Source organism: Rhodoferax sp. RT4P68, assembly GCF_056521305.1.
Genome location: NZ_JBWMBB010000001.1, coordinates 55,970 through 171,312, shown reverse-complemented (window position 1 = coordinate 171,312; position 115,343 = coordinate 55,970). Strand labels below are relative to the sequence as shown.

The 115,343-nt window shown below is 67.9% G+C and carries 93 protein-coding genes, 2 tRNA genes, 1 pseudogene and 1 riboswitch (2 of these 97 running past the window's edge); of the genes and pseudogenes, 44 read left to right on the top strand and 52 right to left on the bottom strand.

What is annotated here, in order from left to right:
* From AC099J_RS00760 to AC099J_RS00740, 5 genes are all read right to left on the bottom strand, one after another.
* Positions 1–309, bottom strand: partial view of an ABC transporter substrate-binding protein gene (locus AC099J_RS00760; protein ID WP_479613283.1) — the 5' end (the start) only. Its footprint begins 957 nt before the window's first position; the window shows 309 of its 1,266 coding nt (coding positions 1–309); the start codon lies at positions 307–309; the stop codon falls past the left edge of the window.
* A gap of 205 nt (positions 310–514) precedes the next feature.
* The gene (locus tag AC099J_RS00755) at positions 515–1,531 is read right to left on the bottom strand and encodes a substrate-binding domain-containing protein (RefSeq protein WP_479613282.1); all 1,017 of its coding nucleotides are present in this window, start codon (positions 1,529–1,531) and stop codon (positions 515–517) included.
* A 176-nt stretch (positions 1,532–1,707) separates the two neighbouring features.
* Positions 1,708–3,162 carry a carbohydrate porin gene (locus AC099J_RS00750; RefSeq protein WP_479613281.1) on the bottom strand — a complete coding sequence of 485 codons (1,455 nt, stop codon included), beginning with the start codon at positions 3,160–3,162 and terminating at the stop codon, positions 1,708–1,710.
* A gap of 146 nt (positions 3,163–3,308) precedes the next feature.
* Positions 3,309–5,219, bottom strand: a complete 1,911-nt coding sequence (locus AC099J_RS00745) for an alpha-amylase family protein (protein WP_479613280.1) — start codon at positions 5,217–5,219, stop codon at positions 3,309–3,311.
* Between the two features lie 199 nt (positions 5,220–5,418).
* The gene (locus AC099J_RS00740) at positions 5,419–6,396 is read right to left on the bottom strand and encodes a tripartite tricarboxylate transporter substrate-binding protein (RefSeq protein ID WP_479613279.1); all 978 of its coding nucleotides are present in this window, start codon (positions 6,394–6,396) and stop codon (positions 5,419–5,421) included.
* A 62-nt stretch (positions 6,397–6,458) separates the two neighbouring features.
* On the opposite strand from AC099J_RS00740, the gene murU reads away from it, so the two are divergent.
* The 7 genes from murU to xdhB all read left to right on the top strand — a co-directional run bounded on the left by murU (position 6,459) and on the right by xdhB (position 14,160).
* Positions 6,459–7,187 (top strand): N-acetylmuramate alpha-1-phosphate uridylyltransferase MurU, encoded by a 729-nt coding sequence (gene murU / locus AC099J_RS00735; RefSeq protein ID WP_479613278.1) that lies wholly within the window; start codon positions 6,459–6,461, stop codon positions 7,185–7,187.
* Entirely contained in the window at positions 7,184–7,882 is a 699-nt protein-coding gene (locus tag AC099J_RS00730) for an NAD-dependent epimerase/dehydratase family protein (RefSeq protein WP_479613277.1), read from the top strand. Before murU ends, AC099J_RS00730 begins: the two co-directional genes overlap by 4 nt.
* Before the next feature lie 28 nt (positions 7,883–7,910).
* Positions 7,911–9,290, top strand: coding sequence for an aminopeptidase P N-terminal domain-containing protein (locus AC099J_RS00725; protein ID WP_479613276.1), 1,380 nt, complete (start codon positions 7,911–7,913; stop codon positions 9,288–9,290).
* A 68-nt stretch (positions 9,291–9,358) separates the two neighbouring features.
* Positions 9,359–9,628 (top strand): AbrB/MazE/SpoVT family DNA-binding domain-containing protein, encoded by a 270-nt coding sequence (locus AC099J_RS00720; RefSeq protein ID WP_479613275.1) that lies wholly within the window; start codon positions 9,359–9,361, stop codon positions 9,626–9,628.
* Complete coding sequence (locus AC099J_RS00715) at positions 9,625–10,059, top strand: type II toxin-antitoxin system VapC family toxin (RefSeq protein ID WP_479613274.1); 435 nt, start codon at positions 9,625–9,627, stop codon at positions 10,057–10,059. Before AC099J_RS00720 ends, AC099J_RS00715 begins: the two co-directional genes overlap by 4 nt.
* Before the next feature lie 97 nt (positions 10,060–10,156).
* The gene (gene xdhA, locus AC099J_RS00710; RefSeq protein WP_479613273.1) at positions 10,157–11,686 is read left to right on the top strand and encodes a xanthine dehydrogenase small subunit; all 1,530 of its coding nucleotides are present in this window, start codon (positions 10,157–10,159) and stop codon (positions 11,684–11,686) included.
* Between the two features lie 11 nt (positions 11,687–11,697).
* Complete coding sequence (gene xdhB / locus AC099J_RS00705; protein ID WP_479613272.1) at positions 11,698–14,160, top strand: xanthine dehydrogenase molybdopterin binding subunit; 2,463 nt, start codon at positions 11,698–11,700, stop codon at positions 14,158–14,160.
* 24 nt (positions 14,161–14,184) lie between these two features.
* Here the strand turns inward: xdhB and AC099J_RS00700 are convergent, their stop codons facing one another.
* Complete coding sequence (locus AC099J_RS00700) at positions 14,185–15,552, bottom strand: glutamate carboxypeptidase (protein WP_479613271.1); 1,368 nt, start codon at positions 15,550–15,552, stop codon at positions 14,185–14,187.
* A gap of 157 nt (positions 15,553–15,709) precedes the next feature.
* Here AC099J_RS00700 and AC099J_RS00695 point away from each other — a divergent pair, with 157 nt between their 5' ends.
* Positions 15,710–16,531, top strand: coding sequence for an SGNH/GDSL hydrolase family protein (locus tag AC099J_RS00695; protein ID WP_479613270.1), 822 nt, complete (start codon positions 15,710–15,712; stop codon positions 16,529–16,531).
* On the opposite strand, the gene opgC is transcribed toward AC099J_RS00695, so the two are convergent.
* The 9 genes from opgC to AC099J_RS00650 form a co-directional block, all read right to left on the bottom strand.
* Positions 16,479–17,705 (bottom strand): OpgC domain-containing protein, encoded by a 1,227-nt coding sequence (opgC, locus tag AC099J_RS00690; RefSeq protein WP_479613269.1) that lies wholly within the window; start codon positions 17,703–17,705, stop codon positions 16,479–16,481. The two genes, AC099J_RS00695 and opgC, sit on opposite strands and share 53 nt — an antisense overlap.
* On the bottom strand, positions 17,702–18,637 hold the full coding sequence (locus AC099J_RS00685; RefSeq protein ID WP_479613268.1) for a YihY/virulence factor BrkB family protein: 936 nt from the start codon (positions 18,635–18,637) through the stop codon (positions 17,702–17,704). The genes opgC and AC099J_RS00685 overlap by 4 nt, the downstream gene beginning before the upstream one ends.
* Before the next feature lie 26 nt (positions 18,638–18,663).
* The gene (locus AC099J_RS00680) at positions 18,664–18,816 is read right to left on the bottom strand and encodes a hypothetical protein (RefSeq protein WP_479613267.1); all 153 of its coding nucleotides are present in this window, start codon (positions 18,814–18,816) and stop codon (positions 18,664–18,666) included.
* 168 nt (positions 18,817–18,984) lie between these two features.
* Positions 18,985–19,878: a dienelactone hydrolase family protein gene (locus AC099J_RS00675; protein ID WP_479613266.1), complete on the bottom strand. Its 894-nt coding sequence runs from the start codon at positions 19,876–19,878 to the stop codon at positions 18,985–18,987.
* 70 nt (positions 19,879–19,948) lie between these two features.
* A complete protein-coding gene (locus tag AC099J_RS00670; protein WP_479613265.1) occupies positions 19,949–21,178 on the bottom strand; it encodes a cytochrome P450 in 1,230 nt (409 codons plus the stop codon).
* A gap of 127 nt (positions 21,179–21,305) precedes the next feature.
* A complete protein-coding gene (locus AC099J_RS00665; RefSeq protein WP_479613264.1) occupies positions 21,306–22,529 on the bottom strand; it encodes an RtcB family protein in 1,224 nt (407 codons plus the stop codon).
* A gap of 48 nt (positions 22,530–22,577) precedes the next feature.
* Positions 22,578–23,153, bottom strand: a complete 576-nt coding sequence (locus tag AC099J_RS00660; RefSeq protein WP_479613263.1) for an HNH endonuclease — start codon at positions 23,151–23,153, stop codon at positions 22,578–22,580.
* Positions 23,154–23,194: 41 nt separating this feature from the next.
* Positions 23,195–23,280, bottom strand: a tRNA-Cys gene (locus AC099J_RS00655).
* A 223-nt stretch (positions 23,281–23,503) separates the two neighbouring features.
* Positions 23,504–23,791, bottom strand: coding sequence for a hypothetical protein (locus AC099J_RS00650; protein ID WP_479613262.1), 288 nt, complete (start codon positions 23,789–23,791; stop codon positions 23,504–23,506).
* A gap of 22 nt (positions 23,792–23,813) precedes the next feature.
* Between AC099J_RS00650 and AC099J_RS00645 the strand changes: the two genes are divergently transcribed.
* Positions 23,814–24,182, top strand: coding sequence for a hypothetical protein (locus AC099J_RS00645; protein ID WP_479613261.1), 369 nt, complete (start codon positions 23,814–23,816; stop codon positions 24,180–24,182).
* An 86-nt stretch (positions 24,183–24,268) separates the two neighbouring features.
* A complete protein-coding gene (locus AC099J_RS00640) occupies positions 24,269–25,561 on the top strand; it encodes a hypothetical protein (RefSeq protein WP_479613260.1) in 1,293 nt (430 codons plus the stop codon).
* Positions 25,562–25,622: 61 nt separating this feature from the next.
* On the opposite strand, the gene AC099J_RS00635 is transcribed toward AC099J_RS00640, so the two are convergent.
* The 8 genes from AC099J_RS00635 to dnaA form a co-directional block, all read right to left on the bottom strand.
* Positions 25,623–26,873, bottom strand: coding sequence for a complex I 51 kDa subunit family protein (locus AC099J_RS00635; protein ID WP_479613259.1), 1,251 nt, complete (start codon positions 26,871–26,873; stop codon positions 25,623–25,625).
* A complete protein-coding gene (locus tag AC099J_RS00630) occupies positions 26,870–28,522 on the bottom strand; it encodes an FAD-binding protein (protein ID WP_479613258.1) in 1,653 nt (550 codons plus the stop codon). The genes AC099J_RS00635 and AC099J_RS00630 overlap by 4 nt, the downstream gene beginning before the upstream one ends.
* A gap of 2 nt (positions 28,523–28,524) precedes the next feature.
* The gene (locus tag AC099J_RS00625; RefSeq protein ID WP_479613811.1) at positions 28,525–29,166 is read right to left on the bottom strand and encodes a 2Fe-2S iron-sulfur cluster-binding protein; all 642 of its coding nucleotides are present in this window, start codon (positions 29,164–29,166) and stop codon (positions 28,525–28,527) included.
* 22 nt (positions 29,167–29,188) lie between these two features.
* Positions 29,189–30,694: a DASS family sodium-coupled anion symporter gene (locus AC099J_RS00620; protein WP_479613257.1), complete on the bottom strand. Its 1,506-nt coding sequence runs from the start codon at positions 30,692–30,694 to the stop codon at positions 29,189–29,191.
* Positions 30,679–30,822, bottom strand: a complete 144-nt coding sequence (locus AC099J_RS00615) for a hypothetical protein (protein ID WP_479613256.1) — start codon at positions 30,820–30,822, stop codon at positions 30,679–30,681. Before AC099J_RS00615 ends, AC099J_RS00620 begins: the two co-directional genes overlap by 16 nt.
* A 471-nt stretch (positions 30,823–31,293) precedes the next feature.
* The gene (gene gyrB / locus AC099J_RS00610) at positions 31,294–33,924 is read right to left on the bottom strand and encodes a DNA topoisomerase (ATP-hydrolyzing) subunit B (protein ID WP_479613255.1); all 2,631 of its coding nucleotides are present in this window, start codon (positions 33,922–33,924) and stop codon (positions 31,294–31,296) included.
* Positions 33,925–34,005: 81 nt separating this feature from the next.
* A complete protein-coding gene (gene dnaN / locus AC099J_RS00605; protein WP_479613254.1) occupies positions 34,006–35,112 on the bottom strand; it encodes a DNA polymerase III subunit beta in 1,107 nt (368 codons plus the stop codon).
* Between the two features lie 114 nt (positions 35,113–35,226).
* On the bottom strand, positions 35,227–36,621 hold the full coding sequence (dnaA, locus tag AC099J_RS00600; protein ID WP_479613810.1) for a chromosomal replication initiator protein DnaA: 1,395 nt from the start codon (positions 36,619–36,621) through the stop codon (positions 35,227–35,229).
* Between the two features lie 396 nt (positions 36,622–37,017).
* Here dnaA and rpmH point away from each other — a divergent pair, with 396 nt between their 5' ends.
* The 6 genes from rpmH (at position 37,018) to AC099J_RS00570 (ending at position 41,538) form a co-directional block, all read left to right on the top strand.
* Positions 37,018–37,152, top strand: a complete 135-nt coding sequence (rpmH, locus tag AC099J_RS00595; protein WP_056179658.1) for a 50S ribosomal protein L34 — start codon at positions 37,018–37,020, stop codon at positions 37,150–37,152.
* 73 nt (positions 37,153–37,225) lie between these two features.
* Entirely contained in the window at positions 37,226–37,615 is a 390-nt protein-coding gene (locus tag AC099J_RS00590) for a ribonuclease P protein component (RefSeq protein WP_479613253.1), read from the top strand.
* On the top strand, positions 37,612–37,872 hold the full coding sequence (yidD, locus tag AC099J_RS00585; protein ID WP_479613252.1) for a membrane protein insertion efficiency factor YidD: 261 nt from the start codon (positions 37,612–37,614) through the stop codon (positions 37,870–37,872). The genes AC099J_RS00590 and yidD overlap by 4 nt, the downstream gene beginning before the upstream one ends.
* A 6-nt stretch (positions 37,873–37,878) precedes the next feature.
* Positions 37,879–39,579, top strand: a complete 1,701-nt coding sequence (yidC, locus tag AC099J_RS00580; RefSeq protein WP_479613251.1) for a membrane protein insertase YidC — start codon at positions 37,879–37,881, stop codon at positions 39,577–39,579.
* A 76-nt stretch (positions 39,580–39,655) separates the two neighbouring features.
* Positions 39,656–41,035, top strand: a complete 1,380-nt coding sequence (mnmE, locus tag AC099J_RS00575) for a tRNA uridine-5-carboxymethylaminomethyl(34) synthesis GTPase MnmE (protein ID WP_479613250.1) — start codon at positions 39,656–39,658, stop codon at positions 41,033–41,035.
* A gap of 14 nt (positions 41,036–41,049) precedes the next feature.
* The gene (locus AC099J_RS00570) at positions 41,050–41,538 is read left to right on the top strand and encodes a Crp/Fnr family transcriptional regulator (RefSeq protein ID WP_479613249.1); all 489 of its coding nucleotides are present in this window, start codon (positions 41,050–41,052) and stop codon (positions 41,536–41,538) included.
* Positions 41,539–41,637: 99 nt separating this feature from the next.
* On the opposite strand, the gene AC099J_RS00565 is transcribed toward AC099J_RS00570, so the two are convergent.
* On the bottom strand, positions 41,638–43,623 hold the full coding sequence (locus AC099J_RS00565) for a monovalent cation:proton antiporter family protein (RefSeq protein ID WP_479613248.1): 1,986 nt from the start codon (positions 43,621–43,623) through the stop codon (positions 41,638–41,640).
* An 86-nt stretch (positions 43,624–43,709) separates the two neighbouring features.
* Between AC099J_RS00565 and AC099J_RS00560 the strand changes: the two genes are divergently transcribed.
* From AC099J_RS00560 to AC099J_RS00545, 4 genes are read left to right on the top strand one after another with little or no spacing between them, the layout of a single operon-like run.
* The gene (locus AC099J_RS00560) at positions 43,710–44,708 is read left to right on the top strand and encodes a KpsF/GutQ family sugar-phosphate isomerase (RefSeq protein WP_479613247.1); all 999 of its coding nucleotides are present in this window, start codon (positions 43,710–43,712) and stop codon (positions 44,706–44,708) included.
* On the top strand, positions 44,708–45,280 hold the full coding sequence (locus AC099J_RS00555; protein WP_479613246.1) for a KdsC family phosphatase: 573 nt from the start codon (positions 44,708–44,710) through the stop codon (positions 45,278–45,280). The genes AC099J_RS00560 and AC099J_RS00555 overlap by 1 nt, the downstream gene beginning before the upstream one ends.
* Positions 45,281–45,321: 41 nt before the next feature.
* Entirely contained in the window at positions 45,322–45,906 is a 585-nt protein-coding gene (gene lptC / locus AC099J_RS00550; protein WP_479613809.1) for an LPS export ABC transporter periplasmic protein LptC, read from the top strand.
* Entirely contained in the window at positions 45,903–46,682 is a 780-nt protein-coding gene (locus AC099J_RS00545; protein WP_479613245.1) for an SDR family oxidoreductase, read from the top strand. The genes lptC and AC099J_RS00545 overlap by 4 nt, the downstream gene beginning before the upstream one ends.
* A gap of 88 nt (positions 46,683–46,770) precedes the next feature.
* On the opposite strand, the gene AC099J_RS00540 is transcribed toward AC099J_RS00545, so the two are convergent.
* Together AC099J_RS00540 and AC099J_RS00535 are read right to left on the bottom strand one after the other, a co-directional pair.
* Positions 46,771–47,313 carry an RNA recognition motif domain-containing protein gene (locus tag AC099J_RS00540; protein WP_479613244.1) on the bottom strand — a complete coding sequence of 181 codons (543 nt, stop codon included), beginning with the start codon at positions 47,311–47,313 and terminating at the stop codon, positions 46,771–46,773.
* A gap of 248 nt (positions 47,314–47,561) precedes the next feature.
* Positions 47,562–47,942, bottom strand: coding sequence for an RNA recognition motif domain-containing protein (locus AC099J_RS00535; protein ID WP_479613243.1), 381 nt, complete (start codon positions 47,940–47,942; stop codon positions 47,562–47,564).
* A 250-nt stretch (positions 47,943–48,192) separates the two neighbouring features.
* Positions 48,193–48,407: riboswitch (yybP-ykoY riboswitch) on the top strand.
* Positions 48,408–48,417: 10 nt separating this feature from the next.
* Between AC099J_RS00535 and AC099J_RS00530 the strand changes: the two genes are divergently transcribed.
* From AC099J_RS00530 to metW, 3 genes are all read left to right on the top strand, one after another.
* Entirely contained in the window at positions 48,418–48,981 is a 564-nt protein-coding gene (locus AC099J_RS00530) for a TMEM165/GDT1 family protein (protein ID WP_479613242.1), read from the top strand.
* 132 nt (positions 48,982–49,113) lie between these two features.
* Complete coding sequence (gene metX / locus AC099J_RS00525; protein WP_479613241.1) at positions 49,114–50,247, top strand: homoserine O-succinyltransferase MetX; 1,134 nt, start codon at positions 49,114–49,116, stop codon at positions 50,245–50,247.
* A 59-nt stretch (positions 50,248–50,306) separates the two neighbouring features.
* Positions 50,307–50,891: a methionine biosynthesis protein MetW gene (gene metW, locus AC099J_RS00520; protein WP_479613808.1), complete on the top strand. Its 585-nt coding sequence runs from the start codon at positions 50,307–50,309 to the stop codon at positions 50,889–50,891.
* Positions 50,892–50,951: 60 nt separating this feature from the next.
* Here metW and aptA read toward each other — a convergent pair whose 3' ends face one another.
* Complete coding sequence (aptA, locus tag AC099J_RS00515; protein WP_479613240.1) at positions 50,952–52,301, bottom strand: omega-aminotransferase AptA; 1,350 nt, start codon at positions 52,299–52,301, stop codon at positions 50,952–50,954.
* A gap of 95 nt (positions 52,302–52,396) precedes the next feature.
* On the opposite strand from aptA, the gene AC099J_RS00510 reads away from it, so the two are divergent.
* The gene (locus AC099J_RS00510; protein ID WP_479613239.1) at positions 52,397–53,338 is read left to right on the top strand and encodes a LysR family transcriptional regulator; all 942 of its coding nucleotides are present in this window, start codon (positions 52,397–52,399) and stop codon (positions 53,336–53,338) included.
* 4 nt (positions 53,339–53,342) lie between these two features.
* On the opposite strand, the gene AC099J_RS00505 is transcribed toward AC099J_RS00510, so the two are convergent.
* Positions 53,343–53,561, bottom strand: coding sequence for a SlyX family protein (locus AC099J_RS00505; RefSeq protein ID WP_479613238.1), 219 nt, complete (start codon positions 53,559–53,561; stop codon positions 53,343–53,345).
* Positions 53,562–53,627: 66 nt separating this feature from the next.
* On the opposite strand from AC099J_RS00505, the gene AC099J_RS00500 reads away from it, so the two are divergent.
* Positions 53,628–53,703: transfer RNA gene (locus tag AC099J_RS00500), tRNA-Ala, on the top strand.
* A 57-nt stretch (positions 53,704–53,760) separates the two neighbouring features.
* Here the strand turns inward: AC099J_RS00500 and AC099J_RS00495 are convergent.
* From AC099J_RS00495 to AC099J_RS00480, 4 genes are all read right to left on the bottom strand, one after another.
* Positions 53,761–60,954 carry a response regulator gene (locus tag AC099J_RS00495; RefSeq protein WP_479613237.1) on the bottom strand — a complete coding sequence of 2,398 codons (7,194 nt, stop codon included), beginning with the start codon at positions 60,952–60,954 and terminating at the stop codon, positions 53,761–53,763.
* Between the two features lie 242 nt (positions 60,955–61,196).
* Complete coding sequence (locus AC099J_RS00490; RefSeq protein WP_479613236.1) at positions 61,197–68,270, bottom strand: response regulator; 7,074 nt, start codon at positions 68,268–68,270, stop codon at positions 61,197–61,199.
* Between the two features lie 121 nt (positions 68,271–68,391).
* Positions 68,392–75,312, bottom strand: coding sequence for a response regulator (locus AC099J_RS00485; protein WP_479613235.1), 6,921 nt, complete (start codon positions 75,310–75,312; stop codon positions 68,392–68,394).
* A gap of 278 nt (positions 75,313–75,590) precedes the next feature.
* The gene (locus tag AC099J_RS00480) at positions 75,591–76,514 is read right to left on the bottom strand and encodes a LysR family transcriptional regulator (protein WP_479613234.1); all 924 of its coding nucleotides are present in this window, start codon (positions 76,512–76,514) and stop codon (positions 75,591–75,593) included.
* 112 nt (positions 76,515–76,626) lie between these two features.
* Between AC099J_RS00480 and AC099J_RS00475 the strand changes: the two genes are divergently transcribed.
* On the top strand, positions 76,627–78,159 hold the full coding sequence (locus AC099J_RS00475; RefSeq protein WP_479613233.1) for a CoA-acylating methylmalonate-semialdehyde dehydrogenase: 1,533 nt from the start codon (positions 76,627–76,629) through the stop codon (positions 78,157–78,159).
* A 37-nt stretch (positions 78,160–78,196) separates the two neighbouring features.
* Here the strand turns inward: AC099J_RS00475 and AC099J_RS00470 are convergent, their stop codons facing one another.
* Both AC099J_RS00470 and AC099J_RS00465 read right to left on the bottom strand, forming a co-directional pair.
* The gene (locus AC099J_RS00470; protein WP_479613232.1) at positions 78,197–78,490 is read right to left on the bottom strand and encodes a type II toxin-antitoxin system RelE/ParE family toxin; all 294 of its coding nucleotides are present in this window, start codon (positions 78,488–78,490) and stop codon (positions 78,197–78,199) included.
* Between the two features lie 12 nt (positions 78,491–78,502).
* A complete protein-coding gene (locus tag AC099J_RS00465) occupies positions 78,503–78,907 on the bottom strand; it encodes an antitoxin PaaA2 family protein (RefSeq protein WP_479613231.1) in 405 nt (134 codons plus the stop codon).
* A gap of 237 nt (positions 78,908–79,144) precedes the next feature.
* Between AC099J_RS00465 and AC099J_RS00460 the strand changes: the two genes are divergently transcribed.
* The 5 genes from AC099J_RS00460 (at position 79,145) to AC099J_RS00440 (ending at position 84,506) form a co-directional block, all read left to right on the top strand.
* Positions 79,145–81,079 carry a type I restriction-modification system subunit M gene (locus AC099J_RS00460; RefSeq protein ID WP_479613230.1) on the top strand — a complete coding sequence of 645 codons (1,935 nt, stop codon included), beginning with the start codon at positions 79,145–79,147 and terminating at the stop codon, positions 81,077–81,079.
* On the top strand, positions 81,076–81,903 hold the full coding sequence (locus AC099J_RS00455) for an AlbA family DNA-binding domain-containing protein (RefSeq protein ID WP_479613229.1): 828 nt from the start codon (positions 81,076–81,078) through the stop codon (positions 81,901–81,903). Before AC099J_RS00460 ends, AC099J_RS00455 begins: the two co-directional genes overlap by 4 nt.
* A 172-nt stretch (positions 81,904–82,075) precedes the next feature.
* The gene (locus AC099J_RS00450) at positions 82,076–82,735 is read left to right on the top strand and encodes a restriction endonuclease subunit S (protein WP_479613228.1); all 660 of its coding nucleotides are present in this window, start codon (positions 82,076–82,078) and stop codon (positions 82,733–82,735) included.
* A gap of 36 nt (positions 82,736–82,771) precedes the next feature.
* Complete coding sequence (locus AC099J_RS00445; protein WP_479613227.1) at positions 82,772–83,800, top strand: GIY-YIG nuclease family protein; 1,029 nt, start codon at positions 82,772–82,774, stop codon at positions 83,798–83,800.
* Between the two features lie 163 nt (positions 83,801–83,963).
* Positions 83,964–84,506, top strand: a complete 543-nt coding sequence (locus AC099J_RS00440; RefSeq protein WP_479613226.1) for a type I restriction endonuclease — start codon at positions 83,964–83,966, stop codon at positions 84,504–84,506.
* Here the strand turns inward: AC099J_RS00440 and AC099J_RS00435 are convergent.
* Entirely contained in the window at positions 84,490–85,743 is a 1,254-nt protein-coding gene (locus AC099J_RS00435) for a glutamate carboxypeptidase (RefSeq protein WP_479613225.1), read from the bottom strand. The two genes, AC099J_RS00440 and AC099J_RS00435, sit on opposite strands and share 17 nt — an antisense overlap.
* Before the next feature lie 222 nt (positions 85,744–85,965).
* On the opposite strand from AC099J_RS00435, the gene AC099J_RS00430 reads away from it, so the two are divergent.
* Positions 85,966–86,196 (top strand): DUF2061 domain-containing protein, encoded by a 231-nt coding sequence (locus AC099J_RS00430; protein ID WP_479613224.1) that lies wholly within the window; start codon positions 85,966–85,968, stop codon positions 86,194–86,196.
* Here AC099J_RS00430 and AC099J_RS00425 read toward each other — a convergent pair.
* From AC099J_RS00425 to AC099J_RS00395, 7 genes are read right to left on the bottom strand one after another with little or no spacing between them, the layout of a single operon-like run.
* Entirely contained in the window at positions 86,168–87,811 is a 1,644-nt protein-coding gene (locus tag AC099J_RS00425; RefSeq protein ID WP_479613223.1) for a class I adenylate-forming enzyme family protein, read from the bottom strand. The two genes, AC099J_RS00430 and AC099J_RS00425, sit on opposite strands and share 29 nt — an antisense overlap.
* Before the next feature lie 11 nt (positions 87,812–87,822).
* Positions 87,823–88,491, bottom strand: coding sequence for an ABC transporter ATP-binding protein (locus AC099J_RS00420; RefSeq protein ID WP_479613222.1), 669 nt, complete (start codon positions 88,489–88,491; stop codon positions 87,823–87,825).
* Between the two features lie 9 nt (positions 88,492–88,500).
* The gene (locus tag AC099J_RS00415) at positions 88,501–89,253 is read right to left on the bottom strand and encodes an ABC transporter ATP-binding protein (protein ID WP_479613221.1); all 753 of its coding nucleotides are present in this window, start codon (positions 89,251–89,253) and stop codon (positions 88,501–88,503) included.
* Positions 89,250–90,224, bottom strand: coding sequence for a branched-chain amino acid ABC transporter permease (locus AC099J_RS00410; protein ID WP_479613220.1), 975 nt, complete (start codon positions 90,222–90,224; stop codon positions 89,250–89,252). Before AC099J_RS00410 ends, AC099J_RS00415 begins: the two co-directional genes overlap by 4 nt.
* Entirely contained in the window at positions 90,224–91,120 is an 897-nt protein-coding gene (locus tag AC099J_RS00405; protein ID WP_479613219.1) for a branched-chain amino acid ABC transporter permease, read from the bottom strand. The genes AC099J_RS00410 and AC099J_RS00405 overlap by 1 nt, the downstream gene beginning before the upstream one ends.
* Positions 91,121–91,133: 13 nt before the next feature.
* Entirely contained in the window at positions 91,134–92,423 is a 1,290-nt protein-coding gene (locus tag AC099J_RS00400; protein ID WP_479613218.1) for an ABC transporter substrate-binding protein, read from the bottom strand.
* Positions 92,424–92,454: 31 nt separating this feature from the next.
* Positions 92,455–93,297 (bottom strand): FadR/GntR family transcriptional regulator, encoded by an 843-nt coding sequence (locus AC099J_RS00395; protein ID WP_479613217.1) that lies wholly within the window; start codon positions 93,295–93,297, stop codon positions 92,455–92,457.
* A gap of 278 nt (positions 93,298–93,575) precedes the next feature.
* Between AC099J_RS00395 and AC099J_RS00390 the strand changes: the two genes are divergently transcribed.
* From AC099J_RS00390 to AC099J_RS00375, 4 genes are all read left to right on the top strand, one after another.
* Positions 93,576–95,906, top strand: coding sequence for an NADP-dependent malic enzyme (locus AC099J_RS00390; protein WP_479613216.1), 2,331 nt, complete (start codon positions 93,576–93,578; stop codon positions 95,904–95,906).
* Between the two features lie 167 nt (positions 95,907–96,073).
* Positions 96,074–96,481 carry a guanyl-specific ribonuclease gene (locus AC099J_RS00385; RefSeq protein ID WP_479613215.1) on the top strand — a complete coding sequence of 136 codons (408 nt, stop codon included), beginning with the start codon at positions 96,074–96,076 and terminating at the stop codon, positions 96,479–96,481.
* A gap of 42 nt (positions 96,482–96,523) precedes the next feature.
* On the top strand, positions 96,524–96,946 hold the full coding sequence (locus AC099J_RS00380; protein WP_479613214.1) for a barstar family protein: 423 nt from the start codon (positions 96,524–96,526) through the stop codon (positions 96,944–96,946).
* A gap of 56 nt (positions 96,947–97,002) precedes the next feature.
* Positions 97,003–97,131: a hypothetical protein gene (locus tag AC099J_RS00375; RefSeq protein WP_479613213.1), complete on the top strand. Its 129-nt coding sequence runs from the start codon at positions 97,003–97,005 to the stop codon at positions 97,129–97,131.
* A 56-nt stretch (positions 97,132–97,187) separates the two neighbouring features.
* Here the strand turns inward: AC099J_RS00375 and rsmA are convergent, their stop codons facing one another.
* The 3 genes from rsmA to AC099J_RS00360 are packed head-to-tail and all read right to left on the bottom strand — an operon-like array spanning position 97,188 to position 101,729.
* Positions 97,188–97,955, bottom strand: coding sequence for a 16S rRNA (adenine(1518)-N(6)/adenine(1519)-N(6))-dimethyltransferase RsmA (rsmA, locus tag AC099J_RS00370; protein ID WP_479613212.1), 768 nt, complete (start codon positions 97,953–97,955; stop codon positions 97,188–97,190).
* A 10-nt stretch (positions 97,956–97,965) separates the two neighbouring features.
* Entirely contained in the window at positions 97,966–99,303 is a 1,338-nt protein-coding gene (locus AC099J_RS00365; protein WP_479613211.1) for a peptidylprolyl isomerase, read from the bottom strand.
* A gap of 17 nt (positions 99,304–99,320) precedes the next feature.
* The gene (locus tag AC099J_RS00360; protein ID WP_479613210.1) at positions 99,321–101,729 is read right to left on the bottom strand and encodes an LPS-assembly protein LptD; all 2,409 of its coding nucleotides are present in this window, start codon (positions 101,727–101,729) and stop codon (positions 99,321–99,323) included.
* A 131-nt stretch (positions 101,730–101,860) separates the two neighbouring features.
* Here AC099J_RS00360 and AC099J_RS00355 point away from each other — a divergent pair, with 131 nt between their 5' ends.
* The 4 genes from AC099J_RS00355 to AC099J_RS00340 all read left to right on the top strand — a co-directional run bounded on the left by AC099J_RS00355 (position 101,861) and on the right by AC099J_RS00340 (position 105,689).
* Positions 101,861–103,003 (top strand): aminoglycoside phosphotransferase family protein, encoded by a 1,143-nt coding sequence (locus AC099J_RS00355; protein WP_479613209.1) that lies wholly within the window; start codon positions 101,861–101,863, stop codon positions 103,001–103,003.
* Positions 103,004–103,091: 88 nt separating this feature from the next.
* A complete protein-coding gene (locus AC099J_RS00350) occupies positions 103,092–103,805 on the top strand; it encodes a 16S rRNA (uracil(1498)-N(3))-methyltransferase (protein ID WP_479613208.1) in 714 nt (237 codons plus the stop codon).
* A 13-nt stretch (positions 103,806–103,818) separates the two neighbouring features.
* Positions 103,819–105,003, top strand: a complete 1,185-nt coding sequence (locus tag AC099J_RS00345; protein WP_479613207.1) for an MFS transporter — start codon at positions 103,819–103,821, stop codon at positions 105,001–105,003.
* Between the two features lie 143 nt (positions 105,004–105,146).
* On the top strand, positions 105,147–105,689 hold the full coding sequence (locus AC099J_RS00340; protein ID WP_479613206.1) for a YidB family protein: 543 nt from the start codon (positions 105,147–105,149) through the stop codon (positions 105,687–105,689).
* Between the two features lie 46 nt (positions 105,690–105,735).
* Here AC099J_RS00340 and AC099J_RS00335 read toward each other — a convergent pair whose 3' ends face one another.
* Both AC099J_RS00335 and AC099J_RS00330 read right to left on the bottom strand, forming a co-directional pair.
* Positions 105,736–107,202 carry a M20 family metallopeptidase gene (locus AC099J_RS00335; protein WP_479613205.1) on the bottom strand — a complete coding sequence of 489 codons (1,467 nt, stop codon included), beginning with the start codon at positions 107,200–107,202 and terminating at the stop codon, positions 105,736–105,738.
* A gap of 148 nt (positions 107,203–107,350) precedes the next feature.
* Entirely contained in the window at positions 107,351–107,635 is a 285-nt protein-coding gene (locus AC099J_RS00330; RefSeq protein ID WP_479613204.1) for a hypothetical protein, read from the bottom strand.
* Between the two features lie 105 nt (positions 107,636–107,740).
* On the opposite strand from AC099J_RS00330, the pseudogene AC099J_RS00325 reads away from it, so the two are divergent.
* Positions 107,741–107,842 (top strand): annotated as a pseudogene (locus tag AC099J_RS00325) (transposase); the annotation flags it as partial.
* A gap of 601 nt (positions 107,843–108,443) precedes the next feature.
* Here AC099J_RS00325 and AC099J_RS00320 read toward each other — a convergent pair.
* From AC099J_RS00320 to AC099J_RS00300, 5 genes are all read right to left on the bottom strand, one after another.
* A complete protein-coding gene (locus AC099J_RS00320; RefSeq protein WP_479613203.1) occupies positions 108,444–109,919 on the bottom strand; it encodes a S8 family peptidase in 1,476 nt (491 codons plus the stop codon).
* Between the two features lie 177 nt (positions 109,920–110,096).
* Entirely contained in the window at positions 110,097–110,891 is a 795-nt protein-coding gene (locus tag AC099J_RS00315) for an alpha/beta hydrolase family protein (RefSeq protein WP_479613202.1), read from the bottom strand.
* Positions 110,892–111,175: 284 nt separating this feature from the next.
* The gene (locus AC099J_RS00310) at positions 111,176–111,496 is read right to left on the bottom strand and encodes a heavy metal-binding domain-containing protein (protein WP_479613201.1); all 321 of its coding nucleotides are present in this window, start codon (positions 111,494–111,496) and stop codon (positions 111,176–111,178) included.
* Positions 111,497–111,513: 17 nt separating this feature from the next.
* Complete coding sequence (locus tag AC099J_RS00305; protein WP_479613200.1) at positions 111,514–112,332, bottom strand: amidohydrolase family protein; 819 nt, start codon at positions 112,330–112,332, stop codon at positions 111,514–111,516.
* 82 nt (positions 112,333–112,414) lie between these two features.
* On the bottom strand, positions 112,415–113,386 hold the full coding sequence (locus AC099J_RS00300) for an aldo/keto reductase (RefSeq protein WP_479613199.1): 972 nt from the start codon (positions 113,384–113,386) through the stop codon (positions 112,415–112,417).
* Between the two features lie 374 nt (positions 113,387–113,760).
* Here AC099J_RS00300 and AC099J_RS00295 point away from each other — a divergent pair, with 374 nt between their 5' ends.
* From AC099J_RS00295 to AC099J_RS00285, 3 genes are all read left to right on the top strand, one after another.
* Positions 113,761–114,183 (top strand): RbsD/FucU family protein, encoded by a 423-nt coding sequence (locus AC099J_RS00295; protein WP_479613198.1) that lies wholly within the window; start codon positions 113,761–113,763, stop codon positions 114,181–114,183.
* Positions 114,184–114,313: 130 nt separating this feature from the next.
* Positions 114,314–115,078: a GntR family transcriptional regulator gene (locus tag AC099J_RS00290; protein WP_479613197.1), complete on the top strand. Its 765-nt coding sequence runs from the start codon at positions 114,314–114,316 to the stop codon at positions 115,076–115,078.
* On the top strand, positions 115,075–115,343 hold the beginning of the coding sequence (locus AC099J_RS00285) for a dihydrodipicolinate synthase family protein (RefSeq protein WP_479613196.1). 646 nt of this gene lie beyond the right edge of the window; only the first 269 of its 915 coding nucleotides appear in the window; it begins with the start codon at positions 115,075–115,077; the stop codon falls past the right edge of the window. The genes AC099J_RS00290 and AC099J_RS00285 overlap by 4 nt, the downstream gene beginning before the upstream one ends.

The window sequence follows — 115,343 nt, the reverse complement described above, 5'->3', positions numbered from 1 at the left end:
CAGATCGATCAGGTGGTCCTTGATGACGCCGGGCCACACCACGTCGATCATCATCACGTCCACATCGGACGATTTGGCCGCGAACTGCTGGCGCAGCAGGGCCAGGTTGTCAGTGGTGCTGGCCGGCGGCGAGTACAGCTTGATGGTGTGGCCGTTCTTCTTGCCCCAGGCCTCGGCGTACTTGCCACAGAACTCGAGGTCGGCGGCGTTGGAGCCGCAGGAGATGGTCAGCGTGGCGGCCTGCGCGCCGCAGGCCAGGCTGAAGGCCAGCAACGCGCCGGCAACGGAATGGGGGGGCTTCAGGCTCATGTATGTCTCCAGGGGTTCCAGTCGAGGCGGCTCGCGCGGGGTGCGCCCGCCGGGCCGGCGTGCCAGGGGACTGTGCAGTAAGTCACAGCAACCAAAGCGATTTGGATGTTATCCAAACCGCTTTGGTGAGTGATCGGTGATTACCCCGAGAACCGGTTCTCCGGGGTGGCGGCGCGTGGCGCGCGGCGCGGGCCGCGCGAGCAGTTCAGCGCGGGCCGATCGATTCGCCGGTGACGAACCGTGGCCGCATCAGCACGTGGGGTTGCGCCAGCGTCTCGCCGTTGGCCACGGCCAGCACCATTTCGCCCAGGGTCTGCCCGGTCTTGAAGGAAGTGGGCTGCTCGATCGCGGCGACCGTCATCTGCAGCACCGCCGCATCGGGCGGCACGCCTTCGTAGACCAGCACGGAGATCTCGCGGCCGACGTGCAGGCCGGCGTCCAGCAGCGCGCGGATCACGCCGACGCCGCCCAGACAGCTGTCCACGACGATGGCGCTCGGCCATTGCCTGCGCGGCCGTGCCGCCAAGGACTTGCCGACGGCGTAGCCCTGCCGGCGCTCCAGCCCGCCGGGCACCACGTCTTGCGGGTCGACCGGCAGGCGGGCCCGGCGCATGCCGTCCAGGAAACCCTGATGGCGCTGGTGGGCGAAGTTGAGCCACAGCGGCGAATGCACGTAGGCGATGCGCTCGTGGCCCAGCGCCGCAAGCTCGCGCACGGCCAGCCGCCCGCCGGCAGCGTTGTCGAAATCGAACCAGGGGTAATCCTGCGCGTCCGCCGTGCGGCCGTAGGCGACAAAGGGCATGCCGCTGCGCAGCAGGTAGTCGATGCGCGGATCGTGCACGGCGGTGTGGGCCACGACCATGGCGTCGACCCGCTGGCCGCGCGCCATGCGCTCGTAGATGGCCAGCTCGCCCTTGTCGGGCGCGGCCGTCAACAGCAGGTCCACACCTCGCTCCTGCAGGCGCTGCGACATGCCCGACAGCATGGCCAGGAAGGCCGGATTGCCCAGGTAGTCGTTGGCCAGCGAGTAGACGATACCGATGGCGTCGGCCCGGCCGATGGCAACCTGCCGCGCGGCCTGGTTGGGCTGGTAGGCGAACTCGCGTGCCGCCAACTCCACACGCTCGCGCGTGGCGGCACTCACGTCGCTGTAACCGCCCAGCGCACGGCTGACCGTGGTGGGCGACAGGTTGAGGCGCTTGGCGAGTTCCTTGAGTTTCATCGTGGCAGCTGACGCGTCTGCATGCGGTTGGTGGAACACCTATTGTGCGCAAGTTGCAGCCATTCTTCGAAATGGCCTGCTGATTTGCGCGGATGGCACTACAACCGCAGGAAACCGACGCGGCCGACCGGCGCCTCAGCCAAGACGCCACGCGCTGCGTGGCGTCGTCCCGCTCTTCAGAACCAGGCTTCGACCTGCACGCCGTACGACAGGCCCTTGCGCTTGTTGGTGAAGCCGTCGGCCGCAGTGTTGCAGTCACGCCCGCTGCAGGCCACCGCACCGGCGCTGGCAGCCGCGTCGTTCCACTTGGCGTAGGTGGTGTAGAAGCGGATGGCCGGCCGCGCCCAGACGCCGGGGCCCATCGTGAACTGCGTGCCCAGCGTGATCTTGTCCAGCTTGCGCGTGGGCTGACCTTCCTGGCGCACCTGCTGGTGACCGACCTCGGCCATCAGGCTCCAGATGTTGTTGATGTTGTAGACAGGCCGCGTACCGATCCACAGCTCCTTGACAGTGGAGTTGTTGATCTTGGAGTTGCGGTAGCCCACGGTGGAGGTGGCTGACCACTGCGAGCCCTCGGGCGCCAGGTACCAGGAGTCAAACACCATCCACTCGCGCCGTTGGTCGGTGCTGCCGGCAAAGCCGAAGCCCTTCAGAGAAACGGCGTTGTGCGCGTATTGCACGCCCACCGTGTTCTTGCCGCCCATGCCGAAGGGGTTGGCCTGGTCGTGCGTCAGCGTCAGGCCGAAGCCGTTCTTGCCGGCCTTGTTGTCGATCCGCTTGTACTGGACGACACGGGTGTTGTCGAGTTGACCCGTGTAGTCAACGGGTGTGATGCCGTCGCTCCCGTAGAGCACACGGTCGGCTGGATTGGTTGCTCCACGCAGTGCACCGATGGTGGTGTCCGTGGTGTAGGTGCTGGTGCCGCCGCGGTTGCTGGCGCGCACCAGATTCAGGCCCACGGTGGCGGTACCGCCGGGGTTGACCGGGATGTCCTGATAACGCAGGTCGTGCACCGTGGCCGTGCGGCTGCCGCCGCCGATCAGATCGGGGTTGTAGCCACCCAGCGAGGTGTTGATGCCGTAGCCGGTGAAGTCGCCGATGCGCAGCATGGCGTAGGACAGTTTGCCGGGGCCTATCGAGACATTGTCCAGTCCGAAGCCGGGGCCCTGCGCGGGCTCCCAGTAGGTGTAGTCCAGCATGTGGATGTCGGGGTTCTTGTAGTACCGCTTGCCGGCCCACAACGATGCACCATTCAGCGCAGGCATCTTCAGCCCGGCGCCGAGGTCCGTGGCCTCGACATAGGCTTCACGCAGCGCCGGCGTGCTTTGCTCCCAGTTGGCCAGCCCCTGCGTGCCGTGGGCCGTGGTGAACTTGGCCTTGAAGGTTGTGCCGTCGACCTTGCCCAGTTCTGCGCCCAGCGAGAGGGCAACATAGGTGTCGCACTCGTTGCCCAGGCGGAACCAGACCACCGCGCCTGGCAGCCGGTAGCACACGATGTTGCCACCCTCGCTGTTGCCGCCCGCGCCGCTGCGGAAGTAGCCGGTCAGCTCGGGCGTGACGGCGCCGACGCTGCCGGCCATGAAGGCGATGCCGGCGGCGACGGCGGACAAAGCCAGATATCTTGTTTTCATGATGTCTCCTCGAAATGCTTGGATGAAAAGCTGGTCTCACGTGAATCGAACCGGACTGGCGCAGCTATCCAAACCGCTTTGGATCTTGGTCGTTCAGCGGGCTGTGAAAACTGCTCAGGCCATGGAGCCCGGCAGACGCGTTCTGCTCAGGGCGTTCGGCAGTCGAGCCAGACCATCTGGTAAGGCGCCAGCCAGAGCGCCTGCCGCAGGTCGTGTCGGATGCCGGTGACGCGGTCGTCCGCCGCTGGCGGCAACGCCGACAGCACGTCCGCCGCGACCGCATGCGCGTGTTCGCTGAAGTTCGCGAGCACCACGATGCTTCCGCGCGGGCCGGGACGGGTGAACCCCAGCACGCTCGGAACCTTGGAGCGAAAGCCGATCAGGCGTCCGCCAGAGAATTCGGATAGGGCCGCGCGCTGCGCGACCAGCCGGCGCAGGCCGGCAAACATCTGGCCTGCCGGCGTGGCAGCGTCATGGCGCTGCGCATGGCGTGTGGCGTCGCGCGGCGGGCGGTGCGCCCAGCGGCTGTCGCCGGCCTTGCCGGGCTCTTGCAGGTAGGCGTGGTCGTTGGGCGTAGCAATCTCGTCGCCCAGGTACAGCAGCGGAATGCCACCGGCCGACAGCACCACACCATGCAGCAGCAACATGCGCGCAACGGCCAGCGGGTCGCCTTGCTCGATGCCGCACAGCGAGGCGCAGGTGCCACTGATACGGCAATCGCCATTGGCCGGGTTGTCCTGGAACGGCACGCCGCGCGCGAAGCTGCCGGGGTAGCGGTTGACGAAGTAGCGGTTCAGGAACTGACGGTGGTCGAAGCCGTTGATGCCCAGTCGGGCCGCGTCTTCGTCGGCAAACGTCCAGCCGATGTCATCGTGGCTGCGCACGTAGTTGACCCAGGCGGTGCCCTCGGGCAGTGCGTGGCGCTCTTCCAGTGCCTGCTGCAGCAGATCCACCTGGCGCGTGGCCAGCGTGTTCCACAGCAGCGCCATCTGCAGCGGGTTGTAGGAGACCTGGCACTCCTCGCGCGAGATGTAGCGCACCACATCGTCTGGGTGCACGATGGCCTCGCTCTTGAACAGCAGGGCCGGCGCGGCGATGCGCGCCAGCGCGTTGTAGGCGCGCAGCAGGTGGTGCGCCTCCGGCAGGTTTTCGCACGACGTGCCCAGGCGCTTCCAGACGAAAGCCACGGCGTCCATGCGGATGAACTGCACGCCCAGGTTGGCAATGAACAGCAGCTCCTGCGCCATGGCCTGGAACACCGCCGGGTTGCCGTAGTTCAGGTCCCACTGGTAGCTGTGGAAAGTGGTCCAGACCCAGCGGTCGCCCGCCAGCGGCGAGAAGGCGCCGGGGTGCTCGTCGGGGAAGATCTCGCGCAGCGTGCGCTCGTAGCGGTCGGGCTCGGCGCGGCCTTCGAAGATGAAGTAATAGTCGCGCAGCACCGGATCGTCGGCCTTGGCCGCGACTGCCCATTCGTGCTCGTCGGAGGTGTGGTTGAAGACGAAGTCCAACACCAGCGAAATGCCGGCCTCGCGCAGCCGTGTGGCCAGGCGGCGCAGGTCGGAGATGGTGCCCAGCGCAGGGTTGATCTTGCGGTAGCTGCTGACCGCGTAGCCGCCGTCGTTGTGCGGCTGCGGGCAGTCGTACGGCGGCATCAGATGCAGGTAGGTCAGGCCCAGTTCCTGGAAGTAGGGAATGCTGGCCTCGATGCCCTGCAGATCGCCGGCGAACAGGTCGACATAACAGACGCCGCCCAGCATGCGCTCGGACTGGAACCACTGCGGGTTGCGCTCGCGCTCGTCGTCGAGCGTGCGCAGCGCTGCTGGGCGCGCGTGCCAGGCCGCATGGGCCGCCTGCAGCAGGCCGAGCACGAAGGGCTCGAAATCCTCGCGTGTGCCGTACAGCACGGCAAGCTCGTCGCGCAGCGCAGGCAGGTGGCGTTGCGCCCGCTGCAGGAACGGCGCGGCTGCAGCAGCGCCTGCGCCCAGCGCGGTCTGCAGCTGCTGGTACAGGCGCTGCACTTGCGCGGCGCCCGCACGGGCGTCGGAATCGGCTTGCATGGGCATGGCGGCTTGCGTCTCCAGGGTCACATTCGGGCACTCACCAAAGCGGTTTGGACTTTATCCAAACCGGTTTGGTATGTGACAGAGGGTTTTCACGGAGCGGCGTAGAGCAGCTTCTCGCAAAGAGGCCAGATGCTGGAGAGCGGCACGCAACGCGCCCGGTCGGCCCGCTCGACCGGCGCGTCCCCGCAGACGCTCAGTCGGTCGGCTTGAAGCCCGAGGCGCGGATCGCCGGCCCCCAGCGCTCGTAGTCGGCCTTCATGACAGCGGCCAGGCGTGCCGGGCCTGCGCCCGTGGGCTCCAGGCCCATGCCCAGCATCCGCTCGTGCAGGGCCATGGACTGCACGGCGCTCGCCGCCGACTTGGACAGCCGCGCGATGGCGGCCGGCGGCGTGCCGGCGGGCGCGAACAGGCCATACCAAGGCAGCGCCGTCAGGTCGAAACCCAGCTCGCGGAAGGTCGGCACGCTCGCAAACGCGGGCGAACGGCCCTCGCCGCCCACGGCCAGCAGGCGCGCCTTTTTCGCGTCGACCAGCGTCTGCAGATCGGCCGCGACGGTGGACAGCGCCGCGATCTGGCCGCCAGCCAGCGCCTGCATGGCGTCGGCCGTTCCCTTGTAGGGCACGTGGGTCAGCTCGATGCCGGCGGCCTTGGCGAACATCACGCCGAAGAAGTGCGGCAGGCTGCCGGTGGCGGCCGAGCCATAGAAGCCGTTCTTCGCCGGGTCACTGCGTACCCAGGCCACGTACTCGGCCAGCGTCGTGGCCGGCACCTGCATGCCCACGCCCAGGCCGACCTGAAAGTTCGCCAGGTGCGCCACGGGCGTGAAGTCCTTGAACGGGTCATAGCGCAACTGGCCGGCGTAGCTGATGGCGAAGATGGACATGGTGGCCACCGGCGTCATCAGCAAGGTCAGCCCGTCGGGCTGCGCGTTCTTGACGTACTCGGTGCCGATGCGCCCGGCCGCACCCACCTTGTTCTCGACGATCACCGGCTGGCCCAGATCGAGCGCCATGGCTTCGGCCAGCAAGCGGGTCAGCGCATCGGACGTGGCGCCGGCCGGGTAGCCGACGATGATGCGGATTGGCGGGCCGCTCTGTGCGCTGGCAGCGCCGGCCAGGCCGGCAGCGCCTGCCAGCAACAACCGACGGCGGCTTAGGTGGGCAATGGACAAGGCAGTCTCCTTCAGTGCGTGAGAGGCGCGAATGGTAGTGGAGCGGCCGGGATAATCCACCGATGTCCACAGCCCCCGCCCGAGCCGCCGTCCGCAGTGCCATGGTCCTCGCCGCCGGCCGGGGCGAGCGCATGCGCCCCCTGACCGACGCCACGCCCAAGCCGCTGCTGTCGGTGCGTGGCAAGCCGATGGTCGAATGGCATCTGGAGGCGCTGGCCCGCGCCGGCGTCGAGCGCGTGGTCGTCAACTGCGCGTGGCTGGAAGAGCAGATCCCGGCCGCGCTGGGGGACGGCAGCCGCTGGGGCCTGTCGATCTCGTATTCGATGGAAGGCCGCGACCACGGCGGCGCGCTGGAGACGGCGGGCGGTATCGCCAAGGCCCTGCCGCTGCTGGACGACTGCTTCTGGCTGGTCTCGGGCGACATCTTTGCGCCCGACTTCGACTTCGGCGCCGAGGCCGCCGCGCGCTTTGCGGCCAGCAGCCAGCACGCGCACCTGTGGCTGGTGCCCAACCCCGACTTCCACCCGCGTGGCGACTTCGGCCTCTCGGCCGACGGTCTGGCGCTGGACGGCCCAGGCCCGGACGGGCGGCGCTGGACGTATGCCAACCTGGCGCTGATGCGGCGCAGCCTGTGCGCGCAGATCCCGGTGGGCGAGAAGGTGGCGCTGGGCCCGCTGCTGTTCGCCGCCATGCGCGAGCGGCAGATTGGCGCCGAGATTTACACCGGCGCCTGGCACAACGTGGGCACGCCGGCGCAGCTGCAGCAGTTGAACACCGGAGATTCGGCATGAGCGCCGCGCCGCAAGCGCGCACCGCAGGCGGGGCCGCAGGCCCCCCAGTGCACGATGCCGTGCTGCTGGCCGGTGCCACAGGGTTGATCGGCCGCGAGATCCTCAGGCTGCTGCTGGCCGAGCGCGGCATCGCCCGGGTCCACACGCTGGGGCGCAAGCCGCCGGCGCAACCGCACGCCAAGCTGCGCCACCAGGCGTCGGACCTGCGGCGCATCGCTTCCTTGCCGCCGTTGCAGATGGTCTTCATCGCGCTGGGCACCACGATCAAGGTGGCTGGTAGCCAGGAGGCCTTTCGCGCTGTCGACCACGACGCCGTGCTGGCCGTGGCCCGCGCGGCGAGAGCGGCCGGCGCCACGCGGCTGGGCCTGGTGAGCGCCATGGGGGCGGATGCTGCAGCGCGCGTGTTCTACAACCGCGTCAAGGGCGAAGTCGAGCAGGCCGTGGCGCAACTCGGCTTCACCACGCTGGTGATCGCCCGGCCTTCGCTGCTGGTCGGCGACCGCAGCGCGCTGGGCCAGCCCACGCGCCGTGGCGAGATCGTCGGCGAGGCCATTGGCCGCCTGCTGCGCCCGCTAATTCCCGCCCATTACCTGCCCATCCACGCCGCCGACGTGGCCCGCGCGCTGGTCACTGCCGTGTCGCAGGGCGCGCCGGGCCGCCAAGTGCTGCTATCCGGCCAGATGCAGCCCCGCTGAATCCGCCGGGCGGCGGTAGCATTGCCCGATGACCACGCCCTACGCCCCACGCCGCGCCGCACTCGCCCGCCAGATTGGCCCCGGCGGCATCGCCATCATCCCCACCGCACCGGAACGCCCGCGCAACCGCGACAGCGATTTCCTGTACCGGCACGACAGCTATTTCTACTACCTCACCGGCTTCACCGAGCCCAACGCCTGGCTGGTGGTGACGGGCGACGGCCGCAGCACGCTGTTCTGCGCGCCCAAGGATCTGGAGCGCGAGATCTGGGACGGCTATCGGCTTGGCCCCGACGCCGCGCCCGAAGCGCTGGGCGTGAACGCCGCGCAGCCGGTGACCGAGTTGGACGCCGCCCTGCCGCGCCTGCTGGAGAACAAGGACACGGTCTGGTTCCCGTTCGCCATCCACAAGGGGCTGGAGAGCCGCGTCGACGGCTGGCTGTCCAGCGTGCGCGCCCGCGTGCGCTACGGCGCGCTGTGCCCCGAGACGCAGCGCGACCTGTGCGGCATCCTCGACGAGATGCGCCTGGTGAAGGATGCGCACGAGCAGGACGTGATGCGCCGCGCCGCGCAGATCAGCGCGGGCGCCCACATCCGCGCCATGCAGCTCTCGGCCCGCATGCTGCGGGACGGCAAGGACGTGCGCGAATACCACCTGGACGCCGAGCTGCTGCACGAGTTCCGCCTGCATGGCTCGCAGTACCCGGCCTATGGCTCCATCGTGGCGGCCGGCGCCAACGCCTGCGTGCTGCACTACCGTGCCGACGCCGCGCCCGTGAGGAGCGGCGACCTGGTGCTGATCGACGCCGGCTGCGAGCTCGACAGCTACGCCAGCGACATCACGCGCACCTTCCCCGCCAACGGCAAGTTCACCGGCCCGCAGCGCGCGCTGTACGACCTGGTGCTGGCCAGCCAGGAGGCGGCAGTGGCTGCCACGCGCGCCGGCGCCCGCTTCAACGACCCGCACGACGCCACCGTCAAGGTGCTGGCCCAGGGCATGCTGGACGTCGGCCTGCTGGACGCCAACAAGGTCGGCCATGTGGACGACGTGATCGAGAAGCGCGCCTACTTCGCCTACTACATGCACCGCACCGGCCACTGGCTGGGCATGGACGTGCACGACTGCGGCAGCTATGTGGAGCCGAGCGAGGTCGGCGACGGCAGCCAGCGCAAGGACGCGCTGTCGGGCGAGACCATCACGAACCGCCCCAGCCGCATCTTGAAGCCCGGCATGGTGCTGACCATCGAGCCCGGCATCTACGTGCGCCCCGGCCCGGGCGTGCCGGAGGAGTTCCACAACATCGGCATCCGCATCGAAGACGACGCCATCGTGACGGCGGACGGCTGCGAGCTGATCACGCGCGGGGTGCCGGTGAAGGGGGATGAGATCGAGGCGTTGATGCGGTGAAGGAGTGAAGACCAACAGGCTGACGTTCGTCAATCGTTAGAATTTCCAACTTTCTAACGGAGGTCGCGATGACCGAACTGGTGCGTGTGAAGGAGAAGTTTCAGGTCACCATCCCGGCATCGCTCCGCAAGGCGGCGTCGCTGGAATTGGGCGACTATCTTGAAGCCTCGCGTTGGGGCGACGGCATCTTGCTGCGGCCGGCCTCGGCGGGCAAGGCGGCGCCGCGGCGCAAGACCGGCATCATGGCGTTCCTGAACGAGCAACGTGCCGCATCACGCAGTCGGGCCGACATCGATGCGCAGGTCCAGCAAGATCGCGACGCCTGGGACCAAAAATGAGCGAAACGCCGACGGCGTTCGATCGCGGCGCGACGGTGTACCTCGACACCAATCCCATCATTTACCTCACCGAAGGCAATCCGGCATTCAAGGCGCAAATCGCCAGCTTGTTCGAAGCGCTCGATGTGGCGGATGCGCGGCTGGTCACCAGCGAGTTGACACTGACCGAAGTGCTGGTGAGGCCGCTGCGCGACCACGACACGGCGCTGGTCGAAGCCTACGAGCGCCTGTTCGACACGCTGCTGCAGGCGCAACCGGTCAGCCGGCAAGTGCTGCTGCTGTCGGCACAACTCCGGGCGGAGACCCGGACCCTGCGCACGCCCGACGCCATCCACGTCGCCACGGCCGCCCTGGTGCAGGCCAGCCATTTCGTATCCGGCGACGCAGGCATCCGCACACTCCCTGAAGGCATGCAGCGCGTACAGCTTTGATGCTGGGCCGGTGGCGCCGCCAGCGCCTCTGGCGCAAACTGGTACGCGTGTTGCGATACAACGGCGATCAGCCCCGCCTGCACCACGAGTGAACACCATGACCACCGCCCAGCCCATCCGCTTCTTCCATCGCGGCGAGATCGTCGAGGTCGACGGCGTCGCCACCACGCGTTCGGTGCTCGACTGGCTGCGCGTTGACGCCCGCTGCACCGGCACCAAAGAGGGTTGCAACGAGGGCGATTGCGGCGCCTGCACCGTGGTGGTGGGCCAGCTCGAGGGCGACCACCTGGCGCTGCAGCCCGTCAACGCCTGCATCCAGTTCCTGCCCACGCTGCATGGCAAGGCGCTGTTCAGTGTGGAAGACCTCAAGACGGGTGCCGACGGCGCGCTGCACCCGGTGCAGCAGGCCATGGTGGAGTGCCATGGCTCGCAGTGCGGGTTTTGCACGCCCGGCTTCGTGATGTCGATGTGGGCCGGCTACGAGCGGCACCAGGCCTGCGGCACGCGGCCGACGCGCCAGCAGCTGGCGGACGACCTCTCGGGCAACCTGTGCCGTTGCACCGGCTACCGGCCGATCCTGGACGCGGGGCAGCGCATGTTCGATCTGCCGGCGGTGCGGCTGGACACGGCGCCCGTCGTGGCGGCCCTGCGCAGCTTGGCGGCCGATGCCGGCGAGGGCCTGCGCTACACGGCGCCATCACCGGCCGTGCCGGGCCGCAGCGACAGCTTTCACGCACCGCGCACGATGGATGCGCTCGCCACGCTCTATGCGGACAACCCGCAAGCACGGCTGCTGGCCGGCTCCACCGACATCGGTCTGTGGGTCAACAAGCAGTTCCGCGACATGCCGGCGCTGCTGTACGTGGGCGACGTGGCCGAGCTCAAGACCATCGCGCAGCAGGGCGGGCCGGACGGCCCCGAGCTGTCCATCGGCGCGGGCGCCTCGCTTGAACTGGCTTGGCGCGCCTTGGCGCAGCGGCACCCTGAACTGACCGACGTCTGGCTGCGCTTTGCCTCGCTGCCGATCCGCAACGCAGGGACGATGGGCGGCAATGTGGCCAACGGCTCGCCCATCGGCGATGCGCCACCGATTCTGCTGGCGCTGGACGCGGCCATCGAACTGCGCCAGGGCGCGCGCGTGCGCCGCATGCCGCTTGCGGACTTTTATGTCGACTACATGAAGAACCGGCTGGAGCCCGGCGAGTTCATCACGCGCATCTGCGTGCCGCTGGCGGATGGCGCGCGCCAGGTGCGGGCCTACAAGATCAGCAAGCGCTTCGACTGCGACATCTCGGCGCTGTGCGCGGGCTTTGCCTTGACGCTCGATGGCGACACCGTGCGCAGCGTGCGGTTGGCCTACGGCGGCATGGCCGGCATCGTCAAGCGCGCGGCCAAGGCAGAGGCGGTGCTGACCGGCCAGCCGTGGACGCAGGCCAGCGTCGCCGCTGCGCAAGCCGCGCTGCTGGAAGACTTCAAGCCGCTGTCGGACATGCGGGCCAGTGCCGACTACCGCATGCGCGTCGCGCGCAACCTGCTGCAGCGGCTGTGGCTGGAGACGCGCACGGTCGACCCGCTGCCCACCTCGAAGACCAGCGTCTTCAGCGTCATGCCCCACGCCGCCGCCTGAGGAGCCCCACCATGAACAAGCCCCTGCCCGACCACCTGCTGAAGCCAGCCGAAGCGTTCGCCGACTACCGCGCCAACACGGCAGCACGCATCGACGAACCCACGGAGCGCAGCGCGCTGATCACCGGCGCGCGCGTCGGCATCAGCCGGCCGCACGAATCGGCGCATCTGCACGTGGTCGGCGAGGCCGCCTACATCGACGACCTGCCCGAGCTGGTGGGCACGCTGCACTGCGCGCTGGGCCTGTCGCCCGTCGCCAGTGGCCGCCTGCTGGGCATGCAGCTCGACACGCTGCGTGAGATGCCCGGCGTGGTGGCGGTGTTGACGGCCGCTGACATTCCGGGCACGAACGACTGCGGCTCCATCGTGCACGACGACCCGATCCTGTGCCCCATCGTCCGGCAGGACGATGGCGCGTGCTGGGGCGAGATCCGCTACCTGGGCCAGCCTGTGTTCGCCGTGATCGCCGAGACGCGCGACATCGCCCGCCGCGCCGCCGCGCGCGCCAAGGAGGTGTTGCAGGTCGAAGCCGCGCCGCCCGTGCTGACGCCGCGCGAGGCCCACGCGCGCCAGCAGTACGTGGTGCCGCCCATGCAGCTGGTGCGCAGCACGCACGAAGGCGGCGCCGCAGCCGCCATCGCCGGCGCGCCGCGCCAGCTGAAGGGCCAGCTCGACGTCGGCGGGCAGGAGCAGTTCTATCTCGAAGGCCAGATCAGCTACGCCATTCCGAAGGAAGACGGTGGCCTGCATGTGCACTGCTCGACCCAGCACCCGAGCGAGATGCAGCACATGGTCGCGCACGCGCTGCACCTGCATGCGCACCAGGTACAGGTGGAATGCCGGCGCATGGGGGGAGGATTCGGCGGCAAGGAATCGCAATCCGGTCTGTTCGCCTGCGTGGCGGCGGTGGCGGCCGCCCGGCTCAAGCGCCCCGTCAAACTGCGGCTGGACCGCGACGACGACTTCATGGTGACCGGCCGGCGCCACTGCTTCTGGTATGACTACACCGTGGGCTATGACGAGGAAGGCCGCGTGCTGGGCGCCGAGATCACCATGGTCTCGCGGGCCGGCCATTCGGCTGATCTTTCGGGCCCGGTGATGACGCGGGCGCTCTGCCACTTCGACAACGCCTACTGGCTGCCCGATGTGGCCATGCACGGCTATTCGGGCAAGACCAACACGCAGAGCAACACGGCGTTTCGCGGCTTCGGCGGGCCGCAGGGTGCGATCGCCATCGAGAACATCCTGGACACCATTGCCCGCACGCTGGGCCGCGACCCGCTGGAGGTGCGGCGCATCAATTTTTACGGCACCGACGAGCGCAACGTGACGCCCTACGGCCAGACCATCCGCGACAACATCCTGTTGCCACTGGTCGAAGAATTGGAGGCCAGCAGCCACTACCACGCGCGCCGCGCCGACATCGCCGCGTTCAACGCCACGAGCCCGGTGCTCAAGCGCGGCCTGGCGCTGGCGCCGCTGAAGTTCGGCATCAGCTTCAACGTCAAGCACTTCAACCAGGCGGGCGCGCTGGTGCACGTCTACACCGACGGCTCGATCCTCGTGAACCATGGCGGCACCGAGATGGGCCAGGGGCTGAACACCAAGGTGGCGCAGGTGGTGGCGCATGAACTCGGCGTGGATTTCAGCGATGTGCGCGTGACGGCGACCGACACCTTCAAGGTGGCCAACACCTCGGCCACGGCCGCGTCCACCGGCGCTGACCTGAACGGCAAGGCCGCGCAGGATGCAGCGCGCCAGATCCGCGAGCGCCTGGCCGCCTGCGCCGCCGCCCGCCACGGCGGCACGCCGCAAGAAGTGCGCTTTGCCAACGGCCAGGTGGAAGTGGCAGGCCGCACGCTGAGCTTTGCCACCCTGGTCGGTGAGGCCTACCTGGACCGCGCGCAGCTGTGGTCCGACGGCTTCTACGCCACGCCGGGCCTGAGCTGGGACCGCGAGACGATGCAGGGCCACCCGTTCTACTACTTCGCCTACGGCGCGGCAGTCAGCGAGGTGATCGTCGACACGCTGACCGGCGAATGGAAGCTGCTGCGCGCCGACATCCTGCAGGACGCCGGCACTTCGCTGAACCCGGCCGTGGACATCGGCCAGGTCGAGGGCGCCTTCATCCAGGGCATGGGCTGGCTGACGACAGAGGAACTGGTGTGGCACCCCGAGACCGGCAAGCTGACCACGCACGCACCCAGCACCTACAAGATTCCCACTGCGAACGACTGCCCGCCCGTGTTCAACGTGCAGCTGTTCAAGAGCCCGAACGTGGAGGACTCCATCCACCGCAGCAAGGCCGTGGGCGAGCCGCCGCTGCTGCTGCCGTTCTCGGTGTTCTTTGCGATTCGCGACGCGGTGTCGGCCGTGGGCGGGCACCGCGTCGACCCGCCGCTGCGCGCCCCGGCCACGGGCGAGGCCATCCTCACGGCCATCGAGGCGGTGCGCGCAGCAGACCAGCGCGGCTGACGGCGCCGCTCGCCGCGCGGGCCCTTACCAGCGCACCTGTCCGCGTCCGGTGTCCATGACCATGCGCGTGGCCAGGTACAGGCGTGGCGCCACGTTGGACAAGAGCACGTACTCGTCGTCGTTCGAATGCGCGCCAAAGCCGCGCAGGCCGAAGCTCTCGAGCACGCCACCACGCGGACGCAACCCGGCGAATGCCGCATCGGTGCCGCCGCCGGTGGCGCGCTCGCGAATCTCCAGCGGCAGGCCCAGACCGCCATACAACTGCACCGCGTGCTGCGCCAGCGCACGTGATGCGGCGTTGGCCACGAAGGCCGGGCGGCTGCGGTAGAAGCTCAGTTCGATCTTGGTGTCGGGGATCAGCTTGTCCTCGATCGACTTCTTCAGCGCTGATTCCATCAGGTCCAGATCGGCGTTGGTCAGCGAGCGCACGTCGGCGATAGCGCTCGCCTCGGCCGGGATCACGTTGCGCGAGCCGCCGGCGTTGGCCACCGTCCAGTTGATCTGCAGACCCTTCGCCGGGTCGCCGAACTGCCGGCTCTTGAGCATCTGGTGCGACAACTCGTACAGCGCGTTGCGGCCCAGGTGCGGGGCCGAGCCGGCATGGCTGGCCTTGCCGGTGACTTTCATTTCGACGATGGCGATGCTGCTGGTGGCCAGGCGCACCATGTCACCGCCGCTGGCCGTGGCGCTGCCGCCGCCTTCGAACGAGAGCACCGCGTCGTACTCGCTGCCCAGCTGCGTGAGGATGGGGCCGGAGCCGGGCGAGCCGACCTCCTCGTCGCCGTTGATCAGCACCCCCAGCTGCGCATAGTCGGCAAACCCATTGCGCGCCAGCACGTCCACGACGTGCAGGACCATGGCCACACCCTGCTTGTCGTCCGCGATGCCCACGCCGTAGACGCGGTCACCGTCGATGCGAAAGGGTTGCTTGGCGGCCATGCCACGCGGGTAGACGGTGTCCATGTGCGCGATCAGCAGCACCTTCTTGGCACCTGTACCGCGCTTGGTGGCATAGACCATCTGGCCCAGCTCGGCGCCTTTGAGCTGCGGGTGGAAATCGGGGGCGCGTGCGGGCTTCAGCTCCACCTGCATGCCGGCCTTGACCAGCCGCTCGGCCACGACGGCGCTGAGCTTCTTGAGCCCATCGAGGTCGCGGCTGCCCGATTCCATGCCGACCAGCGTCTCCAGCGTCTTCAGGAAAGGGCCGACCTCGGCCTGGGCTTGCGTGCGCAAGGCCGCGTCGACCGGCAGCGCCGCTGCGGCGGGCGCTACCGTGGGCGCAGATGCGGCGGGCGAAGATGCAGGGGGCGACAGCGGTGCGCAGGCGCCCAGCACCACGGCCAGGCTCAGGGTGCCGGCCAATGTGGGCCAGCGGCGGATGGGGGTGGTCATCAAGTGTTCCTCGGGGATTGCTGTTGTTGGCCGGCCAGTCTAAGCGCGCGTCGCATCTGCCCGCCCCACGGCGCGGTGGAAATCCAGGCGCCGACGCGCACAGCCCGCGTGGGCCTGGTCCGACACGGTCGGGTCGTATCCGTGGCAAGCTTTCGCCATGCGAACCAAACGCCGCCTGACCAAACTCGCCTTCGCGCTGTACGGCCTGGGTCTGGGTGCTTCCATCGGCGCTCAGACGCAGCCCGACGGCCAACGAGCTGCCCCTCGCGCCACGGTTGTCGACCTGCGCTGGAAGGACAGCTTCGACGCCTTCGCCGCAGCCGACCAGAAGCAGGCGCCGCAACCGGGCGGCGTGCTGTTCGTCGGCAGCTCGTCGATCCGCCTGTGGAACGATCTGGAGACGCAGTTCGCCGGCCTGCCGGTCGTCAAGCGCGGCTTCGGCGGCTCACGCATGCTGGACGTGGCCGCGCACGTGGACCGGCTGGTGCTGCCCTACCGGCCGCGCCTGATCGTCGTCTACGCGGGCGACAACGACCTGGCCGAGGGCCGCCTGCCTGCCGAGGTGCTGGCCAGCTTCACGCAGTTCGTGCAGCAGGTGCGCGCCGAGCTGCCAGCCACGCGCATCGCCTACCTGTCGATCAAGCCCAGCCCGCTGCGCGCCGCGCTGATGCCGCAGGCGCTCGAGACCAACCGGCTCATTGCCGAGTACAGCGCGGCCACGCCGAACCTGGACTACATCGACATCTACTCGCGCATGCTGGGCGCCGATGGCCAGCCGCGCGCCGACCTGTATGGCAGCGACGCGCTGCACCTGAACCCGGCCGGCTACGCGGTGTGGAAGTCGGCCATCTCGCCGCACCTGGTGGTGCGCGTGCCCACCGAGGCCGTGGCCGCTGCGGTGCCCGGCTCGCCCACGGCGCCGGCCGTCACCGGGCAGCCGACGCTGGTGCCGTTACAGGTGCCCGCCCGCGCGCCTTGAGCCGTTCGCGCAGCTTGCGCTTGGCGGCTGCGGCCTGGCGGTCCATCTCCTGACTGACGAGGGCGACGCCGTAGAGCACGGCGAAGCTGACGACGAGGATGCCGATGTCGGTGCCCCAGGAACGCGCATCTGCCGCCCCACCGAACAAGGCCAGCGCCAGCAGGGCCAATACCAGGTGGGTGCAAAACACGGGCAGCGAAGCCGCGCCCATGGTTTCCAGAAACCGCAGGCGCGGCAGGTGCGTGGCCATCCAGGGCGCGAAGTGCATGGTCAGCACCAGCAGCGCGAACAGGTTGAGCATGCGCATCGGCGCCAGCTGCCACTTGTCGAACAACATGTTGAGCCCGGCATCGTGCGGGATCGGCACCTGGCCCACGACGTGCCGCCAGACGAGCCCGATGGCCCCGATCACGATGGCCGCGCCCAGCATCCAGCGCGGGAACACCAGCGGCGGCCTGGCAGGTTGCACGCTGCGCTCGGCCCCCAGCCACAAGCCGATGACCCACAGCAGTTGCCAGGCCAGCACCTTGAACGAACCGGTCTGGTGCAGGGGCGGCAACGGCAGGCCAGTGCCGGCGGCAAAACCCTCATACAGCCGGCTGCCCAGGTCGAACTGCGCGCCCAGCCACAGCGCCACGCTGCCGGCCAGGATGCCGCCCCAGCCGCTGTGCAACCCGTGCACCAGCAGCACCGGGCTGCACAGCATGAACAGGATGTAGATCGGCAGAATGTCCAGCAGCGGCGGGCTGTAGACCAGCAGCAGCGCGCCCACCAGCGCGTGCAGCGGGTCGCTCAGGTAGTAGCCCATGAGGCCGGTGATGGCTTCCTGCTGCACGACGACGGCGATGACCGCGACGATGCTGAACAGGAACAGCAGCAGCGCCGCCTGGCACAGGTAGATCTTCCACACCCGCTGGTAGAAGGCCGCGCGCATGCGTTCCTGGCCCTCGCGCCGCTCGCGCGTGGCGTAGACCAGTCCGGCCATGAAGCCGGACAGCAGCACGAAGCCCTCGGCCGCCGAGACGAAGCCGAACGGCTGCCCGGCCGGTGAGGCGACGCGCGTGGGCAGGTGCGTGAGCGTCATCAGCACCAGCATGAGGCCGCGCAGCGCGTCGATCTGCCACAGGCGCTCGCCCGATGCGGCGGCGGCGGCGGCGGGGGCAGGGGGACTCATGGAGCAACGCCTTCGGTGGTGAACGGCTTCACCTCAGCGGGCGCATCGCCTTCCGCGCAATGGCGTTCATATTCCGCGATGACCTGCGCGCCCAGCAGCAGCAAAATGGCGGCCACCTCGAGGCTCAGCAGCACGGCGATGGCCGTCGTCAGCGAGCCGTAGACCACGCCGATCTGCGAGAGCGTCACGAAGTACCAGACGAGCAGCCGGCGCGAGATCTCCCACAACACGGCTGCAGCGACGGCACCGATCAGGGCATGGCGCAACAGCGGCCGGCCCACCGGCATGACCAGGTAGATCGAGGCCAGCACGAACACCTCCCCGACGAAGCCCAGCGCATACAGCAGCGCGGACGACACATGATTGAGCGACAGGTCGAGCCACAGGAAGTGCACTTCTTCCTCGCCCAGCGCCTGCAGCGCCCCGGCAACCACCGTCACGACCAGCAGGCCTGCGCCCAGAAAGAGGATGTACGCGTAGGGAAGGATGGCCGAGACCATGTAGTGCCGGCGCCGCACCTTCACGCGGTGCAGGAAGATGACCGAAAACGCGTTCTCCAGCACCGTGAAGGCCAGCGAGCTGAAGAACAACATGCTGACCAGCAGCACCCAGCCGAGCACCTCGCGGTGAGCCAGGAAGTTGCCCAGCTCGGCCACCACGGCGCGCGACTGGCCGGGCAGCAACCATTCGAGATAGCGGCTCAAGGTCAGCAGCAGGGATTGCTGGTCCACGAAGTGCGACAGCGCAATGACCGTGAGGATCAGCAAAGGCACGATGGAGAGCAGCGCGTAATACGCCACGGCACCGGCCAGCAGCAGGCCCTGGTTGGCCTTGAAGGCCCTGAGCACGCGCCACCCGAAATCAGCCGGATGGCTCCACACTGAGGAGGCGTGCCGACCCAGCCCGAACCGAGGGGCTTTCCACGAACGCATGGACATTCAGCCCGGTGGGGCCGGCTTCAGACCTCGGGCGCCGGGTCGCCGCCCGGCTCAGCCTCGCCGGGTATGCCCGGCATCGGCGCGCCATCGTCCGGCTCGACCGGCATGCCGCCTGGCTCGGGCACACCGTCGTCTTCACCGTGGCGATGCGGGGGGCGATGGGAAGTGGTCATGGTGCGTCTCGCAGTTCTCTGGGCTCTTCATGGTCTGCGTGAGTGACACACGCTGTCACCCGGCGGGCGGCTGAAGTGGTTGTCAGCCGGCGCCGACAGTGGCGACTTGAGGCTGTCTGTGCTGCTTCAGCAATGCCGCCCATCTGGTGGCGGTCGCCAAGCGGCGCGTCACCCCATCTGCGCATTGAAGAAGGCCAGGGTGCGCGTCCATGCCAGCTGCGCCGCCGCCGCGTCGTAGCGCGGCGTGGTGTCGTTGTGAAAGCCGTGCTGCGTGCCCGGGTACTCGTGCATGGTGAACCGCACGCCAGCCGCCTTCAGCGCGGCCTCGTAGGCGGGCCAGGCGGCGTTGATGCGCTCGTCCACAGCGGCCAGGTGCACCAGCAGCGGGGCCTTGACCTTGGCCGCTTCTTCGGGGGCCGGGCTGTTGCCGTAGAAGGGCACGGCGGCCTGCAGGTCGGGCAGCCGGGTAGCCAGCCAGTGGGCCATGCCGCCGCCGTAGCAAAAGCCCACCACACCGAGCTTGGCGTTGCCGTCGGCACGGGCGCGCAGCCAGGCCGTGGCGGCCAGGAAGTCTTCGCGCGTTTTCGTCTGGTCCAGCTTGGCGAACTCGGCGCGGGCCTTGTCTTCGTCGCCGGGGTAACCGCCCAGCGGGGTCAAGGCATCGGGCGCGAAGGCCATGTAGCCTGCAAGCGCGACGCGGCGGGCGACGTCTTCGATGTGCGGGTTCAGGCCGCGGTTCTCGTGCACCACCAGCACCATGGGTAACCGGGCAGAGCCGACCGACGCGGGCCGCACCAGATAACCGTTGATGCTGCCGTGGCCGGTGGGCGAGGGCACCGGAACTTTCTCGGCCTTCAGACGCGCGTCGTCCGGGCGCACCTGCTGGCCAGCGGCGAAGTTGGGGCTGAGCGCGGCCAGCAGGCCGGCCGCCGTCACGCCAGCCTTCGCATAGCGCTGGGCCTGCGACAGGAAGCCGCGGCGGTCCAGGTCACCGTGCACGTAGGCGTCGAACAGGATCAGCAGTCGCTGGTCGAAATCCTGGGCGGTGAGGCGGGGGGCCATGGCGTCTCCTGCGCGTGGGTAGGGAGCGCCAGCGTATCGGGTTGCCGATTGCCCCTCGCAGGGCAGGTGTTCAGCCAGCCTGCAAGGCCAGCGCCTGCAGTCCGCGCAGGTTGATCAGCTTGCGCCATTGCGGCTGCGTGTCGACCAGCGCCAGCGTGGGGTAGCGCAGCAGCAGGCGCGAGAAGGCTTCCTCGGCCTCGATCCGCGCCAGCGGCGCACCCAGGCAGTAGTGGATGCCGGCGCCGAAGGTGAGGTGCGGGTTGGGGCTGCGGCCGATGTCGAAACGGTCGGGCTCGGCGAACACCGCCGGGTCGCGGTTGGCGGCGGCGTGCATGAAGAACACGATCTCGTCCGGCGGGATCAGCGTGTCCCCCACCGCATACGGCGCGACGGTGTGGCGCCCGACCATGCCGACCGAGGGCTCGAAGCGCAGCATCTCGTCCACGGCGCCTGGCATCAGTGCAGGCTGCGCGCGCAGCCGGGCCAGCTCAGCCGGATGCCGCAGCAGCGTCAGCATGCCGTTGCCGATCAGGTTGGTGGTGGTCTCGTGGCCGGCGATGAACAGCAGGATCAGGTTGCCCAGCAGTTCGTCTTCGCTCAGCGTGGCGTCGCCGGCGTCGTGCGCGGTGATCAGCTGGCCCAGCACGTCGCCCTGTTCGCCGCTGGCGCGGTGGCGCGCGAGGTGGTGGCGCAGGTAGTCCACCATCTCGACGGCGGCCTGGTCGGCGGCCAGGCGCTCGCTGCGGCGAAACACGGGCTCGACGATCAGCGCCATGGCGTCCGACCACAGCTTGGTCTGCGCGAAGTCTCCAGGCGGCAGGCCCAGGATGTCGCAGATCACGCGCACCGGCAGTTGCTGCGCGAGCGTGGGCATCAGGTCGAACCGGCACTGCAGCGGCAGTGTGGCCAGCAGCTCGTCGGTGATGGCGGCGATGCGCGTGCGCAGCGCCTGCACCACGGATGGCTTGAACGCGCCCTGCACCAGCCGGCGCAGCCGCGTGTGGGTGGGCGGGTCGTTAAAGAGCATCCAGCGTTCGGTGGTGCGCTCCAGCGTCGAATCGGCGATGAACGGGCGCAGCTGCGCATAGCCTGGCATGCGCCACACCTCGCGGCTGAGGTGCTGGTCGCGCAGGCCGGCACTGCAGTCGGCATGGCCCGGCACCAGCCAGATGCCGACCACGTCACGCTCGACGCGGGCGCGCTCGCGCAGGCGGCGCAGCAAGGGGTGCGGGTCGAGCCGGAAGGCCGGATCTCGCATGTCGATGGGCGCACTGGCGGGGGATGGTGCGGGCTGGTCCATGGGGGCCTTCTCAAAGGGCCGCAAGCGGCGGCGCTGGATCATCGCCCAGTGCGACGGATCGTGTCCATGGCCTGGGGCCAGGCCGGGCGGCGTGCGTCGCCCGGCCGCCCTCACCCCCTCACCCTCCTCACCCCTTGACGCAGACCAGCTGCTTCAGCGTGTGGACGACTTCCACCAGGTCCTTCTGCGCGGCCATCACGGCGTCGATGTCCTTGTAGGCCATCGGGATCTCGTCGACCACGCCGGCGTCTTTGCGGCATTCGACGCCTTCGGTCGCACGGGCCTGGTCGGCCGCCGTGAACAGTTGCTTGGCCTTGGTGCGGCTCATCACGCGGCCGGCGCCGTGGCTGCAGCTCTCGAAGCTTTCGGCATTGCCCAGCCCGCGCACGATGTAGCTGCGCGCGCCCATGCTGCCGGGGATGATGCCCAGCTCGCCGCGCTTCGCGCTGACCGCCCCCTTGCGCGTGACGAACACGTCTTCGCCGAAGTGGTGCTCCTGCTGCACATAGTTGTGGTGGCAGTTGACGGCCTCGACATGCGAGGTGAACGGCTTGGGTATCACCTTCTGCACGGTGGCGATCAGGTGGGCCATCATCACCTCGCGGTTGCGCGCAGCGAACTTCTGCGCCCAGCCGACGGCGCGTACGTAGTCGCCGAAGTACTGCGCGCCTTCTTCGAAGTACGCCAGGTTCTGGTCCGGCAGGTTGCGCTGGTGGGCCTCGGCATCCTTCTTGGCCAGCGCGATGAAGTGCGTGCCGATGGCGTTGCCCACGCCGCGCGAGCCCGAGTGCAGCATGAACCACACGCTGTCCGCTTCGTCCAGGCAGACCTCGATGAAATGGTTGCCGGTGCCCAGCGTGCCCAGGTGCTTGCGGTTGTTGGTCTTGGCCAGGCGCGGGTGCAGCGCACACAGCGCCTCGAACTCATCCACCAGCGTCGCCCAGACCTGGTCGACTGCATCGGGCGGGTTCTCCCAGCTGCCCTGGTCGCGGCCACGGTTGCGCGGCGACATGCCGTGCGGCACGGCACGCTCGATCGCGGCGCGCAGTGGGGCCAGGTTGTCCGGCAGGTCGTTGGCGTGCAGCGTTGTCTTGCAGGCCATCATGCCGCAGCCGATGTCCACACCCACCGCGGCCGGGATGATGGCGCGCAGCGTGGGGACAACGGAGCCCACCGTCGCGCCGATGCCCAGGTGCACATCGGGCATCACCGCGATGTGCTTGAACACCACGGGCAGGCGCGCCGTGTTGGCGAGCTGCTGCTTCGCTTCGGGTTCGACCGGCACGCCGCGTGTCCACATCTTGATGGGCACGCCGCCTTCGGGTTGTTCGGTGATGTAGTTCTGTTCCATGTTGTTCTCCATTGTTTCTACAGGGCGCGGCACCGAGGCCGCAGAGGGTCAGTGCAGCCGCGACGACCGGGGCAGCCGCAGGCTCAACCATTCATGCACGTCGGCCCGGATGTGCCGCCCGCCGAGCAGAAAGTCTTCGAACCGGCTCGGCACATACGGCAGGTACAAGAGCGGCATGCGCGCTTCATCCGGCGTGCGGTTGGCCTTGCGGCCATTGCATGCGCCGCAGGCGCTCACCAGGTTCATCCAGCTCCACAGGCCGCCACGCGATTCGGGCACGATGTGTTCGCACTGCAGGTCACGCTCGGCAAAGCGCTGGCCACAGTAGGCGCAGGTCATGCGGTCGCGCCGAAACAGCTTGCCCTTGCTGAAGGCCGGCACCACGTCGAACAGGTTGACCCTGGATGCGCCGTGCAGCGCAATGATCGGGTGCACGTCGATGACCGACTGCCGGCCGCGCGCGACGTTGAAGCCGCCGCGCAGCGTGGCCAGGGGGCCGTCGCCATCGACCCATGCGATCGCATCGGTGGCCGCGTGCGTGGCCGCGTGTTCGAGCGAGATCCAGGCCTGGGGTGTGCCTTGAATGTCGAGTTGCAGCACATGGCTGCGGGTTGGCTGGTGCATGGGTGGCCTCCTTTCATCGGCCGTGCGGGTGAACTGCGTACTGGACTCGACGGTCCGATTCGAACGGACGGGGGCTTGCGCCGGCGGCTTTGCAGGCCGCTGCCTTCGACCACTTGGCTACGTCGAGATCAAGATCGACTTCGGCTGTGCCCTGACGCGAGCATCCCGTCGGATGTGGTGTCTCGCTGCACGTGGCCCAGGCCTCGGGTCGCGCACATCCCGCGCCGCCAACACCATGTCGCGCGGCGCGGAGTGAAAGGGCACACCCGAAGTGGATCGGGGGTGAAAACAAAAAGGCCCGGTACCTTGCGGTAGCCGGGCCTCTGCGTAGAGAGAAGCGAGGGGTGCGCCTATGCGCCGCCCTCTCCCGGATGCCCGTGGTCGTCGCCCCGCTCGCGCCGCACATGGCCCGTCGGCAAGCTTGGACGCGGCGCATTGGCACAGCCTTGAAACGACGCCATCGCGTCGGACGCAGGCACGCACGCGCCCGATCCCTGCAGGGGTCGGTAGGTGGTGACGGTGCGCGCGGTGATCACGATGAAGCCTTCTGAAAACAGGTGCTCGTTGAGCAGAGGAGGCGCACTGTAAATAGTCTTTACTGCGCCGTCAACCCCCGGCGACAATGTTTTCAAATTCACACACGCACCGCTCGCACCCAACGTGGCCAACCCCACCCTCACCCGACGACAGAATGCGCTGGCCCTCTTCCAGGCCTATGCAGAAAAGGCCCTGGCCCACGGCGCGCCGCCCAAGGGGCTGGAGCAGAGCTTCGCGACCAGCGTCGAGATCTCCCCCAGCATGTGGAGCCAGATCAAGTCGGCGCGGCCGATCGGCGACAAGCTGGCGCGGCAGATCGAGCAGCACTGCGGCAAGCCGGCCGGCTGGCTCGACGAGGCACGCGAGAGTGAGGCCGTGACGCCGGCCGAGAAGGCGTTTCTCGATCTGGCGCTGCGGGCGTGGCGGGCGACGAATGCGGCAGGCCGCAAGGGGTTGCGCGAGCAGATGAAGCAAGAGGCTGCGCGGGCTTGAACGGGTTGGCTGCCACGTCGGCGCGCCCTCCATGCGAAGCGCCGGGTCAGTGGCCTATGCGATGATCCCCGCCGGGGACCCCACACATGTTGCACATCGACAGCACGGCCAGCGCAGCCGTTGAAGCAGACGCCGTTTTGCGCCGGTCGCGCCGGCCTCACCAGCGGCTGCAGTCGATGAGCCGCCCCGCCGTGGCGATGGGCATCAGCACACATCGGGATCGCCTCGAACGTGCGGCCGGCTTCCTCGCGCTGGCCATGGGCTGCTTCCTGGCGCTGTACCTGCGCTTGCTCCCAATCGTCCGCGACTTCGAGAGTGGCGACTTTCGGGAGTTCACCAGCAAGTGGTATGCGGCCGTCAAGACACTTGGCATGGCGGCTGCAGGCACGGACTTGTCGAGCTACACGCCGACCTACCTGTACCTGCTGCACGTCGTCGCCAACCTGTTTCCGGATCTGCCTGCGGTTGTCGCGGTGAAGGTGCCCTCGCTGCTGGCCGATGTTGTCTGCGCAGCCTTCATCTTCCTGATTGCCCGGCTCAAGCATTCGGACGGCAAGCTTCCTTACTGTGCGTTCCTGATCGTCCTGTTCCTGCCGAGCGTTTTTGCCAACAGCGCCATCTGGGGGCAGGCCGACAGCATCTATACAAGCATGCTGCTCGGCTGCGTCTACGGGCTGATGACGGGCCGGCCAGTGCTGGCGATGGCTGCACTCGGCCTGGCGTTCTCCCTGAAGATCCAGACCGTTTTTCTGGCGCCAGCGGTGTTCGCCTTTCTGGTCAAGCGCAAGATTCCCTGGTGGTCCACGCTGTTGGTCCCGCTGACCTACGCGCTGATGATGTTGCCCGCCTGGCGCGAAGGGCGCGCCGTCAAGGACTTGTTGCTGATCTATGTGGCGCAGGGTCAAGGCCAAAGCCAGCTGACGATGAGCGCGCCCAACCTGTACATGTGGGTGCCCAAGCCCTGGTCGGAGCTGTTCTACGTGCACGGCGTGGTGGCCGGTGTTGTGCTGACGACCGCACTGACGCTGCTGCTGGCGTGGCGCGTATGGCGCAGCCGCGCAGAGCTGGACGCAGCGCTGACGCTGCGCATCTGCATGCTCTCGCTCGTGATGACGCCCTACGTGCTGCCGAAGATGCACGAGCGCTATTTCTTCCCCGCCGACGTGCTGGCGATCGCCTACGCGTTCTTCTTTCCGCGCCAGTATTTCGTACCGGTGTTCATCGGCTTTGCGTCGTTCATGGTGTGCGCCAACTACCTGTTCGACTTCAAGCTCGTGCCGTTCAGAGCCTTGGCGGTTGTGACGCTGATGGCACTGGTCGCGGTGGGGTGGACGACGTGGCGGGCGTTGAACCTGCGAGTGCCTGCAGCACTCCGGTGACGAACACGCGCGCTGCATTGGGGACGAGCAAGCGCTTCGTTCCTCTCGTGTTCTGAGCCTATCAGCGAAGCAACACCGCCTCGTACTCGTGGCGGAATTGCTGCAGGGAACTCGACACGACGGTCACCGCACCATCGATCAAGCCGCAGCGCCCGCTGCCGGGGAGGATGCTGCACAGGTTCTCGAGCGCGTCGAGATCGGCGCGCACGCCGCGGCCTGTGTCGATGCGGTTGAGCAGCCGGGTGAGCTGGAAGGTGCCGCCCTTGCACGGCGGGCATTGCCCGCACGAACCCTGGGCGAAGAAGCTCGCGTACTCCGCGACCTTGCGGACGATGCTCGTGCCCTCGGACACGACGATCATCGCGCCCGTGCCCAGGCGCGACTGGCGCTCCCGCACGCTGTCGAAGTCGAGCGCGACATCCAGGTCACGTTGGGTCAGCAAGGTGTTCGACGGTCCGCCGGTGAACACCGCCTTGAACTCCTTGCCAGACAGCATGCCGCCGCCATGCTCGAAGACCAGGGTTTCCAGCCGGGTGCCCATGGGCAGCTCGTACAGGCCCGGGCGCAGCACGTCGCCCGAGAGCGAGTAGAGCTTCGTCCCGCTCGCGTTGCCGAGGCCGAGGCCGCGGTACCAGGCCGCACCAAAGCGAAGGATGCCGGGCACATGCGCCAGCGTCTCGGTGTTGTTCACGATGGTCGGTGCGCCGTGCACGCCGTGCTCGGCCGGGAACGGCGGCTTGCGGCGCGGGAAGGGGACGGCGCCTTCGACGGTAGCGATCACCGCGGTCTCTTCGCCGCCGATGTACAGGCCCGAGCTCGCAACGACCTGCAGCGAGAGCGGGCCGCCGAGCAGGGCTTCGATCGCGGCGAAGTGCGGGTGCGAGCGCCATTGCTGCACCGCCTCGCGTGCCGCGGCGAGCGCGCGCGGCTCGTGCGGGTTGATGTAGAGCACCACGTGGTTGGCGCGCGTGGCCAGCGCAGCGATCAAGGCGCCTTCGATCACCGTGTGCGGCGTGTGCTCGAGCAGGAAGCGGTCTTTGAAAGTGCCGGGTTCGTCTTCGTTGCCGTTGCAGACCACGTACTTGTCGGCGCTCGCCGCAGCGGCCACCGGCGCCCACTTGCGGTGGGTCGCAAAGCCTGCGCCGCCCATGCCGCGCAGGTCGGCCTGCTCGATGGTCGACAGGATGGCCTGCGGGTCGCGCAAGGCGTTTGCCAGCCCGACGCCACCGCCTTGCGCCAGCCAGGCGCCAAGGTTCGCGCCGACGCGGGCCGCGTCTTTCAGCAGCACTTGATTCAAGGCACTGTGGCTCATCGCAGGCCCCCCATCACCGGCATCGGCCGGCCCGTGCCAAGGCCGGCATCGCGCGCAAGGGCGAAGTGCGCATAGTCTGGAAAGAGCAGCGGCGCCTTCACGTCCAGCGGCAGCCCGGCGAGCGTCAACTCGCGCTGCCAATCATGCACATGGCCGATGCCGGCGCGGCCGAGCAGCGGGTCGCGCTGGCGGTTGGCCGCTGCCGTGCCGGCACGGCGACCCATGCTCAGGATGTCGAGCAGCGCATTGCCCATCAGGCGGTTGCGGCCGTGGATGCCGCCAGTCAGTTCACCCACGCAATAGAGGTCTGGCACGCCGGTGGCGCCGGTCTTGTCGATCGCCACGCCACCGTTCTGGTAGTGCAGCGTCGGGTAGACCATGAAGGGCTCGACCGCCGGGTCGTGCCCGCACTTCTTGGCCAGGTGGCCCACGGTCACGAGGCGCTTCTTGAGGATGCCGGGCTGCTGCTGTTCGAGCGTGGGGATGTCCAGGAAAACGCCCGCCTGCCCGCCACGCTCGATGCCGCGCCCCTGCGCGCATTCGCGCAGGATCGCCGCGGCCACCACGTCGCGCGGCTGCAGTTCGTCGACGAAGCGCTCGCCCTCGCCGTTGATCAACTTGGCCCCGGCGGAGCGCGCCGCCTCCGAGATCAGGCCGCCCGCCAGGTGGGGCGGGTAGGCGATGCCGGTCGGGTGGTACTGGAAGGAATCGAGCTCGCGCAGGCGCGCGCCGGCACGGTAGGCCACCACCAGCCCGTCGCCAGTGGCGCCGAAGTGGTTGGAAGTGGGGAAGCTGTTGAAGTGCAGCCGCCCGGTGCCGCCGGTGGCGAGCACCACCGCCCGCGCGCGCACGAGCATGAAACAGCGCCATTCGAGGTTGTAGACCACGGCGCCGGCGCAGCGGCCCTGGTCGTCGGTCAGCAGTTCGACGACGGCGCAGCGGTTCCACACCGACACGTTGGGCTCCAGGTCGACCGCCTCGCGCAGCACCCGCATCATCTCCAGGCCGGTGTAGTCGCGGTAGGACAGGATGCGCGCCGCCGTGGCACCGCCCGGCTTCTTGCGCAGCAGCTTGCCGCCGAAGGAGGTGTGGCCGTCTTCCAGGTCGAACAGCATGCCCAGGCGGATGAGCCAGCGGATGACGTCGGGCCCGTCCAGCGCCAACTGCGCCACCAGCTCGGGCTCGCCGCAGAAGTGCCCGGCGCGCAGGGTGTCTTCGAAGTGCCGCTGCGGGCTGTCGTCGACGCCCACCGCGGCCTGGATGCCCCCCTCGGCCATCACGGTGTTGCTGTCGCCCAGGCGCAGCTTGGTGGCCAGGATGACCCGGGCGCCTTGCTTGGCCGCGCTGAGCGCCGCCGCACAGCCGCCGCCGCCGCCACCGACCACCAGCACGTCGGTGCTCACGAGCTGCGCCCCGGCGATGTCGACATCGTCGATCTGCGCATTGGCCTGCAGCAGCTGCGCCAGCGCGGGCTGGCAGGCGTCACCGCGGTTCACGCCCACGGCGAGCGCCACGCGGGCATTGGGGCCGTGGTCGGGGTGATAGCCCTTCAGGAGCTCGTCGACGCTGCTCGCATCGCTGCGCAGGGCGGGCGCGGCGCCAACGCGGTAGCGCTGGCGGGCGGTGTCGTAAGGGATGTGGGTCGCCATGCTCAAGGTGTAGAGGGACGCGCGCCGGGCGCGTCGAAATTGATGGTCTGCTCGCCGCGCTCGATCTCTTGCAGCCGCAGCAGCAGATCCGACGGCCGCAGCGACGCCGAGGCCAGCAGGCGCCGCACGAAGAGCCCGAGGTGGTTGGGGCTGATGTGCTCGGGGCAGGCCAGCGTGCAGAGGTTGCACATCACGCACTCGTCGAACACATCGCTCGCGGCCGCCAGCTCGCCTGCGGCGGCGTGGTTCACGCCGCGCTGCACCTCCAGCCCCTTGGGGCAGGCGCGGTCGCAGCCGCTGCAGTGGCGGCAATGGCTCGCCTGCGGGAACACCTCGTTGATCATCGGCAGCCCCTGCCAGCTGTCGGCAAAGTCTTCGATGCGGTAGCGGTGGGGCATCGCCGACGTGAAGTATTCAAGAAACGCCACCTTCATGCCCTCTTGCACCAGGGTCTCGCAGGCGAGCGCGGTGCTCACCTCGCGTTCACCTGCGCGGCGCACCATCACGCGGCAGGAGCCGCACACGCCCTGCCCCATGCAGCCCACGCCTTCGACCAGCGTCTGGCCCGCATGCACCATGGCCTGCAGGATCGAACTGGTGGCCGGCGCCTGCAGCGCGCGGCCGTCGATGCTGAGCTGAACCAAATTGGATGTGTTCATCGCGATGTCACCAGTAGCCCAACAGCTTCCACCAGGCCCCGCCGACGACGACGTAGACCAGCAACTCCAGCACACTCATGATGACGCCCACGCGCCACCACACGCCGAGGCTGACGTAGCCGCTGCCGAACACGATCGGCGAGGTGCCTGTGGCGTAGTGGGTGAGCGTCATCATGATCGACGAGGCGGCCGCCATCATCAGCACGAACAGGCCCACGTACTCCGTCGGGATCAGCTGCACGCCGACCACCAGGAAGGCCAGCATCATGGCGCTGACGTGCGCCGTCGTGCTGGCGAAGAGGTAGTGCGAGTACAGGAAGGCCAGCACCAGCACCGCGGCCGTGCCGCCCCAGCCGACGCCGCTGGCGACGATGGCGTCTTTCATGCCTTCGGAGAACCAGGTGATGACACCGAGCTTGTTGAGCTGCTCGGCCAGCATCACCAGGGCGCCGAACCAGATCAGCGTGTCCCAGGCAGACTTCTCGGAGAGCACGTCGTCCCAGTTGATGGTGCCGGTGATGATCAGCACGAACACGCCGAGGAAGGCGACCACCGTCGGGTCGAGGTTGAACGCGGGGCCGAAGATCATCTCGGGCACGTTGGCCCACAGCAGCAGCAGCAGGCCGAAGGTGCCCATCATGACCTTTTCTTTCGCCGACACCGGGCCCATGCGCGCCAGCTCGTTGCGCGCGTACTCGATGGCGTGGGGCGTGGCCTTGAGCTCGGGCGGCTTGAGCAGGTAGATCACCAGCGGCATGGCCAGCAGGCACAGCGCACCGGGCAGCAGCATGCACAGCGCCCAGTCCGTCCATGACAGCTGGATCTTCATGTTGGTCGCCTTGGCGATGTAGTCGACCACCAGCGGGTTGGGTGCGGTGGCGGTGATGAACATGCCCGAGGTGATGGTGTTGGCGTGGTAGTTGACCAGGGCCAGGTAGGTGCCGACCTTGCCCTCGGTGCCCTTGTCGGGATCCGAATCGAAGGCGTTGGCGATCGACTTCATGATCGGATGCACGATGCCGCCACCGCGCGACGTGTTGCTGGGCGTGAACGGCGCCAGCATCAAATCGCAGATGGCCAAGCCATAACCGATGCCGATGGTGCGCTTGCCCAGCAGCGAAATGAAGATCAGCCCCATGCGCTGGCCGAGGCCGGTCTTCTTGAGGCCGCGTGAGATCAGAATCGCCGCCACGATCAACCAGATCAGCGGGCTGTCAAAGCTGCCCAGCGCATCGGCGATCGCGCCCTTGGATGAATTCGAGGTCACCTCGGACAGCGAAACGATGACGATGGCCATCAAGGCCATCACACCGATGGGCATGACCTTCAGGATGATCGCCACGATCGTGGTCAGGAAGATCGCGACCAGCGCCCAGGCATTGGGCTGCAGCCCTTGCGGGGCGGGGATCAGCAACAGAGTCACCAGCACCGCCGTCGCGATCAGCGCCGGCACCAGCCGGAACGGAACGGCCTCGTTGAAATAGCGCAACGTGGCCATCAGCTTTGCGAGCATTCGGTATCCCCTCCATAGAACGACCCTCTGTCTGCGAGCGGTTGTGCGTAGTCGGTGCCGTGCCCGTTGGCGATGCCGACCACCAGGCCCTTGCGGCCGCTGACCAGCGATTGCGAACGTACGTCCACTTCCGTCTTCTCTGCATCCGCAGCGATATCCAGTCCTGGACGTTAGACCTCGCGGCGCGCGGAGTCGTCAACGAAAGGTCGCCATTTGGTCGTGACGCGGTAAGCGGCCAGGCATCCCGTCTTGACTCCCAGCGCGGGGGAGGGGTCGACGCACCGGCTACACGTCGAGGATGTGCCGCAGCAGGCGGAATTCGACGCGTCAGGTCTTGCCGTCCATCGTTTGCAACGTCTTCGACGTTGGTCGATCAGCTCTTGAACGGCCATAGACAGGCGTCCAGAGCAAAGCTGGTGAATTCACCGCCCTACCCAGGGCGTGCCTCAGATGAAGACCAACACCCTTGAATGTCGATCAGCGCGATGCTGCATTGGCAATGGTCCGTGAGGACGTGACCAATGCCACCAAGGCCGACCAGGTATCCGGACAGTTTGTGCAGCAACGCGTGCCGGAGCGGTGCCCGCGCGGGCTGCTGGTCAAACGTCGATATTCCCAGCCCGCAGCGCATTCGACTCGATGAACTCGCGCCGCGGCTCGACCTCGTCGCCCATCAGCATCGTGAACACCCGATCCGCCTCGATCGCATCGTCGATCTGCACGCGCAGCAGGCGCCGCACTTGCGGGTCCATCGTGGTCTCCCACAGCTGCTCAGGGTTCATCTCGCCCAGCCCCTTGTAGCGCTGGCGGCTGGTGGCGCGCTCGGCCTCGCTGATCAACCAGCGCATGGCCTGGCGGAAGTCAGCGACCTTTTCTTCCTTCTGCCGCTCGCCTTCGCCGCGCATGACCTTGGCACCTTCGCTCAGCAAGCCGCGGAAGGTGTTGGCGGCCTCGCTCAGGGCGGCGTAATCAGCGCCGTGCACGAAGTCCTGCGTGATGACGCTGCTCTTGGTGTTGCCATGGTGGCGGCGGCTGATGCGCAGCACCGGCTTGTCGGTGCGCACGTCGAACTCGCCGGCCACTTCGGCGCCGCTGCCCAGCGCACGCAGGCTGGCCTGCAGCGCGATGGCAGAGGCTTCGGCGTCGGCGACGGTGTCCAGGTTCAATGCCACACCATCGGCAACCGAGCGCAGCGCCTCAGCGTCCATGAAATTACGCAGCCGCGCGATGACGGCTTCGGCCAGCTGGTGCTTGCGGGCCAACTCGGACAGCGTGTCGCCGGCCAACGTGGTGCCGGCGTCGCCACCGGTGAACACGGATGCATTGACCAGCGCGATGCGCAGCAAAAAGCTGTCCAGATCGGTCTGGCCCTGCAGGTACAACTCTTCCTTGCCAGCCTTGACCTTGTACAGCGGCGGCTGCGCGATGTAGATGTGGCCGCGCTCGACCAACTCGGGCATCTGGCGGTAGAAGAAGGTCAGCAGCAGCGTGCGGATGTGGGCGCCGTCGACGTCGGCGTCGGTCATGATGATGATGCGGTGGTAGCGCAGCTTGGCAACGTTGAAATCGTCGTTGCCGGTGGTGCCGCCGGCCTTGCCGATGCCCGTGCCCAGCGCGGTGATCAGCGTCAGGATTTCGTTGCTGGTGAGCAGCTTCTCGTAGCGCGCTTTTTCCACGTTCAGGATCTTGCCGCGCAGCGGCAGGATCGCCTGGAACTTGCGGTCGCGGCCCTGCTTGGCGGAGCCGCCGGCGGAGTCACCCTCGACGATGTAGATCTCGCACAGCGCCGGGTCTTTCTCCTGGCAGTCGGCCAGCTTGCCGGGCAGGCCCATGCCGTCGAGCACGCCCTTGCGGCGGGTCATTTCACGGGCCTTGCGGGCGGCTTCGCGCGCACGCGCGGCTTCGACGATCTTGCCGCAGATGATCTTGGCGTCGTTGGGTCGCTCTTGCAGGTAGTCGGTCAACAGGCGGCCGACGATGTCTTCCACCGGGGCGCGCACTTCGCTGCTGACCAGCTTGTCCTTGGTCTGGCTGCTGAACTTGGGCTCGGGTACCTTCACGCTCAGCACGCAGCACAGGCCCTCGCGCATGTCGTCGCCGGTGACTTCGACCTTGGCCTTTTTGGCCAGCTCCGTCTCTTCGATGTACTTGTTGATGACGCGGGTCATCGCGGCACGCAGGCCCGTCAGGTGGGTGCCGCCGTCACGCTGGGGAATGTTGTTGGTGAAGCAGAGGACTTGCTCGTTGTAGCCGCTGTTCCACTGCATGGCCACTTCCACGCCGATGTGCGTACCACTGATGCCGCCATAGGTTTCGGCCGGGCGCTCGCCGATCGCGTGGAACACGTTCGGGTTCAGCACGGTCTTGCCCTTGTTGATGAAATCGACGAAGCCCTTGACGCCGCCTGCGCCGGAGAAGTCGTCTTCCTTGCCGCTGCGCTCGTCCTTCAGGCGGATGTTGACGCCGTTGTTCAAAAAGCTCAGTTCGCGCAGCCGCTTGCTGAGGATCTCGTAGTGGAAATCGTTGTTCTCTTTGAAGATCTCGGTGTCGGGCAAGAAGTGCACCTCGGTGCCGCGCTTCTCGGTCTCGCCCATCACGTGCATGGGCGACACGTCGACGCCGTTCACCTGCTCCACGATGCGGTTCTGCACGAAGCCCCGGCTGAACTCCATCACGTGGACCTTGCCCTCGCGGCGCACCGTGAGGCGCAGCATCTTGCTGAGCGCGTTCACGCAGCTCACACCAACGCCGTGCAGGCCGCCCGAGACCTTGTAGCTGTTCTGATTGAACTTGCCGCCGGCGTGCAGCTCGGTCAGCGCGATCTCGGCGGCCGAGCGCTTGGGCTCGTGCTTGTCGTCCATCTTCACGCCGGTGGGAATGCCGCGGCCGTTGTCGACCACGCTGACCGAGTTGTCGGTGTGGATGGTGACAAGGATCTCGTCGCAGTGGCCGGCCAGCGCTTCGTCGATGGAGTTGTCGACCACCTCGAACACCAGGTGGTGCAGGCCGGTGCCGTCGGACGTGTCGCCGATGTACATGCCCGGGCGCTTGCGCACAGCCTCCAGACCTTCGAGGATCTGGATGGCGCCTTCGCCATAGCCTTCGCTGGCGCCCACCTGGTGGGCGTCGATCTTGGGCTGCTGCGACAGCGATGGAAGGCCGTCTTCACCGGTGGGCGCCATGGCGCTTTCGTTGGAAATCGGCGGAACGGGCTTGCTGTCTTCGGTCATGGCGTGCTTTTCGAGTCACTCTTGAAAAAGCGAACCCGCGTCGTGACGCGGGTCGCTGCTGGCATCGGTCGGGAACTGGCGTCAAATGCGCATCGGCATCACGACGTACTTGAAGGTGGTGTTGTCGGGGATGGTCAGCAGGGCCGAGCTGTTGCCGTCGGACAGCTCGATCTTCACCATCTCCTGCTGCATGTTGGTCAACGCATCGATCAGGTAGGTGACGTTGAAGCCGATCTCGATGCTGTCGCCGCCGTAGTCGACGTCCAGCTCGTCCTGGGCTTCTTCCTGCTCGGCGTTGTTGGAGGCGACGCGCAGGCTGCCGGGGTCGAGGTTCAGGCGCACGCCCTTGAATTTCTCGCTGGTCAGGATGGCGGTGCGCTGCAGGCTGGACAGCAATGCCTGACGGCCCAGCGTGACCTCATTCTTGTGGTTCTTGGGGATGACGCGGTTGTAGTCGGGGAACTTGCCTTCGACCAGCTTGGTGACGAACTCCATGCCGTCGAAACTGAAGCGCGCCTGGTTGTTGGCGAACTGCATCTGGATGGCGCCCTCGGCATCGGAGAGCAGTCGCTGCAGCTCCAGCACGGTTTTGCGCGGCAGGATGACTTCCTGCTTGGGCACTTCCACATCGAGCGTGGCAGATGCGAACGCGAGGCGGTGGCCATCGGTGGAGACCAGGCTCAGCTGCTTGCCTTCGGCGACGAACAGGATGCCGTTGAGGTAGTAGCGGATGTCGTGCACGGCCATCGCGAACGCGACCTGGCCGAGCAGGTGCTTCAGCGTCTTTTGCGGCACGCTGAACACGGGGCCGAACTCGGCGGATTCCTGCACCAGCGGGAAGTCTTCTGCCGGCAGGGTCTGCAGGGAGAAGCGGCTCTTGCCGCCCTTCAACACCAGCTTGTTCTGGCTGGACTCGAGCGAGACGGTCTGGTCGGCCGGCATGGTGCGCAGGATGTCGATGAGCTTGCGCGCGCCCACGGTGGCGGTGAAGTTGCCGGCATCGCCGCCCAGCTCGGCCGTGGTGCGGATCTGGATCTCCAGGTCGCTGGTCGTCAGCTGCACCGACGTGCCGGTCTTGCGCAACATCACGTTGGCCAGGATCGGCAAGGTGTGGCGCCGCTCCACGATCCCGGAAACCGATTGCAAAACCGCGAGTACCTCGGTCTGGGGAGCCTTCAAGACAATCATGTCAACCTCTTGGTGAATCTTGTGAAGCGCGCGAAACCGCGCATTTTCGCCTGTTTCCACGGCCCGCTCGACGAGCCGGCGGTGCACGCTGCGCTGGGACGCATCTGCAACGCGTCAGCCTTTCAGCGTCTGTTCCAGCACATGCAGTTGCTGGTTCAACTCGGTCAGTTGCTGACGTTCGCCGCCGATCTTGCGCACGGCGTGCAGCACGGTCGTGTGGTCACGCCCGCCGAACAGCTCGCCGATCTCGGGCAGGCTCTTCTGCGTCAGCTCTTTGGCCAGATACATCGCGATCTGGCGCGGGCGGGCGATGCTGGCCGGGCGCTTCTTGCTGTACATGTCCGCAACCTTGATCTTGTAGTAGTCGGCCACCGTCTTCTGGATGTTCTCGACGCTGATCTGGCGGTTCTGGATCGACAGCAGGTCACGCAACGCCTCGCGCGCCAGCTGGATCGAGATTTCCTTCTGGTTGAAGCGCGAGTAGGCCAGGATCTTGCGCAAGGCGCCTTCGAGCTCGCGCACGTTGGAGCGCACGTTCTTGGCGACGAAGAACGCGACTTCCTCGGGCATCTCCGTGCCTTCGGAGATCGACTTGTTGATCAGGATGGCGACGCGCATTTCGAGCTCGGGCGGCTCGATGGCCACCGTGAGTCCGGAATCGAAGCGCGAAACCAGGCGCTCATGGATGTCCGGCAGGCCCTTGGGGTAGGTGTCGCTGGTCATCACGATGTGCGACTTCTTGGCGAGCAAGGCCTCGAACGCATTGAAGAACTCTTCCTGCGTGCGGTCCTTGTTGGCGAAGAACTGCACGTCGTCGATCAGCAGCAGATCGAGCGAGTGGTAGCGCTCCTTGAACTCGTCGAAAGTCTTACGCTGGTAGGACTTGACCACATCCGAGACGAACTGCTCCGCGTGGATGTAGAGAACTTTCGAATTGGGCTTGTCAGCGATCAGCTTGTTGCCCACGGCGTGCATCAGGTGGGTCTTGCCCAAACCCACGCCGCCGTAGATGAACAGCGGGTTGTACAGGTGCCCTGGCGTGCCGGCGACATGCATGGCGGCAGCACGCGCCATGCGGTTGGCCGTGCCCTCTACCAAGGTGCTGAAGGTCAACGAGGTGTTGAGCCGATTCTTGAACTGGCCAGCCGCTGCGTCTTCCCCCAGATCGGGGGGCTCCGCTTGCGCCGCCATTTCACGCGCCAACTGGACAGGTGTAACCCTGGCAATGGCTTCCCGCGGAGTGAGAGCTAACTCCAGAGGGATCGACTGACCGTACAACGACTCCAGCATCTGGGTGATGCGGGCGGCGTACTGGGCACGGATCCAATCGAGCTTGAAGCGGTTGGCCACGAACACCGTGACCTTGCTGAAATCGGCGCTCACCTGGGCCGACAAGGGCTTGATCCAGGTGTTGAATTGCTGCTCGGGAAGTTCTTGGGCAAGTTGCTCGATGCAGGCCTGCCAGAGGCTGTCACCTACAGCCCCGCTGGCGTGGCTCCCCTCGATCATGCGCCGCCCAACCGCTGTGGATAATTGAATTTTTGAAGCACTCGGCATTCTAGTTTGTGGGGTATTTGTCCACAAGCGCAGGGAGATGCCGTGCGCCAGGTCACCGGGCACGCGAACGCCCTCGCGGATCCGGGCGTCCGGACCCCTCGCGATGGGCACGACTTGCCCCGGCGCGTTTTTTGGCGATAATCGCGAGTTCCCCTGAGTTAGGCCAGTTGACGCCGCGCGCGTCTCAAGCCGGATTGATCCGGTTCATGCGCGCGGGCGGACTTGGCTGAGGGTGCGGATCTGGCAGCTGCCGTGAGTAGCTGCCATCAACCAATACAAGTGGTTGCGGCACCAGACCTGTGGTCCCCATGCGGGCAATCCCGCCGAACTGATTTCCAAGGAAGTGACATGAAACGCACCTATCAACCCTCCAAGATCCGCCGTGCGCGCACGCACGGTTTCCTGGCGCGCATGAAGACGCGCGGCGGCCGCGCTGTGATCAACGCGCGACGTGCCAAGGGCCGCAAGCGCCTGGCAGTCTGACTCTGCAGCGGGCGCCCTTCATCTCGACGGCGCGCCCCATGCCTGGTTCCCAGATTCTCCGGACCCTGCCGCAGTGCAGCGACTCAAGACGCGCGCGCAGTTTCAGGCCGTGATGGCCGGCAGTACGGTTTCCCGGACCACCCATTTCGCCTTGCATCGGGTCGCGCTGACCCAGCCGTCCGTGCCTGCGCCTGAAGTTCCGCTCTTGTTCAGCCCTGATGACGTCTGGGTGGGTGTGCTGCTGCCCAAACGTTGGGCGCGCCGTGCGGTGACTCGCAACGCCATCCGTCGGCAGATCTACGCCGTGTGCGATGCACATCGCGGCACGCTGCCGCATGCGGCGCATGTGGTGCGCCTGCGCAGCACGTTCGATCGCAAACTGTTCATCAGCGCCACTTCGGCACAGCTGAAGCAGGCGGTGCGGGCTGAGCTTGAACAACTGGTCCGCAGGGCCGCCGCATGATCCGCAGCGCCTTCATTGCGCTGGTACGCGGCTACAAGCTGCTGCTCAGCCCATGGCTCGGTTCATCCTGCCGGTTCGAACCCACTTGCTCCAGCTACGCGATCGAGGCACTTCAGCGCCACGGTGCCGGCGCTGGAAGCTACCTTACACTGCGCCGGCTTGCCCGCTGCCACCCCTGGTGCGACGGCGGCCACGATGCCGTGCCACGGCAGCGCCCCCGCCTTTTTGGCCGGCATCTCTCGTCATCTTCCGACTAGTCCTCCATGAACGATATCCGCCGAACCATCCTCTGGGTGATCTTTGGTTTTTCCCTGGTGATGCTGTGGGACAAGTGGCAAGTCCACAACGGTCGCCAAGCCACGTTCTTCCCCATGCCGGTGGCTACAGCCCCGGCGGCCTCGGCACCGGGTGCGCCCGCGTTGGCCACCAGCAGTGCCGTGCCGCCGGTGGCGGTCGCGCCTGCTGTGTCGGGTGCCGGCCAGGTGCCAGGCGCCGCACCAGCGGCCGCGGCGGCATCGCGTGAGCGCTTTGAAGCCAGCAACGATGTGCTCAAGCTTACGTTTGATACGGAGGGCGGATCGGTGGTCAAGGCCGAGTTGCTCAAGAGCCTGGAACTTGACGACCGCACGCGCAGCTTCGTGCTGTTGGACGACAGCCCGGCCCGCGTCTACCTGGCCCAGACCGGTCTGATCGGTGCAGCGTCGCTGCCCAACCACACGACCGTCATGACCCCTGTGGCCGGCCCGCGCGCCTTGGCCGACGGCAGCGACGCTGTGACCGTGAGGTTCGAGTCCCCCGAGACGGGCGGCGTGAAGCTGGTGAAAACCTACACGCTGCAGCGCGGCTCCTACGCCGTGAGCGTCAAGCACGAGGTGATGAACACGGGCGCTGCAGCCCTGACGCCGCAGCTGTACATGCAGCTGGTGCGCGATGGCAACAAGCCGCCCGGCGAGTCCGCCTTCTACTCCACGTTCACGGGCCCGGCCGTCTACACCGAGGCGAAGAAGTACCAGAAGATCGAGTTCTCCGACATCGAGAAGGGCAAGGCCGAATTCGACAAAGCCGCGTCCAACGGCTACGTGGCGATGGTGCAGCACTATTTCGCCAGCGCCTGGCTGCTGGGCGACGGGATCGCCCGTGACCTGTTCGCGCGCAAGGTGTCGAACAACCTCTACGCGGTCGGCATGATCACGACGCTGCCGGCGGTCGCGCCCGGCACCACGGCCGCTGTGGAGTCTCGCTTGTTCATGGGTCCGCAGGAAGAAAAGGTGCTGGAGTCTCTGGCGCCTGGCCTGGAACTCGTCAAGGACTACGGTTGGCTGACGATCCTGGCCAAGCCGCTGTACTGGCTGCTCGACAAGCTGCACAGCTTCATTCAGAACTGGGGCTGGTCCATCGTCGCCCTGGTGGTGCTGCTGAAGATCGCGTTCTACTGGCTCAATGCCAAGGCCTACGCCAGCATGGCCAAGATGAAGGCGGTGAACCCGCGCATCATGGAAATGCGTGAGCGTCTGAAGGACAAGCCGCAGGAAATGCAGCAGGCCATGATGAAGATGTACAAGGAAGAGAAGATCAATCCGCTGGGCGGCTGCTTCCCGATCATGGTGCAGATCCCGGTGTTCATTGCGCTGTACTGGGTGCTGCTGTCCAGCGTGGAAATGCGTGGCGCGCCATGGATGCTGTGGATCAAGGATTTGTCCGCACCTGATCCTTACTACCTGCTGCCGGTGATCATGACCGTGACGACGATGTTGCAGACGGCCCTGAACCCGGCCCCGCCGGACCCGATGCAGGCCAAGCTGATGTGGTTCATGCCGTTGGCGTTCTCGGTGATGTTCTTCTTCTTCCCGTCCGGCCTGGTGCTGTACTGGATCACGAACAACATCTTGTCGATCGTGCAGCAGTGGGTCATCAACACCCGCATGGGCGTGCCGCCGCAGTTCAATTTGCCCAAGTTCTCCTGAACGTTGCCCGACAGGGTGCCAAGAGGGCCGCGTGAGCGGCCTTTTTTCATGGGCCCATCGCGTTACATTGCGCTACATGCCCGCTTCACCGAACGACCCCATCGTCGCCATCGCGACCGCCGCCGGCCGCGGTGCGGTGGGCATCCTGCGCGTGTCCGGGCGCGATGTGTCCAGCATCGTGCAGGCCCTGTGCGCGCGCCCTCTGAGGCCGCGCGAAGCGACCTACCTGCCGTTTCGTGACGCGCATGGCGAGGCCATCGACCAGGGGCTGGCGCTGCACTTCCCCGCGCCGCACAGCTACACGGGCGAAGACGTGCTGGAACTGCAGGCACATGGCGGCCCGGTGGTGCTGCAGCTGCTGCTCGCACGTTGCCTGCAGGCCGGCGCCGACATCGGCTTGCGGCCGGCCGAGCCGGGCGAGTTCACCCAGCGTGCCTTTCTGAACGACAAGCTGGACCTGGCGCAGGCCGAGGCCGTGGCCGACCTGATCGATGCCAGCACCGAAGCGGCCGCGCGCGGCGCAAGCCGGTCGCTGGCCGGAGAGTTCTCGCAACAGGTCGAGGGCTTGCGCGAACGCTTGGTGCACCTGCGCATGCTGGTCGAGGCGACGCTGGATTTCCCCGAGGAGGACATCGATTTCCTGCGCAAGGCCGATGCGCAGGGCCAGGTCGAGGGCCTGCAGCGGCAGCTGGCCGAGGTCATGCAGCGCACCCGCCAGGGCGCGCTGCTGCGCGAAGGCATCAAGGTGGTGATCGCCGGCCAGCCCAATGCCGGCAAATCGTCGCTGCTCAACGCGTTGGCGGGGGCCGAACTGGCCATCGTCACGCCGATCGCCGGCACCACGCGCGACAAGGTGGTGCAGGCCATCCAGATCGAGGGCGTGCCTGTCCACATCGTTGACACGGCCGGGCTGCGTGACAGCGACGACCTGGTCGAGCGCATCGGTATCGCGCGCGCCTGGGACGAGATTGCCGTCGCCGACGCGGTGCTGTTCCTGCATGACCTCGTCCGGGTCGCCGATCCGCAGGCGCAACAGGCCGACGCCGCCATCGCCGCCACCTTGGCGCAGCGCCTGCCGGGCGGCGTGCCGGTGCTGCATGTCTGGAACAAGCTGGACGCGGCGCCCGCCCCAGAGACGCCGCTGGCGCAGGGCCTGCGCATGTCCGCCAAGACCGGCGAAGGTCTGGCGGCACTGCGCCACGCATTGCTGGAGATTGCCGGGTGGCAATCCATGCCCGAAGGCGTCTACCTGGCGCGCGCGCGGCATGTGCAGGCCTTGCTGCACGTCCAAACGCACCTGGATGCGGTCGCTGCGCACCTGAGCCATGGCCAGACACTGGACTTGATGGCAGAGGAATTGCGGCTCGCGCAGAATGCCTTGAACGACATCACCGGCGCCTTCGGATCGGACGATCTGCTGGGCGTCATCTTTTCCCGCTTCTGTATCGGCAAGTAGGTGCCGCGCTGTTTATGAACGCCATGCCGCCTCCCGCCCGGTTCGACATCCAGGACTTGACCAACGCGATCGCCCAGTCCCGGCTCGATGACGCACTGCTGCTGCAGCTGACCGCTTCGCAATGGCAGGTGCTGGCGCCGTACCTGCAACCGCTCGCTCTGGCAGCCGGCCAGATGCTGTTCAAGCAGGGGGCGGCTGACCGCACGCTCTACCTGATCGAGAGCGGCAATCTCAGCGTGCACTACGAAGATGAACAAGGCGAGATACGGCTTGCCATCGTCGGCGCGGGGACGGCGATCGGAGAAGGCAGCTTCTTTTCCCGCGCACCGCGCAGCGCGACGGTGCAGGCCGGCATGCCGGCGCGGCTGTGGTGCCTGTCGCCGCTGCGCTTCGGCGAGCTGACCAACCGCCAGCCAGAACTGGCGCTGGCGGTGGCCATGGCGGCCGGCGCCGTGGTGGCCAAGCGGCTGGCCAACCGCCGTCGGCGCGATGCCGTGACCTGAACGGCGGCGCGCGTGCCGCCCTGTCATTGGCTGCACGCCACACACCACAGGCCGCACGTCACACGCGGCCGGCACGGTCCGCGGCAATGCGGGCCTGGATCAGCCCTTCAGCAGCTTCTCCTCACCCAACGACAGCGCCTCGGCTTTGCCCGATAGCACGACGGTATCGCCATCTTCCAGTACGGTCGCGTCCACCGGCGGCACCGGCGTGCCGTTCTGGCGGCGCAGGCTGACGACGCGCACGCCCACGGCATGCAGTGCCAAATGGCCCAGCGGCTTGCCCAGTGAGCGCGAGCCGATGGTCAGGCTGACGCTGGCCAGGCGCTCCTGGTCAAGCTCGTCCAGTCCATCGTCATCGGCGCCGCGAAAGTAACCGCGCAGCAGGTTGTAGCGCGCGTCACGCTGATCCTGCACCACACGGATGACCCGCCGCATCGGCACGCCCACCAGCGCCAGCGCGTGGCTGGCCAGCATCAACGACCCCTCGATGGCCTCGGGCACGACCTCGGTGGCCCCCGCGTGTTGCAGGCGCTCGAGGTCGTGGTCGTCGTGCGTGCGCACGATCACGGGCACCTGCGGCGCATGGGCGCGGATGTTGGCCAGCACTTTCAGTGCGCCGGGCGTGTCGTGGTAGGTGACGACCACCGCGCTGGCCCGCGCCAGGCCGGCCGCCATCATGGCCTGCAGCCGCGCGGCGTCTCCGAAGACCACGGAGTCCCCGGCCTTGGCGGCCTGGCGCACGCGGTCCGGATCCAGGTCCAGCGCCATGTAGGGAATGGCCTCGCGCTCCAGCATGCGCGCCAGGTTCTGACCGCTGCGGCCGTAGCCGCAGATGATCACGTGCTTGTTGGCGTTGATGGACTTGCGCGCGATGTTGGTCATCTGCAGTGACTGCTGCAGCCAGTCGCTGCTGACGAACCGCGTGACCAGGGCGTTGCTGTACATGATGATGAAGGGTGTGGCCAGCATCGACAGCACCATGCTGGCCAGAATCGGGTTCAGCAAGGCCGGCGGCACAAGGCCGCTGTCCTCGGCCAGCGTCAGCAGCACGAAGCCGAACTCGCCCGCCTGCGCCAGGTACAGGCCGGTGCGCAGCGACACGCCGGCCGACGCGCCGAACGCCCGGGCCAGCGCCGCGATCATGACCAGCTTGAACGCCACCGGCACAGTGAGCATCAGCAGCACCAGGGGCCAGCGTTCCAGCACCAGCCGCCAGTCCAGCATCATGCCGATGGTGATGAAGAACAGCCCCAGCAGCACATCGTGGAACGGACGGATGTCGGTCTCCACCTGGTGCTTGTATTCCGTCTCTGAAATCAGCATGCCGGCGATGAATGCGCCCAGCGCCAGGCTCAGCCCCGCCAGCTCCGTCAGCCAGGCCAGCCCCAGCGTGATGAGCAGCAGGTTCAGCACGAACAGCTCTTCGCTCTTGCGCCGCGCCACCAGCGTCAGCCACCAGCGCATCGCCTTCTGGCCGCCCACCAGCAGCACGGTGATGACCAGCGTGGCCTTCAACGTCGCCACCGCAATGGCCATCAGCAGCGTTTCAGCGGACGCGCCCAGCGCCGGGATGATGACCAGCAGCGGCACCACGGCCAGGTCCTGGAACAGCAGCACGCCCATGACGCGCTTGCCATGCTCCGAATCCATCTCCAGCCGCTCGGCCATGAGCTTGACGACGATGGCCGTGCTGCTCATGGCCACGGCACCCGACAGCGCCAACGCCGTTTGCCAGGACATATCCCACCAGCGCGGTGCAACGGCGGCCAGCGCCAGCGAGAACGCGGTAGCGCCCACGATCGTCAGCACCACCTGGAACAGCCCCAGGCCGAACACGTGACGGCGCATGGCGCGCAGCTTTGGCAGGCTGAACTCCAAGCCGATGACGAACATCAGGAACACCACGCCGAATTCGCCCAGGTGCTTGACGCTGGTGGAGTTCTGCGCCAGCGCGAGAGCGTTGGGTCCGATCAGCACACCGACAAAGAGGTAGCCCAGCATCGGCGGCAGCTTCAGGAACCGGAACAGCACCACGCCCATGACCGCCGCCATCAGGTAGATGAGCGTAAGTTCCAGCGAGGTCATGGCGTCCATCCTAATCGCGCAAGGCGCGGCGGCAGCCCTCCTTTCGCCCTCGCGCCGGCTGCGGGCCCGTCGATAGAATCCGGCGCATGAAGCAACCCCCAGGGCAGGCTGTGCCCGTCAATGCGGCGCAAGTGATCGACCATGCGCGCGCCACGCTGGACATCGAGGCCTCGGCTCTGCTGGGCTTGAAGAGCCGCATCGGCGATGGTTTCGTGCGCGCTGTGCAGCGCATCCTGGCGCTGCAGGGCCGTGTCGTCGTGATGGGAATGGGCAAAAGCGGCCACATCGGCCGCAAGATCGCGGCAACGCTGGCCTCCACCGGCACGCCGGCCCTGTTCGTACACCCGGCCGAGGCCAGCCATGGCGACCTGGGCATGGTGACCGGGCAGGACCTGGTGCTGGCCATCTCCAACAGCGGCGAAAGCGAAGAGCTCAACCTGATTCTGCCGGTGCTCAAGCGCCAGGGCGTGCCGCTGGTGGTGATCACCGGGGGGCTGCAGTCGACGCTGGCGCGCCATGCCGACGCGGTGCTGGACAGCGGCGTCGAGAAAGAGGCCTGCCCGCTGAATCTGGCGCCCACGGCCAGCAGCACGGCACAACTGGCATTGGGCGATGCGCTGGCCGTCGCGCTGCTGGAGCTGCGTGGCTTCAAGGCTGAGGATTTCGCCCGCTCGCACCCCGGCGGGGCGCTGGGTCGGCGCCTGCTGACACATGTCAGCGATGTGATGCGGGGTGGTGACGACATTCCGGCCGTTGGGCCGTCGACGCCGCTGGCTGACATGATGCGCGAGATGAGCGCCAAGGGCGGCATCACTGCCATCGTCGACGACACCCGTCATGTGCTGGGCGTGTTCACCGATGGCGACCTGCGCCGCCTCGTTGTGCAAGGTGCCGACTTGCGTGCCGTGCGCGCCGACGACGTGATGCACCGCCGCCCGCGCAGCATCCGGCCCGATGCGCTGGCCGTGGAAGCGGTGGAGCTGATGGAGGAGCACCGCATCACGTCGGTGCTGGTGCTGGATGCGGCCGGCGTCCTGGTGGGCGTGGTGCACATCGGCGACCTGATGCGCGCCAAGGTGATCTGATGCATCTACCAGTGTTGCACCACCCACCCGAGCTGCTGTTGCGTGGGCAGGACGTGCGCGTCGCCTTTTTCGACGTCGACGGCGTGCTGACGGATGGCGGCATCTACATCAGCGAACTGCCGGCTACCGACGCGCGCGGCGCGGCCGAAATCTTCAAGCGCTTCCATACGCTCGATGGGCTGGGCCTGAAGCTGCTGATGGCGGCCGGCATCACGCCGGCGATCGTCACCGGTCGCGATTCGGTGGCGCTGCGCACCCGCTTGAACGCCCTGGGCATCGTGCATGCCCGCTTCGGCACCGAAGACAAGCTGCCCGCCGCCACCGAGATCCTGGGGCAGCTGGGGCTGGAGTGGCACCAGGCCGCCACCATCGGCGACGACTGGCCCGACCTGCCGCTGCTCACGCGCAGCGCACTGGCCTGCGCACCGCCGCAAGCCCATGTCGAGGTGCGTGCGGCCGTGCATCACGTGACCACGGCGGCCGGCGGCCACGGCGCGGCCCGTGAGTTCTGCGACCTGCTGCTCACGGCCACCGGCCATTACGCCGCGCTGCTGGCGGAGTATCGGCGTTGAAGTTCCCTAGCGCGCTGCGCGACGGGTGGGAACGGCTGTCGATGTATCTGCCCGTCGCCCTGATGGCCGTGCTGGCGCTGGGCACGTACTGGCTGGTGCGCAATGCCCCCAGCCTCGTCACACCCGACGCTGCGCGACCGGTCCAGCACGACCCCGACTATTTCATGCAGGACTTCACGGTCAAGACCTTCGACGCGGCCGGCAAGCTCAAGAGCGAAATCCAGGGCGAACAGGCGCGCCACTACCCCGATACGGACACGCTGGAAATCGACAAGGCCAGGATCCGCTCGCTCGATGCGCAAGGGCATGTGACGCTGTCCACGGCGAACCGAGCGCTGTCCAATGCCGACGGCTCGGAGATCCAACTGTTCGGCAACGCCATCGTCGTGCGCGAATCGGTCAAGGATGCTTCCGGCCGCCTGTTGCCTCGGTTGGAGCTGCGCAGCGAGTTCCTGCACGCGTACTCCAACGTCGAGCGTGTGCGCACGCACTTGCCAGTCGTCATGACCCGGGGCAACGACCGCTTCACCGGCAGCAGCATGGACTACGACAACCTGGACCGCGTGCTGCAACTCGAAGGCCGGGTGCGCGGCCTGGTGACGGGCCGAACGGGCGCGACCCAATGAAAGCCCCGCTGGCGTTCATCACCGGCGCCTCCAGCGGCATCGGACAGGCCATGGCACTGCGCTTCTACCAAGCGGGCTACGCGCTGGCGCTGGTGGCGCGGCGCACCGCCGAGATCGAGCGCTGGCGCGACGCGCAGGGCCTGGACATCGCCCGCGTCGGCATTTACCAGGCCGACGTGGCCGAGCCAGAATCGATCATGGATGTCGGCCTGGCCTGCATCGAGCGACAAGGCCTTGCTGATGTGGTGATCGCCAATGCCGGCATCAGCATCGGCGTCGACACCGCCATCCGCGACGACATTGCCGTCTTGGCGCGCATCCTCGCCGTCAACAACGTGGGCATGGCCGCCACGTTCCAGCCCTTCATCGCCCCGATGCGCGCACGTCGCAGTGGCACGCTGGTCGGCATTGGTAGCGTTGCCGGCATCCGTGGGCTGCCGGGACACGGGGGCTACTGCGCCAGCAAGGCTGGCGTCATCGGCTACTGCGAAAGCCTGCGCGGAGAACTGAGGTCCGATGGCGTGCGCGTCGTGACCCTGTGCCCCGGCTATATCGACACACCGCTGACGCGCAAGAACAAATATGGCATGCCGTTCTTGATGCACGCCGACCGCTTCGCCGACAAGGCGCTGGCCGCCATCGAGGCCGGCGACAGCTACCGCGTCATCCCCTGGCAGATGGGTGTTGTCGCCAAGCTGATGCGCGCGTTGCCAAACGCCGTGTTCGACCGGCTACTGGTCGGCCGCGCCCGCAAACCGCGCAACGTCGAAGGGTAATCAGCCAGCGCTGGCACCCTGACGCGCCAGGCAGACAACAAAAAAGGCTCCGAGGAGCCTTCTGTTGTGTGCGTGCGAGACGCCTGGATCAGTAGCCGCCTCGACCGCCGCCGCTTCCGCCGCCACCGCCGCTACCGCCACGTGGGCCGGAGCCGTAGGGGCTGCGAAAGCCACCATCGCCACCGCCACCACCGCTGCGACCACCGCCGCCGCCGCCGTAACCACCGCCGCCACCGCTGCGGCCACCACCGCCGCCGCCGTAACCGCCACCACCGCCGCTACCGCCGCTACCGCCGCCGCCGTAGCCACCGCCACCACCGCTGCTGCCGCCACCGCCGTAGCCACCGCCGCCACCGTAGCCACCGCTACGAGGAGGACGCGCTTCCATTGGACGCGCTTCGTTGACCACGCAGCTTCGGCCACCCAGGGACTGGCCATTCATGCCGCTGATGGCCGCTTGCGCTTCCGCATCGTTTCCCATCTCGACAAAGCCGAACCCCTTGGATCGGCCCGTGTCGCGCTCCATCATGACCTTGGCGCTGGTCACGGTGCCGAACTGGCTGAATGATTGCTCCAGATCGCTATCGCGAACCGAGTAAGGCAGGTTGCCGACGTACAGTTTGTTGCCCATTGAAGGGACTCCTCAAAAACACATTGAACAAGCGATGGAGTCCCGAAAACGCAATCTGCAGAACTCAAGGACGCGAAACTGACCGACACCGCAACACGCGTGGACTTTCGACCCACGCCGTCTCATTATGCGTGCAGATCTCAAAGAATCACAAATGACCTGAAAATTTTAAGCGTCAAACGGACGAATCTGTGTTTGAACAACGTGTCCATCCACCTTCGCCCGTCGACGCATCTGGCCTGGTCCGATCAGTAGTTGCTGCGGCCACTGCCACCGCCGCCGTAACCACCGCCGCTGTTGCCGCCGCCGCCATAACCGCCGCCACCGCCGCCGTAGCCACCACCACCACCGCCGTAGCCGCCGGTGCGAGGCGGGCGCGCTTCCATCGGGCGAGCCTCGTTGACCACCAGAGCACGTCCACCCACGCTGTGGCCGTTCATACCGGCGATGGCAGCCTGCGCTTCCGCGTCGTTGCCCATCTCGACGAAACCGAACCCCTTGGAGCGGCCGGTATCACGTTCCATCATCACCCGTGCACTGGTGATGCTGCCAAAGGCGCTGAACGCCTCGTGCATGTCATCGTCACGGAACGAATAGGGCAGGTTGCCCACATAAAGTTTGTTGCCCACGCGGCACTCCTCTAAAAAACTCACAACGCGATGGAGCCTCTAAGCCGCAATCCGCACCAACACGAACTTTCCGCAGACCCGATCCGACTTGACACCGCACACTTTTTGCGCCGCGAACCTCGCGGCGGCGGGGCATTATGAGCGCATCTGCACGAAATTTGAGCGAGTGATCGCTAGGGAAAACGCGAGAAATGTCGCCAATGAGCCGGGCGTGCTGACAGCGCAGCGTCAGTGTCGGCTGCTATATTCGCGGCCTGTCTTTGGGGAGTAGCCACCCTCCGATCTGCGAGAGGGGCTTGCGTCAACACACTTGTTCGGCCAGCCGGTTCGCCGGCGTCGCCGACATGGCGCAAGTGGTCAGCCGACGCTCTAGCGGCGTCAGCGGATTCAGCGAGACCTTTGACTGCGCAGCCCCTGCCACGCCGGGAGGGCTGTCGTGGTCATCGGTTTCCGATCCCGGCTGAAGTACTCGTACATGGAAGCTTTTCTCATCTCCACCGGCATCGTCGCGCTCGCCGAAATGGGCGACAAGACGCAGTTGCTCGCCCTGGTGCTCGCCGCCCGTTTTCGCAAACCTTGGCCCATCGTGGCCGGCATCCTGGTCGCCACGCTCGCCAACCACGCGGCGGCTGGCGCCGTCGGCGCGTGGATCCAGGCCCAGCTGGGGCCATCGGTGCTGCGCACCGTGCTCGGCATCTCCTTCCTGGCCATGGCCGCGTGGATGCTGGTGCCGGACAAGCTGGACGCCGACGCCGGGCAGCAAGCACCGAAGTTCGGCGTCTTCGGCACGACGCTGATCCTGTTCTTCCTGGCCGAGATCGGCGACAAGACCCAGATCGCCACCGTGATGCTGGCCGCGCGCTACGACGCTGCGCTGGTCTGGGTCGTGGGCGGCACCACGCTGGGCATGATGCTGGCCAATGCGCCCGTGGTCTGGCTGGGCGAGAAGGTCACGCGCCTGGTGCCGCTGCGCGTGGTGCACCTCGTTTCGGCCGCGATCTTCGCCGTGCTGGGCATCGCGGCCCTGTGGACGGCGTAGCTATACTGCCAGCCCTGCGCCGATTTGCTCCAGATTGCGGGCGCCGGAACCACCGAGTTCCGAAGTACAGCTAAAGGCGGACGCCAGCCCGGCTTCGTGTTTAGCGCGCCGGGTTTTTCTTTGTTGGTGTCCATGAGCCTGATCGCGGTTTCCCAATCCATGTCGTTCGCGCCTGCGCTGCCGCTGCAGAGCGGCGCGTCCATCCGCGACTACGCGCTGAGCTTCGAGACCTACGGCACGCTGAACGCGGACAAGAGCAACGCCGTGCTGATCTGCCACGCGCTGAATGCCTCGCACCATGTGGCCGGCAGCTACGAGGGCCAGCCCAAGTCCGAAGGCTGGTGGGACAACATGATCGGCCCGGGCAAGCCGGTCGACACCGACCGCTTCTTCGTCATCGGCGTGAACAACCTGGGCTCGTGTTTCGGCTCCACCGGCCCGATGCACACGAACCCGGACACAGGCCGCATCTACGGCGCGGATTTTCCGGTCGTCACGGTCGAAGACTGGGTCGACGCCCAGGCCCGCCTGCTGGACGCACTGGGCATCCGCCAACTGGCGGCCGTGATGGGCGGCAGCCTGGGCGGCATGCAGGCGCTGTGCTGGAGCCTGCGCTTTCCCGAGCGCGTGCGCCATGCCGTCGTCGTGGCGAGCGCGCCCAACCTCACGGCCGAGAACATCGCCTTCAACGAAGTGGCGCGCCGCGCGATCGTGACCGACCCGGACTTCCACGGCGGCCACTTCTACGCGCACGGTGTGATCCCGCAACGCGGCCTGCGCATCGCCCGCATGATTGGCCACATCACCTACCTCAGCGACAACGTCATGAACGAGAAGTTCGGCCGGCAACTGCGCGAGGGCATCGACCTGAAATACAGCACCCAGGACGTCGAGTTCCAGATCGAGAGTTACCTGCGCTACCAGGGCGACAAGTTCAGCGAATATTTCGACGCCAACACCTACCTGTTGATCACCCGCGCGCTGGACTACTTCGACCCGGCCCGCCCGCACGGCGGCAACCTGGCCCAGGCGCTTGCGCAGGCGCAGGCGAAATTTCTGCTCGTCAGTTTTACGACCGACTGGCGCTTTGCCCCCGCGCGCAGCCGCGAGATCGTGCAGGCCCTGCTCGATAACCGGCGCTCGGTCAGCTACGCCGAGATCGACGCGCCGCATGGTCACGACGCATTCCTGCTCGACGACACGCGCTACATGGGCGTGGTGCGCGCCTACTTCGATCGCATTGCCCACGAAGGGGCCGCTGCATGAGCGCCGCGCCGGGCCGCCCCAAGCAAGCTCGCACCGCAGGCGGAGCCGAAGGTACCCCAGTGACCGACCGGGCGACCATGGAAACCATCGCGCGTCTGGTGCCCGAGGGCGCGCGCGTGCTCGACCTGGGCTGCGGCGACGGCGCGCTGCTGGCGCACCTGCAGGCCACGCGCCGGTGCACCGGCTACGGCATCGAGATCGCCGATGCGAACGTGCTGGCCTGCGTGCAGCGCGGCGTCGACGTGATCCAGCTGAATCTGGAAGAGGGTTTGGCGATGTTCGACGACGCCAGCTTCGACGTGGTGCTGCAGATCGACACGCTGCAGCACCTGCGCAACGCCGAAACCATGCTGCGCGAGACCGCGCGCGTCGGCCGTGCCGGCATCGTCGTGTTCCCCAACTTCGCGCACTGGCCGAACCGGCTGTCCGTGCTGCGTGGCCGCATGCCGGTGACGCGGCGCCTGCCTTACCAGTGGTATGACACGCCCAACATCCGCGTCGGCACCTTCAAGGATTTCGCATCGCTGGCGCACAAGAACGGCCTGAAGATCCTGGACGCGTTCGGCCTGCAGGCCGGCCTGGAAGTGCGCGCCTTCCCGAACGCGCGGGCCTCGACCGCGCTGTTCCGCTTCGAGCGCGGCTGAAAGCGAGAAGGGGCCAGCGGCCCCTTCTCTTGCGACTGGCGCAGCTGCGACAGGGACGCGTCAGGCCGTCTCGGCCAGCGCGTCGCCCAATGCGTTGACCAGGCGGTCGATTTCGGCCTTCTCGCTGATGAACGGCGGCGCCAGCTGGATGGTGTCGCCGCCGTAGCGCACGTAGAAGCCCTTCCTCCAGCAAGCCATGGCGATCTCGTACGGGCGCCGCGCCGGCTCGCCGGGCAGCGACGCGATCGTGAAGCCCGCAGCCAGGCCGAAGTTGCGGATGTCCGTCACGTGCTTGGCGCCCTTCAGGCTGTGCACGGCGCTCTCGAAATGCGGTGCCAGCGCGCGCACACGACCCACGCCATCTTCGGCCTGCAACAGATCCAGCGCCGCCAGGCCGGCCGCGCAGGCCACCGGGTGCGCCGAATAGGTGTAGCCATGCGGAAACTCCACCATGTACTCGGGCCCGCCTGCGGCCATGAAGGTCTCGTAGATCTCACGGCTGGCCACCACCGCGCCCAGCGGCTGCGTGCCGTTGGTCACCTGCTTGGCGATGTTCATGATGTCCGGCGTCACGCCAAACGCCTCGGCACCCGTCATCGCGCCGCAGCGGCCGAAACCGGTGATGACCTCGTCGAAGATCAACAGGATGTTGTGCGCCGTGCAGATGTCGCGCAGGCGCTGCAGATAGCCCTTGGGCGGCACCACCACGCCGGCCGAACCCGAGAACGGCTCGACGATCACCGCTGCGATGGTCGACGCATCGTGCAGCGCGATGATGTCCAGCAGCCGGTCGGCCAGCTCGGCGCCGTGCTCCGGCATGCCGCGGCTGAACGCGTTGCTGGCCAGTTGCGTGTGCGGCAGGTGGTCGGCCTCGATGGTCTGGCCGAACGCCTTGCGGTTGCCCACCATGCCGCCCACCGAGATGCCGCCGAAGTTGACACCGTGGTAGCCCTTCTCGCGGCCGATCAGCCGGGTCTTGCCGGCTTGGCCTTTGGTGCGCCAGTAGGCACGTGCCATCTTCAGCGAAGTGTCGGCCGCCTCGGAGCCCGAGCCGGTGAAGAACACGTAGTCCAGCCCGGCGGGCGTCAGGTCCTTGATCCTGTTGGCCAGCGCGAACGAGCCCGGGTGCCCGAACTGGAACGCCGGCGCGTAGTCCAGCTTGGCGATCTGCTTGCTCACCGCCTCGGTGATCTCGGCCCGGCCATGGCCCAGGCCGGCGCACCACAGGCCCGACAGGCCATCGAACACCTTGCGCCCGTCGGCATCGGTGAAATAGGCGCCTTTGGCTTCCACCACCATGCGCGGATCGGCCTTGAAGTTGCGGTTGCCGGTGAACGGCATCCAGTGCGCTTCCAGCCAGGCGGCGTCAAGGCGGGTGGTCGCGGCGGGCGTGGCGGTCAGCACAGTCATGGCGGTGTCCTTTGCAAAGTGAGCGGAAGCCGACCATTGTTCGGGCGCTCCGACAGTTGGACAATGACGGCATATCAAACTTCACTTGACGGTTCATGCAAGTAAAGCCCGCCACCCGCGAGCGCGCCCTGCTGGGCCAGCTGGACGACATGGACCTGCGCCTGCTGCGCGTGTTCCGCAGCGTCGTGCAGTGCGGCGGCATGACGGCGGCCGAGCTGGAGCTGAACATCGGCACCTCCACCATCAGCCGCCATGTGAAAGACCTGGAGACGCGGCTGGGCCTGGTGCTGTGCCGGCGCGGCCGGGCCGGCTTTGCGCTGACGGAGGAGGGCCAGCGCGTCTTTGATGAGACGCGGCAGCTGCTGGCCTCGGTCGACGCGTTTCGCAGCAGCATCGACGACATCCACGGCCGCATGGGTGGCACGCTGGAACTGGCGCTGTTCGACAAGACCGCCACCAACCCGGCGGCGCACATCGACGACGCCATCGCACTCTTTTGCGAACGCGCGCCGGAAGTCACGCCCAGCCTGCATGTGGCGTCCATCAACGAGATCGAGCGCGGCGTGATCGACGGCCGTTTCGCGCTGGGCATCATCCCCGCCCACCGCAGCTCGCGCAGCCTGCGCTACACCGAGCTCTTCGGCGAAACCATGCTGCTGTACTGCGGCAGGCGCCACGCCCTGTACGGCGCCGACCACGCGAGCCTGACCTGGGCGCGCCTGCGCCAGCATCCGTTCGCCGGCCTGGCCTACCACTCGCCCAACATGGAGCTGAGCCACCGCGAGCAGCTGGTGCGCCGGGCTTCGGGCTTCGACCAGGAGGCGATTGCCACGCTGGTGCTGTCGGGCCGGTTCCTGGGGTTTCTGCCCGACCACTACGCCGCCGGCTTCGTCGCCCGGGGCCTGCTGCAGGCCGTGGCGCCAGAGCGCTTCTCGTATGCCTGCCAGTTCGTCAGCCTGTTGCGCCGCTCACCCCAGCCCTCGCGTGCTGCACTGCTGCTGCAGGAATGCCTGGCGGCGGCGCACCAGGTGCCGTAGCCCGTCAGTAATGCGGCGGCAGCTCGTCGCGCACGTTGCGGCCGGCTGCCTGCCCGGCCTCGGGCAGCTGCTGTCGCAACAGCGCCACCTGCTGCTGCAGCAAGTCGATCTGCTGTTGCTGGCGGTAGACCGTCAGGTTCAGCTGGTCCAGCAGGTCATCGGCATCGCAAGCCTTGAGCTCCAGGGCATCGAGTCGGCGCGCTACGGGGTCTTGGTCGTCCATGGTCGGGGATTGGACACCATGACGGTGGCGCGGCCTTGCAGGCCAGGACTAGAATTTATTTCGCGTGGGGGGGTAGCTCAGCTGGGAGAGCGCTGCGTTCGCAATGCAGAGGTCGGGAGTTCGATCCTCCTCCTCTCCACCACTTCAACCGCGTGGCCCGCGCCACGCCACTCCCCCATCCCACGGCCGCCCGCCCCGCTCAGCGTTCCGCCAACGACGCGACCAGCAGGCGCGCCGCCGCGTCGAACTCATAGTTCTCGATGGCTGCCGCCATCTCTGCGCAAGCCGGGCCGATCGCGGATTCCAGCGTCAAGCGATGCTCGGCGAAGTAGTTGACCGCGTCGCCGTCGCCGTGTTCTAGCAGGCTGCGCAGCCGCTCACAGATGGTGGCAATTGCGGCGCTGTCTTGACCGCTGGGCGCTTGAGCGACCGGCGCGCCCGCCGCACTCGTCGCGACCGATGCGACCGGCGCCACCGGCAGAGCGGCCGCCAGCGCGTCGGCCAACGGGTCCAGCAGCTGCGCCAACCGTTCCAACGCCGGATTCAGAGCGGGCAGCACGGTGCCGCTGCCGATGGCCATCTCGACCTCGGCGGCTTGGGCCTGCAGCGCGGTGGCGCCCAGGTTGCCAGCCAGGCCGCGCAGCGTGTGCGCCAGGCGCCGTGCCAGCTCCGCGTCGCCGGCCTGCAGCGCGCTACAGATCTGCGCGGGCACCAGATTCTGGGTGCGCGCGAACTTGCCCAGCAGTTCCAGGTACAGCGCCTGCTTGCCCATCACGCGGCGCAGGCCCAGGGCGACGTCCAGTCCGGTGATGCCCACGGGCAACACGGCGCCGCCCGCAGGCGCCGGGCCCGGCGTCTGGGCGGGCGCCTTGGAAAGCGTCTGACCCGGCGTCCGGGCGGGCGCCTCGGAAGGCGTCTGACCCGGCTTCTGGACCGGCATCTGGTGCAGCGTCTGACCCGACGTCCGATCCGATGTCTGACCTGACGTCTGATCCGACGTTTGACCCGGTGTCTGGTTCAGCCCCTGGTCGGGCGCTGCTGCCGGCGCCCCGTGCGCCACCGGCAACCCCGGGCGCGGGCGGATCCAGCGCGCCAACGCCAGCCACAACTGTTCGGGCTCGATCGGCTTCATGACGAAGTCGTTCATGCCGGCGGCCGCGCACAGGTCGCGGTCCGATGGCATGGCGTTGGCCGTCATCGCCAGGATGGGCAGCGCGTCGTGCACCCGCTCCTGGCGGATGGCGCGGCTGGCAGCAACGCCGTCCATCACGGGCATCTGCATGTCCATCAGCACCACGTCGTACGGAGACCCTTCGACCTGCGCAAGGGCCACCTTGTCCACCCCGATGGCGCCGTGGTCGGCCACGTCCACCACGAAGCCGGCCTGCTGCAGCAGCTCGCAGGCCACCTGCTGGTTCAGCTCGTTGTCTTCCACCAGCAGGATGCGCGCGCCGCGCAACGCGGCCAGGGCTGCCAGGGCGGCTTCGCCGTGGTCGTGATCGTCCTCGCGCCCAAGCGTCGCGTGGCCGAACACGCGCAGCAAGCTGTCCCGCACCGAGGAGGCGTTGACCGGCTTGGCCAGCATGTCCGCCATGCCCAGCTGCGCCGCCTCGCGCGCCAGGTCTTCGCCGCTGTAGCCGCTGACCAGCACCAGCCGCGGCGCCGGCTCCAGCCGCAGCGACTGGATCTGCACGGCGGTCTGCAGCCCGTCCATGCCCGGCATCTGCCAGTCCAGCGCCACGACGTCGAACGCCAGGGCCGCAGCGGCCGCCTCGCGCACGGCCTCTACCGCCGCAGCGCCGCTGTGCACCCCCTGCACCGCGAAGCCTTCGGCGCGCAGCACCTGCGTGAGCACCCTGGCGGCGCTGTGGTTGTCGTCCACCACCAGCACGCGTCGCCCACGCAGGTCGGCATGAGGCAAGGCGGCGCGCGTTGGCGATTCGCGCACGCCCACCCGCGCCGTGAACCAGAACGTCGAGCCCGCGCCCGGCGTGCTGTCCACGCCCACTTCGCCGCCCATCAGCTCGGCCAGCCGCTTGCTGATGGCCAGGCCCAGCCCGGTGCCGCCGTAGTGGCGCGTGGTGGCGGCGTCGGCCTGCTCGAAGCTCTGGAACAGCCGCCCGATCTGTTCGGGCGAAAGGCCGATGCCGGTGTCGCGCACCTCGAAGCGCAGCAGCAGTTCGCTGTCGTCCTGTTCCTGGACGCGCACGGCGATGCCGATCTCCCCGCGCTCGGTGAACTTGACGGCGTTGTTGGCGTAGTTGATGAGCACCTGGCTCAACCGCAGCGCATCGCCCACCAGGCTTTGCGGCACGTCGGCGGGCAGGTCGCAGATCAGCTCCAGGTTCCTGGCCTGGCTCTTGGCGGCGATCAGGCTGGTCACGCTGTCCAGCAGCTCGTCCAGCGCGAACGGCGCCTGCTCGATGCGCATCTTGCCGGCCTCGACTTTGGAGAAGTCCAGGATGTCGTTCAGGATCCCCAGCAGGTGCTGGCCGGACTGCTGGATCTTCTGCACGTAGTCGCGCTGGCGCGCGTTCAGCTCGGTCTTGAGCGCCAGATGCGACAGGCCGATCACCGCGTTCATTGGCGTGCGGATCTCGTGGCTCATGTTGGCCAGGAACGCGCTCTTGGACGCATTGGCCGCGTCGGCTGCGTCGCGCGCCTGGCGCAGCTGGGTTTCGATGGTCTTCAGTTGGGTCACTTCCACGGAGATGCCGCACAGGCCGGTGGGCGTGCCTGCCGCATTGCGCAGCACGAACTTGTTGACGATGAAGTGGCGCAGACCCGTGGAAGTGGCGACAGCCAGTTCATAGGGCTGCACCAATTCGCCGGCCATGGCCTGACTGTCGGAGGTGACCATGTCCTGCGCCCCCTGTCGCAGGTCGAGGAATTCCGAGGTGTGCAGGCCGACAAACGACTGCCCCGGCTTGCCGATCAAGGCGCCATACGAGGGGCTGTGGGCCAGGCAATAGCCGTCCGGCGACTTGACGAAGATCGGTGTCGGCGAGTGCTCCATGATGCCCGTCAACCAGGACTGGCTGCGGTCGAGCTCCTGTGTGCGCGCGGCCACCATGGCCTCCAGGTCCCGGTACAGCTGCGCGTTCTCGTACGCGGCGGCGAACTGCGCCGAGATCAGCCGCAGGGTCTCCAGCTGGGTGGCGTGCAAGGTCGTGGCGGCATGGCGGTTCTCCAGGTAGAGCAGGCCCACCGTCTGCCCGCGCAGCAGGATCGGCAGCGCCGCCAGCGACTGGACCTTGCGCGCGCGCAGCATCGGGTCGCGCGAGAGGCGCGCGTGCTGGCGCAGGTCGGGCACCAGCAGGTGCGTATCGCCCTGGGCCAGGTAGTGCAGCACGGGCGGCGGGATCTGCAGGGCCAGGCCGCTCGCGCCGCCAGCGGCCGCGCCGCTGCTTGCCACCCGCTGCGCACCCAGGTCGAACTCGGCATGCTCGCGCCATTGCCCCTCCTCACGCCAGCACAACACGCCGTATTCGGCACCGGCGTACTGGCGCACCAGGTCCAGCACCACGCGCAGCAGCAGGGCCGGATCGCGCTCGGACATCAGCGCCTGGCCGGCAGCTGCGATGGCCTCGATGTCCAGGCGCTGGTGCAACGGCGCCTGCTGCGCGCGGTGGGCCTCGGCCTGGAACACGGTCAGCATCTCGCCGGCGTCCTGCCGGCGCCGGGCGCTGCGCAGGCGCGCCACCTGGCTGCGCGCGCCCCACTGCTCGAAGGCCTGCAGGGCCTGGGCCAGATAGAGGTCTGCGGCGCGGCCCAGGCCCTGCGCGCGGTAGCAGGTGGAGGCCAGCTCGCAGGCCAGGGCGTGGTGCCAGGGGCGCTGCACCGCAGCGGCGTCGATGCTCTCCTCGAACCGCCCGGCGGCGGTGGCGAAATCGCCTTCGGCCCAGGCCCGCATGGCCTGCACCAGCATCAACATGTGCTGGAAGTTCGCTGGTGCATCGGCGGCGCGCTCGGCCAGCCATTGCTGCAGTGGCTCCAGCTCGTCCAGCCACGCGGCGCGCTCCGCGCCCGCTGCCGCCTGGCGCATGGCCTGGCACAGCGCCAGCGCCCGCATCCAGCGCCGCAGCGCGAACAGATAGGTGTTGGGGTACAGGGTCCGCGCCATGGCCTCGCGCGTGTGCGCAAGCGCCTGCGCCCAATCGGCCGACAGCACCGTCGTCACGGCCTGGTAGACGGCCAGCTTGGCGAGCGCCAGCGGGCTCGCGGCCATCCGCTCGGCGGCTTCGGTCTGGGTGGCACTGTCGTGCAGCGTGGGGCTGTCGCCGACGGCGAAGCGCGCCAGCTGCTGGAACACGGTGTAGATGCCCAACGCGATGCGGTTGTTGCTGCGGCGCGCCAGCACCAGCGCACGCTCGACCTGCTCATCGAGCTGGTGCAGGTGCGGCGCCGTCTCGAAGGTAGCCACGAGCCGCCAGACCAGGTTGTCGGCCTGCAGATAGTGGTCGCCCAGCTGGCTGGCCAGGTGGTCGATCTCGCGCAGATGGGCGAAGCGGACCTGCAGCGGCTCGGTCCAGGTGCCGATGAAGTTGGCCCAGCGGTACAGCATGCGGCTGCGCACCTGGTCGCTGGCCAGCCCCGGCGCCATGGCCAGGCCGATGCGGCCCAGGCGGCAGCCCAGCGCGTAGTCGTTGCGGTAGTGCGCCAGCGGCGTGGCCGCGCCGGTCAACGCGTGGGGCAGCCAGGGAAAACGGCCCCGCTCGCAGCCCAGCCGGATCAGCCGCAGATTGCACCAGAACAGCAGGGGAACCTTGTCCATCACCGGGTTGAACTGGCAGGTGATCAGCAGATGGGCGGCGGCTTGCAGGGCGCGGTCTTCCAGCAGCGGCAGCTGCAGGAACCAGGCGTCGTCGTGGCCGCGCATGTGCTGCGTCAGCCGGTCCATCTCCTCGGACACCCAGTCAGAGGGGTCGGGCCCGGGCGCGGGCAGGCCCAGCAGGGCGGCGCCCTGCAGCAGCAGCGCCATCGACGCGTCGAAGCGGCCGCGCAGCGTCAACGACTTGGCCTGCAGGTCCAGCGACTCATACAGCGCCAGTGGCTCGGTCGCCACCCAGGGGCGCAGCGTCTCGAACAGGCGGTCCATGATGTCGTAGCGCGCAAGCGCGTAGGCGGCTGCGTGCGCCAGTTGCCCGATCGCCCGCGTGCGCAGCGGCTCTGGCGGCAGCCGCGTCAGCAGGGTCTGCGCGCCGTCCAGAAAGCGCAGCGCATGCGAGGCCGCGCCCTGCGCCAGCGAGCGCCGCCCGGACGCCACCAGCAGCTCCAGCGCCACCGCCTGCTCGGCCGGATCGGCCAGGCCGTCCAGCGCGGCCAGATAGTGGTTGGCCGGGGCCATGGGGGCGTCGCCCGGCGTGGCGTTGGCCAACAGCGCACGCGCCAGGCCCAGGTGCCAGCGCTGCCGCGCGGGCGGCGTCAAGAGGCCGAGCGCGGCCTCCTGCATGCGGTCGTGCGAGAAGCCGATCGACGCTGCCGGGCCGGCACGGCCGCAGACGATGCCGCGCTGCATCAGTGGCAGCATGTCTTGCTCCACCTGCGCCAGGCTGCTGTGCTGCACGGCGGCCAGCAGCGCGATGTCCACCGCGCCGCCCAGGCAGGCACAGCCGCCCGCCAGGTCCTGCACCTGCACGGGCATGCGATGCAGCTCGGCGATCAGCCCGGCCACCAGGTTGTCGGACTCGGGCAGCGCGGCCAATGCCGTCGCGTCCCACTGCCAGCGCCCGCGCACACGCCGCAGCTGCCCGGCATCGAACAGGCGGCGCACGTACTCCAGCACGAAGAAGGCGTTGCCCTCGGTCTTGCGGTGCAGTTGCGCGGCCAGCCAGGCCAGCTCCTCCTGCCGGCTGTCCAGCACGTCGGCCAGCAGCGCGGCCACGGTGGCCGGGCTCAGCCCGCCCACCTCCAGCTCCACCAGCGCGGTGCCGACCCGGCGCAACTGCGCCAGCATGGCGGCCAGCGGGTGGGCGGCATCGACCTCGTGCTCGCGGTAGGCACCGATCAGCAGCAGCCGGCCCCGGCTGTGGTCCACGGCCATGGATTCCAGCAGCGCCAGCGAGTCGGCATCGGCCCACTGCAGGTCATCGAGGAACAGCACGCAGGGCACGCCGGCGTCCACCACCGTGCTGCACACGGCGGCCAGCACGCGCCGCATGCGGGGCAGCACCGCCGCGTCGTTCACGGGCGCAGACGGCACGCCGCCCTGCGGCCACAGCAGCGGCGCAAAGCCCGGCACGGTGTGCACCAGCAGCGCCGCGTCGCCCTCCAACCGCTGCAGCAGCTGCCGGCGGATCTCGCCCAGCCGCTCGGGCGATTCGGCACGCCAGAATTCGGCAACGTCGGCCAGCGCCTCGGCCAAACCGCTGAAGGGCCGCAGGCGCTGGTACTGCGTGTACTTGCCGCTGGCGATCAGGCCCTGGCGCGCACTGACGAAGGGAAGCAGCGCGTGCACCAGGGCCGATTTGCCGGCGCCCGAATAGCCCCGCACCAGGGCCACCCGACCGTGCGGGCCTTGCGACGCGGCGTCGGCGTCCAGCGCGTGCTGCAGCCGGTCCAGCGCGTGTTCGCGGCCGAACAGCCGCGAGGGCCGCGTCGGCTGGCTGCGGCGGTCGTCGGCGCCGGGCACCAGGCCGTCGGCCCGGCCATCCAGGCAGCGGCGCAGATCCTGCCGCAGGCCGTGGGCCGACTGGTAGCGGTCCTCCGGCTGCTTGGCCAGCAGCTTGGCCACGATGGCCGACAGGCCAGCGGGCAGATCGGGTCGCAGGCTGTCCAGCGGCGCGGGCACCCGCGTCAGCAGCGCATGCAGCAGCGCCAGCGGTTCGGTCTCGGCACACGGGGGCTGCCCGCTCAGCAGCCAGTAGCCGATGGCGCCGAGCGCGTAGTAGTCGGCCCGGTAGTCCACCGCGCGCGCCATGCGGCCAGTCTGCTCCGGCGCGCAGAAGGGGCGGGCCAGGTCCTGCGGCGCGGCCAGGCGCAACTCGGCCTCGATGTGGCGCTGCGCCACGGCCTGGCTGAAGTCCAGCAGTGCGACGCGACCGCTGGCCGGGTCGACCAACAGCTTGGAGGGCGCCAGATGACCATGGAGCACCCCGCGCTCGTGCACCTGCTCCAGGATGTCGAGCAGGCCCATGAGGAACAGGCAGGCCTGCTGCGGCTGCGCGCGCAACAGCAGCACGGCCTGCGTGAGGGCCTGCCCCGGCAGGCGGGACTGCACCAGCAGCTCGCCGGCCTCGTCGGCATGCAGCAGCCGGGCGACGCCCTGCACGCCGTCCAGCAGCTGCAGGATGCGGGCTTCGTTGCGCAGCTCGGCGCTGTGCGCATGGCCGGGTCGGGCGGTCTTGCACACGGCGGGCACGCGTGCGTCGCCCCAAGGCAGTTCGGCGACCACGTGCCGACCGTCCTGGCTGAGCACTGCGAGGGGTTCCGGTATCCGTGCGATTGCCGTCATAGAGCCTGCAGGGAAGCGATGCGGCGCAAGGACGCACCACAGATTTGCACCGTCTTTCAGACCATACCACCGGGCATACACGGCCAGCAACCGGGCGAATGCGCGGCAACGTATCTGAGGATGGCGCGTTGGCGCGCGCCCAGGCGCTGACGCGCCGGCCCGCCTGCCACGCGCTCAAGCGCTCAACGGGCTGCCGGCGCCGCGTCGGCCAGCAGCGTGCAGGCGGTGTCGAAGTCGTAGTTTTCGATGGCCTGCGCCAGCGGACCGCAGGCCTGGCCGAGGGCCGCCTGCAGCAGCGCGCGGTGCTCGGCGAAATAGAGCTGCGCGCTGGCGTCGCTGCCCTCCAGCAGCGTGTGCAGTTGCCGGCACACGGCCTGCACGGTGGCCTGGTCCACCATCACGCCGGGGGGCGCTGCCGCAGGGGCAGCAGGGGCAGCAGGCAGAGCGGCCCGCAGCGCGCGCACCAGCCCACTCAGCAACCGCTCCGCCTCGGCCAGCGCCACATCAGAGGTTTCGCCGCGCTCGATGGCCATCTCGACCCTGCCCGCCTGCGTCTGCAATGCCGTGGCGCCCAGATTGCCAGCCAAGCCGCGCAGCGTGTGTGCCAGGCGCTGGGCCAGGCCCCGGTCATCGGCATGCAGCGCCGTGCGGATCTGTGACGTCACATCGGCCTGCGACGCGCAGAACTTGCGCAGCAGTTCCAGGTACAGCGCGCGGTTGCCCAGCACGCGGCGCAGGCCTTGCTGCACGTCCAGACCCGCCACGTCGGTGGGCAGTTCCTGTGCCGCCGTGGCGGGCGCGGGCGCTGTGTCGGCCGGCTCTGCGTCCGGGCGCACCGGCAGCCCGGGGCGCGGGCGAATCCAGCGCGCCAGCGCCAGCCACAAATGCTCCGGCTCGATCGGCTTTACGACGAAGTCGTTCATGCCGGCGGCCGCGCACAGGTCGCGGTCGGACTGCATGGCGTTGGCCGTCATCGCCAGGATCGGCAGCGCCGCGTGCCGCGCGTCGGCGCGGATGGCGCGGCTGGCGGCCACGCCGTCCATCACCGGCATTTGCATGTCCATCAGCACCACGTCGTAGGGCTGGCCTGCCGCCAGGGCGCGGGCCACCATGTCCACCCCGATGGCGCCGTGCTCGGCCACGTCGACCACGAAGCCGGCCTGCTCCAGCAGCTCGCAGGCGACCTGCTGGTTCAGCGCGTTGTCCTCCACCAGCAGGATGCGTGCGCCGCGCAGCACGGCCAGCGCCGCCAGCCCGTCCTCGCCGGCATCGCGCACCGCGCTCGGGGTGCGGGCGGCATGGCCGAACACGCGCATGATGGTGTCCAGCAGGACCGAGGCGTTGACCGGCTTGGTCAACACCTCGGTGATGCCCAGGTGGCCCGCCTTGCGCGCCAGGTCTTCGCCGCCATAGGCCGTGACCATGATGGCGTGGGGCGGCTGGGGCAGCTCCAGCGCGTGGATGGCGGCGGCCGTCTGCAGCCCGTCCATGCCCGGCATCTGCCAGTCCAGCGACACGATCTCGAACGGCTGGCCGGCGCGCGCGGCATCGCGCAGGGCCTGCAAGGCTTTGGCACCGGAACGCACGTCCAGCACGTCGAAGCCCACAGCCAGCAGCATCTGCGCCAGCACATGGGCTGCGTTGTCGTTGTCGTCGACCACCAGCACGCGGCGCCCGCGCAGGTCGATGCTGGGCAGCAGCCGGCGCGGCTGGTGCGCGCGCACGCCCACCTGCGCGGTGAACCAGAAGGTCGAGCCGGTGCCCGGCGTGCTGTCCACCCCCACATGGCCGCCCATCAGCTCGGCCAGCCGCTTGCTGATGGCCAGGCCCAGCCCGGTGCCGCCGTAGTGGCGCGTGGTGGAGGTGTCGGCCTGCTCGAAGCTCTGGAACAGCCGGCCGATCTGCTCGGGCGACAGGCCAATGCCGGTGTCGCGCACTTCGAAGCGCAGCACCGCCTGCGCGCCGGTTTGCTCGAGCACGCGCACGGCGATGCCGACCTCGCCGCGCTCGGTGAACTTCACCGCGTTGTTGGCGTAGTTGATCAGGACCTGGCTGAGCCGCAGCGCATCGCCGGTCAGGCTGCAGGGCACCTCGGCCGGCAGGTCGCAGATCAGCTCCAGGCCCTTGGCGTAAGTCTTGGCGGCCAGCAGGCTGGTGACGCTGTCCAGCAGTTCATCGAGCTCGAACGGCGCCTGCTCGATGCGCATCTTGCCGGCCTCGACCTTGGAGAAGTCCAGGATGTCGTTCAGGATGCCCAGCAGGTGCCGGCCGGACTGCTGGATCTTCTGCACGTAGTCGCGCTGGCGCGGGTTCAGCTCGGTCGTAAGCGCCAGGTGCGACAGGCCAATCACCGCGTTCATCGGGGTGCGGATCTCATGGCTCATATTGGCCAGGAAGGCGCTCTTGGCCGCGTTGGCGGCGTCGGCCTCGTCCTTGGCCTGGCGCAGCTCGGCCTCGGTGGCGCGCAGCGCCGTCACGTCCAGCGACATGCCGCACACGGCCGTGACGGCGCCGGTTTCGTCGCGCAGGCCGAACTTGTGGATGAAGTAGTGGCGCGAGCCCGTGGGCGTGAGCAGCTCCAGCGGATAGGGGGGCACGGTCTCTCCGGCAAACAGGCGCTGGTCCGCGTCGTCGGCCGCGATGCCGGCGTCGCGCGTCTGCAAGACATCGCGCAGCCGGCGGCCCACCACGGACGCATCTGGCGGCAATCCCAACGAGACGGCGTAGGGGCGGTTGTGCAGCACGCACACGCCAGCGGGGTCTTTCACAAAGATCGGCACCGGTGCGTTGTCCAGGATGGCCTGCAGCGTCGCCTGGCTGCGGTGCAGTTCGCGCGTGCGCGTGTCCACCATGGATTCGAGCTGCGTGTAGAGCTGGGCGTTGTCGTAGGCGGCGGCGAACTGCGCGCACATCAGGTGCAGCGTGGCCAGCTGCGCCTCGTGCAGGGTGGTCGCGGTGTCGCGGTTCTCCAGGTACAGCAGGCCCACCGGCTCGCCGCGCAGCACGATGGGCAGGGCCGCGAGCGATCGTGCGCCACTGCCCAGCAGGTCGGGGTCTTGCGAGAACCTCGGGTTCTGGCGCGTGTCGTCGAGCAGCAGGGACTTGCCGCTCTGCGTGACGTAGTGCTGCACGGCCGCCGGGATGCGCAGCAGGAATTGCTGGGCGGGCCTGGCGCTCTTGCCGTCGGCGATGCGCTGGCCCTGCGGGTCGAACTCGGCACGCTGCAACCATTGCTCGCCCTCGCGCCAGCACAACACGCCGTACTCGGCGGCCGCATATTGCCGCACCAGGTTGAACAGCACGCCGGCCAGGGTGGCCGGGTCACGCTCGGAAATGAGCGCCTGCCCGGCGCTGGTGACGGCTTGCGTGTCGATGCCGCGGGCGTCCGCGCCGCCATCCGCGCCCTCTGACGCGCGCGCAGCGTCGGCGCGCAGGATGGGCAGCAACGCCTGCGCCTGCGGGCGGTGCTGCAGCCCGCGCAGCCGTGCGGCCTGACCGGGCGCACCCCATTGCGCATACGCCTGCACGGCCTGGGCCAGGTACCAGTCGGCTGCCCGCATGATCTTGCGCGCACGGTAGAAGGCGTGGGCCAGCTCGCAGGCCATCGCAAAGTGCCAGGGCCGGTGCGCGCTGGCGTCGATGGCGGTGTCGAAGCCGTGTGCGGCCGGCTCGAAGTCCTGCCGCACCCAGGCCTGCATGGCGCCCACCAGCAAGGCCATGTGGGTGAAATTGGCCGGCGCATCGGCGGCGCGCTCCTCCAGCCAGCGCGCCAGCGCGTCGATTTCGGCGCTGTGCGCCGTGTGCTCGGCCGCATCGCTTTGGAGCACGGCCTGGCACAGCGCCAGCGCACGCAGCCACTGGCGCAGCGCGAAGGTGTAGGAGTTGGGCAGCATCCGCGTCTGCAGTGCCTGGTCGCTCTCCAGCAAAGCCTGCGGCCAGTTGCCGGCCAGCGCCGGGGCCACGATGCGGTAGGCCGCATGGAGCGGGCGCGCATAGGCGCTGGCCGCGATGCGTTCGCGCAGCTGCGGGTCGGCGCTGGTGTCGCCGGGCGCGGCGTTATCGCGCGCGACACGCGTGAGCCACTGGAACAGGCCGAAGCAGCCCAGGGTGCCGCTGTTGCGCGTGCGGCGCGACAACGCGAAGGCCCGCTCCAACACCGGCTCCATGCGCTGCAGATGCTGCGCGGTGTCGAACACGGTCTGCAGTTCCCACGCCAGGTTGTCGGCCGGTGTGTCGGTATCGCCCAGGTCACTGGCCAGGTGCTCCATGTGGCGGTGGTGCGCGAAGCGTGCCTCCAGCGGCTCGCAGAAGGTGGCCACGATGTTGGCCCAGCGGTACAGGGCGCGGCTGGTGTCGCGCGCGTTGGCCAGGCCGGGCAACAGGCGCAGCCCGATGCGACCGAGCCGGCAGCCCAGCGCATGGTCGTTGCGGAAGGTGGCCAGCGGTGTGAGCGCGCCGGTGAGCGCCTCGGGCAGCGCGCTGAAGCTGCCCTCCTCCCAGCCCAGGCGGATCATCCGCAGGTTGCACCAGGAGCCCACCTCGGGTCCATCCTGCATCGGATTGGCCTGGGCCACCATGACCAGGGCAACGGCGGCCTTGCGCGTGGCGTCCCGCAGCGGCTGCAGGCATTCGAACAAGGCATCGCCTCGTTCGCGCATGCGCTGCGCCAGCAGGTCCAGCTCATGGTCCATGGCGGCCCGCCATTGGCCGGGCGCGGGCAATGGCAAGCCCAGCCGCGCCGCGCCATCGAGCGCCATGCGGGCCGATGCGTCATTGAACCCGCGCAGCTTGAGCGACCGGGCCTGCAGCGACACGGCCCCCTGCGTAGCCAGGGGCGCCGCCTGCAAGGCGGGCTGCAGCTCGGCGAACAGCGCATCCATCTCTTCGAAGCGCGAGTGCGTGAACAAGGCGGCGTGCAACAGCAGCGCGATGTCGCGCGTGCGCTCTGCGTCCGCAGGCAGCCGGGGCTCCAGTGCCCGGGCGCCTTGCAGGAAGCGCAAGGCGTGTGCACTCGCACCCTGTGCCATCGAGCGGCGGGCGGCATCCACGAGCAGTGCCAGCGCAGCGGCGCGTTCGTCCGCGTCGTCCAGGATGTCCAGCGCCTGCAGGTAGTGCGTCGACGCCGTGATGGTGCTGTCTTGCGCCGGGCGCCGGGCCATCACGCGTGCCAGGCCCAGGTGCCAGCGCGCCCGGGCCGGTGCGTCGAGCAGCGCCAGTGCGGCTTCCTGCATGCGGTCATGGCAAAAGCGCAGCTGGCCGGGCATGCCGGTGGGCAGCTCGTCCGGCGACACGGCTCCCACCGCCAGGGTGCTGGACAGGATGCCACGCTGCAGCAGCGGCAGCATCTGTTGCTCCAGCACACCGGCAGAGTGCCGGCGCACGGCGGCCAGCACCTCGATGTCGATGGCGCCGCCCATGCAGGCACAGCCGCAGGCCAGGTCCTGCACCTCCTCGGGCATGCGGTGCAGTTCGGCGATCAGTCCGGCGACCAGGTTATCCGAGCTGGTCAGCGCAGCCAGCGCCTGCGCGTCCCAGCGCCAACGGCCCTGTGTGCGCTGCAGCTGGTGCGCGTCGAACAGCCGGCGCACGTACTCGAGCACGAAGAAAGCGTTGCCGGCCGTCTTCGTGTGCAAGGCTTCGGCCAGCGGCGCCAGCTCGGCTGGCGCGGCGTCCAGCACGTCCGCCAGCAAGGCGGTGACGGTGGCCGGGTCGAGGCCGCCGACGCGCAGGTCCAGCACCCCGGTGCCGGCCTCGCGCAGGTGTTCCAGCATGCCGCTGAGCGGGTGTGCCGCATCGACTTCGTGGTCGCGGTAGGCGCCGATCAGCAGCAGCGTGCCGCGGCTGTGGTCCAGGCCCAGCGCGGCCAGCACGGCCAGCGAGTCGGCGTCGGCCCACTGCAGGTCGTCGATGAACAGCACGCAGGGCGTTCCCGCGTCACGCAGCGTCTCGCACAGCGCGGCCACGGCCTGGCGCATGCACACCCGCAACGGGGCCTCGGCCACCGTTTCGGCGGGCGGCTCGGCCTGCGGCCACAGCAGCTGCGCGAAGCTGGGCACGGTGCGTGCCAGCAGGTTCGCGTTGCTGCCCAGGCGCTGCAGCAGGCGCGCGCGGATCTCCTGCAGCCGCTCGGGCGGCTCGGCGCGCCAGAACTCGGCCACCTCGGTCATCGCCTCGGCCAGGCCGCTGAAGGGTTTGAGACGCGTGAACTGGGTGTACTTGCCGGCGGCGACCAGCCCACGGCGCACGCTGACGAAGGGCACCAGGGCCTGCACCAGGGCGGACTTGCCGGCCCCGGAATAGCCGCGCACCAGCGCGATGCGGCAGGCGCCGCCGCCCGGACCGAGCGCGGCCTGCAGGCTGTGCAGTGCCTCCTCGCGGCCGAACAGGCGCGACGGCCGGGTCGGCTGGATGCGGTGGTCGTGCGCGCCGGGGCAAAAGTCCGGCGCCGCGCCGTCAAGGCACTTCTGCAGGTCCTGGCGCAGGCCGTGGGCGGACTGGAAGCGCGCCTCCGGGTTCTTGGCCAGCAGCTTGTCCAGAACGCTGGACAGCGCTGCGGACACGCCCGCGTTGACCGACCGGGCCGCTGCTGGCGGCCGCGTCAGCAGGGCGTGCAACAGGGCCAGCGGCGCACTCTCGGTGAAGGGCGGCTGGCCCGTCAGCAACCAGTAGCCGACGGCGCCCAAGGCGTAGTAGTCGGCCCGGTAGTCGACCGAGCGCGCCATGCGCCCGGTCTGCTCCGGTGCGCTGTAGGCCAGGGCCAGGTGCTGGCGGCCGACGTGGCGCAACTCGGCCTCGATGTGCTGCTGCGCCACGGCCTGGCTGAAGTCCACCAGGCCCGCGCCGTGCCCGTCCGCCAGCACTAGCAGCTTGGTCGGCGAGATGTTGCCGTGCAGCACCCCGCGCAGGTGCACCTGCTCCAGCACGTCCAGCAGCGAGAGCATCCAGCGCAGCACGGCGGGAGCATCGTTGCGCAGGCCGGCGGCCACCTGCAGCAGCCGGCTGCCGCTCAGGCGCGACTGCACCAGCCATTCGCCGGCCTCGTCCGCCTCCAGCAACTGCGGAACGCCCACGATGCCCTGCAACAGGGCCAGAATGCGTGCCTCGTTGCGCAGGCTGGCCTGGAGCAAGTGTCCGGAAAGGCTGGACTTGCGCACCGCAGGCAGCTGCGCCGGGCCCCACTCCAGTTCGGTGACGACGTGCCGGCCGTCCTGGCTCAGGACGGCAGGGAAATCAGGTACCCGTGCGGTTGCTGTCATGGAGCCTGCAGGGAAACGATGTGGCGCACGATGCGCTGCAGATCTGCACCATGTTTCAAACCATACCACCCGCCGCACTTGACCGACAACCGATCAGATGGGTGGACGGGCCGCCGGTCCGTTAGGTCGGCCCGGACCCCGGGGCGGCGCTGTCCAGCAGCGTGCAGGCGGTGTCGAAGTCGTAGTCGTCGATGGCTTGCGCCAGCGCACCGCAGGCCTGGCCGAGCGCCGTCTGCAGCAGCGCGCGGTGCTCGGCGAAATAGAGCTGCGCGCTGGCGTCGCTGCCCTCCAGCAGCGTGTGCAGTTGCCGGCACACGGCCTGCACGGTGGCTCGGTCCACCATCACGCTGAGGGGCGCTGCCACAGGGGCGGGAGGCAGAGCGGCCCGCAGCGCGCGCACCAGATCCGTCAGCATCAGCTCTGCCGTGGCCAGAGGCGCATCGAGGGCCTCGCCGTGCTCGATCGCCATCTCGACCCTGCCTGCTTGTGTCTGCAACGCCGTGGCGCCCAGGTTGCCGGCCAATCCACGCAGCGTGTGCGCCAGGCGCCGGGCCAGGCCCCGATCGCCGGCCTGCAGCGCACTGCGGATCTCTGTGGGTACGCCAGCCTGGGACACGCAGAACTTGCGCAGCAGCTCTTGGTACAGCGTGCGGTTGCCCAGCACGCGGCGCAGGCCCTGCTGCACGTCCAGGCCCGGCACGTCGGCGGGCAGTTCGGACGCCTGCGCGGCGGGTGCGGCTGGCGCATCGGCGGGCTCGGCATCCCACTGCACCGGCAACCCGGGGCGCGGGCGGATCCAGCGCGCCAGCGCCAGCCATAGCTGCTCGGGCTCGATGGGCTTCATGACGAAGTCGTTCATGCCGGCGGCCGCGCACAGTTCGCGGTCCGACTGCATGGCGTTGGCCGTCATCGCCAGGATGGGCATCGCGTCATGGGCGCGGTTCTGGCGGATGGCGCGGCTGGCGCTCACGCCGTCCATCACCGGCATCTGCATGTCCATCAGCACCATGTCGTACGGCGACCCTTCGGTCTGGGCCCGGGCCACCTTGTCCATGCCGATGGCGCCGTGGTCGGCCACGTCCACCGCGAAACCAGCCTGCTGCAGCAGCTCGCAGGCCACCTGCTGGTTCAGCTCGTTGTCTTCCACCAGCAGGATGCGCGCGCCGCGCAAGCCGGCCAACGCCGCCAACGCGACTTCGCCCTCGTCCGGCACGACCCGCTGCAACTTGGTGGCGTGGCCGAAGACGCGCATCAAGGTGTCCAGCAGCACCGAGGCGCTGACGGGCTTGGCCAGCACTTCGGTGATGCCCACCTGCGCAGCCTTGCGCGCCAGGTCTTCGCCGCCGTAGCCGCTGACCATCACGAGACGCGGCGGTGGCGCGAGCCCCAGCGCCTGGATCTGCACGGCCGTCTGCAGCCCGTCCATGCCCGGCATCTGCCAGTCCAGCGTCACCAGCTCGAACGGCCGGCCCGCCCGCGCTGCGTCGCGCACCGCCCGCACGGCGTCCAGCCCCCCATGCACGGTCTCGACCTCGAAGCCGTCGAACTGCAGCATCTGCGTGAGCACATGGGCCGCGTTGTCGTGGTCGTCCACCACCAGCACACGGCGGCCGCGCAGGTCGACCGGGGGCAACTGCGCGCGTGATTGCTGTTCGCGCACGCCAAGCCGCGCCGTGAACCAGAAGGTCGAGCCCGCGCCCGGCGTGCTGTGCACGCCCACTTCGCCGCCCATCAGCTCGGCCAGCCGCTTGCTGATGGCCAGGCCCAGGCCGGTGCCGCCGTACTGGCGCGTGGTGGAGGTGTCGGCCTGCTCGAAGCTCTGGAACAGCCGGCCGATCTGCTCGGGCGTGAGGCCGATGCCGGTGTCGCGCACCTCGAAGCGCAGGAACGCCTCGTGGTCGGTCCGCTCGAGCATGCGCACGGCAATGTCGACCTCGCCGTGCGACGTGAACTTCACGGCGTTGTTGGCGTAGTTGATGAGGATCTGGCTCAGCCGCAGCGCATCGCCCACCAGGCTTTGCGGCACGTCGGCCGCCGGGTCGCAGACCAGTTCGAGGTTCTTGGCCTGGGTCTTGGCGGAGATCAGGCTGGTCACGCTGTCCAGCAGCTCGTCCAGCTCGAACGGAGCCTGCTCGATGCTCATCTTGCCGGCCTCGACCTTGGAGAAGTCCAGGATGTCGTTCAGGATGCCCAGCAGGTGCTGGCCGGACTGCTGGATCTTCTGCACGTAGTCGCGCTGTCGCGCGTTCAACTCGGTTCTGAGCGCCAGGTGCGACATGCCGATCACCGCATTCATGGGCGTGCGGATCTCATGGCTCATGTTGGCCAGGAACGCGCTCTTGGCCGCGTTGGCTGCGTCGGCCGCCTCCTTGGCCTGGCGCAGCTGGGCCTCGGTGTTGCGCAGCGCCGTCACGTCCAGCGAGATGCCGCACACCGCGACGACCTCACTGCCGTTGCCGCGCAGCCCGAACTTGTGGACCAGGTAGTTGCGCCGTCCCGCAGGGGTCAAGAGTTCCAGCGAATAGGCCGGCACCGGCTTGCCTTCGAACGCGAGTGCGTCCGCCTGCGCCACCACCGGGCTCACGTCGGCAAGCGAGACGAAGTTGGCCAGGCGCTGCTCCACGAGAGAGGTGCCTGGCGGCAGGCCCAGCGATTCGATGTAGGGCGCGTTGTGCAGCAGGCAGCGCCCCTCTCGGTTCTTCACGAAGATGGGCACGGGCGAGTTGTCGATCAGGGCGCTCAAGGTGGCCTGGCTGCGTTCCAGCTCTTCGGTGCGGGCCGACACCATGGCTTCCAGGTGGCTGTAGAGCTGGGCGTTGTCGTAGGCGGCGGCAAACTGCGCGCACATCAGGCGCAGGGTTTCCAGGTGGTCCTCGTGCAGCGCGGTGGCGGTGTCGCGGTTCTCCAGATAGAGCAGGCCCACGGTCTGCCCGTGCAACACGATGGGCAACGCGGCCAGCGACTTGACGCCGTTGCCCTGGATGTCCGGGTCCTGCGAGAAGCGCAGGTGCTGGCGCACGTCGTGCAGCAGCAGCGCCTGGCCGCTTTGCGTGAGGTAGTGCTGCACCGGCAACGGGATGTGCAGCGTGAAGGCCTGCTCGGCAGTCGCGCCCCGGCCGCCGGCGATGCGCTGGCCCTGCGGATCGAACTCGGCGCGCTGCAGCCACTGCTCGCCCTCGCGCCAGCACAGCACGCCGTATTCGGCCGCCGCGTACTGGCGCACCAGGTTGAACAGCACGCCGAGCAAGGTGGCGGGGTCGCGCTCGGAGATCAGCGCCTGCCCGGCGCTGGTGACGGCCTGGGCGTCGATGCGCTGGGCGCCCTCGGCCGCACGCGCGGCGTCGTCGTGGAACACCGGCAGCAACACCTGCGATCCAGGCCGGCGCCCCAGGCCGCGCAGCCGCGCCGCCTGACCGACCGCGCCCCATTGCTCGAAGGCGTGCAGTGCCTGCGCGAGGTAGATATCGGCCGCGCGCGTGGGCTGCGCGGCACGGTAGAACTGCGCGGCCAGTTCGCACGCCACCGCGTGGTGCCAGGGCCGGTGCGGTGCGGCGTCGATGGCGGCTTCGAACTGGCGCACGGCCTGCGCGATGTCCTGCGCCACCCAGGCGCGCATGGCGTGCACCAGCAGCGCCATGTGCGCGAAGTTGGCCGGGGCCTCGGCGGCGCGCTCGTCCAGCCACTGCGCCACAGCAGCGATCTCGGCCTGCGTGGCATCACGCTCCACGGCATCGCCGCGCAGCAGGGCCTGGCACAGCGCCAGCGCCCTCAACCAATGGCGCAGCGCGAAGAAATAGGTGTTGGGCAGCATGCGCACCTGCAGCGCCTGCTGGCCTTGCACGAGTGCCTGCGGCCAGTCGCCGCGCAGCGCTGCGGCGACGATGGAATAGACCGCCAGCTGCTGCCGTGCGAAGGTGCTGACGGCGATGCGTTCGCGCATCTCGGGGTTGGCCCCGGCCTCGTCCAGTGCCGGGGCCTGGCCCCGGGCGTACAGCATCAGCCACTGGAACACGGTGAAGCTGCCCAGCGTCATGGCATTGCGCGTGCGGCGCGACAGCGCAAAGGCGCGCTCGACCACGGGCTCCATCCGCTGCAGATGGGGCGCGGTCTCGAACAGGGCGGCCAGCTCCCAGACCAGGTTTTCCGCCGGGGTGTCGGTGTCGCCCAGGTTGTTGGCCAGGTGCTCCATGCGCCGGAAGTGGCCGAAGCGCGTCTCCAGCGGTTCGCAGAACGTGGCCACGATATTGGCCCAGCGCGACAGGGTGCGGCTGGTGTCGCGCTCGTCGGACACGTCGGGCATCAGCGCCAGGGCGACACGGCCCAGGCGGCAGCCCAGCGCGTAGTCGTTGCGCAGCGTGGCCAGCGGCGTGAACGCGCCCGTCAGCGCATTGGGCAGCCCGACGAAGCGGCCCTGCTCCCACCCCAGGCGGATCAGGCGCAGGTTGCACCACGAGCCGGTTTGGTGCCGGTCGGTCATGGGGTTCATCTGCGCCACGTTGAGCAGCTTCGCCGCCGCCAGCAGGCGCGCATCTGCCAGCGCCGGCAGGCCCTCGAACAGCGCATCGCCCTGGGCCTGCATGCGCGCGGTCAGGAGGTCCAGCTCACCGTCCATGGCCGCGGCCCAGTCGTCGGGCCCGGGCGAGGTCAGGCCGAGCAGGTTGGCGCCGTCCAGCGCCAGGCGGATGGACTCGGCATTGCGCCCGCGCAGAAACAGGGCGCGCGCCTGCAGCGCCACGGCATCGTGCAGGGCCAGTGGGTCGGTCTGCATGTCGGACTGCAGCGAGGCGAACAGTTCGTCCATCTCCTCGAAGCGTGAGTGTGTGAACAGGGCCGCGTGCAGCAGCAGTGCGATCTCGCGCGTGCGCAGCGCATCGGGGGGCAGCCGCGGCGCCAGCAGGCGCGCGCCCTGCAGAAAGCGCAGCGCGTGCGCGGTGGCGCCTTGCTCCATCGAGCGACGTGCCGCCTGCACCAGCAGCGCCAGCACCGCCGCTTGCTCGCCGGGGTCCTCCAGGCCTTCGATCGCCTCCAGGTAGTGCACGGCGGCGGCGATCAGCGCGTCCTGCCCGCCTGCCCGCGCATGGCGTGTGGCCAGCACGCGCGCCAGGCCCAGGTGCCAGCGCTCGCGCGCCGGCGCATCCAGCAGCGCCAGCGCCGCCTCCTGCATGCGGTCGTGGCAAAACCGCAGCTGGCCCGGCATGCCGGTGCGCAGCTCGTCGCGCGAGACGGCCCCCACCGCCAGCGTGCTGGACACGATGGCGCGGCGCAGCAGCGGCAGCATCTGCTGCTCCAGCACCGCCGCCGACACCTGGCGCACTGCGGCCAGCGCGTCGATGTCGATGGCCCCGCCCAGGCAGGCGCAGCCGCCCGCCAGGTCCTGCACCTCCACAGGCATGCGGTGCAGCTCGGCGATCAGCCCGGCCACCAGGTTGTCCGAATTGGGCAGTGCGGCCACGGCCTGTGCGTCCCACTGCCAGCGGCCCTGCACGCGTTGCAGGGCGCGCGCATCGAACAGCCGGCGCACGTACTCCAGCACGAAGAAGGCGTTGCCTGCGGTCTTGGCGTGCAACTCTGCGGCCAAATCCTGCAGCTCGTCGGGCGCGGCGTCCAGCACGTCGGCCAGCAGTGCGCGCACGTGGGCCGGCTCCAGCCCGCCGATGCGCAGCTCCAGCAGCGTGGTGCCGGCCTCGCGCAGATGCCCCAGCATGCGGCTGAGCGGGTGCGCGGCATCGACCTCGTGGTCGCGGTAGGCGCCGATCAAGAGCAGCGTGCCGCGGCTGTGCTCCAGCCCCATGGATTCGAGCACGGCCAGCGAGTCGGCATCGGCCCACTGCAGGTCGTCGATGAACAGCACGCACGGGGTGCCGGCGTCGCGCAACGTGTCGCACAGCGCGCCCAGCGCCTGGCGCATGCGTGCCAGCAATGGCGCGTCCACTTCGGGCGCACTGGGCGGCGGCGCCTGCGGCCACAGCAGTTGCCCGAAGCTGGGCACGATGCGCGCCAGCAGCGCGGCATTGCTGTCCAGCCGCTGCAGCAGCCGCGTGCGGATCTGCGCCAGCCGTTCGGGCGACTCGGCGCGCCAGAACTCGGCCACCTCGGTCAGCGCCTCTGCCAGGCCGCTGAAGGGCTTGAGCCTGCGGAACTGCGTGTACTTGCCGGCCGCGACCAGGCCGCGGCCCATGCTGACGAAGGGCACCAGCGCCTGCACCAGGGCCGACTTGCCGGCGCCCGAATAGCCGCGCACCAGGGCGACACGGCAGCCTGTGTGCGCCGGGTTCAGGGCGGACTGCAAGGTCGCCAGCGCCTCTTCGCGCCCGAACAGGCGCGAGGGCCGCGTGGGCTGGATGCGGTGGTCGTCGGCGCCGGGCGCAAAGTCCGCCGCAGGTTCGTCCACGCAGCGCTGCAGGTCCAGACGCAGACCATGGGCGGATTGGTAGCGCTCCTCGGGGTTCTTGGCCAGCAGTTTGGCCAGCAGCGCGCTGACGGCCAGCGCCACGGCGGCGTTCAGCGTGCGGGCGGGCACGGGTGGGCGCGTGAGCAAGGCGTGCAGCAGCGCCAGGGGCTCCGTCTCGGTCAGCGGCGGCTGGCCGCTCAGCAGCCAGTAGCCCACCGCGCCGAGCGCGTAGTAGTCGGCCCGGTAGTCCACCGAGCGGGCCATGCGGCCGGTCTGCTCGGGCGCGCTGAAGGGCAGCGTCAGGTGCTGGCCGCCCAGGTGGCGCAGTTCGGCTTCGATGTGGTGCTGCGCCACGGCCTGGCTGAAATCCACCAGGCCGGCGGCGTCGCCAGGCAGCACACGCAGCTTGGCCGGCGAGATGTTGCCGTGCAGCACGCCGCGCGCGTGCACCTGCTCCAGGATGTCCAGCAACGACAGCAGCCAGCGCAGCGCGGTGGGCACGTCTTCACGCAGCTGCGCGGCGGCCTGGGGCAGCGGCGTGCCGCCCAGTCGGCTGAGCACTAGCCAGTCGCCCGCCTCGTCGGCCTCCAGCAGCTGCGAGATGCCCTGGATGCCTTGCAGCAGGCCCAGGATGCGCGCCTCGTTGCGCATGCCCACTCCGCGCGCACGCCCCGCGCGCACGGACTTGCGCACTGCTGGCTGCGCAAGGTCACCCCAGGTCGTTTCGGTAATGAGGTGTCGCCCGTCCGCGCTGAGTGCGGCCGATGGCTCCGACGGTGCTGCAGCCGACATGGAAGATGCGGGAAAGCCCTGACCAAACGATGACGAAAGCCGTGCATGCGCGCAGCACAGCAACGCAGATTTGCGCACTCAACACACCATACCATCGGGTATATAGGATTGATGAACGTTACAAATGTGCCGTTTTGTCACGTAGAAAATCCATGCAAAAACGCAGATCGCAAATGCGTGACAAAAGTCACAACCGCACGCGGTACGTAGGGTGAGTACGGGCGAATCGCATACAGGTTCTGGCTGAAGGCGCCTTCGACCTGCCACTTGGGCAGCACCTGTTGCAGCTGGCCCGTCTTCAAGGCGGCCTGGGCGCTGAAATCGGGCACCAGCGCGATGCCCAGGCCGGCCAGCGCGGCGTCGCGCAGCGCCTCGCTGTTGTTGGCGGCGAACGGGCCGGTCACCGGCACCACGACGCGCGCATCGCCCTGGCGCAGTGTCCAGCCCGGGGTGTCGCTGGGGCGTGGGTAGTGCAGGCAGTCGTGCGCGCGCAGGTCGTCCGGCGTGGCCGGGTGACCCTTGCGCCGCAGGTAGGCACGGCTGGCCACCAGCACCGACTGCGTGGTCGCCAGCAGCCAGGCCACATGGGTCTCGGGCGGCGCGGCCGTGTGGCGCACGGCCAGATCGAAGCCTTCCATGGCCAACGTGCGCAGGCTGTCGGACATGTCCAGCTCCAGCCGCACCTGCGGGTGGGCGCGCAGGAACTCGGGCAGGCACGGCACCAGTTGCTGGCGCGCGAAGGCCACGGGCGCCGTCACGCGCAACAGGCCGTGCGGCGCGGCGGCCAGATCGCGCACGGTGGCAAAGCTCTGCTGGATCTGCTCGAACGCGCCGCGCGTGCCGTCCACCAGCCGCTGGCCAGCCTCGGTCAGCCGCACGCTGCGCGTGGTGCGCTGCACCAGCGGCACGCCGGCGGCGCGTTCGAGCTCGGTGATGCGCTGGCTCATGGCGGCCTTGCTGATGGCCAGGCGCGCGGCGGCCGCCGTGAAGCTGCCGTGTTCGCCGAGCACGGCCAGGCTGTGCAGATGCGGCCATAGCGCATCGATCTTGTCGGGGTTCATGGCCTGCATTGTTCAGCAAACTGAACAATCAATTCAGGCAGGCGGCCTGTACAAGCGCTGGCCGGCTTCCTAGACTGCCGCCTCCAGCCACCACACGCAAGCGAGACACACCATGAAGCGCGATCTGCCCGCCACCCCCGCCTACACCGACAGCGCCGAAGTCGCCCACTTCATCGGCGGCCAACCCACCGCCGGCCAGGGCACGCGCACGCAGCCCGTGTTCAACCCCGCGCTGGGCACCGAAGCGCGCCAGTTGCGCCTGGCCGCGCGTGAAGACGTCGACGCCGCCGTGGCCGCCGCGCAGGCCGCGTTCCCGGCCTGGGCCGACACACCGCCGATCCGCCGCGCGCGCGTGCTGAACAAGTTCCTCGAACTCGTGAACCTGCACAAGGACGCGCTGGCCGCCATCATCACGGCCGAGCACGGCAAGGTGTTCACCGACGCGCAGGGCGAGGTCTCGCGCGGCATCGACATCATCGAATTTGCGTGCGGCGTGCCGCAGCTGCTCAAGGGCGATTTCACCGACCAGGTTTCCACCGGCATCGACAACTGGACGCTGCGCCAGCCGCTCGGCGTGGTGGCCGGCATCACGCCGTTCAACTTCCCGGTGATGGTGCCGATGTGGATGTTCCCGGTGGCGATTGCGGCCGGCAACTGCTTCATCCTGAAGCCCAGCGAGCGTGACCCTTCGGCTTCGCTGTTCATCGCCAAACTGCTGCAGCAGGCCGGCCTGCCGGACGGCGTCTTCAACGTGGTGCAAGGCGACAAGCTCGCCGTCGATGCGCTGCTGGAGCACCCCAACGTGAAGGCGATCAGCTTCGTCGGCTCCACGCCGATCGCGCAGTACATCTACGAGACCGGCGCCCGCCACGGCAAGCGCGTGCAGGCCCTGGGCGGCGCCAAGAACCACATGGTGGTGATGCCCGACGCCGACATTGAACAGACCGTGGACGCGCTGATCGGCGCCGGCTACGGCTCGGCCGGCGAGCGCTGCATGGCCATCTCGGTCGCGGTGCTGGTGGGCGATGCGGCCGACAAGGTGATGCCGCTGCTGGCCGAGCGCGCGAAGAAGCTGGTCATCAAGAACGGCATGGAGCTGGACGCCGAGATGGGCCCCATCGTGACGAAGCAGGCGCTGGAGCGCATCGAGGGCTACATCGACATCGGCGTCAAGGAAGGCGCCGAGCTGGTCGTCGACGGGCGCGGCCACAAGGTGGCGGGCCACGAGCAGGGTTTCTTCACCGGCGGCACCTTGTTCGACAAGGTCACGCCCGAGATGCGCATCTACAAGGAAGAGATCTTCGGCCCGGTGCTGGCCTGCGTGCGCGTGCCCGATTTGGGCACCGCCGTCGACCTGATCAACGCGCACGAGTTCGGCAACGGCGTGGCCTGCTTCACGCGCGACGGCAACGTGGCGCGCGAGTTCGCGCGACGCATCCAGGTGGGCATGGTGGGCATCAACGTGCCGATCCCGGTGCCCATGGCCTGGCATGGTTTCGGCGGCTGGAAGAAGAGCCTGTTCGGCGACATGCACGCCTATGGCGAAGAGGGCGTGCGCTTCTATACGAAGCAGAAGTCCATCATGCAGCGCTGGCCGGAGAGCACGCCCAAGGGGGCGGAGTTCGTGATGCCTACGGCGAAGTAGGGGCTGTTGCCCCCGCGTCTTGCGGGCAGAGCGCGCGTCATGGTCGAGACTGTGCCGCGTGCTTGATCCGCAGTACCTGCACCACGTCTTGGCCGGCGATCGGAACAATCCGGTAATAGGCCAGGTAGTTCTCGTGCAGCACCAGGATTCGAACCCCTTCGGGCACGCCAGGCCCCAGCAGCCTGCCCATTTCGGGGTGCTCCGAAAGCACCTTCACCCTGCGGCGCAGCTCTGCGCCGAAGCTTGAGGCACGGGCCCGGTCGTCCCGCGCGATGAATCGCCGGATTGCGCTCAAGTCCTCACGGGCCAGAGGCCGCCAATCGATGCGCACCAGCCCCGCCTGTCAAGAGGCAGCGCCCGGCCGCTCGGGCACCAGCGCAACCTCGACCGGCCCATCGTCGAACTGGGCGAGCACCTCATCCGTGGTCAGGCTCGGCCGCGGGTCATCGATCGCGGCTTGCAACTCGCTCGCCAGCCACTTCTGGTGTGCCGCTGCCTGGTGTGCGTCGCGCATTGCACTCGCCCGGCTATCGCGCCTCTGGGTCACTTCCTTCTGGCCAGGATCCCACCGCGAAAAATCCATCTTGGCAGTGCCAATGCCGATGTCCTTGAGCACCTGCATGGCCGAGGTTGGCGTGCCAAAGCGCCTGGGCTCAGTGCTGCGTGCCTTGGTCAGCACCACGGCATCCCGACTGCCCCGGGTGCCGATCTCCATGTAAAAGCCGCTGCCTTGGGCGGTGAGGGTCACGCCTGTGACACCGCCGGCACGCACCGCTGCTTTGAATTGGTCGAGGGTCAGACTTTGCATGGGAGCTCCAATCTGGAAATCATTGTGCAGGAGCTATGGGAATCGTGCAAATGACATTCCACAGTTCTGCGTGCGGCGCGCAGATCACAACCCATGGGTCGGCCCTATCATCCCCACCAAGTCAAGGCCAGGTCCCACGCCGTGACCCGCCTTGTCCAGCGCCGTGTTGACCAGCCCATGCACCAACAGAACCTCGCCGATTTCATCTGGAACGTGGCCGACACCTTGCGCGGCCCTTTCAGGCCCTCGCTGTACGGCCGCATCATCCTGCCCTTCACCGTGCTGCGCCGGCTGGAATGCGTGCTGGAGTCCACGCGCGAGGCCGTGCGGCAGCAGCACGCTGCGCTGAAGGGCACCAAGGTCGATCTGGACCTGGTGCTGCCCCAGGTGGCGGGCGCGCAGTTCTACAACCTCTCGCATTTCGACCTGGCCACGGTGGGCTCCACCAGCACCCGCGCCAACCTGGAGGACTACCTTGCGAAGTTCTCGGCCAACGCGCGCCAGGTGTTCGACCATTTCGGCTTTGGCAACTGGCTGGTGAAGCTGGAAGAAGCGAACCTGCTCTATCTGGTCACGCAGAAGTTCGCCGCTATTGACCTGCACCCCAAGGCGATTTCCAACCACGAGATGGGCCTGGTGTTCGAGCACCTGATCCGCAAGTTCGCCGAGGCCGCCAACGACGATGCGGGCGAATACTTCACCCCGCGCGATGTGGTGCGCCTGGCCACCACGCTGGTCTTCGCGCCCGACCACAAGGCACTGGCCGGCAAGGGCGTGGTGCGCACCGTGTACGACTGCGCGGCCGGCACAGGCGGCTTTTTGAGTTCGGCCATCGAGCAGGTGCGCGAGTGGAACCCCGACACCACGCTCGTGCCCTACGCGCAGGAGCTGAACCCCGAGACCTACGCCATCTGCGTGGCCGACAAGCTGATCCAGGGCCACGACGTCAGCAAGTTGAAGCTGGGCAACACCTTGTCCAACGACCTGCTGCCGCGCGAGCGTTTCGACTATTGCCTGGCGAACCCGCCCTTCGGCGTGAAGTGGGAGCCGGTGCAAAAGGCCGTAGTGGCCGAGCACAGGGAGATGGGCCTGGCCGGCCGCTTTGGCGCCGGGCTGCCGCGCGTGGGCGATGGCTCGCTGCTGTTCCTGATGCATCTGCTGTCCAAGCGCAAGGCCGTGGAACTGGGCGGCAGCCGCATCGGCATCGTGCTCTCGGGCTCGCCGCTGTTCAATGGCGGCGCCGGGTCGGGCGAATCAGAGATCCGCCGCTGGATCCTGGAGCGCGACTGGCTGGAGGCCATCGTCGCCTTGCCCACCGACCTGTTCTACAACACCGGCATCGGCACCTACATCTGGGTGCTGTCCAACCACAAGGCGCCCGCGCGCGCCGGCAAGGTGCAACTCATTGACGCCAGCGCCATGCACAGCCCCATGCGCAAGAGCCTGGGCAGCAAGCGCAAGCAGATCAGCCAGGAGCAGATCGACGAGATCGCCCGGTTGCTGGAAGGCTTCGAAGACGGGCCGCAGAGCAAGGTGTTCGCGACCACCGATTTTGGCTACCGCCGCATCACCGTCGAGCGGCCCTTGCGCGTGCGCTTCACCGTGACGACGGATCGCCTGGCCGCCTATGCCGCGGCCAAAGGGGCAGAGCAGGTGGACTGTTTCGCCACGCTGGCACACAGCGACCAGCATTTCGACGCGCTCGACACCTTCCTGAAGGCGGCCGGCGTCAAGGGCAAGCTCGGCAAACCCGCCCGGAAGGCCGTGCTCGATGCGTTCGGCGAGCGCGACCCGCAAGCCCAACCGGTGCTGGAGGCCGACGGCAAGACGCCGATGCCCGACTCCGAGCTGCGCGAGTTCGAGAACGTGCCGCTGAAGGAAGACATCCACACGTACTTCGCGCGCGAAGTGCTGCCCCATGTGCCCGACGCCTGGATCGACCTGGCCAAGACCGACGAGAAAGACGGCAAGCCCGGCATCGTGGGCTACGAGATCAACTTCAACCGCTATTTCTACGTCTACCAGCCGCCGCGCCCGCTGACGCAGATCGATGCGGAGCTGCAGGCGGTGGAGGCGGAGATTGCGGCGTTGTTGGGGGAGGTGATCAAGTGAACGACGACCACGCCCACCAGCTGGACCTGTTCGATGCGCTGGCGGATGCCGCCGAGGGCAACGACCTGGAATACAAGGCCGCCAAGGGTGGCTTGCCTGGCAGCTTCTGGGAGACCTATTCCGCCATGGCCAACAGCCAGGGCGGCACCATCGTGCTGGGCGTGGCGGAGAGGCATGGGGACTTCGTGTGGGAAGGTGTTCCCGACGCGGCCACCCTGCGCAACCAGCTCTGGAGCCAGCTCAACGACCGCAGCAAGGTCAGTAGCAACCTGCTGACGGAGGCCGCCATTCGCACCCTGGAGCGCAACGGCCGGCAGTTCGTGGTGGTGCAGGTGCCGCGCGCCAGCCGCGCGCAGCGGCCTGTCTACATTGGGCCCAACCCCATGGCGGGCACCTTCCGGCGTGCCGAGGAGGGCGACTACCGCTGCAGCGACGATGAAGTGCGGCGCATGCTGGCCGACCAGTCCAGCCAGCCCGCCGATGCACGCATCGTCGAGCACTTCGGCTTGGCCGACTTCGATCCGGAAACGCTCAAGCAGTACCGCAACCTCTTTGCCTCACGCGCCCCCGACCACGCCTGGCTGCTGGAGGACGACGAGGGTCTGCTCTTCAAGCTGGGGGCGCTGCGCCGCGAACGCGCCAGCGGGCTGCAGGGCGCCACTGTCGCCGGCCTGCTGCTTGCCGAACTGCTGGGGCGTGATCAGTCCAACCTGCAAACCAGGATGCTCACGGCCCTGGTCAAGGCGGGGAGACTGAGGTTGCTCCACCCGGACGTGCCGAACCGGCCCGACCAGGCATACCGGACGGAGGAACACGCCAAATGACAGCCGTGAACCTGCTGAATGCGCGCAAGCGTGGCGCGTTATCCAGTAACCCCCGCGCCTTATCCAGTAACCCTCCCGGCTTATCCAGTAACCCCCTGGCCTTATCCAGTAAGCCTGCTGGGTTATCCAGTAACCCTCCGGTCCAGCGTCAACCGGCGCCGGAGCCGCAGCCGTGACCGCTACCGCCTCCCTGGCCGACACCCTGCCCCGGCACTGGCAACTCAAGCGCCTCAAGTTCATCGCCCACGTCCAGACCGGCATGGCCAAGGGCAAGGACCTGGCGGACGCGGACACCGTGGAGGTGCCCTACCTGCGCGTGGCCAATGTGCAGGATGGGTATCTGGTGGACGACGTGGCGACCATGGCCGTGCCGGTGGCCGACCTGGAGCGCTACCGCCTGCAGCCCGGCGACGTGCTGATGAACGAAGGCGGCGACTTCGACAAGCTGGGCCGTGGCCATGTGTGGCATGGCCAGATCGACCCCTGCATCCACCAGAATCATGTGTTCGCGGTGCGCCCGCACGGCGTCTCATCTGAGTGGCTGAATGCCTGGACGGGCTCGGCGCCCGCGCAGTTCTATTTCATGGACCGGGCCAAGCAGAGCACCAACCTGGCGTCCATCTCGTCGAGCAACGTGTCCCAGCTTCAACTGGCACTGCCCCCGGTCGATGAGCAGGAGCAGATCTGCGCATTCCTTGATGCCGCACTGGAACGCTTTGACCGACTGACTTACGCAACGCAGCGGAGTCTGAACCTGCTTGACGAACACCGCGCCGCCCTCATCACCGCCGCCGTCACCGGTCAGATCGACATCGAAAATCAATCAACCTGACCAGCCGCATCCAACAAGAATGCAAACAGGATACGCATGACCACCAGCACCGGCCGCACCCTCAAGCTCTTCCTCGTCGACGGCGTGCCCAATGGCCTGCTGACCGCCGAGATCATGAACTGGACCGGCCATGTGATCACCGGCCCACGCAGCCGGCTCAGCGAACTGATCCAGCGCCCGGAGAGCCGTCGTACCGGCGTGTACTTCCTCGTCGGCGCGGACAGCGGCGCGGGCATCGGCACCCAGGTCTACATCGGCGAGACCGATGACGTGGCGCAGCGGCTGACGCACCACAACCGCCCGGAGGAAAAAGGCGGCAAGGACTTCTGGGAAAAGGTCTGCGTGGTGACCAGCAAAGACGCCAACCTGACCAAGGGCCACATCAAGTACCTGGAGAGCCGGCTGCTGCGCATCGCGCAGCAGGGCAAGCGCTGCGCCTTGCTCAATGGCACCGACCCGGGCTACGACAACCTGCCCGAGGCCGACCGCTCGGACATGGAGTTCTTCCTGGAACAGATCCAGACCTTGCTGCCAGTGTTGGGCTTCGACTTTCTGCGTGCCACGCCACAGCCGTCCGCGCCGATCGCCACGCTGCCGGCCACGGCGCTTGGAACGGCGCCCGCCCCGAGCCCACCACTAACGGCACCCAGCGCCTCCATCCCGGACTCGCCGGTGTTCGTGTGCGACATCAAGCGGCACGACATCAGCGCGCGGGGCCGGGAGATCAACGGCGAGTTCGTGGTGCTCCAGGGCTCCAGGACGCGCAGCGAATGGGAGGGTGTGAATGGCACCTATACGGAGCTGTTCAAGGAGCTGGTGCGCAGCGGCGTGCTGGCGTTGACGCCCGACGGCCGGCACCGCGAGTTCACGCGCGACTACGCGTTCTCCAGCCCCAGCGCCGCCGCTGCCGTGGTCAGCGGGCGCAGTGCCAACGGGCGCACGCAGTGGCTCACGGAGTTGGGGAACCAGACCTATGGCGGTTGGCAGGAGATGCGGGTCAACGCCATGCTGGCGGAACTGGAGGCTGCGCCGCCGCAAGCCAGCCAAGCCGTGGTCACACCCTGAGCACGGTCTTCAGCGCTTGCAACAACAAGACCCAACGAGTCCACCAAGATCCACCACGAAAGCGAACTCGAACGCCACATCGTCGAGCAGTTGCGCGCGGCAGGATGGATGGTGGGCACATCCGCCGCCTACGACGGGGGCGCGGGCGCTCTACCCCGAAGACGTGACCGGCTGGCTGCAAGACAGCCAGCCCGAGGCCTGGGACAAGCTGCTGCGCCTGCATGCGGGCGCTGCGGACGCAGCCAGCACGGCCTTGCTCGACCGCCTGGTGGGGGTGCTGGAAACCTCCGAAGCCGGCACGCTGACCGTGCTGCGGCGTGGCCTGGCGCTGGCGGGCGCGGGGCAGATGGCGATGAGCGAGGCGCTGCCCGAAGACGCACGCAACGACACGAGCACGCGCCGCTACGCCGCCAATCGCCTGCGCGTGGTGCCGCAACTGACCTACTCGCTGGACAGCACCGACCGCATCGACCTCGCGTTCTTCATCAACGGCCTGCCGGTGGCCACCGTCGAACTGAAGACCGACTTCACCCAGTCCGTCGAGGCGGCCATGCTGCAGTACCAGCAGGACAGAGCGCCGAAGAACCTGAAGACCGGCCGCGCCGAGCCGCTGCTGGCCGTGCCCAAGGGCGCCCCGCGCAAGGACTTGAAGGACTTCGTCCATCGCATTGGCGCAAACAATTACGCCGTCAGCGCCGCTTGCTGACCTCCATCACCATGCGGCTCAGCAGGTACAGGCGGGGCACCACACTGGCGACTTCGGCGTATTCCTCGGACTTGTGGATGCCGCCCACGATGCCGAACCCGTCCAGCGTGGGCACGCCCACATCCGCGGCCAGGCAGGCGTCAGAAGCGCCGCCGGAGCCGTCCAGCGTGAGCTTCTTGCCGATCTCGGCGTAGATGGACTGCGCCGTTGCGGCCAGCGCATCGATCTGCGGCGTCTGCAACATCGGCGGCAGGCCACGTTCCAGCCTGGTGTTGACCTCGGTGTCGGGGATCAGCTTGTTCTTCGCGACGCGGGCCAGGTCGCGTTCCAACCGGTCGAGCTCTTCACGGTTCAGGGCGCGCACGTCGCCCTTGGCCGAGGCGCTCTCGGGGATCTGATTGGTCGGCCCGTCGGCGGTGAGCACGGTGAAGTTGATGGTGGTGGCCTTGTCCGCATCGCCGAGCTTGCCGAGCTGCAGCACCTGGTGCGCCAGCTCGGTGGCGGCGTTGCGGCCACTGGCGGGCGCCGCACCGGCGTGCGCGGCCCGGCCTTTGACCTCGACCACGGCCGTGGCGCTGCCCTTGCGCCAGGTCACCAGGCCGTCGACCGGGAGGCCCGGATCCAGGTTGAGCACCACGTCATGCTCCTTGGCGACGCGGCGGATGAGCGCGGTGGTCTCGATCGAACCGGCTTCCTCGCTGGTGTAGATCAGGTATGTCAGGCGCGCGTAGTCCCTGAAGTTGAGCGCGTTCAGGATCTTGATGGCGTAGATGCCGGTGACCACACCGCCCATGTTGTCCATCACGCCCGGGCCGTAGGCGCGGTCGTCCTTGATGTAGAAGGGTGTGGCCTTGGTCGTGCCGTGCTCAAACACGGCGTCGGTGTGCGCCATGAGCAGGATCTTGCGCGTGCCTGTGCCTTCGAAGGTGGCCGTCACGTCCTTGCCGGGGTGCGGCCTGGCAGGGAAGGTCGCGATCTTGCCGCCCAGCTTGGTGAGCTCGTCGACCACCAGCGTGCGCACCTGCGCCAGGCCCTCGGTGTCGCCGGAGCCGGAATCGATGTTGACCAGCTTTTCGAGCAGCTTCAGCGATTCGGCCTTGTAGCCGGTGGCACGGTCATACACCGCTTGCACGGGCTGGGCCTGCAGCGTGGAGGCGAGCAGTGCGATGGCGCAGCCCGCCAGCAGGCGGTGCGCGCGCAGAGTGGCCACGGCTGCGCCGGTGAACATATTGGTCATGGCGTCTCTCTGGTCGGTTGTTGTCGGCGAATGCCAACCGGCAGTATGGGCCGACCCGGGCGTCTGGGCACCAACTCTTGCCGAGTGTTTCAACTGGCGAGCGGTCACGCCTGCAACCACCCGCGCCGCCGCGCCCACCTATTGCGCGTTTAGCCACAATCGATTGGCATTGCGACTCGTTCGCATTTAACCTTGGGTCCATTGTTGGAAAGAGAGCCCCCCATGACCGCCTTCGCCCGCGCCAACCTGCCCACCTTGAAGAAAACCGCCAGCTACTACGTGGTGCACATCGTGGTTGCCGCCGCCGTGGCCTATGCTGTGACGGGCAACCTGTGGGTCGCCTTCACGCTGAGCCTGCTGGAGCCGACGGTGCAGGCATTTGCCTTCTTCTTCCACGAGAAGGCGTGGCAGCGGGCGGAGCGCGTCAAAGCCCTTCGCGCATCACCCGCTTGAGCAGCTTGCCCGTGGCGCTGCGCGGCAATGGCGTGTCGGACCAGGTGACCGTTTCCGGCACCTTGTAGTCTGTGAGGCGTGCGCGGCAGAAGGCGCGCACGGCTTCGTCGTCGGGCGGCACGCCCGGCGCATGGAGGAAGGCGTGCACGCGCTCGCCCAAAACCGGGCAGGGCCGGCCGACCACCGCGGCCTCGACCACGCCGGGGAACGCCATCAAGGTGTTCTCGACCTCAACCGAATAGATCTTGAAGCCGCCACGGTTGAGCATGTCCTTCTTGCGGTCGAACAGGCGCACGAAGCCCTGCGCGTCGATGCTGCCCAGGTCGCCCGAATGCCAATAGCCGGCCGTGAAGTTGGCGGCCGTGGCCTCGGGGTTGTCCCAGTAGCCGGGCACGACCATCGGGCCGCCGATCCACAACTCGCCAGCCTCACCGGGCGGCAGTTCGCGACCAGCGTCGTCCATCACGCGCAGCTCGGCACAGGGCAGCGCCAGGCCCACGCTGTCGGCATGCGCGCGCGTGAGGCCGGGCGGCATCATGGTGGCGGGCGAACAGGTCTCGGTCGCGCCATAGGCGTTGATCAGCACGAGGCCCGGCAGCCGCTCGCCCAGCGCATCGATGGTGGCCACCGGCATCGGCGCGCCGCCGTAGCCGCCGATGCGCCAATGGGCGAGCGCTGCGCCATCGAAGCCAGGCTGCATCAGCGCCAGTGTGTACATGGCCGGCACCATCAACGTGTGGGTGACGCGCTCGGCCGCCATGGTGGCCAGGAAGTCGGCCGCCTTGAACTGCGGCAGCACGACGATGGCGCCACCCACGTGGACCATGGCCGCGATGACGGCGATCAACCCCGTGACGTGGCTGGCCGGCACCGCCAGGGCCGAACGGTCGCTAGAGCGCAGGCCCATGCAGACCTCGTAGTGGCGCACCGAATGCGCGACGTTCAGGTGCGTGAGCATCGCGCCCTTGGGGCGGCCGGTGGTGCCGGAGGTGTAGAGGATGAGTGCCGTGTCCTGCGGCTGCACGTCGTGCGCGTCGGTACACGGGGGCAGGCCCGTGCCCAGTGCAGACAGCGGCTGCGCACCCGCCGCTGCCCCGTCCGCTGCACCGCTGCCCGCCACGAAGCGCAGCCGCAGCGCTGGCACATCGGCGGGGGGCGGCACCCGCTCGGCCAGCACGTCGTCGAACACGATGGCGCAGGCGCCGCACTGCTGCAGCATGTAGGCCAGGCCCGGCATCTGCTCGCGCTCGCCGACCGGCACGGCGATGGCGCCCAGCCGCGCGATGGCGAACAGCACGGCCACGAACGCGGGCCGGTTGCCCATGAACATCAGCACGCGCTCGCCGCTGGCCACGCCGGCAGCGGCCAGGCCGGCGGCGATGCGGGCGACCTCGGCGTCCAGCGCCGCGTAACTCCAGCGCGTATCGCCGCAGACCACGGCATCGCTGCCCGCGTGCTGCGCCACGGCCTGCTGCAACAGCGCGTGCAGGCTGGCCGGCCGCTCGGCAAAGCAGCGCACGACGCGGTCGCCGTAGACGGCCTCGTGCCGCGTGGGCGGAAGCTGCGTCGTGTGCCACTGCGCTATGTGCCCCTGCGTGATGTTCCCCTGCGTCATGTGCCCCTGCGTCATGCCGCAAGCTCAGCTGGCGCTGGCGGCGCCGCATTCGCGCCGCGCTCGATGACGACCTCACTGTCGACCAGCTTGCGCGAGTGGTTCAGATCGGATTGCGCGATCAGCACCGACAGCGCGCCGCCGCGCAGCCCGGCAATCACGTCCGCCAGCCGCATCGACAAGGCCGGCGCCACGCCCTCGAAGGGCTCGTCCAGGAGCAGCAGCCGCGTGCCCACGCCCAGCGCACGCGCCAGTGCCACCAGCTTCTGCTGGCCACCGGAGAGCAGCAGCGCACGCCGCGCCCGCATCTCGGCCAGCTCGGGCAGCACGCCGTAGATGAAGTCCAGCCGCTGGCGCGTGTCGCGCATGCCGGTGGCCCACAACGGCACGAGGATGTTCTCTTCCACAGTCAGCTCGGGCACCAGTCCGCGGTCTTCCGGCATGTAGCCGATGCCCATGGCGGCGCGTGCATGGCGTGGCACCTGCGCCAGGTCTTGCCCTTCGAAGCTGATGCGGCCCTGCGAGGGCGACAGGTGGCCCATGACGGTGCGCAGCATGGTGGTCTTGCCGGCGCCATTGCGCCCGATCAGGCCGACCATGGATTGCGCGGGGACGGACAGGCTCAGGCCGCGCAGCACCTGCACCGAACCGATGGCCACGTGGATGGATTCGACGTTCAACATCGGGCGCTCCTAATGCAAGGTGCCGGTGACATAGCGGCGCACGTCATCGGCGGCCAGCGCCACCTGCGGCACATCGTCCGCGATGATGCGGCCGGCGTAGAACGCGACCACGCGGCCGGCGTAGCGCTCGACGATGTCCATGTCGTGCTCGACGAACAGCACGGTCATGGCGTCCTGGCCCAGCGCGTTCATGATGATGTCCATCATCGGGAATTTCTCTTCTGCGGCCACGCCGCTGGTGGGCTCGTCCAGCAACAACAGGCGCGGCTGGCCGGTCATCGCCATGGCGATGTCCAGCAGCTTGCGCACGCCGCCGGGCAGCTCGGCCACGCGGCGGTCGCGGTGCTCTGCCAGTGTGAAGCGCTGCAACAGCGCGTCGGCACGGGCCACGGCATCGGCGCGGCGCGCGCCCCGCCAGAACGACAGCCGTTGCCCATGGCAGGCGATGGCGACGAGCATGTTCTCCAGCACCGTCAGCTCGGCGAACAGCTGCGGGATCTGGAACGAGCGCGCCACGCCCAGGTGCGTGATGGCGCGCGGGTCCAGCCGCGTGATGTCGCGGCCCGCCAGCTCGATGCTGCCGGTGTCGGGCTTCAAGTAGCCCGTCACCATGTTCACGAAGGTGGTCTTGCCCGCGCCGTTGCTGCCGATCAGGCTGACGCGCTCACCGGTGGCAATGGCGATCTCGATGGCGCTGGCGGCGACGACCGCGCCGAAGCGCTTCTCGACGCCGCGCGCGCGCAGCAGGATGTCCTCGCTCATTTTTTTTTGATCCAGAGTGAGCCGATGCCGCCCGGCAGGAAGCGGATCATCAGCAGCAGGAACAGCCCCAGCGACAGCTGCCAGGTGTTCGGAAAGTACAGGTTGGAAAACGAGCGGACGATCTCCAGCAGCGTGGAGGCCACGAACACCGCCAGCACGCTTTGCGAGCCGGCAAGGATGGCGACGAACACGAACTCGCCGGACGTCGTCCAGTAGCTGAAGTTCGGGTCGATGTGGCCCAGCGACATGACGGTCAGCGCGCCGCCGCAGCCGCCGGCAAAGGCGGCCATGCCGAAGTTCAGCGCCACGGCCTGGCGCACCGAGCCGCCCAGGTATTCGACACGCAGCTCGTTGTCGCGCACGGCCAGCGCGATGAGGCCGCGCGTGGAGTCGAAGTACACGCGCGCCAGCAAAGCCAGCACGCCGGCCACGGTGATGGTCACGCCGTACAGCACGTAGGCGATGCGCTCGTCCGACAGGCTCTGGCCGAGCAGAGTGGGCCGGCCCATGTTGAAGCCGTCCGAGCCGCCGAGCGATGTCGTCTTGACCAGCACGCCGTAGCACACCATGGACAGCGCCAGCGTCAGCATCGCGAAGAAGATGCCGCGGTAACGCGCCAGCAGCGGCGCGAAGGGGGCGGCCACCAGCAGCGAGGCCAGCCCGCCGACGAGGGCCAGCAGCAGCGCATCCGTGACGCCCAGGTGGTTGAACGCCAGTGCTGCGCAGTAGCCGCCTACGGCGAACACCAGGCCCTGGCCGAACGACACCACGCCGCTGCGCATCAGCAGCACGATGCCCAGCGACACCAGGCCATGCGAGGCGGCCATGGTCAACAGGAACACCAGCCAGCGCGGCAGCCAGGCGCCGATCGCGACCAGCGCCACCAGCAGGCCCAGGCCACCCCAGAAGACGGCGTTGCCGCGCGACGCCGCAGGCGCCACGGCGGGCGCAGAAATGGAAGCGGTCTTCATCAGATCTTTCTGGCTTGAATGCGCTGGAACAGGCCCTCGGGCCGGAACATCAGCACCAGCGCCATGACCACGTAGATGGCGAACAGCTCGACCTGCGGCGCCAGGTGCACGGCGCACGATCGCGCCAGCCCGACGATCAGCGCGCCGATGGCCGCACCCTCGATGCTGCCCAGCCCGCCGATGATGACGACCGCGAACGAGACGATGATCACGCCGACCGAGACGCCCGGCTGCACCGAGATCAACGGTGCCGTGAACGCCCCGCCGATGGCCGCCAGGAAGATGCCGACCGAGAACGCCAGCATGTACACGCGCGACACGTTGACGCCCATGCTGGAGGCGACCTCTTCGCTGTGGATCACGGCCAGCACGATCTTGCCCTGGCGCGTGCGGTTCAGCCCCCACCACACGGCCACGCCCACGAGCACGGCCAGCCCCATCAGCGCGAAGTCGTAGCCCACGTAGATCTGCTCGCCGATCTCGACATTGCCGAACATGCCGTAGGGCTCGGAGACGTAGTACGGGTTGGCGCCCCACAGCAGCTTGGTGATGTCCTCCAGCATCAGGAACATGGCGTAGGTGACGAGCACCAGCAGCACCTCGTCGCGGCCGTAGAAGAAGCGCAGCAAGCCGCGCTCTGTCAACGGTGCGACCAGTGCCGCCACGGCCACTGCCGCCAGCAGCATGGCCACCAGCGACCAGGCGGGGGCCAGCCCCATCGTGGCGAACCAGGCCACGAAGCTGGCGGCCGCGTACGCGCCCAGTGCATAGAAACTGCCGTGCGCGATGTTCAGGATCTTCAGCACACCGAAGACCAGCGTGAGGCCCAGCGCGACGATGAACAGCCATGAGGCATAGCTCAGGCCGTCCACCAGAATGGTGATGGCGGTGCTCATCATCCGTGTGCCGTCACTCGCACTTGGCGCCCTGCATGCCGCCCTTGATCCAATCCTCGGACTTCATGCCGGCCGGCGGGTTCACGCAGTCGGCGGCGAAGCGCTGGATGTCTTCGAGCACCACCATCTTCTTGCCGGCATCAAAGCGTGTCTTGCCGATGGCGGTGGGCTGCGTGGCCTGGTGGCCATCGCCCAGCGTCATGCGGATGCGGCCGCCCGGGGCATCCCACTCGCTGCCCTTCAGCGCAGCGGCGAGTTGCTCGTGCGTGGGCTTCTTGCCGCCGTTGGCGGCCATGGCCTTCTCGGCCGCGAGCTTCAGGCCCATCAGTGCCTGGGCCATGCGGTACGGGGCCTGCGCCGGGTACGTGTTGTGGCCCTTCTGGTACAGGGCCCACCACCAGTCGTTCAGCGGGGTCTTGGCCGACAGCAACCCATAGGCGCCACGCGCGCCGAGGATGGTGCCGTCGGGCATCTTGTCGCCCAGGTTGGTCAGCACATGGTCGGCGGCCGACAGCACGACCTGCGTGCGCTTGAACAGCCCGCGCGGGCCGGATTGCAGAATGAACGCCTGCAGATCGCCGCCCCACAAACTGGAGTGCGTGATGTCGGCACGGCGCGCCGTCAAGGCCGAGATCTCGGTGCCGTACTGGCCGGCGCCGAACTTGGGCAGCAGGTCTTCGCCGAGCTTGGCATCGGGGTACAGCTGGCCCATGGCGGACTTGAAGTCGGCGCGCGAGTCATGGCCCCAGGCGTAATCCTGGTTGATCATGTTGAAGCTCTCGGCCTTGATGTTGCGCGCCTTCATGTAGCGGGCCAGGGCCACGTTGTCCATGGTGGCGTGCGAGGCCGTGCGGAACACGTAGTTGTACTTGCCGTCCTCGAACACGCGCGGCGTGCCGCAGTCGTAGAGGATCAGGAACCGCTTGAGCTCCTCGGCCACGGGCGCCACGGCCAGGCAGTCGCCCGAGCTGACGTAGCCGACCACGGCGTCGACCTTCTCGCGGTCGTACAGGTTGCGCAGCTCCTGCACCTGCTTGGTGGCGCCGCCGTTCTCGTCGACGTAGACGGCCTCGATCTTCATGCCGCCGATGCCGGGCTTGTTGTAGGGCGCAGGTGCGGCGCCCTGGTTGAAGGCGTCGACCAGCACCTTGGCGCCGTTGACGGCCGGGATGCCGAAGCTCTCGGCCGCCTGGCCCGAGAGGAAGCTGACGATGCCGATCTTGAAGCTCTCCTGCGCCTGGGCCGTGGCGGCCAGAGCGGCCAGGGCCAGTGCGGCCACGCGTGCGGTCTGTCTCGTTGTCATGCTTGTCTCCTAGTGGTGGTGTGGTGCCGGTTTACAGGGAATGGGCCTTGGCGATGGGGGCCTGCATGTCCAGGCCCGTCATCTCGAAACCTCTGCGGAAATCGACCATGTGCTTGCGCGTCCACTCGGCGGCGGTGGCCGCGTCGCGCCGCTGCAGCGCGTCCACGATGGCGTGGTGCGCCGCCAGGTTGCGCGCGCGGGATTGCGGCAGCCGGTCGTGGATCTGCAGCAGCGTGGGGTTGTAGAGCAGGCTGATGGGCTCGCGCGCCAGCATCAGCGCCCGGTTGTGGCTGGCGCGGCCGACCAGCGCGTGGAATTCGATGTCCAGCTCCACCAGCTGCTGGTTGTGCGCGGGCGAGTCGCCGGCCTGGGCCTGCAGCGCGGCGGTGCGCTCGGTGTTGTGGGCCAGCTCGTCCAGATCGGTCGGCGTTGCCGAGGTGGCGGCCAGCTGGGCGGCCAGCGGCTCCAGCGTGACGGCCACCTGCCACAGTTCCTCGAAGGTGGTCTGCTGCAACAGCAACATGCGCGCTGCCCGGGGCGCCAGGTCGTAAAGGCCCGGCAGGGTGACGAACAGCCGGCGGCCTTCACGGCGCTGGACCAGGCCCTCCTGCTCGATCTGGCGGATTGCCTCGCGCACGGTGGAGCGGTGCACGCCGAAGCGCTCGGCCAGGCTCTGCTCGGTGGGCAAGGGCATGCCGGGCTGCAGCTGGCCAGAGACGATGGAGCGCTCGATCTCGCTGGAGACCTGCTTGTACGCCGGCGCCAGGTGCAAGCGGCTGAACATGGAGGTGTCTTGCGCAGGCATCGCGGCGCGGCCGCCCGAGACGGACGCCGTGGTGGCCTTGCGGCGCGGGCTGTGGCGGCGGTCCTCCATTCCCCGGTCTCCTGGTGGTGGCGTGACGTGGCGTTGCTCTGTACGTTTGTCGGACAAACGGATTTTGTGGAGGGCGGCTCGCCGTGTGCAGCGGGTATTCCCGCAAGATTCGGACGAATGCGTGTCAGCAAGTGGCTGATTGCCTTGGAAATTGTCACAACTGCGTGACCTGGCGGCCCGTTTGGGGGCTGTGGGACCGGGCCTACAATCCCGTTCCCTTTGACGCATCAGGCGGGTTTTCTGGGCGTGAGCCTGACGGCCGGCCGCAGGAGACGAACATGTCCAGCATCCCGGTGAGCAACGAACAAAAACGCGCGGAACTGCGCCAGGCGGCGCTGAACTATCACGAGTTCCCGGTGCCCGGGAAGATCTCCGTCACGGCGACCAAGCAGCTCGTCAACCAGCACGATCTGGCGCTGGCCTACTCGCCCGGTGTGGCCGCTCCCTGCGAGGAGATCGTCAAGGACCCGAACGCCGCCTTCAAATACACCGCACGCGGCAACCTGGTGGCCGTCATCACCAACGGCACGGCGGTGCTGGGCCTGGGCGACATCGGCCCGCTGGCGTCCAAGCCGGTCATGGAGGGCAAGGGCGTCCTGTTCAAGAAGTTTGCCGGCGTCGACGTGTTCGACATCGAGATCGACGAGAAAGACCCGCAAAAGCTGGTCGATGTAATCGCCGCGCTGGAGCCGACTTTCGGCGCCATCAACCTGGAAGACATCAAGGCGCCGGACTGCTTCTTCGTCGAGCGTGAGCTGCGCAAGCGCATGAAGATCCCGGTGTTCCACGACGACCAGCACGGCACGGCCATCACCGTGGCGGCCGCCATGCTGAACGGCCTGAAGGTCGTGGGCAAGAACATTGCCGAGGTCAAGCTCGTGACCTCGGGCGCGGGCGCGGCTGCGCTGGCGTGTCTGAACCTACTGCTCAAGGTGGGCCTGAAGCGCGAGAACGTGTATGTGACCGACCTGGCCGGCGTGGTCTACGAAGGCCGCACCGAGCTGATGGACGATGACAAGCGTCAGTTCATGCAGAACACGACGGCCCGCTCGCTGTCCGAGATCATCGAAGGGGCCGACGTGTTCCTGGGCCTGTCGGCCGGTGGTGTGCTCAAGCCTGCGATGGTGGCCAAGATGGCAGCCAAGCCCGTCATCTTCGCGCTGGCCAACCCAAACCCCGAGATCACGCCGGAAGACGCGCGCTCGGTGCGCGACGACGTCGTCATGGCGACCGGCCGCACCGATTACCCGAACCAGGTCAACAACGTCCTGTGCTTCCCGTACATCTTTCGCGGCGCGCTGGACTGCGGCGCCACGACGATCACGGACGAAATGGAGATCGCGGCCGTGAATGCGATCGCCGAGCTGGCGCAGGCCGAGCAGAGCGAACGCGTGGCGGCGGCCTATGTGGGCGAGAAGTTGAGCTTCGGGCCTGAATATCTGATCCCCAAGCCGTTCGATCCGCGGCTGATGATGAAGATCGCGCCGGCCGTGGCGCAGGCCGCGCACGAAAGCGGCGTGGCGCAGCGCCCGATCCTCGACCTGGACGCCTACCGCGACCGGCTGCAGAGCTTCGTCTACGCCTCGGGCACGACCATGAAGCCGATCTTCGACGCCGCCAAGCGCGCGAAGAAAAAGCGCGTGGTGTTCTGCGAAGGCGAGGAAGAGCGCGTGCTGCGCGCGCTGCAGATCGTGGTCGACGAAGGCATCGCCCGCCCGACGGTGATCGGACGGCCGGCCATCATTGCGCAGCGCATCGAAAAGTTCGGCCTGCGCCTGCGCGAAGAGCTCGACTACGACATCGTCAACGTCGAACAGGACCACCGCTACCGCGATTTCTGGCAGACCTACCACCGCATGACCGAGCGCCAGGGCACGACAGCGCAGCTGGCCAAGATCGAGATGCGGCGCCGGCTGACGCTGATCGGCGCGATGCTGCTGCACAAGGACGAGGTCGACGGCATGATCTGCGGCACCTGGGGCACGACCCAGACGCACCTGCAGTACATCGATCAGGTGATCGGCAAGCACCCCGGTGGCGCTGACAGCACGTCGCAGAGCGTGCCGGTGTACGCCTGCATGAACGGCCTGCTGCTGCCGGATCGGCAGATCTTCCTGGTCGACACGCATGTGAACTACGACCCGACGCCGGCCGAGCTGTGCGAGATCACGGCGCTGGCGGCCGAGGAGATGATCCGCTTCGGGCTCAAGCCCAAGGCTGCTCTGCTGTCGCATTCCAACTTCGGCAGCAGCAACCAGCCGAGCGCCATCAAGATGCGCGAGACGCTGGCCCTGCTCCGCCAGCAGGCCCCATGGCTGGAAGTGGACGGTGAGATGCACGGCGACGTGGCGCTGGACGGCACGCAGCGCGCCACCCTGATGCCGCACAGCGCCCTGGCCGGCGACGCCAATCTGCTGGTGTTCCCCAACCTGGATGCCGCCAACATCGCCTACAACCTGTTGAAAACAGCAGCCGGCGGCAACATCGCCATCGGCCCGGTGCTGCTGGGGGCGGCCAAGCCGGTGCACATCCTGACGGCCAGCGCCACCGTGCGCCGGATTGTGAACATGACCGCATTGACGGTTGCCGACGCCAACGCTGTGCGCTGATCGCTGCACGCCCGAGGGCAAAGCAAGCACCAACTTAACGCTGCGATTGCCCTTCACTTTCATGCCCAATCTTTGGGCATAGCCTTGCTTTTCAGGACGCCTTGGGGCACACTAGCGCGCTTGATTTCCGGGGGTTAACCCGGAGTTCGCGCAAGGTATGTCTCCCCATGTTGTTTTCGACCCGCCACGCCCTTGGCAGAGCTTTGCTGGGCTGCCTGACGACGTTGGTCCTGGCAACTAGCACCGTTTCGGTGCATTCGCGAGAGCCTCTCGCCACCGTGGACACGGCCCAGGTTCGGCTGGATGAACTGCCCCCCGAAGGGCGGCTCACCTACCGAAGGATCCTGGACGGAGGTCCGTTTCCTTACGAGAAGGACGGTACCGTGTTCGGCAACCGCGAACGGTTGCTGCCGGCGCGGAGCAGGGGTTACTACCGGGAATACACGGTGGCGCGCCATGGGGCACGCAACCGGGGGGCCAAGCGCATCGTGTGCGGTGGCGCTCGCCCTGCAGCGCCGGACGGTTGCTACTACACCAGCGACCACTATGCGAGCTTTCGACGAATCGTCCATTGAAGACGGCGGCGGCTATTATTTTTGTGAGACCGGGGTATTTTGATGACTAACGTTAAAGCGGAGTTGGATGCGCCACTTCGTACTGTGCGAACCAATATCGTTCAGTCGATACGAGCGTTCCGCGTGCAGGATCTGCAGGAGGCCGCGCAATCGATGGGCCACCATTTCCTGTACGCCAACCTGTCCAGCGCCCAGAGCAAGCAGGATGTGCTGGACCTGATCGCCCAGCAGTTCACCTTTCCGACGCACTTCGGCAAGAACTTCGATGCCTTGTACGACTGCATGACCGACCCGCTGCACAAGTCGGGCCCGCAGCCCGGCTTCATCGTCGTGCTGGAGCAGGTTCCGGCCAACGCCAAGTTCGACAAGGAAGCGCGCGAACAGCTTCTGGACATTTTTCGTGACGCCGCGGACTACTGGGGAGACCGAAAAATACCGTTCAGGTGTTTCTATTCTTTTCTGTAGCCCGTTCTGCATCCACCAGCCAAGCAGAACGGGCGAACGAGGCTCAGGACAATGCCGTGCCCGGCATTGACCTCACCACGGAATCGGGCGAGAAGATGCCCACCGACAAATTGGTCGACGTGTCCCCCCTGGCGCTGCGCATGAGCAGCCCCTTCAACGCCGGCTATTGGCTGGCAGCTGCCTGACCGGCACCCCGCCCTGGCTCGCACACAACGCCCGTCGCTGACGGGCGTTTTTCATTTCATGGCGGCGCCGGTGGCAGCGCCTGCGACAGCGCCACGTACTCGGCCACCGGCACCTCCTCGGCGCGTCGCTGCAGGTCGAAGCTGCCGCCAAACCCGCGTGCGTCCAGCCAGCGGCCCAGCGCGTGGCGCAGCAGCTTGCGGCGCTGGCTGAAGGAGACCTGCACCAGTTCGCTCAGCAGCGCCACATCCACACCGGCGGATTCGGCCAGCGGCAACATGCGCACGACGGCACTGTCCACGCGCGGCGGCGGATCGAAGCTTTCGGGCCCGACGAACAGCACGTTCTCCATGGCGTAGCGCCACTGCAGCATCACGCTCAGCCGGCCGTAGGCGGCCGTCGAGGGGCGGGCCACCATGCGGTCGACCACCTCCTTTTGCAGCATGAAGTGCTGGTCGCGGATCGCGTCGACGTGCTCCAGCAGGTGAAACAGGATGGGCGTGGAAATGTTGTAAGGCAGGTTGCCGACCACCCGCAGCCGCACGCCCGCAGTGGCCAGCGCGCTGAAGTCGACCTTCAGCACGTCGGATTCGATGACCTCCAGCTGCGGGCGCTGGCGCAGGCGCTGGGCCAGGTCGCGGTCCAGTTCGATCACGGTCAGGCGCCCCAGGCGTTCGACCAGCGGCTGCGTCAGCGCCGCCAGGCCCGGGCCGATCTCGATCATCGGGTCGCCCGGCTGCGGCGCGATGGCGCGCACGATGGCGTCGATGATGCCGCTGTCGGTCAGGAAGTGCTGGCCGAAGCGCTTGCGCGCGATGTGCTTCACCGGGCCATCGTCACTGCGGCGCTTCGCGCAGCTCGACGTAGGCACGCGCGCGCAGGTCCTGCAGCCAGGTGCGGTAGGCTTCTTCCATCTTGCGCTCGCGCACCAGGCCTCGCGCCATCTCACGCTGCTCGCGCGGGCCCAGCGTGTACTGCCGGCGCTCGATCAGCTGGATCAGGTGCACGCCGAACCGCGACACGATGGGATCGGAGATCTGGCCGGGCTGCAGCGACTCGAGCACTTCTTCGAATTCAGGCACGAACTGCCCCGGGTTGGACCAGCCCAGGTCGCCACCTTCGGCCGCGCTGCCGTCCTGCGAAGTGGCGCGCGCCAACGAAGCGAAATCGGCCTGTCCGGCCACCACACGGCGCTTCATGTCGGCCAGGCGGGCGCGCGCGGCGTCCTCCGTCTGCTGCGGGGTGACGCGCAGCAGGATGTGACGTGCGTGCTGCTGCGTGACCGCCATGCCCGCGCCGCCCTGGCGCTTCTCGACGACCTTGAGCACGTGCCAGCCGGCGCCGGAGCGAACCGGCTCGGTGATCGCGCCAGTGGTCAGCGCGGCCGTGGCGTCCAGGAACAGCTGCGGATAGCGGTCCGGGCTGCGCAGGCCCAGCTCGCCGCCGCCGGCCGCATCGGTGGCGTCGGAGAACGCGCGCGCTAGCGCGGCGAAATCCTCACCCGCCTTGGCGCGCTTGGCGACATCCTGCGCACGGGCCTGGCGCTCGGCCACCTGCTGGGGCGTGGCGTTCTCGGGCACGGCCACCAGCACCTGCGCCAGGTTGATTTCCGTCGGCGGGGCAGCCGGCGCGTCCGCCTGCTCGCGCAGGTACTGCTCGACCTCGACGTCGCTGACTTTCACGCGCGCGTCCAGTTCGCGGTCGCGCACACGGGTCAGCATGATCTGGTCGCGGATGTCGTTGCGGAACTGGGTCGGCGTCACGCCATCGCGCGCCAGCCGGCGGCGCAGTTCGGCCACGTCGATCTGGTTCTGGCGTGCGACGTTCTGCTCACCCAGGTCGATGGCCGCTTCGTCGGCCTTGATGCCCATCTCGCGGGCCAGCTGCAACTGGGCGTGTTCGACGATCAGGCTTTCCAGCACCTGGCGGGCCAGTTGATCGCGCGGGGGCAGGCGCGTGCCCTGCTGCGCGGCCTGCTGGTTGACGCGTGCGATGCGCCGCTGTACGTCCAGGTTGGTGATGGGCTCGGAATTGACGACGGCGACGATGTAGTCGGACTGCCGCGTCGGTGTGGCCTGCGGCGCCTGGGCCTGCACCGCAGGCGCCACGGCGGCCAGCGAGGCCACGGCCAGCACCACGGCGGACAAACGGAAGGCAAGGGTCTTGCGGGGCATGGCGTGTCTCACACAATTCAATCGTAGGACCCGAAACGGCTCGAGGTCGTGACCTGCTCGCGCAGGAATTGGTAGCGGGGGATGTTGTCCTTCAGCGTGCGCAGCGGGCTGGAGCCCAGCCGCGACAGGCCGACGAATTCGAGCTGGAACATGATCTTGGAGTTCGGTACGGCTTCGGCGCGCTGCACGCGTTGGACCACCAAGCGACCCAGCCAGCAGCCGCCGTCGTATTCCAGCCCGATGATGGAGTCGACGAACTTGCGGTCGACCAAACTGTAGTTGAGCCGGCCCACGCTGTACCAGCGCCCTTCGCCCTGGCCCATGCCGGCGCCCAGGTCACGCCCACGGTCGCCCCACAGGTCGTTCAGCGGCCACTGCCAGCCGATGTCGACCTGCTCGCTTTGCGCCAGGGTGTTGGTGGCGCGCTGCACGCGGTAGGCCGCGCTGACCACACGGTAGTTGCCCGGGCTCCAGCGCCCGCCGACCGTGAAGCGCTCGGAGCGCTGGGTCTTGGGGTTGTACTGAACCATGGTGTCCAGCGTCCATTGCGGCGCCCAGTTGATGGAGGCACCGGCCAGAAAGTCGCTGACCCGGTCCACCACCGGCGTGCCACCGGGCAGGTAGACGTTCTGGTCCTTGAAGCGCAGGCGCTGGGCCAGGCCGAAGCGGGCCACCTCGGCGCCGGTGTCGGGCTCCAGAAAGCGGGTCGTGACGCCCAGCGTCAGCACGTTGCTGTCGGAGATGCGGTCGTTGCCGACGAACGCGTTCTCCGTGTAGATGGTGGCCAGGTTGAAGTCGGTGACGCCCGAGTCGTAGTTGGGCAGCGCGCTCTGGTCGCGGTAAGGGGTGTTGACGTAGAAGGCGCGCGGCTCCAACGTCTGGCGCCAGGCGCGGCCGAAGTAGTTGGCGTCGCGTTCGAAGACGAGGCCGCTGTCCACGCTGAAGGTGGGCACGGTGCGGTTCGCCGTCGTCGCGCCATTGGCCAGCGGCTGGTCGAACTGGTAGTTGGTCGCGTTCAGCTGCATCTTGGGCGTGAAGAACCAGCCAGGCCGCAAAAAGGGCCGGCTGATCTGGCCCAGCAGGTAGCTGCGCCGGGCGTTGGGCTGGCGCGTCAGGCTGCGGTCGGCCGAGAAGTGCGTGTAGTCGGCATCGACGGAAAAATCCAGCCCGGCCACGTCATAGCGGGCATAGCGGCCGGTGACCTGGGGCAGCTTGTCGTACGGCGGCGTGATCGGCGCGGTCACGTCCTGCAGCGTCTGGTACTTCAATGCGCGCACGCCGGCCGAGAAATAGCCGCGCGCCCAGCTCACGTTGCCATCGGTTGCCAGCAATCGCTGAGTCAGCGAGGTCGTGGCGCTGGAGAAGTCGCGCCAGTAGTTGTCGTCGCTGACGCGGTTGGCGTTCAGCGAATAGCCCAGGTTGCCCACCATCGGCAGCCCGGTGGACAGCACGCCGGCGTGCGTGCCCGAGTAGCCCCAGCGGTCGCGGTCGCGCAGCTTGTCGTTGGGCAGGTAATCGGCGCGGATCTGACCTTGGTAGGTGGGCTCCAGGTAGCGGAACTCGCCCCCCAGGTTCACGCCGCGCTTGCTCATGACCGAGGGGTACAGCGTCGCATCGCGGTTGGGCGCGATGTTCCAGTAGTAGGGCACCAGCACTTCGACGCCGGCCAGGTTGTCGATGGCCACCGTGGGCGGCAGAAAGCCGGACTTGCGCTTGTCCGTCAGCGGGAAGCTGACCACGGGCATCGCGAGGATCGGCACGTCCATGAAGCGCAGCACGCTGCCCCTGGCGACGCCCACCTCTTCCTCGTTGTCGATGTGGATGGTGGTGGCCGACAGCACCCAATCGGGCAGCCAGCTGGGGCCAGGCTGTCGGCGGCAGGTGGTGTAAGTGGCGTTGCGCAGCACGGCGCGCTGGTCGTCGACGAAGTCCACGCGGCTGGTCTCGCCGTGCGCGCCGCCGCGCAGCAGCCGGTAGCGCGCGCCCTCGAAGAAGCCCTCGAAAGCGTCGACTTTCAGTTCCAGCGCCGGGCCGTCGTAGACATTGCCGCCGTGGTTGATGTGCACATTGCCCTGCGCACGGGCCATGTCGGTGGCCTGGTCGTAGGAAAGGCGGTCGGCCTGGATCATGGTGTCGCCGCGGCGCATCATGGCGTCGCCTTCGAGCACCGTCTCCAGGTTCGGCCGGCCGGTGCTGCGCTCGCCAGAGAAGAACGTGGGCAACTGGCCCCGCACCTCGGCGGGCCATTGCTCCTGCAGGCTGGTGCTGGGCTTGAGCACCAGCGGTGCGTCATCTTCTGTGGCTTGTGCCCGCGCGTCGGGCACGTGCAGCAGCAGACACAAGAGCGCTGCCGCACCGGCCACGCGGCCTGGTGTGAACAGGCCGGCAGGCGCCGCATGCGGCAGGTCGAATTTCGCGGGGAGCATTTGAGAGGAAGAGGGCAGTCCGGGCATCCGGGCAAATCCAAAAATGAGCGGTTCGACGCGCCAAAAGCCGGGCCGGCGCCACTGGTGCCACCGGGGCGGCAGACGACCCGGGTTTGTAGAATTCATTATCCATGAGCCAGAAGACCGAACCAACCGGCTCGCCCGGCGCGCCCCCCCCGCCCATCGACACGCCCTCCCACACGCCTGTGGACTGGGCCGACCCGCAACGCGAAGCCTTGTTCCAGCGCTGGCTGGCGCAGACCGCGCCACGCCACGGCCTGCTGCCGGCCACGCTGCGCCTGGCCTCGGCCGATGCCAGCTTTCGCCGCTACTTGCGCCTCGATGCGCATGACGGCACGAGCCGCATCGTCATGGACGCGCCGCCAGCGCAGGAGAACAGCGAGCCCTTCGTGCGCATTGCCGCGCTGATGGGCGAGGCTGGCCTGCGCGTGCCGCAGGTGCTCGAGTGGGATGCGGCCGGCGGCTTCCTGCTGCTCAGCGACCTCGGCGCGCAGACCATGATGGCGCTGATCGACCCGGAACGCCCACAGGCCAACACCGCTGCCTACCTGCAGGCCGTCGATACGCTGATCGCCTGGCAGCTGGCCTCGCGCCCCGGCGTGCTGCAGGCCTACGACGCCGCCGTGCTGCAGCGTGAGCTGGCGCTGTTCCCCGACTGGTATCTGGTCAAGCACCGCGGCGTGACGATCGACGAGGCCATGCGCAAGACGCTGGACCAGACCTTCGCGGCGATCGTGGCAAACAACCTGGAAGCGCCCAGCGTGTACGTGCACCGCGACTTCATGCCGCGCAACCTGATGGCCCCGACTGGCGCGGACGCTCGGCCCGGCGTGCTGGATTTTCAGGACGCGCTGTACGGCCCCATCACCTACGACATCGCCAGCCTGATGCGCGACGCCTTCCTGAGCTGGGAGGAAGACTTCGTGATCGACATCACCGTGCGCTACTGGCAAGAGGCGAAAAAGGCCGGCCTGCTGGGTGTCAACAGCCCCTCTGGCTGGGGCGACGACTTCGGCGCCTTCTACCGCGCCGTCGAATGGATGGGCCTGCAGCGCCACCTGAAGGTGGCAGGCATCTTCGCGCGGCTGACGTTGCGCGACGGCAAGCCGAAGTACCTGGCCGACACCCCGCGTTTCATCGCTTACATCCGCGCGACCGCCGGGCGCTACCGCGAACTCAAGCCGCTGCTGCGGCTGATCGACCAGGTCGAAGGCACCCAGGCGGCCACCGGGTTCGCCTACGGGCGGATGTAACCGCCCATGCCCCCACGCTCGTCGCTTCACGCATCTCAGCTCTCCGATGGATCGCGTCAGTGCCCACTGGCCGCCAGGCGCCACTGACATGCCCCGCATCCATTGCCCCGTGCCACTGGCCAGCGGCGTCTCACTGGCGCTGCCTGCCGGCGCAGCGCGCCATGTGCAGGTGCTGCGCATGCAACCGGGCCAGGGGTTGACGCTGTTCAACGGCGAGGGCGGCGAATTCGACGCCACCGTCACGCAGATGGGCCGCAGCGATGTGACGGTCGAGGTCGGCACGCACCACAACGTCGAGCGGGAAGCGCCGCACGCCGTGCACCTGGCAGTGGTCATGCCGGCCAACGACCGCATGGACTGGCTGGTCGAGAAGGCGGCAGAGCTGGGCGCGGCCAGCGTGCAGCCGCTGCTCTCGGCGCGCAGCGTGCTGCGCCTGCAGGGCGACCGCGCCACGAAGAAGACCGCGCACTGGCAGGCCGTGGCGGTTGCCGCTTGCGAGCAATGTGGGCGCAACCGCGTTCCTGCAGTCCATCCTGTGCGTGACCTGTCGGCGTGGCTGGCCGGGCCCGTACCCGCCGACGCCGGCCTGCGCCTGCTGCTCACGCTGCAGGCCGGGGCACAAGGGCTGCAACAGGTGCCACGCCAATCGGCCGTCACGCTGCTGAACGGCCCCGAAGGCGGCCTCACGCCCGACGAAGAACACCAGGCCCTGGCCTCCGGCTTCGCCCCGCTGACGCTGGGGCCGCGCGTGCTGCGCGCCGAGACCGCGCCGCTGGCCGCCTTGGCCGTCCTCAACTGCTGAAAGCCTCCGCACCATGAACCGCAACCTCTGGCTGCTCGCGATGTGCCAGGCGCTGTTCCTCGTCAACAACGTCACCTTCATCGCAATCAACGGCCTGGTCGGCTGGAGTCTGGCCCCGTTGGGGTGGATGGCGACCCTGCCGGTCATGGGCTACGTGGTGGGTGGCGCGCTCAGCACCGGGCTGGTGGCGCGCACGCAGAAGCGCTGGGGCCGCAAGCGCTCGTTTCTGCTGGGCCTGGCGGTGGCGGGTGGCTCGGCCCTGCTGTGCCTGTACGCCGTGCTGCAAAAAGACTTCTGGCTGCTGTGCGCTGCCACGGTGATCGCCGGTTACTACAACGCCAACGCCAGCTTGTACCGCTTCGCCGCCGCTGAGCTTGCTGCCGCGCCGCAGCGCGAGAAGGCGGTGTCGCTGGTCATGGCTGGCGGCCTGTTGGGCGGCATCATCGGCCCCAACCTGGCCAACGCCACGCGCGAGTGGCTCGCCGTGCCGTTCGCGGGCGCCTATGTGGCCCTGGCCGTGGCGGCCGTGCTGTCGGCAGCGCTGCTGGCGTTCATCCAGTTTCCGGCGGCTCCGGCGCAACAGAAGGGCGGTGGTGGCCGCCCGCTGTCGGAGATCGTGCGCCAGCCGGTCTTCATCGTCGCTGCGCTGGCCGGCTCGCTGGGTTTCGGCGTCATGAACCTGCTGATGGCCGCCACCCCGATCGCCATGCAGCAATGCGGCCTGCCGTTTTCATCTGCCGCGCTGGTGCTCGAATGGCATGTGATCGGCATGTTCGCGCCCGGCTTCTTTACGGGGCACCTGATCAAGCGTTTCGGTGCCCTGCCCGTCATGGGCGTAGGGGTGGTGCTGAACCTGGGCTGCATCGCGGTGGCGCTGTCGGGTGTGGAGCTGCACCAGTTCCTGGTCGCGCTGTTCCTGCTCGGCGTCGGGTGGAACTTCCTCTTCACCGGCGCCACCACCCTATCGCTGACAGCCTACGCGCCCGAAGAGAAAGACAAGGCCCAGGCCGTGCTGAACTTCTGCATGTTCGCCACGCTGGCGCTCAGCTCCTTCGCGTCGGGCGTGCTGGTCACCACAAGCGGTTGGACGCTGCTGAACTACGGCTCGCTGCTGCCGGTGGCGTTGACCGGCGCCGCCCTGCTGTGGCTGGCAGCGCGGCAGGCTCGAACACGCGCCGCCACTGCCGGTTTGCGCTGACCGCTGCGGGCGGCCAAGACATCGGGCCGACGCGTCAAACGACCGGGCGCCGATGTGCGCAATAGGTCACGCCGCACACACCCTGATACATCTTCGCGGCGCACAATGCCGCCACCTTTTTCACTCTCGCGCGAGGCATCTCCATGGGTCTACTCGAATCGGTTCTCGGCTCTGTCCTGAATGGCGGCCAATCTTCTCAACAGGCCCCCTCTGCGCCCTCCATGGGTGGCATGGGCGGCGCCGCAATGGGTGGTGGCCTGGGCGGCATCATCGGCGCGCTGGCCAGCAACCCGCAGTTGATGCAGGTGTTGATGAGTTTGTTGTCCGGTGGTGGCCAGGGCCGCACCAACGCGCAGGCCGGCGGCGGCGGGCTCGGTGGCCTGGGTGGGCTCGGCGCGCAGTTCGAGCAGGCTGGCCTCGGCGATGTACTGGGTTCGTGGATCGGCACCGGCCAGAACCGCCCGGTCTCGCCCGACCAGCTGGGCCAGGTGTTCGGCCAGGACCAGCTTTCCGAGCTGGGTGCCAAGCTGGGCATGGGCGGCGGCGAATTCGCCAGTGAGCTGTCGCAGATCCTGCCGAGCCTGGTCGACCAAATGACGCCGGACGGCCGGGTGCCCGAAGCGCCCGCCGGTGGCGGCAATCCGAACGACCTGTTCGGCATGCTGGACGCCTTTCAGCGCCGCTGAAGTCGTTGGCGTTCGCCTGGGCCGGCCTCGCGCCGGCCTTTTGCTTTCAGGCCGCCGGAAACGCCGCGATGACTTGCGCCACGGCGGCCGTCAGCTTCTTCGCGTACGGCACATGCAGGAATTCGTTGGGGCCGTGGGCGTTGCTCTTGGGGCCCAAGACGCCGCAGACCATCATCTGCGCCGTCGGAAACCCCTTGGACAGCATGTTCATCAGCGGAATCGTGCCGCCCTGGCCGATGGTGCCGCAAGGCGCGCCGAACCCGGCCTGCGAAGCCGCATTCAGCGCGTTCTCGAACCACGGCACGGTGGCCGGTGCGTTCCAGCCCGTGGCACCACCGCCGCCATCGAAGGTCACGCGCGCCTGGTAGGGGGCGTTGTCTTCCAGCAAAGCCTTCAGTTCCTGCACCGCCTGGGCCGCGTCCACCAGCGGCGGCAGCCGCAGTGACAGCTTGAACGCGGTGTAGGGCCGCAGCACGTTGCCGGCATCCTTCAAATCGGGGAATCCATCGGCACCCGTCACCGACAGCGTGGGCATCCAGGTGCGGTTCAGCAGCGCCTGCACCGGGTCGGTGGTGGTGGGCAGCGCGAACTGCGTGGAGCCGCCGCAGTCGTAGTGCGCCCAGGGGAAGCGCTTGTAGATCTCATCACCCAAGATGGCCGCAGTGGCCTGCGCCTGGGCCAGCCGGTCGGCCGGGACCTCGCAGTGGAAGCTGGCCGGCAGCAGGCGGCCGGTGGCGCTGTCTTCCAGCCGGTCGAGCACCTGCCGCATGATGCGAAAGCTCGACGGCACCAGCCCGCTGGCGTCGCCCGAATGCACGCCCTCGGTCAAGATCTCCACCTTCAGCATGCCGCTGGCCATGCCGCGCAGGCTGCTGGTGATCCACAGCTGCTCGTAGTTGCCGGCGCCCGAATCCAGGCACACGACCAGCGCCACATCGCCCAGCCGTGGGCGCAGCGCGTCCACATACGGCAGCAGGTCGAACGAGCCGCTCTCTTCGCAGGTCTCGATCAGGCCGACGATGCGCGGATGCGGCGTGTTCTGCGCCTTCAGGGCCTGCACGGCGGCGACGCTGGCGTAGACGGCATACCCGTCGTCAGCGCCGCCACGGCCATACAGCTTGCCGCCCTCGTACTTGGGCGTCCACGGGCCCAGGTCGCGGCGCCAGCCGGTGAACTCGGGCTGCTTGTCCAGGTGGCCGTACATCAGCACCGTCTGCGACGTCGACGGCCCGTTGGCCGGGATCTCGAAGAACAGCACCGGCGTGCGACCCGGCAGGCGCACGATCTCCAGTTGCAGGCCGGGCACCTTCTGCGCCTCGACCCAGGTGGCCGCATTGCGCACCACCGTCTCCAGGTGGCCATGCTCGGCCCAGTCCTTGTCGAAGGACGGGGACTTCGCGGGGATCGCGATGTAGTCGGTGAGCTGGCGGACGATGTCTTCGTCCCACCGCGCGGCCACGAACTGGCTGGCGGCGGCGGTATCGAGGACGTTGGGGGGGACACGGGCGTTCATCGGGTGGGCTCCTGCGGTCGCAAAGAAGACGATTGCATCACAGCCGCCAAGACCCGGCGAGAGGGTGGGCAAGTGGGGGTGTGATCCGCCGCAGGCCGCATCCGGCCGCGCGTGGCGCTTGGGCAGGCCGCCGGACGGCCGCCCGTCATCACTTCATCGCCCTGAGCCCACGCCAGAGAAGGACCGCGAGCGCGGTGACCAGGCCCGTCAGCAGCCCTGCCAGCAGCAACTGAAGCGACTGGGCTGTCCACGCGCGAACCAGCAAGGCCACAGTTGGCGTCATCAGCAAGAGCGCGAACGCGATGCCGTAGAGCGGCGAGGCTGGCAAGCGGAGCAGCCAACCGACCACGACCACCGCCGCCAGCCCTGGCGTGCGCGGCGCCTCGGGCTCGTACCAGACGATGTCGAGGACTTCGCCATCCGAGGACAGCAAGACGTATTCCTCGTCCCCGAGTCGATGACGGCGCTGGCCGGTGGATCGAACGTCAGCCTGTGTTTGCGGACGTGGCGCGATGGCAAGACCGGCAAGTACGCGCAGCGCGCCGTGGCCGGCGTGGAGTCCTGCGCCTGGTGCTGCAGCACGTGTTGCCCAAGGGGCTTCGGCGCGCGCGCTGCTACGGCCTGCTGCATCCGAACTGCCGACGCGGTGTCGCGCTGGTGCGTACGATGGCGCTCCGGCGCCGGCCCTGCGTGCCGGCTGCTGCGGTGTCGGCCATCACCGCCGAGCGGCCCAGGCTCAAATACCACTGCTGCGGCTCACCGATGCGCATCGTGCGACGGCGCATCGGCAGATCCGACGATGCCCCGCCGCCGCTCAACATCGTCCAGGCCATGACCATCGCGTAGCCACGCATCGGCACGCTGACTCAGCATCACTGCGTTTCGGCGCTACGCTGGATGAGCTCGGCCCCAGTATTCACCCATTGCATGCCGAGGCAACGCGCAATGCTTCAAAACTGGCCGCCCACGCAGTGCCGGCATTCAACCCAATGCCGCGCACTGGCCCCAGGGCCTTCGCGGCACGTAAATCCCAAGAACATATTTGCAGTGGGACGATCCGCTCGAATGGCCCGGGATCGTCCAAAAAAAGGATCAGATCGCGGCTTCGCGCGATCTTTTCCTTAGGACTCGCGCGCCGCCGTGGACACCGACTTTAGGGACTGGAGAATACGCCTGTCTCGTTGAAGCACAAGGTAATAATCGAGTTAATGAAAAGCCGCCTGAGGTCATATCTTTTACCGCTATTTCTTTGCCCGAGTGTATTCCTTTGCCAATCGAATAGCTGCTAGGGCGTCAATTCTGCCGGCGCCAATTCCTACAATTGGCAATCTCTTAGCGCTTCGCTTTAGTACGTCCTCCAATTCATCTGGCGACAGCGTCGGAACTGTTGAGAGGACGAGTGCTGCTACGCCAGCGGCGACAGCGGCGGAAAATGACGTTCCACTCCCACTTTCATATAAGCCTCTGGGGGTGATTGCGAGTATATCCTGACCGGGGGCAGCAAACGCCGTCTCCGGCCCGGTAGACGAGAAAGGCGATATTTCATCCTTCAAGCCAGTAGAGGTCACAGCAACAGCTAGGGGCGCGTTTGCAGGCTGCCATACTGGCCCCACCTTGTTCCCAGCGGAAACAAAAACTAGCGTTCCCTTGGCGCGAAGTCTTTGAAAGACTAAAGAAAACTTTTCTGGTTTAAGAATGTCTGCCTTCGGTTCCGCCCCCAAAGGTAACAGTATTATTCGTGCGCCTGCCGAGGCTGCAAATTCTAGAGCGGAAAGTATATTGGCATCTGTGGCCGCTACGTTGCGAGATGACAGAACATCAATTGGGAGGATTTTAGACGTCGGTGCCATGATGCCTATCAACGACGCTAGTTTGGTTCCAAGATCGTTGTTGACGGTAGTACCATCACCTGTGGGGAAGGACCGGCTCTTCAATAGCTGGTTGCTAAGTGACTCACCGTTCTTGGTTGTGGGATATGCGGCAATTTCTGTCGAAATGATGGCAACCGTCACGGAGGCCTCGCCGGACTCACTTAAAGCGTCTTTCAATCCAATTAGACTAAAGGCCACTTGACTAACTATTCCTCTTCCGTCGCTTGAAGGAGTACTGTTTTCAATAATTGATTTATTTCCCTGGCTAACGTTCTTTTCGGCAATGTCCATTGACCTCATAACAGCGGCGCCACGGGTTTGCACATCCTTGAGCTGAAGCTCCAACGATGCAATGGTCTCTCCAGCATGCTTTTTAACTTGCTCGATAGTTGCTCGTGAATTGGCGGCTGACTCACTGGCAGCATGTTTTGCGCGCTCAGCCTCTACAAGCGCTGCGGCGCTTTCTTTTCTCAGTAGCGTTACAAGTTCTTGGAGATCGGCTTTCCGAGAGTCAAGGGCTTTTTCAAGTTTCCCATCGAGCAGCTGATTTGCCGCCTTGTCAATTTCGGATAGCTTTTCGTCCGACTTTCTCTGAAAATTTTCAATTTTTGTTTTGGCGTCTGTCCAGAGGTTATAGCCCATGTAAGAGGCGAACGCCGCGGCAAGGAGAAGTGGCCACTGCACCCGTTTGCGAATGCCGTCCAGCGCGTCACCGATGACCCGATTTGTAATTAGCTCTAACGTGTCCGGATTCAGAGGGACGGCTTCGTCACGCAATGGAGTATCATCGTTTTCGTTTACGGCTCTTGCGTAGCGGCGTCGTCTGGTAGGCGGCTCTAGGCTCATCTTGATATTCCTGATTTCGAAAAACCCTTAAACCATTCAAATTTTGAGATCGCATTTCTGAACTGGTAGAACTTTTGGGCCCACAGATGCAAGCCCAGAGGCCTAACCGTTTGACATAAGGGGCGACCGAGGGCGATAGCCCTTGGACGTCCCTCTCGATGGAAGGGTAGGACTCTGCTAGCGCCGCTCGAGTAGCTCCTTTATCGCTACTCCAACCTCTGGCGCCCGGAAGGCGCCGTTATGGCCGGCCTCCGGGACAGACCTGAAGTACGCCTTGATGCCGCGGGCCGTAAGCGCGCCGACGTACTTGACGGCCAAATCTGGAAACGTGTTGTCGTCTCGTTCACCGGTAAGCGCAATCACGTTCGCGTTCGGAGCGATCCGAGAAACTAGGGAAATGGGGTCTTCGCTTCTTCCCCAGGCCCGGCGGCCTTGACGCCATTGGCCCATGTCGCAAGGACAGGCGACAAGCACTGCTCCGTCGATCAGTCCCGGTCGCAGGCCAAGAAGAGAAGCGATCGTTGAGGCGCCGCCGGAATGACCGATGGCGAGAACTCGCTCGGCCTTGTAATGAAACTTGAGCCGCTCGATTGCAGCGCCTACCTGTAGCAGATTCTCCTTCGTGTAGTGATCAGTCCGGCCACTCTGAAGGAAGGCGACTGAGGATGACTGCCCAGAACCGTCTGGATAGCCGGGACGCACAAGAGCGACAGCGAGAACCATATATTCGCTGAACTCGATCGAACTAGCTTCCGCCTGCGGGAAGTGATAGTCGGCGTTACCTCCTGCCCCAAGATCGCCGTGTAGCCAAACGAGCAAGGTCTTCGGTGTCTGCGATCCGTAGGCGCGCATCAGCAAGCACTGCGACTCACCGCTGACACGACGGGTGAAGTCTTCGGTCTGGCAGGTGTCTGCACTCACGCCAGGCGGCAAACCAAGAGTAAACAGCAGGACTAGCAGAAGACGCAGCATTTCAGAGCCCTACGTGTCATGGAGCGCATCGTACGGCTCCCCATCACAAAGCGTGATGCCCTAACAGCCCTGAAAATTTCAACTACCACCGTTGAAATCCATAGATACTTCGGCACGTCGCACGTCCTTCTAGATTCATTAAATTTGCGACGAAAACCAGCACCGGTTACATCTTGGCAGTCTTGGCACTTACGCCCAAAGCGTAGCTGAATCCCGGGAATCCGGGATCACCATTCAACCAAATCCATCCCCAAAACCGATGACGAGCGCGATGCCCGGCCGCCCTACTCCACCACCACCGCCGTCCCGCTCGCCGACACCATCAGCATCCCGTTCTCCTTCCCCAACACCTCGTAGTCCAGATCCACGCCAACGACGGCATTGGCGCCGGCGTCCTGCGCGCGCTCTTCCAGCTCCTTCATCGCGATGTCGCGGGCCTTCTGCAGTTCACGCTCATACGTGGCCGAACGGCCGCCCACCAAATCGCGAATGCCGGCGAACATGTCCTTGAACACGTTGGCGCCCAGGATGGCCTCGCCGGCGACGACGCCGCAGTACTTGGTGATGCGCTTGCCTTCGATGGAAGGGGTGGTGGTGATCAGCATGCTTAACTCCTCGTGGGTCACAGGCCATAGGCCCGGCGCGCCGTGCCTTCGAAGACGGCGGCCCGGTCCTCGGGCGCGACACCATGCCGCGCCTCGGCCAGCCAGGCATCGTAGCGGCCGGCCAGCTCCAGCACGGGCCAATCGCTGCCCCACAGACACCGCGCGGGGCCGAAGCATTGCAGCAGCCAATGTGCATGGCGTTGCACCGCGTCGACGGGCGCGCCCGGGGCGGCTTCGGTCCATAGACCAGAGAGCTTGCAGAACGCCGACGTCTCACGCGCCAACGCCTGCAGGCCTTCGGTCCACGCCACCCAACCTGCGGCGTCGCCGGGGATCGTGGGTTTCGCACCGTGGTCGATCACGATGGTGAGGTCCGGGTGCCTCGCAGCCATGCGCAGCAGGCGCGGCAGGTGCACCGGCTTGATGAGCGCGTCGAACACCAGGCCGCAGCGCGCCATGGCCTGCAGCGCGGGCGCCAACGCCGGCTGCAGCATCCAGTCCGGGTCGGCGATGTCCTGCAACATCGGGCGCAGGCCGCGCAGCTTGGGGCGGCGGGCCAGCGCCTCGATGCGGGCCGGCGCGTCGGGCGCCAGCAGGTCGACCCAGCCGACCACGCCCAGCACGTCGGCGGCCTGCTCGGCCTGCGCCAGCAGAAACGCCGTCTCGGCCTCGGTCGGCGCGGCCTGCACCACGATGCCGGCGCGCACGCCGCAGGACCAGGCGACGGCCCGCCAGTCGTCGAGCGATACATCGCGGTGGATAACGCCCAGGGCCGGCGTCAGCCAGCCGTAGTCGCCGCGGGCCAGCTGCCAGATGTGGAAGTGCGCGTCGATCACGTCCGCGGCGCCCGGCCGCCCGCAGCGGCTGACGCGCCAACTCGGGGGGCAGCGATACAGGAAGCGATGGGCAGGGCGGCTGTCATGGCGTGGGTGCCTCGGCCGGCAACAGGCCAAGCCCGCGCAGCGCCTGCCAGAACGTGGTGGGAATCGGATGCGCCAGCATGGCCCGGCTGTCGTGCCAGTGCGCCACCGTCTGCGCGCCGGCCATCACCACCTCCACAGCCGGATGCGCCAGCGGAAACTGCAGCGCCGCCGCGCGCAGCGGCACGCCATGCTCCGCGCACACCTGCTCGACAGCGGCCGTGCGCGCGACCCAGGCCTGCGGCGCCCGCGCGTAGTTGAAGCGCAGCTCACCACCGCCGCGCACGCCCGTGGCCAGGATGCCCGAGTTATAGACGCCGCCCAGCGCAATGCGCACGCCACGCGCCACGCACAGCGGCAGCAGCTGCGCCAGCGCGCTGTGGTCGATCAGGCTGTAGCGGCCAGCCAGCAGCAGGCAATCGAGATCGGCATGGGCCAGCACGTCCAGGCAGATCTGCACGTCATTCACGCCCAGGCCCACGTGGCCGACCAGCCCGTCACGCTGCAGTGTGCGCAGCGTGGGCAGCGCTTCGCGCAGCACCTGGTCGAGCACGCGCGCGTGGTCGGCGCCATGCGTGGCAGCATCGCAGTCGTGCACATAGGCCACGTCCAGCCGCGCCAGGCCCAGGCGCTGCAGGCTGTCTTCCACGCTGCGGCGCGTGCCGGCGGCGGAGTAGTCCCAGCGCTGCGTGAATGGCAGCACTTGCACGTAGCCATGCTGGTCGCGCGGCGCCTGCGCGTCGGGCTGCAGCACGCGGCCGACCTTGCTGGAGAGAAAGAAGCTGTCGCGCGGCACGCCCCGCAGCGCCTGGCCGAAGCGTTGCTCGGACAGGCCATTGCCGTAGTGCGGCGCGGTGTCGAAACTGCGGCAACCATCGGCCAGCGCCGCGGCCAGCACGGCCTGGGCCTGCGCCTCGGGGATGGCGCTGAACAGGTTGCCCAACGCTGCGCCGCCCAGGCCCAGCGGCAAGCGATCGGCACATGCGGGGAAGACGCGGGCGGAAGCCTCCGCGGACGTACCCGCCAACGGATCGACAGGCACATCTGCGCGCGCGTTGGCGGGCGAAGTAGAGGGAGAAATGGCGGGCGAAGCGGCGGGCGAAGCGGCGGGCGCATTGGCGGGTGCACCGGCGGCTCCATGGATGGGCACATCGGCACGTGGATCGACAAGCGCGTCGCCGGTCGCATCGACAGACGGATCAACGGGCGCAGCGCGCTGTGAGAAAGGCATCGGCATCCTTCATCCATCACAAACAGATCAGCGAACGTAGTGCTGACATGTCAGTACGTCAACAGGGCAAGTGCCAATGACGCATGCGATCGCGCCGCGCACCATCCGCCCCCATGCTGAAGAACCTGTCGCCCCTGCTCTCGCCCGATCTGCTGCACGCGCTGGCCTCCATGGGCCATGGCGACGAGATCGTGCTGGGCGACGCGTTCTTCCCCGCGGCCACGCATGCGAAGCGGCTGGTGCGCCTGCCCGGCATCACGGCCGATGCGGTGCTGGACGCCGTGCTCTCCGTGCTGCCGCTGGACGACTTCGTGCCGCAACCGGCCTGCACCATGCAGGTGGTCGGCCACGCAGACGAGGTGCCGCCCGCCGTCGCGCAGTTCAGCGACGTGCTGGCCCGCCACGGCCACGCAGCGCCCGGCGCGCTGGAGCGCTATGCCTTCTACGAGCGCGCGGCCCAGGCTTTTGTGATCGTGGCAACAGGCGACACGCGCACCTACGCGAACATCCTGCTCAAGAAGGGGTTGGCGCGGTGACGCGACCAGCGCAGCGCCGCGCCTCTCCGCCCTCGCCTTGCGCGACACCGGCCGGGGGCGAAGACCGGGGCTCAGCTCGTGCTGCCATGCTGGCGCCCCAACGCTCTGCGGCAACGAGAGAGCGGGCCGCATGACCAAGCCGCGCCGCACCCTCGCCGTGGTTGCCCCCGAGCCCACCAGCCAGCGTGCGCGCGCCTACCAGGGCTTCACGCAGCAAATCCTGGCTGGCGGCATCAAGCCCGGCCAGTTCGTCTCGCAGCGCGAGCTGATGACGCTGCTGGACATGCCGCTCGGGGCAGTGCGCGAGATGATCCCGCGCCTCGAAGCGGCGGGCCTCGTCAAGACCGTTCCCCAGCGCGGCCTGCAGATCGCGCATGTGGACCTGAAGCTGGTGCGCAACGCCTTCCAGCTGCGCGCCATGGTCGAGCGCGAGGCCGTGCGCCATTTCGCGGCCGTGGTGTCCGATGAAGAGCTGACCGCCATCGCCGCCGCGCACCAGCACATCCTGCACCGCGCCAGTGCCATCGCCGGCCGCGCCGACAGCAAGCTGCTCGACGATGCGCAGGCCGTGGACTGGGGCCTGCACGACCGCATGGTCGACGCACTGGGCAACGAGATCGTGTCCGAGATCTACCGCGTCAACAGCCTGCGCATCCGCTTGATCCGGCTCGAGCAGGCCGTGATCACGCCCGCCCAACTGGTGCCCGCCATGCAGGAGCACCTGCAGTTCATCGCCGCGCTGCAGCGCCGTGATGCCGACGCCGCGTGGCGATTGCTCGAAACCCATTTGGACAGCGCCCGTCACCGTGCGCTCGCGGGCCCCGGCGCCGCGCCAGCACCCGTGCCCACCGCCGCCCCCTTGCCCATCAACACCCCGAGGAGACGCACACGATGACGCACGCCATCACCGGCCTGTGGCCCGCCCTGGCCACGGCCTTCACGGCCGACGGCGCCGTCGACACCGGCCGCACACTGGCCCAGGCGCGGCGCATGCTGGCCGCCGGCAGCGAGGGCATCACGCCCTTCGGCACCACGGGCGAGGGGCCATCGCTGACGGTGGCCGAGCGCCAGGCGCTGCTGCAGGCCCTGCTGGCAGACGGCGTGCGCCCGGACCAGGTCATCGTCTGCACCACGGCCTGCGCGCTGGGCGATGCGATCAC

Excerpts from the sequence above, each read along its gene's own strand:
- AC099J_RS00755 (WP_479613282.1), bottom strand. The coding sequence starts at position 1,531 with ATGAAACTCAAGGAACTCGCCAAGCGCCTCAACCTGTCGCCCACCACG.
- AC099J_RS00750 (WP_479613281.1), bottom strand. The coding sequence starts at position 3,162 with ATGAAAACAAGATATCTGGCTTTGTCCGCCGTCGCCGCCGGCATCGCC.
- AC099J_RS00745 (WP_479613280.1), bottom strand. The coding sequence starts at position 5,219 with ATGCAAGCCGATTCCGACGCCCGTGCGGGCGCCGCGCAAGTGCAGCGC.
- murU (WP_479613278.1), top strand. The coding sequence starts at position 6,459 with ATGTCCACAGCCCCCGCCCGAGCCGCCGTCCGCAGTGCCATGGTCCTC.
- AC099J_RS00730 (WP_479613277.1), top strand. The coding sequence starts at position 7,184 with ATGAGCGCCGCGCCGCAAGCGCGCACCGCAGGCGGGGCCGCAGGCCCC.
- AC099J_RS00725 (WP_479613276.1), top strand. The coding sequence starts at position 7,911 with ATGACCACGCCCTACGCCCCACGCCGCGCCGCACTCGCCCGCCAGATT.
- AC099J_RS00720 (WP_479613275.1), top strand. The coding sequence starts at position 9,359 with ATGACCGAACTGGTGCGTGTGAAGGAGAAGTTTCAGGTCACCATCCCG.
- AC099J_RS00715 (WP_479613274.1), top strand. The coding sequence starts at position 9,625 with ATGAGCGAAACGCCGACGGCGTTCGATCGCGGCGCGACGGTGTACCTC.
- xdhA (WP_479613273.1), top strand. The coding sequence starts at position 10,157 with ATGACCACCGCCCAGCCCATCCGCTTCTTCCATCGCGGCGAGATCGTC.
- xdhB (WP_479613272.1), top strand. The coding sequence starts at position 11,698 with ATGAACAAGCCCCTGCCCGACCACCTGCTGAAGCCAGCCGAAGCGTTC.
- AC099J_RS00700 (WP_479613271.1), bottom strand. The coding sequence starts at position 15,552 with ATGACCACCCCCATCCGCCGCTGGCCCACATTGGCCGGCACCCTGAGC.
- AC099J_RS00695 (WP_479613270.1), top strand. The coding sequence starts at position 15,710 with ATGCGAACCAAACGCCGCCTGACCAAACTCGCCTTCGCGCTGTACGGC.
- opgC (WP_479613269.1), bottom strand. The coding sequence starts at position 17,705 with ATGAGTCCCCCTGCCCCCGCCGCCGCCGCCGCCGCATCGGGCGAGCGC.
- AC099J_RS00685 (WP_479613268.1), bottom strand. The coding sequence starts at position 18,637 with ATGCGTTCGTGGAAAGCCCCTCGGTTCGGGCTGGGTCGGCACGCCTCC.
- AC099J_RS00680 (WP_479613267.1), bottom strand. The coding sequence starts at position 18,816 with ATGACCACTTCCCATCGCCCCCCGCATCGCCACGGTGAAGACGACGGT.
- AC099J_RS00675 (WP_479613266.1), bottom strand. The coding sequence starts at position 19,878 with ATGGCCCCCCGCCTCACCGCCCAGGATTTCGACCAGCGACTGCTGATC.
- AC099J_RS00670 (WP_479613265.1), bottom strand. The coding sequence starts at position 21,178 with ATGGACCAGCCCGCACCATCCCCCGCCAGTGCGCCCATCGACATGCGA.
- AC099J_RS00665 (WP_479613264.1), bottom strand. The coding sequence starts at position 22,529 with ATGGAACAGAACTACATCACCGAACAACCCGAAGGCGGCGTGCCCATC.
- AC099J_RS00660 (WP_479613263.1), bottom strand. The coding sequence starts at position 23,153 with ATGCACCAGCCAACCCGCAGCCATGTGCTGCAACTCGACATTCAAGGC.
- AC099J_RS00640 (WP_479613260.1), top strand. The coding sequence starts at position 24,269 with ATGTTGCACATCGACAGCACGGCCAGCGCAGCCGTTGAAGCAGACGCC.
- AC099J_RS00635 (WP_479613259.1), bottom strand. The coding sequence starts at position 26,873 with ATGAGCCACAGTGCCTTGAATCAAGTGCTGCTGAAAGACGCGGCCCGC.
- AC099J_RS00630 (WP_479613258.1), bottom strand. The coding sequence starts at position 28,522 with ATGGCGACCCACATCCCTTACGACACCGCCCGCCAGCGCTACCGCGTT.
- AC099J_RS00620 (WP_479613257.1), bottom strand. The coding sequence starts at position 30,694 with ATGCTCGCAAAGCTGATGGCCACGTTGCGCTATTTCAACGAGGCCGTT.
- gyrB (WP_479613255.1), bottom strand. The coding sequence starts at position 33,924 with ATGACCGAAGACAGCAAGCCCGTTCCGCCGATTTCCAACGAAAGCGCC.
- dnaN (WP_479613254.1), bottom strand. The coding sequence starts at position 35,112 with ATGATTGTCTTGAAGGCTCCCCAGACCGAGGTACTCGCGGTTTTGCAA.
- dnaA (WP_479613810.1), bottom strand. The coding sequence starts at position 36,621 with ATGATCGAGGGGAGCCACGCCAGCGGGGCTGTAGGTGACAGCCTCTGG.
- rpmH (WP_056179658.1), top strand. The coding sequence starts at position 37,018 with ATGAAACGCACCTATCAACCCTCCAAGATCCGCCGTGCGCGCACGCAC.
- yidD (WP_479613252.1), top strand. The coding sequence starts at position 37,612 with ATGATCCGCAGCGCCTTCATTGCGCTGGTACGCGGCTACAAGCTGCTG.
- yidC (WP_479613251.1), top strand. The coding sequence starts at position 37,879 with ATGAACGATATCCGCCGAACCATCCTCTGGGTGATCTTTGGTTTTTCC.
- mnmE (WP_479613250.1), top strand. The coding sequence starts at position 39,656 with ATGCCCGCTTCACCGAACGACCCCATCGTCGCCATCGCGACCGCCGCC.
- AC099J_RS00570 (WP_479613249.1), top strand. The coding sequence starts at position 41,050 with ATGAACGCCATGCCGCCTCCCGCCCGGTTCGACATCCAGGACTTGACC.
- AC099J_RS00565 (WP_479613248.1), bottom strand. The coding sequence starts at position 43,623 with ATGACCTCGCTGGAACTTACGCTCATCTACCTGATGGCGGCGGTCATG.
- AC099J_RS00560 (WP_479613247.1), top strand. The coding sequence starts at position 43,710 with ATGAAGCAACCCCCAGGGCAGGCTGTGCCCGTCAATGCGGCGCAAGTG.
- AC099J_RS00555 (WP_479613246.1), top strand. The coding sequence starts at position 44,708 with ATGCATCTACCAGTGTTGCACCACCCACCCGAGCTGCTGTTGCGTGGG.
- lptC (WP_479613809.1), top strand. The coding sequence starts at position 45,322 with ATGTATCTGCCCGTCGCCCTGATGGCCGTGCTGGCGCTGGGCACGTAC.
- AC099J_RS00545 (WP_479613245.1), top strand. The coding sequence starts at position 45,903 with ATGAAAGCCCCGCTGGCGTTCATCACCGGCGCCTCCAGCGGCATCGGA.
- AC099J_RS00540 (WP_479613244.1), bottom strand. The coding sequence starts at position 47,313 with ATGGGCAACAAACTGTACGTCGGCAACCTGCCTTACTCGGTTCGCGAT.
- AC099J_RS00530 (WP_479613242.1), top strand. The coding sequence starts at position 48,418 with ATGGAAGCTTTTCTCATCTCCACCGGCATCGTCGCGCTCGCCGAAATG.
- metX (WP_479613241.1), top strand. The coding sequence starts at position 49,114 with ATGAGCCTGATCGCGGTTTCCCAATCCATGTCGTTCGCGCCTGCGCTG.
- aptA (WP_479613240.1), bottom strand. The coding sequence starts at position 52,301 with ATGACTGTGCTGACCGCCACGCCCGCCGCGACCACCCGCCTTGACGCC.
- AC099J_RS00510 (WP_479613239.1), top strand. The coding sequence starts at position 52,397 with ATGCAAGTAAAGCCCGCCACCCGCGAGCGCGCCCTGCTGGGCCAGCTG.
- AC099J_RS00505 (WP_479613238.1), bottom strand. The coding sequence starts at position 53,561 with ATGGACGACCAAGACCCCGTAGCGCGCCGACTCGATGCCCTGGAGCTC.
- AC099J_RS00490 (WP_479613236.1), bottom strand. The coding sequence starts at position 68,270 with ATGACAGCAACCGCACGGGTACCTGATTTCCCTGCCGTCCTGAGCCAG.
- AC099J_RS00485 (WP_479613235.1), bottom strand. The coding sequence starts at position 75,312 with ATGCGCAACGAGGCGCGCATCCTGGGCCTGCTGCAAGGCATCCAGGGC.
- AC099J_RS00480 (WP_479613234.1), bottom strand. The coding sequence starts at position 76,514 with ATGAACCCCGACAAGATCGATGCGCTATGGCCGCATCTGCACAGCCTG.
- AC099J_RS00475 (WP_479613233.1), top strand. The coding sequence starts at position 76,627 with ATGAAGCGCGATCTGCCCGCCACCCCCGCCTACACCGACAGCGCCGAA.
- AC099J_RS00460 (WP_479613230.1), top strand. The coding sequence starts at position 79,145 with ATGCACCAACAGAACCTCGCCGATTTCATCTGGAACGTGGCCGACACC.
- AC099J_RS00445 (WP_479613227.1), top strand. The coding sequence starts at position 82,772 with ATGACCACCAGCACCGGCCGCACCCTCAAGCTCTTCCTCGTCGACGGC.
- AC099J_RS00435 (WP_479613225.1), bottom strand. The coding sequence starts at position 85,743 with ATGACCAATATGTTCACCGGCGCAGCCGTGGCCACTCTGCGCGCGCAC.
- AC099J_RS00430 (WP_479613224.1), top strand. The coding sequence starts at position 85,966 with ATGACCGCCTTCGCCCGCGCCAACCTGCCCACCTTGAAGAAAACCGCC.
- AC099J_RS00425 (WP_479613223.1), bottom strand. The coding sequence starts at position 87,811 with ATGACGCAGGGGAACATCACGCAGGGGCACATAGCGCAGTGGCACACG.
- AC099J_RS00420 (WP_479613222.1), bottom strand. The coding sequence starts at position 88,491 with ATGTTGAACGTCGAATCCATCCACGTGGCCATCGGTTCGGTGCAGGTG.
- AC099J_RS00415 (WP_479613221.1), bottom strand. The coding sequence starts at position 89,253 with ATGAGCGAGGACATCCTGCTGCGCGCGCGCGGCGTCGAGAAGCGCTTC.
- AC099J_RS00410 (WP_479613220.1), bottom strand. The coding sequence starts at position 90,224 with ATGAAGACCGCTTCCATTTCTGCGCCCGCCGTGGCGCCTGCGGCGTCG.
- AC099J_RS00405 (WP_479613219.1), bottom strand. The coding sequence starts at position 91,120 with ATGAGCACCGCCATCACCATTCTGGTGGACGGCCTGAGCTATGCCTCA.
- AC099J_RS00400 (WP_479613218.1), bottom strand. The coding sequence starts at position 92,423 with ATGACAACGAGACAGACCGCACGCGTGGCCGCACTGGCCCTGGCCGCT.
- AC099J_RS00395 (WP_479613217.1), bottom strand. The coding sequence starts at position 93,297 with ATGGAGGACCGCCGCCACAGCCCGCGCCGCAAGGCCACCACGGCGTCC.
- AC099J_RS00390 (WP_479613216.1), top strand. The coding sequence starts at position 93,576 with ATGTCCAGCATCCCGGTGAGCAACGAACAAAAACGCGCGGAACTGCGC.
- AC099J_RS00385 (WP_479613215.1), top strand. The coding sequence starts at position 96,074 with ATGTTGTTTTCGACCCGCCACGCCCTTGGCAGAGCTTTGCTGGGCTGC.
- AC099J_RS00380 (WP_479613214.1), top strand. The coding sequence starts at position 96,524 with ATGACTAACGTTAAAGCGGAGTTGGATGCGCCACTTCGTACTGTGCGA.
- AC099J_RS00365 (WP_479613211.1), bottom strand. The coding sequence starts at position 99,303 with ATGCCCCGCAAGACCCTTGCCTTCCGTTTGTCCGCCGTGGTGCTGGCC.
- AC099J_RS00360 (WP_479613210.1), bottom strand. The coding sequence starts at position 101,729 with ATGCTCCCCGCGAAATTCGACCTGCCGCATGCGGCGCCTGCCGGCCTG.
- AC099J_RS00355 (WP_479613209.1), top strand. The coding sequence starts at position 101,861 with ATGAGCCAGAAGACCGAACCAACCGGCTCGCCCGGCGCGCCCCCCCCG.
- AC099J_RS00350 (WP_479613208.1), top strand. The coding sequence starts at position 103,092 with ATGCCCCGCATCCATTGCCCCGTGCCACTGGCCAGCGGCGTCTCACTG.
- AC099J_RS00345 (WP_479613207.1), top strand. The coding sequence starts at position 103,819 with ATGAACCGCAACCTCTGGCTGCTCGCGATGTGCCAGGCGCTGTTCCTC.
- AC099J_RS00340 (WP_479613206.1), top strand. The coding sequence starts at position 105,147 with ATGGGTCTACTCGAATCGGTTCTCGGCTCTGTCCTGAATGGCGGCCAA.
- AC099J_RS00335 (WP_479613205.1), bottom strand. The coding sequence starts at position 107,202 with ATGAACGCCCGTGTCCCCCCCAACGTCCTCGATACCGCCGCCGCCAGC.
- AC099J_RS00320 (WP_479613203.1), bottom strand. The coding sequence starts at position 109,919 with ATGAGCCTAGAGCCGCCTACCAGACGACGCCGCTACGCAAGAGCCGTA.
- AC099J_RS00315 (WP_479613202.1), bottom strand. The coding sequence starts at position 110,891 with ATGCTGCGTCTTCTGCTAGTCCTGCTGTTTACTCTTGGTTTGCCGCCT.
- AC099J_RS00310 (WP_479613201.1), bottom strand. The coding sequence starts at position 111,496 with ATGCTGATCACCACCACCCCTTCCATCGAAGGCAAGCGCATCACCAAG.
- AC099J_RS00295 (WP_479613198.1), top strand. The coding sequence starts at position 113,761 with ATGCTGAAGAACCTGTCGCCCCTGCTCTCGCCCGATCTGCTGCACGCG.
- AC099J_RS00290 (WP_479613197.1), top strand. The coding sequence starts at position 114,314 with ATGACCAAGCCGCGCCGCACCCTCGCCGTGGTTGCCCCCGAGCCCACC.